Genomic DNA, 112,470 nt, shown 5'->3' with positions numbered 1-112,470 from the left:
GAACGCAGTAGATGTGACGCATTTTTAACGGTTAGTGCATAATTTGTATTATGAACATATCAGTAAACACACAAACACCACCAGTAAGGTTCACATTGACGTATAAGGATCTAATTGAAAAATATGGATATTTAGAATCCCCAGTGGATCTCTCCTTCTTAAGCCAGGAGGACTACCACGTGTCAGTAGGAGGAGTGTCTAAGATGATGATGAATTTACTTGAAAGAGGTAACTTCGGCAAGAAAAGATGGATCTCCCTTGGGCCTGGGTATCCTCCTGAAGTGTTAATGAATGGGATAGAAGTAAGCTTCGTTGATATGGACCCTAAGACTCTTTCCCTTTATACAAATTTTAAGGAAGGAATATACAACGAAAGCCACAACGTTTCAAGGTATACGTTAGACGGAGCTCAGTACATAGCTTACGTTGAGTATAACTGGAACTCAGCCAAGAAACTATTACAATACTACAACGACACTGACGTGTTCTTCATCAACGATTTTCAACAGCTATTAGTAGGAGGAATAATAGGACCGTCGGCTCCAGCAATCCTCTGGTATCATATACCATTCGTCCCAGAGAACATATCTCCAAAGCTGAGAGAATTCCTATTGAGATCCTTTGAAGGTTTCGACACTGTGATCATGAGCACTAAGAGGGACCTTGAGGGTTTAATTAGAAGCGGGGCTAAAGTTAGGGCTAAGCAGATCTATCCTTTCATTGATCCTAACTCATATCTAAGGCCAAGCAGAGAATGTAAAAGTAGGGTCATGGACAAGTTTGGAATTTCTGAGAACGATAAGATTATCCTAGTTGTTGCCAGAATGGACCCAATGAAAAGCCAAGACTTGGCAATACAAGCCATAGCTAAGGTGCCTAATGCAAAGTTGGTATTAGCAGGAAATGGCAGCTTCACAAGCAGGACCTTAGGAAACAACAAGGCTGGAATCTGGGCTAGAAAACTAAAAGGGCTAGCTAAAGACCTTCATGTGGATGATAGAGTAATCTTCACGGGCTACGTAAACGATGATGAGCTTAACGCACTTTATGAAATTGCAGATGTAGTTCTATTACCCTCTAGGCTTGAGGGTTTTGGTCTAGTTGTAATAGAGGGTTGGGTCTTCGAGAAACCAGTAGTCGTAAGTAAAGGTGCAGGTGCTAGTGAGCTTGTAATAGAGGGAGGAAACGGATATACGTTCAATCCAAATAACGTTGACGAGTTGGCAGAGAAAATTAAGGAGGCACTTAAAAATGATAAAATAGGTGTTCTAGGGAAAGAAACGGCTAAAAAGTGTTTCGTCGAGAACGTGATACCAGACGTTAAGTCAGTTTTTCAAGAAGCTTTAGATGAATACAGAAAGGAGATACAATAAATAAAAATATAATAAGAATATATATACGCAATATATGCATATAAAAAGAGATGTATATCTTTTCTTTTTATTTCTATTTAATTAAAATACGTTTTCCTTTAGTCCCCCACTTAGCAGATTTATATATTGAACAAGTGTTAGCGTCGTTTTCTAACATGTTTCGATCAATGTTCCGCTTTTTGGCAAGCATTCCACGAGATGATACCTTGTCTAAGAATGATTTAAAAACCCAAGAAAAATCCGAATACCTAGATGTCGGAGAAAGATATTACAGGGAAAAGAAAGAAATACTATGCATTCATAGCTAATGGCTTTACCACAGCCCTTGAAAGCGAGGGAAATATCGTTTGGTTTCCCACTCCTAGAATTGACTCGCCATCAATTTTCTCTCACATAATAGACGACGAAAAGGGAGGATATTTCTCCATAAAGCCCAAGGGATCCTACGTTCATGCTCAGAAATACCTAGACAGAAGCCTCATATTAGTTAACGTTTTCTCAACCGATAAAGGGAACATTAAGATCGTTGATTTCTTGCCTCTGTCCCTGACTGGGATTATAAGGATTTTCGAGTCTGACGTTGAATTCGACGTGGAGATAAAGCCTGTATTCAACTATGGTTTAATTAATCCTGGTATTGACGTAGTGGAGAACGGTATAGTTTTCAAGAACCCTCAATCAAATGAAGGAGTAGAACTTCTAGTACAAGGTAATTACGAGATTGAAGATGGATACAAGATACACATAAGACCTGGGAAAGGTTACTTGTACCTTCTCCACTCTAAGGATTTAAGGTATGGTTTGTTCAGCCGTAAGGGGTTTGTGTATTCTCAGCCATATGACGCTCTAAATAAAACCCTGAACTATTGGAGGAGTCAGATCCTAAGAACTAGAAAGGTCAGCTTCTTGGAGGAGCTTTACAATGTTTCCCTTCTCATTATATTGGGATTAACGTACCTACCCTCAGGAGGCCTTGTGGCAGCACCTACAACTTCATTGCCAGAAATAGTAGGTGGAGATAGAAATTGGGATTACAGATACGTTTGGGTGAGGGATGCCTCTTATGGAGCTGAAGCCTTAATCAAAGCTGGGTTGTTTACCAAAGCCAGAGGAGTATTGCGTTTTCTGTCTTCTGTTGTAGATCCCTCATCGAAGAGCTTCGATCATCCATTATATACAGTCGATGGTACGATGCCTCCAGCTGAAGAGGAACTAACATGGCTGAAGGGACATAAACTCTCCAAGCCGGTAAGAATAGGTAACGCAGCATATCTTCAAGTTCAGACAGATGTTGAAGGGGCTTTCATGGACTCCCTTTACCAATACATGAAGGCAACGGGACAAAAGGAATATGTTGAGGACATCTGGTGGATAATTGAATCAATTGCTGAATGGGTAATGAAGAGCTGGGAGACTAAGAGCACCGATATCTGGGAACAAAGAGGAGTTCTTGAACATTTCGTACATAGTAAGGTAATGAACTGGGTGGCGTTAGATAGAGCATCTAAAATGGCTGAAGAATTGGGGCACAACTTCAAGGAATGGAGGGACGAAGCTCAGAAGATAAAGGAAGATGTGATGAATAACGGAGTGACGTCAGGCCACTTCTCTAGGTATTACGGCAGCGAGGATGTAGATGCTGCATTGTTGACGCTTCCAATATATGGCTTCATAGATGCTAAACACAACATTTTCAAGAACACCTTTAAAAAGATACTAGACGATTTAGTGGTGGAGAAGGATCTGCTTCTCAGGTATAGAAGCGACTTCATGGGAGAAGTTGCACATCCGTTCACTTTAACCTCAACTTGGCTTGCCAGAGTTTACATAAGAATGGGAATGATGGAAGACGCTAAGAGAGTTCTGCTTAATCTAGCTTCATGTTCAACCGATCTTTACCTCATCGCAGAACACGTAGATGCATCACTTTGTGACCCACGTGGCAATTATCCACAGCTATTCCCTCATGCTGGAGTAGTTAGCGCCATAACTGAACTTGAAGAGATAAACGGATACTCGAGTTAGCTACGTCTTAACTAAGTAATAAAAAAGTGTTCACACAGATTCAGCTGTGAACAGAGTAAGGCAGTTGACTCGGGAGGCTATCGAAGAAATAGAAAAATACAACTCGTGCCAATCAGCTTATTACATTCTCAAGACGTTGGAGGAGGGTTCAGAGAGCCTTTGTAAAGAAAAGGAGCTGAAATACGATTATACGATAGATAACCTGATTACGGTTTCTCTTTACATCTATGATGAAGTAACTAAAGCTAGACTTTTCGTAACTTCCTTTCTAATATACGACGTCTTAGCCAAGAACTACGTGTTACAAAATCCCCTCTTTTACTTTAGATGGAACAAGAGATACTTCGTGTATAGCCCTAGGATAGATTCGCATCTTTCTTATCTATCTAGAGAGGGATTCGTGAAGGCAAGAAAGAAGTTTTCCCTCACTGAGTATGGGAAAAAGGAAGGTGAATCACTCATATCTACTCTAAACAAAGAAACGCTCAGTAAGATCGAAGAGTACGTATCTACCCTAAAGTCCATGGATACCATGAAGGAAACCAAGATCTTCCTTAAGAAACACTTGATGGGCTATAGAGACAGATAACACACACGTAGAGAGACAAAATAGAAAAGGGAGAAGAAGGAAAGATGAGGGAAAATTGAATCATTGATTCTATGTAAGTCCTCCCTATTCCTCTTTTTTACTCAATATTTAAAACCAGTCTCTACGAGTTAATCTAATGGAAAACTACTTCGATGTAGTATCATACCTAAATGAGGGTAGAATAGAAGAGGCAGGTAAAAAGATCATAGAAATCGCTAAGGACGTTGAGGACGAAGACGTTAGAACCGTGATATCTGAAATAGAGAAAGAGATAATGGATTCTAGGCATAACAGTGATACGTTCATTTCGTATTCTCCTTATACAGATCAAATTACGCAGGCTACGAGAGCCATGCAGAAGTGTAGAGAAGAGAGAATGAAGTACCTAATACTACACGGACTTTACCTCTTAACTAAGGGAAATAGGATCATCCTTGATATGATTAAGTTAACCGCCCAAGTAAAGCCAAGGACGTATTTATAGGAAAAAGGATATTTTCCGATTCTTAGCTATTTCTTTCCTATGGACGACATAGAGATAAGGACACACACTGCTCTTCACGTTGTTAAGGGAGCAGTTAGGAAAGTCTTGGGGGCTAAATGGACAGCCTCAACTTGGGTTTCAAAGGGACATGGAAGGATTACCATTCAGCTCTTCAACAAGCCCGGTGAGAGCGATATGAAGGAAATATTCAGGCTGGCCAATGAAAAAATAGTAGAAGGAGTACCGGTCAAGATGGAAGTATTACCTAGAGAGGAAGCAGAGAAGAAATATGGGGATGAAATTTACGATCTATTCCCTATTCCAGCTGAAGTTAAGGAGTTAAAGATAGTTATAATTGAAGGTTGGAATATTAATGCTTGCAATAAACCACATACTTCTACCACTGCGGAAATTGGGGAAATTGAAATGTGCGACTGGAGGTTCAGGAGAGTTAAAAACCTACTTGAAGTTTCGTTTAACCTAAAGAAAATTTGATCAGCCCTTGTAAGCTAAATCACCGCTCTTCGACGGCTCCGTCATCACTATTAGCCATATAAATGACTGACGTGTTATGCCTTCTTTCCGTTATTATTAATTGCTATTTATTTTTATTGTGCGTAATATCGATCTTCATTATAGTATAATCAAGGTAATGAGCAAGTTTAGTTAACGTTTACCTTTAGAGGTTAGCGTTAAGGTGAGAGCTGAATCTTTCTATATTTAAAGAAGTTTTGACTAGAAGAGTTTTATGGCTAGAAAACAAGAAGAGTTTATAAAACATTTAGATTAAAAAGAAGATGGAATAGACAAAACATTCCTAGCTGTGAAGAAAAAATATGATCCATTACCTTTAATGATAATTGTGAAAAAGAAATCAAATAAAAAAGGGTTTACGTCAGCTTTAAAAATACATAATGGTATTTCGAGCTCCTCCCTGCTGTATCCCCCATGGTTTCCTTTATATTCCAGTGATTCGTCCACCCAATAGTTTAACGTAATTCTTCCTCGGGGAACCACTGCGTAATCTGGAACTTGTCCTCCTCCAGCATAAATCGACAATAAATCTCTCGTCAAAACTGTTGCGTTGTATTTCCTAAAGACCTCGCTTACATCGTATCTGGATACTATCATTAAGTTTCTGTTATCACCAAAGGGAGGGACCTCAACTTTCTCCAGCAGCTCAAGGTCTTTAGAAATGTCTAAGTTCTTTTCCACGTCTATTTGTCCGTGGTCCTAGGTTATCACCACCGTGAATCCTTGGGACTTACCTATATCTACTGCTTTCTTGACTATTTTCGATACTTCCCTTACAGCTTCGGCGGTCTCGAGGGAACTAGGACCGTAATGATGGGATACCGTATCTACGTATGGGATGTAAAAAAGGGAAAACCTCTTTCCTTTCAGCGATGACATCAATGTGGACAAGGAATCGTATGGAGTGTAGTAATTTCTGACCTCAGCCCCTGTGAGCTTGGAGAGTAGGAGCTTGGAAGATCCTGCAAATGGAGTTACGAATATGCTTTCATTCCTCCTCAAGAAAGAGGAAGGCATGTCGAAGTCAATGTTTTCATCCCTTCTAAGAGACGATAGAAGATCAACTATCCTTCCTTTCCTTTTATCATAGATCTTCCATCCTAATATTCCGTGCTCTCCAGGGGATTCGGCTGTAATTAGGGTTGTTATAGCCGTGATTGTTATGGTGGGGAAAACGCTCCTTATCTTCTGACAGCCTTCTATTCCGGTCTCCTTGAAAAGGTTCCATCCCAAGCCATCGGTTAGAATGAGTAGGACCTTGTCCCCATTTACTAGTTTTCCTTCAGCTCCGTACAGAGAATTCCTCACGTCCTTAGCTACATCAGTGAGGGAAGTTAGCCTTAGCAAATCCTCTGGGAAAAAATCCTCCTGTTTTTCTTCATCTAAATTTTCTTTGCCATCATATTTTTTAACTTGAGACTCCATTTTTCTCTTCACCTCTGCTTTCCTCAGAGATCACCTCCAAACTCCTCTTGGCCGGCTCCCTAAGATTTAGAGTAATCAATGCAGCTATGAAACTCAGAATTGCAGTGAAAATCATAGTTACGGATAAGCCTACCGAGAATAGGTAAGCATAAAGGAAAGCTGAAAGTATGGCACCTGACCTTCCTGCAATTACAGTGATCATTTGTGTTAATCCCCTAATCTTGGTTGGAAAAAGCTCGACACCCCAGAATCCTACAGCCGTTCCAGGACCAATCTGGCTGAAGAAGTTCTCCATCCCAAGTAGTGATAAGGCTATGATAACCATTGTGAGGTCCAATGACTTGAAGCCTTCGTTAAACAAGGTGCCTAGGACTAGAGCCGAAGCTCCCATGATAGCGAAACCTAAGGTTTGATTAATCCTTCTACCAGTCCTATCAACCAGATACATCGCTACTAAGGCTCCGGGTATGGTGAAAGATGCATACATGATAGCTGAGAATTCTGGAGGTGTAAAGCCTAAGGTCTCACCTATTTCCGTAGGAGAGAAAAAGCCTAATCCGTAAGCTATTACATCGAAGAGGAACCATGTCAAAGAAGTTAAAACTAACATCTTCATCATTCTTTTCATATAAGTCGAGATGGGAGTGCCGTCAGCAATTGAGACCTCTAAACCATAATCCCTCTTCATGGCTTCCTTATCTCCCTTCAGAAGAGCCAGGAACCTTGGCGTCTCGGGTAACCTTCTTCTAGCTAACAACACCGAAAGGGCTGGAATTGCACCCATCCCCATTGCTACCCTCCATAAAAGTTGAGGAGGAAGAAAGATGGAGAGCGTTATTGAAACTATGGCTAACGATAGTGCTCCAAGGTCCCAACTCAGACCTCCACTGAATGTTAAAAGTTTCCCCCGGTCGTTCCTGTTCGAATACTCTGCAACAATGAGGGGAGATATTACGTAGTCTGCACCTACTCCAATGCCCAGAATAAACCTTGATAAAATCAAGAAGTAAATGCTAGGAGATAGTGCCTCCATTATGGCACCGATAGCCATCAGCCCGACGTCTATCCCGTAGAATCTTTTCCTCCCTCTGTTTACCAAGGGACCGAAAATTAAGGCACCTACAAAGTTACCTATGATCACACTAGAGAGGATTAATGACGACGCCGAAGATAACACTGCTATATGAAACGTCTCCGCTATGGCGAAGAGAAGTATAGACGCACTTGACAGATCCCATCCATCCGTGAATTGTCCCATCCCGCCCACAACAGCGGTTCTCCAATGGAATGAATTAAGCTTCTTTGAATCAAGAGGATCTAAAGGTGATCTCATCTCAGAATTAGTACTTATTATAATATTATAAAAATTTAATATAGAAAATATATATTCAAAAAGATGCTAGATAAATATATAGAGGGTAAATAGAGAAGAGGGCTCATTTTTATTTTCTGAATAGTCGAAAGTAAACCATGAAAGAGCTATCACTAGAGGAATATAGGGCTCTGTGGAAGAAAAGCATAGACGACCCTGAAGGGTTCTGGTTGCCAATTTCAAGGGAGCTGAAATGGATAAGGGGGCCCTCAAGGGCTTTATCATACATTTCCCCTTCTTCTTACACTTGGTTTCCTGGAGGAAGAATAAACATAGCAGAGAATTCTCTAAGATGTGGAGATAAAATAGCAATAACATGGTACGGTGAAGAGGAAGGACCTAGAAAGATCTCTTACAACCAGTTGAGGGATATGACCTTAAGGATAGCAAATGGATTAAGAGATTTAAAGTCTGGGGATAGGGTCATGATCTACATGCCTATGATACCAGAGGCAGGTGCAGCTATGTTAGCATCGTCTTGGCTAGGACTTATTCACTCCGTTGTATTTTCAGGCTTTGGCGTAGGCGCTTTGAGAACTAGAATAGAGGATGCTAAACCGTCTGTTATCATTACCTCTGAATATACAGTTAGGAGGGGTAAAAGGATTCCTCTGAAAGAGATTGCAGAGGAAGCAGTAAAGGGAACAAACGTTAAGTTGATAACGCTAGGTAGAGGGAGCATTCCCTTCGAGAGGGAAAACTTAGATCCGTATCCTTCTCGCTCCGAGGATCCCCTCTTCATCCTCTACACGTCTGGAACTACCGGCAAACCTAAGGGCGTCGTTCATAACGTCGGGTCTTACTCGGTCTGGGCGTACGCTCACGTTAGATGGCTATTCAACTTACAGGAAGGAGCATTCTTATCCACTTCAGATATAGGCTGGATAAATGGACATTCTTACAGCCTTTACGGGTCTCTCCTTAATGGTGGAAACGTAGTATGGTACGAGGGTGCCCCTGATTTCCCAAGCTATGAAAGACTCTGGGAAATCATGGAAAAAGAGAGGGTTAAGTTCCTATGGACTGCACCGACTCTCGTTAGACTTCTAATGAAGAACGGCGAAATTAAGGGAAGCTATGACTTGAAATTAAAGATAGTAGTGACTGCAGGCGAGCTCTTAGGTAGCGACGCTTATGATTGGTTAGTGAGAAACACAAACGCTGAGAAAGTCTTTGAAGTTTGGGGACAAACTGAAAACAGCGGCTACATTGCCTCCTCTGGAGGAGAAATCCTTGGATTACTTCCCATAAAGAAGGGATCAGTAGGTCTCCCTCTACCTTCTATAGATGTCTCAGTTGTGGACGAAGAAGGAAATCCTCTGCCCCCAGGAAAGCCAGGTTACGTCATAGTTAAGAGTCCTTCTCCTGCATTTATGACCACCTTGTGGAATGATAGGGAGAGGTATTTAGCTTACTATAAGAAGTTCGGTTACTATAACACGGGAGATTTCGGTTACATAGACGAGGATGGTTACCTTTACATTTTAGGTAGATCTGATGACGTAATAAAGGTTGCAGGTCACAGAATAGGCGTGGCAGAGGTAGAGGAAAGTTGTCACATTCCGGAAGTAGCGGAGGTTGCTGCTGTTGATGTTCCAGATCAATTGAAAGGAAGCAGAATCATAATCTACGTAGTCCCTAAGGAAGGAGTAAAGGATGTGACCCTTTTGAGAGAAAAAGTAAAGGAAAACCTGAGGCAGAGAATGGGTCCAATCGCTGATGTAAAAGACGTTATGGTGGTAAGCAAATTACCTCATACTAGAACAGGGAAAGTATTGAGGAGGTTACTCAGGGAAGCTTACATGGGAAATATTTCAGGTGACGTGAGCACGATTGAGGATGAATCTGCTTTAGAGGAAATTAAGAAGGCTATAAAGGGTGATTATTCATGATAGTGTCTCTTGAAGAAGCAGTTTCGACAATAAGAGACGGTGACCTAATCACAATAAGCGGCATATCATTCCACAGAAATCCCATGGCTTTTATCTATAGTTTAATTAAAAGGAGCGACATTAGGTTGTCCTTCGTAGATAGGGAACCCGGCTTCGGTCTCGAAATCTTGCTTAAGCATCATATGTTGAGGCAAGTGAGGGCTCCAATGGTTACGCTTGAATGGTTAGGAATTCCACCATACTTTAGAAAGGCAGTAGAAAACGGAGAAATAGACTACCTTGAGGACACTTGTGGGGCTTTCATAGCAGGAATAAGGGCTGGGTCCCACGGGATACCTTTCATGCCAGTTAAGGGAGTTCTCGGCTCGGATCTAGTTAAGCTTCACGAGGAAAGAGGGTCATGGAGGAGAGTAAACGATCCTTTCACCAACAAGGAAATATTGTTAGTTAGAGCTATAGAGCCTGACGTTGCAATTATACATGTTCATAAGGCTGATGAAGAAGGAAATTCAGAGATACTTGGACCTCTTTACGAGGACATATACAAGGCAAAAGCTGCTAAGAAGGTAATAATAACTGCAGAGGAGATAGTACCTAGATCGTATTTCCGTGGAAAGAGACCTTCAATAAACGGAGAGTTCGTGACCTACGTGGTTCACACTCCTAGAGGTGCTGAACCAACTAGTATGTTCGGAATTTACGACGTAGACTGGGAAAGAGTGTTGGATGAAATAGATCTTCCTTGAGAAGACTCCCTCATCTCTTAAGGAATTTCATTGAATCCTAAGCGAATATGGATCTAACTTATTTATGAAGTTCTCTTCATCTTCGTTCAGACTTATCACTTCAGGTGATCCATTTTTTACTTCGAACGAGGTATTATCTGCAATTTCCAGAGGAGAGGAGTAATCATAATGAGCTAGCACTTCCCAAGATTTCTTGGCTCTGCAGAAATGAAGAATTCCAAGATCAGTAACAACATACACCTCGTTATCTGAGTTCCACGCGGTTCCTGTTACGAAGTCCACCTTTTCCACTAAGGATTTCTTGCTGTGTTTTAAATTCCACAGAATTACCTTTTTCACGAGCGGCATTACATATGCCGTCGCTGCCCCTCCAGTCAGCCTAACCTTAGGTTTCTCATAGTTACCTATCACGGACAAGTTCACGTTTGTGTATTTGTCTATTTGAACTGGACCAAGAAATATTACGTCAATTAATCCCTTCTGTATTAAGTCAAAAGAATCTGGGGTTATCATGACCGGAGAAGCAAGCGACATAAAGGGATCTCCTGTAGATGGAGTAACATAGTCTATGGATGGATTATCTGCCTCAGCTACGCCTAACAACCTTATTCCTTTCTTGTAATAATCCCTTGCCATCAGGCTACCTAAAAGTCCTGGTATAGAATTCAGACCTACGTAAACTCTGTCTCCTATTTGGAGAAGGGAAGAGATTCCTTTTATAACATAATCAATTCTAGGTTTATTTTCCATCAAAGTACTCTTACCAGATCACTATTTTATTTTTCTTTAGTCTCGAGAAGTCTTAAGGATAAGGAAAGACAAGGAGTTATTTTTAAACAACTGTCTAGAAAACGAGGGCGACGTATATTAACTCTTTATATAAATAGAAGTTTTCATAATATAAAAATAAATTCACGCTATATTACATACAATCAATACATCTGACTTCCTCCCCGCCAGCGAGGGTTCCCCTCATCGATTCGGGACTACATCTCTCATTTGAGGGACAGTCGAGAGGCTCAGAGAACCCCTCCCATTTAAATTCATGATTGCAATTACATCACGGTCGTTCTCATAACCACATGAGCACTTAAACCAACGATATTCTTTCTCCTCCATCCTTCTACCACACTTAGGGCATGAGACTGATGAATAACTGGGATTAACAAACTCAACAATCATTCCGTGTTTCTTAGCCTGCCAAGAAATCCAATACTGTAAACGGCGATACTGCATCAGATACAGTTTATCACGAAACTCCTTAGGTAGTTTGTTAACATTCTTGAGGAGGTTCTTGAGGTTCTCCAACTTAATGACGTTGGAACCCATCATTCTTGTTGCTTCAACAACCCACTTCCCAACTTTTCTAGCGAAATCCTCCATAATACGCTTAGCCTTTAGGTGGAAGGAATGAATCCTGTTTAGGATCCTCTTATTTTCCCTCCACCTCCTTGGATACTTCTTTTGTAGTCTTTCAGCTAATGACTTCCAGTGATGAACCTCTTCGAGACGAGTTGGAATCCTAACGTAGTTTCTGTCGTCCTTCCCTACGACTACTTCAGCCATGTTAATGTCTACGGCAACACTTTCCTTTGGCTCAACCTTCTCAAACGGTTTCTCAAAAACGACCTTGAGGAAAGCCTTCCCATCCTTAACCACTAACCTAGCCTCCTTCATCCTCCAGTTAGTATACTCCTTCAAGTTTCTAGGGTAACCCAAGATTGGTAGTTCACCTACACCAGCAATCCTAACAGTCGTCCTCTCGAAGTTCACGCTATAACTCGCTTTAGGAGTTAGCCAAACAGTTGGCTTATACACTCTTGGAAAACGCCCCCTCCTCGGATTATTATACCAACCCTTGTATATCGAGAGTGAATCCCTATAACAGTCCTCAGCAACCTTTGACGGTAGATTATACTCCTCCCTTAACTTCTCATACAACTCCTCGTGGACTTTCCCTAACACTCCCTTCTCTTCCGGGTTTTTCACATTTTCCTTTAACCAAAACAACGAAAAACGGAGTGCTTTAACGTAGTTATTCACAAGGGCTAGGAGGGAGTCTGAGACTGCGATCTTCATCGAAACAGTTGCTCTGATCGCTTTACTACCCCTCCTAGCCATTAATGGAATTTAAGAAGAAGAATTATTTAAACACGGGGCTATCCATCCCCGCCTGCGAGGCTTTCCGCCCCCTTAACCCCCTTCTCTGTAACTTATGGTATTGCTATTTGCGTAATAGAAAAATATAGAAACGAGAAAAAAAGAAGGGTAACATCGGTAATCGGTAAAATAAATTACTCGAAGAGTTCTACCTTAATCTAGGGCATTTAGACAGCCTATTATGGACCGGCCGGGATTTGAACCCGGGACCTCTCGGGTGCGAACCGAGCACTCTTCCAGACTGAGCTACCGGCCCTCACTTATCAATTTGATGGGGAAGTTTAAAAGTTCTCAGTGTGACTTTAGCCACTCCGCTTTCCTGGAAAGCCTATCTATCATGTTTAATGGCTTTCCTCTTCTGGCGTGTTCATGGCTATCTCCAGGATATCTTATTAACTTGACTTCGATCCCCTTGCTCTTGAGAGCTATGAAATACTGTTCAGCTTGCTCTATGGGACATCTAAAATCCTCCTCTCCGTGAATTAACATAAGTGGTGTTTTCACCTTTTCTACGTGATATATGGGGGACATTTCCAGAAGTTTCTCAATTGATTCCTTATTCCATGGATCCGAGATTCCTGCCTCTACTGCGTTGAACCAGAAGCCAATGTCACTAGTTCCACACATACTAACCAAGTTTGAAATGCTCCTCTCTGCTATTCCACTGGCAAAGAAGTCCGTCTTCGTTATCGCCATGTTTGTGAAATATCCACCGTACGAACCCCCAGTTAAGTGAAACTTACCCTTAAGTTTCAGACTCTTCAAGAAATTCGTTATTTCCTTGAAATCTATATCACACCAACTACCTACTATTGCCTTGGCGAATTCCTCTCCGTAGCCTTGACTTCCAGAGGGATTGGTATATATTACATTAAATCCCTCCGAATAGAGGAAATTGAACTCTATGTAGTACATATAACCATAAGCTGTATGAGGTCCGCCATGGACAAAAACCACGTTAGGAGAGGAGAGATCTCTTTCTATTACCCAACCTTCTATTCCGTTAACCTCGTATCTTGGCACAACGCCGTGAACGTTTTCGTTGGGATCATAATTACCCATGAGGGACGGCTTTTCGGGATTTGAGAACACATACTCTAGCTTGTTATCCTTAAAGTCGAAGTCTAGCACGACCCCCTCAACTTCAGTTATTTTCTCGGCTTTCGAATCTCCTATTGAATAAACATTCACGAACCCACCCTCATGACCTAGAGATATTACCTTGTCTCCGTCAGCTTCAATTTTCTCACCGTACTTTACGAATAGATCATTAACCACGGAATTTCCACATGTCTTACCGCAGGTTACTGATCTACCATCCTCAAAGATTATGTCTTTTCTAGCCCACGGTGATAATCCCTTCCTGTGACCAAGATAAGCGAAGCCTTCCTTGGTGAGGGCTAAAGAATATACTGCTCCTTCACCCTTGGTCAGCCTTTGGAATGACGACGAATTTATATCTACCTCAAATACGTCTTGGAGACTAACGTCGTCTCCAGTGAGCGTTGCAGAAGCAACTACTCTTTTCCCGTCAGTGTCAAAATCGGTAACGTCAAAGTTACCACCCATTACTCTTCTGATTTCCTGTCCGTTAAAATAATATAGCGAAGTCCTGCTCCTCAACAAGCCTCTACTGTCAAATCTATATTTCCTTGACGTGGCCTCGAAAGGTTTATCCTTATCTTGGTTTTCCTCGCCTAGGAAGATAAAGCCATCATGATAGGGAAGAAACTTCTTTATCTTGTGAAATGAGAAGATCTTCTCAGGTTCTCCTAAAGATGACCTCATTAGAGAATCTTCCTGCCCTCCCTTTACGTAAAGAAGGCGATTATCGTAAAAATATGGTTGTGACTCCTTGCCTTCCCACGTGAGTCTGATGACTTCCTTCTCGGTCTTAAGGTAAATGGATGATCTATAATCGTTAGAGGAAAAATCTATCCAATTTAAAACAAAGAAAGTACCTTTAGGAGAGATTACAGGATTAGAAATCAGCTTCAGAGAGTAACTTTCCTTGGGATCCATATCTATATAGACATGCTTAACATGATTATTAAATTAGCAATGATGACCGATGGGCGAATGGATCTGTGATATAAACCACTGCAGCCCTGAGCTTTACAATCCTATGTTATTCCTTATTTATAACTAAGAAAATAGATACCAGAGTTAAAATGAAGAAGGAAGCATTGGATTCTAAAATAAAAATATAAAACGTCTATAATAATATAAGGCTATTTCAGATATAGTTTTTAATTCTGTATTTTAGTCGGATTCCTTTTTGTCACGGGGCTCTTGGACATCATTGGTTTCACTAACTTGGGATTTTTCCTTCTTGGAGGATGGTATAGTGGCTAGTAACTCAGAGTATGCTACTTCTCCATGAATCTCATAGTCTCCCACAGCCATGGTATCCGTGCTGACTCTCAGAGGTACGAATAACCCTATCAGCTTTAGTAGACCATAAGTTATTGCAAAGTCATATACGAATACTACACCTGCAGCGAATGCTTGAATTCCCAACTGGTAGAAGTCACCATATAGTGCACCTTTTAGTCCAGGCGCAATGTACTTGGTTACGTTAGGATCAGCAAATATACCTGTCAACAGACCTCCTAATATTCCTGCTATACCGTGAGTAGAGAATACGCCTAATGTATCGTCAGCCTTCAGTTTAGGTTCAAGTTTATATAACGATATCCATGGTACAGTTCCAGAGGCGATACCTATCAATATGGCTTCCCATCCGTTTATGTAACCTGCGGCTGGAGTTATAGCTACTAAACCAGTTACTGCACCACTAACTGCGCCTACTAACGTAGGTTTCTTGAAGAAAGCCATATCCATTCCTATCCAAGCGATCGCACTAGCAGCGGTGGCTATGTTAGTGTTTAACACAGCTATTGCAGCGTCTATAGTAGCACCACCAGGGTCACCTCCGTTGAAACCGTCCCAGCCTAACCAGACTAGTCCAGCTCCAGCTAAAACCAGAGGTAAGCTGTGAGCCTCAAGCTTCCTTTCAGATGCTAGTCTAGGTCCTACGGCGAATGCTGCAGCTAGAGCTCCAACTCCAGCATCTACGTGTATGACGTAACCTCCACTGAAATCTACTGCACCTAAAGCGTTAAGCCATCCGCCTGCGAACAACCAATAAGCTACTGGACTGTATACTAATAAGGACCATATAGGTACGAATATCATCCATGCTTTGAAGTTCATCCTTTCCAATACTCCTCCTGCCAAAAGAACAGGGGTTATTGCGGCGAATACAAATTGGAAGAATATGTAAGTCGCGGTTGGTATATCTAAAGGTGTTCCAGATGGACCATAAATAGTTTGGGATGCCTCATATAAACCGGCTGTAGCTGGAGTTGGCGTACCAAATATTCCATAGGAACCTATCTTAACTGCCGCTGGTCCGAAACCGAAGTTGTATCCAGCAATCATCCATATTATAAGAACCGCAGCGAAAGCGTAGAAAACCATCATAGCAGAGTTTACTGCATATTTCTTCTTGGACAACCCTGCATAAAGCAATGCTACACCAGGTACGCTTTGAAGACCTACTAACGTAGCTGCTGTGAGCATCCAAGAGTTAGAGCCTACGCTAAGCCAAGATGGCACTGCAGCGGATGGATAGTCTGCTGTAGAGTTCTTTATTGCGGCTATGCTAGCGTTAAGAGATTGTAATTCTGCTGTAACATTTGAAGTGGATGCATGAGGAACTACCGTAAGTCCTACGAATATAAAGACTGCCAAAGAGAATACAAATGCTCTAATTAATGGCGCCCGTAAGACGCCTCCTTCTACACTTGCTTTCCTGACCATCTTTTTCCTCAAAGGAGAAGAATGACAAATACTTCTTAAGCATTACTACGAATTTTCACTAATTGTTTTTAATTATTAAGCTATCTTTTAGAACAGTTTTCACTTATCCAACGAAAATTTGACGGAGAAACTTTAAAATTTTTTAACTTACATGCATAGAAACATAACGATTATTTAAACTTTTCATTTTATGTATATAATCTAATTACTTTCTTAAAAAATAGTTAGAAATAAGGAAACACCAAGAAAATCTTAAAAACAAGATCATCAAAAGAAGTTGTGGGCCCGTAGCTTAGCATGGTGGAGCGCCCGGCTGATATCCCTGGTCAGTAACCGGGAGGTCGGGGGTCCAAATCCCCCCGGGCCCATTTTTGGATTAAGCTTATTAAAAACGTGAAGTTATTGAGGTTGTATGCAGTCGACTAAGAGAGTAACTAGGTTCGAGTGGATCACGAGGCTCATCGACGTACCAGTAATTTTGGGAATTACGTTAGTTTCCATACTTATAAGGGCTATAAGCGCAAATTGGCCTTTGGCAATTAACGGATTCGACTCATGGTATCTATTTTATAATGCAAATCTCATTGCCCATGCTGGGGGAAACTGGTACGCGGTACCACCAGACGTTCATGCTTGGTTCCCTTGGGGATACTTCATTGAGCTAGGGGATACAATTGGATTGCCTTTCTTTGTTGCTCTCATATCTCTTCCATTTATAGGTACTTTTGGAGCTAACGCAGTATATACTGTAACTATATTTAGCGATATCGCACTTGCTGGTTTCGGTGTTATTGCTGCATTCCTGGCTGTAGAGTCGATAACTGAGAACAGAATCGCAGGTTATGCTGCAGCAATAGTAGTTGCAGTATCTCCTGCATTGACATATAAGAACGTTCTCGGCGGATTGCCCAAAGACTCTTGGGGAGCCGTACTGATACTTTTCACAATATATCTCTTCAACGAAGCATTAAAGAAGGAAAAGCCATTATTTTATGGTATTCCAGCAGGCGTATTATTGTTCCTTGCAGAGATTATTTGGGGAGGAAACACATACATTGACCTTAGCCTTATAATAGCTGCGTTTCTAATTATATTGTTAAACAGGAATAACGAGATAGTATCTAAGACCTATGCTGTAATGGCTATAACTACAGGATTCTTAACGTCTTTTGCACCCAACGAAATAGGCTTCCTCTCAGGTTTCGCTCACGGTTTATCAATGATATTCGTAGGAATTCTGCTTTATGCTGACCTTTACCTTAAGAATAATCTACCAAAGGAATTTGTAGATTCAAAGAACATACTTGTTTCAGCTACTATTGTGCTAATTTTCGTACTAGGCATCGCTGGAGCAGTTTTAGCCAAACCGTCACTAGCTACATCAATAATTCCCTCTAGGTACTATGCTATCATAAATCCATTCTTCCAGATAACTGTGCCAATAGACAAAACTGTAGCAGAATATATACCTCAATCAATAACTAGTATGATAGAGGACTTCGGAATATCTCTTTTCCTGGCTATAGGTGGAATATATTATTCGTTAAAGAAAAGTAGTCTTGGAGGTATATGGCTTCTGGTTCTAGGAGTTGCAGCAATATTTGGAACCTCTGAACAGCCTTACCTCTTCAATTACACAGCTTACTTGGTAGCCGCACTTGCAGGAATAGGAATTTATTATATAGTTTCATCTCTACGCCAATCAAATAGATTAGCTCCAATTTTGGTTCTGTCTCTCTTCGCAATATCCCTTGTGGCTGATGCAGGACTTGCAGCGACGGGTAGTGATGCACCGCAAGCAATTGACAACTCAGCTACTGGATTCCTTACTACTAACTACGCTTGGATAAATGCAATAGACTGGCTCAATAAGTGTACTCCTGCACATTCGTTCATACTGAGCTGGTGGGATTACGGCTACTGGCTTGAAACGCTTACAAATAAGACTGTAATAGATGAAAATAACACGTTAAATGGAACCCAAATTAGACTTATGGCTCAGATGTTCCTTAACAACGAAAGCTACGCAGCTTACGTGCTAGAGCATTACTATCACGTATATCCTTACGGGAATCCCAATTACACTATACCAGCATACATAGTTACCTATGACGCAGTAACCAGTGAAGTTGTTAACGGACAGCTTACATGGTACTTGGGATATCCACCTAATTTTGGCCCCTTCTTTGGCTACACCACCAGTGTAGGAGATATAGCGAAAGCAATGGGTGCAATGACAATTATAGCTGGTTATAACGAGTCCTCTTTCGTAAACAGTACCGAGTTGATTAGTCAAATAAACGCTACAGAGTCAACATACGGCTCAACAGATCCTACCTTGGCAAGTGGATTAATAAGCCAGATAGAGAACGCTCAGCCTTTCGCATGGACACCTAGAGCATACAATTCGCTGATAGTTCAAATGTTCATAGAAGGTACAGAAAGTCTTGGAGGACAAGTCATAGCTCCATTCACAACAAGTGTGGCGCCAACAAATAGCGGATTCCAAGTAACTGGAACTCCACTTCCTCCAGTTGAGTTATCTTACTTCCAGCCTGCTTACATTGCGTTATATCCAGTAGGTTCTGGAGGAGTACCTAACGATGGTGGAACTTACACGGTATATATAATGGTATTAGTTTATCAGTTTGTACAACCAGGACATGTAATACCAGAACATGTCGTTGAGAACATATAAGGAATTAAATTTATTTTTATAAAGTTTTTCTTATTCGTTTATATTTAAGATTAGCCCTTTTTATATTAATGTTTTGTTATTATATATCTAAGATTAGACAAACAACAGAAAAGGAAGGTTGATAAGATGAAAAAGAAAAAACAGCTTGCCTAGCAGTCTATCTTCCTGTTCAACTTACTCTCAATTCTATATTTTACGAACTTATCTACAGGGGAATATCTAGGCGGATGAGGAATCTTCGTAGTTCCTCCGCAAACGGGGCATTTATCCTTAAATGTATAAACTCCGTCGACCTCACATTTCCTTAACTTCCATTTCATTTCTTCACAACCTGAATTTCAACATCTCCTTTATTGTTTAGTAAACTCTCGACTATCTCTTGTAGAACCTTTGACGTTTCCTTAGGTTCAGTGCCTATAACGTCGAGCCTATATCTAGGTGCTCCAATGGTATAGAGCTTAACTGTGAAACCATGCCTATTTTGAAGAACAGAACTTATGGCCTTGTCCAGAACATTCTTCATAACTTCTACTCCACTACCAGACATTGTCTTTATGGAAAGTATCTCGCTTTCTTTCACTTTCCTCTCTTCCACGTGTTTAGATGCTTCCTCAAGTAGAGGCTTTACCCACTCTTCAGATATACCTGCCTTAAGTAATATCTCAGGACCTTCCTTGGTTGCCTTCTCTATCATACCCATAGGATCATCGTATTTACTTTCCAATTTCCACTCTACTTCCTCCCATGCTAGCTTTTCGTCTTTACCCAACCTAGATGCCACTATTTCCAGTATTTTGTCGAGTTTTTGTAGTTTCTTCCATTCTATGTTCTTTTTCCTCCTCTCATCGTCGGTTACCTTCTTAAGGGATACATCTACAGAACCCTTCTTTCTATCTAGTCTTATGACCTTGACTACTACCTTCCTACCTTCCTTGACTATGTCCCTTACGTTTCTTACCCACTTGGTGCTTATTTCGCTCCACGGAAGAAACGCATTTACTCCAGGATATTCATCAAGGGAGATATAACTCCCATAATCAAAAACGTTCTTTACGGTACCTATTAATATCTCTCCTTCAGAGGGAAAAGTTGCCTTTCGATGTATCATTCTACCCTAGTACCTTTAGAATGTCTCCATTTATTTTTGCTTTTCCACCCTTAGCGAAAACTAGTTGAGATCCGCAAGAAAGGCATCTCACAGGAAACGTAGAATTTGAAAATACAGTCTGTTCGTATCCGCACTGACTGCACTTTACCCTTAAGTACTTGCTGTTTGGTTCTGGTATTAATATCCTGAACTTGTTCATTATTTAGCCACCTCTGCAAACTCAACCTTCTTAAGGCGTAAACCGGACTTGAGAATCACGTAACCGCATTTTGTGCATTTTAACACTAAGGATTGCTTCTTTGTAGTCTTTGCGAACCTCTTCTGTTCCGGCTTTCTGGTACTTCCATAACCTTCGTTCTTTCTATCATACCTTCTTTGTCCCTCAGCTAGACTCCTCCTCTTTCCGTTTTTATAAAGAGAAACGGAGTGAGGAGTGTGAGCCTTGCATTTAGGACAATAAACATTAAGGCTCTTTGGAACCTTCATCGTTATCGCTCTTAAATAGAGAGCAGGGAGTTATATAATTTGTGATATAAAAGAGGACCGCATCGGTGAAGTCTAAAAGCACTATATCACCTTCCGATAGCTTCTTGCCTTTAAAAATAAGCTCATTTTTCACGGTACACAAGACCTTTCCATTCTTGATCACAAGCTCGGAGGAAAGGAAAGAGACGTAAAACCTCTTCATTCGCATTACCGCTTCCATGATTCCCTTATCGAAACCAGTCGGAGGTTTTCCCTCCAATACTTTAGAAAGCCTGAGTTCAAAGATGGAGTTTGCCATTTCTTTCATTACCCTCAGCTGTTCCTTGTTTATGGGATCAGTTATCGGGTTAAGGACTTTCTTTATTTTCAAGTCTTCCTTTGTTACCTCATCCATAGATACTTGTATCAGATCATCATAATCCAGTTCCTTCCTAAGGATTTCATCCAACATAAGCTAATATTTCGCCTAAATCTTTTAAATGAAGAAGAACACCGAGGGAAACAGGTATAATGTTCATCTTACCGAACTCCAAAGATATCTCCTGTCCATAGAGAGAAGTATTTATTGATACATAAGGCTTGAAGGACACTACCCCTTTAAAAGGGGAAAGCTCGTCTAACCTTGGAACGAAGGATTTAACGTCCTCGACCCTTTTAACCAAGAGACCAGACTTACCATGAAGGGAATTTGGAATCCTAATCAGCCTCTTCACATCTATTGTTACTTGTCTGTCGACTATCACCCCCTTCTCTCCCCTAGCTTTCCTTCCGACCCAACCTGGATCGCTTGGAGAACCATTATAATCTGGTACGTCATCTCCGCTTACATAATCCACGATTTCCTTCCTTTCGTCTGAGGTGAGCAATGCACATTCGCCCATGCATTCCACTTGCACATGAAATCCTCTATTCCCAGAGAAGTATACCTTTGGTTCCATCCCAAAGTCGTGCTTAAGAATATCCTCAAGCAGATACGCTTGTCTTGCCCCCTCCTTCAAACATTCTTCACCCATCTCCACATAGGAAGATAGTTCAGTACCGTCCTTCTCACATTTCTCACCTGAGGAAATCGAACCGCAAGATGGACAGAACTTAATTTCTCTGGTTTCACAAAGGTGGTCCGCATCTATGTCAAAAAGTAAGTCTGCTCCCATCCATCCCTTCCTTTCAACATCCTTTGCGTCTGGCAATTGGTACTTTGCCGAAGAGTAAAATAAATGGAGTGGTACTTTTTCCCGAAGGAAGTTCAACAATTCACCTTCATTCCTGAACGATAAATGCCTTATATAACCGTCAAAGTCGATTGGCTGCAGCGCAAACTCCCTTAATTCCATATCAAAGGGTAGCTCTAACCTTCCAGGAGTCAAATAGTACTCCTTGAAGAGCTCCTTTACTATCCTATTCCGCCCTTGGTGCGACATAGAAGTCGCCATATGCACCGTTGGGCATTTCGTAATGGAGTTTAACCGGTATCTCAGTGCCGAAGCTTATTTCGATTATGTCAGCTGACTTCCTAAGCGTTGTAGTTCCTAGAACATATTCCATGCTGTAACTTGACCTAGCGTCCACACCGTCGGCTTCTATTAGTGAACCCCCGCTAACCGAAAACTCAACCTTAGCATTTGACATGTCGCCCTCGACTTGCAAAATCAAGTTAGTGTCCTTGGACTGAAGTATTAGAACTCCTCCTATTTCAGAAAGGACACCGAGAGCTTCAGCGAAGTTATTCGTGGTCATCTTAGCGCGATATGAGAATTGGAAGTTCAACGTAGGTTCCCTACCTTCTTCTAGAGAAAGGAGAGGTAGGACGAATTTCCTCTCTAAGTTACCGTTAAATTTGATCATTAACTTGTTTTCCTTGTTGTTTATCTCCAATTCATCTTCCTTATCAGCCCTCTTAAGGACGTCAGATAAGTCCCCTACCTTCACTCCTATAAGTTCCTTTTCTCCTTCTATTGAATACTCCTGAAAGTAACTTGCAGGTAAAAATATTGAAATGAATGCTACCTTCGCCGTATCGACGCCGTATATTTTAATCCCATCAGGTATAGCAACTATATTCACTTCAGGCATGAAGTTCTCAACGGCAGATATTACGTCCGAGAAAGACAAAGCATTTGCTAGTTTAGCTTTCATGAGGATAAATGGAAGTGTGGAATTAAAAAAATCTTCATAACGTGGGGTTACCTTCTTCTGTTAGAAAATCTTCCCCTCCAGCAAATATTCTCTGTAATTCAGCATAAAACATGTCCATTCCTACGTTGGAAGTGGAAGACACAGGAATGGGGGATGAGGAAAGACTTTCAACGAGTAATTTGATGAGCTCATAGGAATACTCGTCTATTGTTCCTAGACTATCAACTAGTTCTTCCCCGTTGCTCCAGGAGTTTATCAAGTCCAATTCCTTATCCGTCAACAAGTCAACCTTGCTCAACAAGTTTATGGTGGGCATATCCATCCTAAATTTAACTGAGCTTGATAGTAAAAGCATGGAAACGAAGCTTCTGGCTTCCTTAGCTATGAAGGAGTCAATAAGAAAAGCCATTGCCCTCTTGTTCTCTCCAGCTATGAGCGAAGCCAACATTCTGCCTGTCTCCCTGTAGGCGAAAAGCTCTATTTGCCCAGGGGTATCAACCAGGACATAATTGGACTCTAACTGCTCCACTTCTTCCTTAATTTCCGACGCTTTAGTTAGGACTAAATCGGAGGCAGCTATTAAGGAGGAGTTGGGACCTAAACCGAACTTCTCCATGACTTCATAAGCGTCAACGTAGTCCCTAACGTCTACCGCAGGAGTGTAAGGTAAGGACTCCACAGCAGGATCAAGGTTAATTATCGTGGAGTCCATCTGTTGATCTCTTAAGTAATCGTTAAACGTTTTCACAAGTGTGGTCTTACCGGAACCGGCAGTTCCGACGAAAAAGACGAAGTACATTTAGCTAGCTATGAGTTCTTTTAATCTTAAAAGCTTCCCTTGAGAAGAGTCCATATGATTATAGTAGGAGGACCTGCTTCCAACGGCATGGATGACGGCATTTCGAGATTCCTTTCATCAACCTTACTTAAGACTGAATCCAAGGTTTTTCCTGACGGGGAGTCTTACATTCGAATACCTGGGTCGGTTAAGGACAAAGAAGTTGTAGTTGTGCAATCTACATTCCCAGAGCAAGACAAGAGACTGATGGAATTGTTTTTCTTAAGCGAGACTTTGAGAGACATGGGTGCAACTAAGATTCATGCCGTAGTGCCCTACTTGGCTTACTCTAGGCAGGATAGAAGGTTTCTTGAGGGTGAGGCAATAAGTGTTAAGACAGTATTGAGAATGATGGGTCAAGCCGGGATATCATCCCTTACTGTAGTAGAACCGCACCACGAAGAGGAAATGAAGTACTTCCCTGGACAAGTGAGGATTATAAGTCCTTACGAAGACATAGCAGTGGAATTGAGAAAGCACGTTACTGATCCTTTCGTTTTAGCTCCTGATAGGAGTGCTCTTAGCAGAGCTGAAAGAATAGCCAAAATAGTTGGCGGAGATTTTTCTCATATAGAGAAAGTCAGGGATAAAGAGACGGGCAAAACGTCAATAAAGGGTGCTCCAAACGTGAATTTGAAGGAAAAAGACGTAATCCTCATAGACGACGTAATAAGCACGGGAGGCACAATGATTCAAGCTGCAGAATTTGCATACTCAAAGGGAGCCAAGAACGTAATTGCGTCCGCATGCCACGTACTCTTAGTTGGAGGGGCAAAGGATAAACTAAAAGAAGTAGGAGTGAAGAAAATTGTTGGAACCAACACGATTAAGAACGACCCAGAAGTTATAACTGTAGATATATCAAAGACGATTGCGTTAAGCCTATGAAGTATGCGGTATTAAACTGGAGAGATCCTTTTATTTCTCTTGCTGAATTAAAAGCTCTCACTGGGTTATCTTATAACGACATTCACCTTATGTCGGGAGTTGCACTTGGATATTGGAATTCCGATAGGCTTTCCTCTAGATCGGCTTTAATAAAGAGAAATGGAGATGTAATTGCAATTTCAAACGACGCAGTTGAGATCAACAGAGAATTAAAGGACGGCTGTTTCTCCATAGACTTAGATGTAATCCTGGGAGAAATGAGGAGAGAGTCAATATCCATGTATAATCAAGCCATTAAGAACGTGAAGTTGTCCCGTTCTTGCGAGAAGTTAGACATGATATTCACAGACGGAAACATAATCCTAGGTAGAAGAAAGGATGTTATAGACAACGTTACACTGGAGAAACACAACAAGAAACCTTACACACAATCAGGTACTATGACGGCTAGAACGTCCAGACTTTTGGTAAACTTGGCCACGCCTCAAGGTTCATTTCTGGATCCCTTCTGTGGGCTAGGTTCCCTTTTAATTGAGGCCTCTTGGCTAGGTTACAAGTGTTACGGGGTTGATTTCGACTTATACATGACTTGGAAAAGCAGGGAGAATCTGAGGTCATTTCTCCTAGAATGCGGAATAATTCAGGGATCAGCCGAATCTATACCTTTGACCAAGGTAGGGGGAATAGCAACTGACCCTCCATACGGAAGGTCAACGAAGTTCACGGGTCAATTGAGAAAGCTATACCAAGATTTCTTTTACTCTGTTTCAGATATTTTAAAGGGGAAGTTAGTGTTCGCAACTGACTCAAAGCTGGACTTCGAAGACGACTTAAAGGAAGCAGGGTTAACTTTGGAGGAAACTCATTTCATGTACATGCATAAGTCTCTATCTAGGAAAATATATGTAGTGAGAAAAACATGATAAAGGTATACTTCCTTGGAACTGGCGGCGGAATGCCAAGCAAAAATAGGAGGTTACCCGCTTTCTTAATGAAAAGAGAGGGCTTCTCAGCCCTTTTCGACTGTGGTGAGGGAACACAGTACACTTTCACGGAGTACGGTCTGAGTTCCGTTTCCTTGGACTTGATAGGGATTACACATATGCATGGGGATCACGTTCTAGGGCTGATAGGTTTGATCGAAAGCATGGGAATGCTGGACAGGAAGAAACCTCTTAATATTATGGGGCCTAAAAGGCTGAAGGAGTTCTTGTATGCTTCCTTTGAGATGAGCCACTTTAGACCTAAATTCGAGTTGAGGTTTATCGATGAATATAAAGGAAACGGAATCAGGGTAAAGAAGTTCGAAACTTGTCACACTGTCACTTCTCAAGGTTACATACTTGAGGAAGAGGAGAAAGTTAACTTGGATATTGATAGGCTAAAGGCTATTGGTGTCAATGACTGGAACGTTCTGAGGAAAATAAAGGGGGGAGAAGACGTCACTTACGAAGGTAGAATTCTTCATCATGAAGATTACATCATTAAAAGGAGTGGAAGTAAGGTAGTATACACTGGAGACACAAGACCTTGTGAAAATACTGTGAACGCGTCAAAGGATGCTGCCTTACTAATACACGACTCAACGTTCTTAGACGAGCCATCCGCCTTAACTTACGGACACTCCAACGTATCGGAAGCAGCTACAATAGCACAACAATCTAATGTTAATCTCCTTGCTCTGACTCATATAAGTGCACGTTACCCTGAGCCAGAACCTTTGATCCAAGCTGCCAAGAAAATATTCCCTAGGGTTACGCTTCCAAACGATTTGTCTTTCATAAACGTAGAGTGATCAGGGCATGGGATTTTCCCACAAGGGTTTGCCGTGGCTCGTCTTTGGAGCTAACCAATCTATTATATCCCTTGCCTTTTCACTCTTTATAAAGAACTTTATTGGACCGAGAGGAGACTCATCCTCAGTATCCACGAAGGTAAGCACTCTAACTGCTGCAGCTTGTTTATGTATCATAAAGGTTATCTTATCTCCTTCTAGACCTCTTAACAGATACTTCCTTGACGCATCTAGAATTTTCTCCTCCCTTAGGGCCTTATGAACCTTCATGAGGCTCTTCAACGTATCAGACTCGAACCTAAGGACTAATGACAAATCAAGTGAGTCCTCCCTGATCTTTTCGTAGGTGAAGAAGTTAGACACCGCGTTTATTACCTTTTCTTTATCTTCAGAAGGTCTTACCTCTGCTACAACCATGACTTTATCCAAACTTCAACACCTTCTTAATAAATTCCTCGCATTGACTCTTAAACTCCGCTATTGACGACGTATTCGTTAAGATATAATCAGACATGGCAATTACGCCTCCAAGACCGAATTCAAGCTCTTCTTTATCCCTCAACTTTATGAGTGATAAGTCCTTCGAATCGTCGGGTCTCATTCTGTTTAATATTCTTTCATATCTAATTGAAGGAGGAGAGTGAATTGAAACTAAGTAGATCTCATTCCCCTGAAGCAGGTTCCTGAATTCCTCGACTTCTTCGAGGCTTCTCACGCCGTCAAACACTACCATAGGAGATGGAGAACCCATCTCCTCCACGCTTAACCTTGCCACAACTCCATTTCCATATATTGTCCTGAGTCTCTTGGCGTAATCCATGAGTCTCTCGCCAGGTTTTCCGTCTTGACTGAACCTTTTACGAACAACGTCACTCATGACTATAACCTTCGCTCCTTTCTCCTTCATTAGATTGGAGAACAGACTCTTTCCAGATCCCGGCATTCCAGCTATTAATAGGACTTTAATCTTAGACCACGCATAACTAAGATGGAGTGGGTTATAAACTATGAGATTATTTATCGCAGTAGATGTTCCACTAAGTCAGAAAATTAAAGACCTTTTAAAGGAAATAGACAAAAGCGGAGCAGACGTGAAGACGGTGGAACCAGAAAATTTACATTTAACCCTACTTTTCATAGGCGAAAAGAGAGAGGATGATCTGAAAACGATAGAGGAAATAATGAATAGCCTGAAGGGACAAAACAGCTTCTCCGCTTCGGCTAGAGGAGTAGGTTTCTTTCCAAACTTAGATAGACCTAGAGTGATCTGGATAGGAATAGAGGATCATGGTAATTTATCAGAGATCAGGAAGCAATTAGTTAATAGTTTCAAAGAAAGGAAGATTACCTTCGATGACAGGAACGAGTTCTCCCCACATTTAACGCTGGGTAGAATAAGATCTCCAAGGGGAATAGAAAACATAAAGAGAATTTGGGAAGAGAGAAAGTACGAAGACTTCGGTAACTTCAAGGTAGACAAGGTGATGCTTTTCAAGAGCATATTAACTCCAAGGGGACCCATTTATGAAGAGTTACATTCTGTCGGACTTAAAGAGACAAGTCTTAGCTAGGATAAAACCTACTCCTCAGGACAGGGAAAAGATAGAGAGTCATCTGAAACCCATCCTGGAGAGAATAAACGGAATGGAATACATGATACAAGGGTCCTTCGCCAAGGACACTTGGCTTAAAGGGTCAAGCGACGTTGACGTATTTATCCTTTTCGACAAGGAAAGCAAGAACAGAATGGAGGAGATAGTTAACGAGCTAGAAACAAAGATGTCGGGCTATCAGACGGAGAAGGCTTACGCTGAGCACCCTTACCTCATAGTGAAGGATGGCTTTATAGAGGTTGATCTAGTTCCCGCCGTTAAGGTTGAGAGCGGCGATCAGATAGTGACAGCCGTGGACAGAACGCCATTCCATACACGTTTCGTCAATTCTCGTCTAAGCGATCAACAGAAGGATGAAGTAAGGGTACTTAAACAATTTATGAAGGGTATAGGGGTTTACGGAGCTGAGATAAAAGTGATGGGATTCTCAGGATACATATGCGAGCTCTTGGTAGCCAATTACGGTTCCTTCGAAAACGTTATGGAGGAAGCCTCTAAGTGGAAGCCTCAAGTAAGGATAGACCTAATGGGAGAAAGCAAGAAGAATTTCGATGAACCCTTAGTGATTGTTGATCCTGTTGATCCCAAGAGGAATGCTGCAGCTGCAGTATCAATGAAAAGTTTAGCTACTTTTTCCTTTGCCTCTAAGCTTTTCATAGAAAAGCCGTCGCTGAACTTTTTCTTTCCCCCTGAAGTTGAGGGAGAACCGCTTGGAGACATTATGATAGTGGAAATCAAGATTGAGGAAAATGTAGCTAAGGACGTAATATGGGGTCAGGTTGTTAAGACAGTTGAAAGAATAAGAAAAGAGCTTTCAAATGCAGGATTTAGGATAATTGACGTAGGTGCATGGGAGGAGGGAAATATAATAAACATTGGAATAGAGCTGGAGGAAAGAAAAATAGGTAAATACTATAAATCGCAAGGTCCTCCTTTCTTCATTGAGGGTTCATTAGACTTCGCTAAAAAGAATCAATACGTTTGGATCGGAGAAGATGGAAGGCTTTATTCGGTGAAGGAACGTAGATTTACTGATCCAGAAGAAATCGTTAAATTATCTATTTCAATAAAGGTAAAACACGAGATTAACATAAAATGGATGAAGGAAAAGGGAAGAGGGGAAGTGGGGTCTTTCATGAGGAAAACTCCTCCTTGGTTGAGGTAAAACACTTCATCTATCCTAAGTACTGTAAATCCATCGAAGACGAACTTTTGAACGCAGGAATAAAGGAACTTCTATCTGAAGGCAAAGTAAAGATTAATGACGTTATGGTCATCGGCAAAGGGAAGAGCGGAATAGTAGCAATGATGGACAACGAAAGGGTTGTGAAAATAAGGAGAACCGATTCACCCAAGCCTTCCATGGAACAGGAATGTTCCTATCAGAGAAATGCATTTCCGGTTTCACCGAAGGTGTTTTCCTGTGGCAAAAACTTCATCGTAATGCAGCGTATAAATGGATACATGTTTCCAAGGAAGCCGTCCGTGGAGGAGGTGAAACTTGCATTAATAGCTGCAAGAAATCTAGAGCTATTACATGTACAACACAAGGAAATAGCAAGACCTTGGAAGAACGTTATGATAGACAAAGATAGAGCATTCATATTGGATTATGACTCGGCTACCTTTAAACCTTCACCAAATAATGTAAGCAAAATACTTTCTTCATTCAAAGAAACTAGAGAACTATCTATAAAATATTCTAAAAGAGAGATAGATTTTAACAAACTTTTAGAATTAATAAACCTTTACTTTTAATTGCTTTTTCGGTCTGAAAGTTATGTCCTCCATTGAAGGTACTTGGAACTCATGGCCGCAGTGGTGGCACTTCCCTCCAAATATTGCCTTAATCTCAGAAGGCGTTCTCACTCCGTAAAAGTCCTGTCCAACTCTCTCAAACTTGTATAATTCTGTTCCACAATTTTTACAGATGTACCTCACAGGAATACTTTTTCACCGAGTATTAACTTAGATCACATATTTAATATCCAATACACCTATCTTACGCATAGTTTCGACCTAAAGAGAGAGGGTAGACTGAAACTATTCTTCAAGTTTCCTAGGCAGAATTAACCGGCGTATTATACCACAAAGCTTAATAACTGTTCTTTTTATTTTTGTTTCTAAAAAATTTTTATAACTAAAAATTTATAATCTTAAGGATAATAATGATACCAAATTCGAGGAAATTAAAGACTAGAATTCAATGGGGCCGCCGGGATTTGAACCCGGGACCACCAGCGTACTAGAAGATTCATTAGAACGGCGTAAAACTACGTTGGTTGCCAATTTACGACAGTATGTAACACCCGGCAACATTAAGGCTTTCTATGAATATTTAGTAAATGAACGGAAAGTAACTCAATATACTGCTAAAAAGTATATATTAGAAGTAAATAAGCCTTATCACGATACTGCAGTTTCTCAAAAGGTCTATCGATTATTAGCTAAATTCTTAGCTTCACGTGGAATAATTTCAGAGGACTTTGAAGAGAAAATACTAAAGTTAATTAAGGTAAAGAGGACTAATGCCGATATTTATATTCCGTCAGTTGAGGAAATTAAGAAGACATTACAGATAGCGAAAGAGTATAGCGAAAACGTATACTTCATCTATCGTATTGCCTTAGAGAGCGGTGCCAGAATGTCTGAAGTCCTCAAAGTTTTGAGAGAACCAGAGAAAGATATATGCGACGTAGGGGATACCCCTACAACCCCAATCCTATGTTATTATCCCTTAAACTGGACTCGTGGTTACAAAGGGTCCTTCTATATTTTCCACATAACGCCGTTACGTAAGATAGAAATGACCGAATGGGCGGTAAATAGTTTCGAAAAGAAATACAAAGACGCCGTAAACATAAAGTACTTCCGTAAGTTCGTCGCGACGAAAATGGCGGAACTAGGAATTCCTCTCGACGTTATCGACTTTATCCAGGGCAGAAAGCCGACACGCATTCTTACGCAACATTACGTTTCGCTTTTCGGCATAGCGAAAGAGCATTACAAAAAATACGCGGAATGGCTAAGACAGAATATTTAACAGACACTGACCTAACCCCCGTTATCTACTCTGGAACTGCCTTATTTTCCTCTCTCATTCTGCTTAGTGAAACTCTGATTTGCGATAACAGATCTAATTCTTTCGCTTTTCTCTTCATCAAGTAATTGTTGTAAAAGTCGTTTGGCAACTCAACTTTGAAATAATCTATCGCTTTGTGAGTGGATTTTGTTGTAAATTCGCCACGAGTATCGCGTGCAAATTCTTTTTCGTATAGTTGTGCCATGGCGATTTTCCTCTTCTTATTATTCCATACTATCTTTATCTGATACCATCCTTTTTCCCTCAGGAAATACGCTAGGTCGTCAGGCGCGGGTGTCGTAAATATCACGGCGGAAACTCTGGACCTGATAAGTGCGTAATAAGAATAAAACATCTTCATGTAATCCTTATACCAATAATATTTACTGAGCCAAATCGACGCGTCATCAAATATTATGTAGGGTATACGCTCATTCCTTTCAGTTATTTCCTCCAGGTATTCTAAAGCGTCAGGTAATTCGAAAAAGAACTTCACATATTTCCACGCTTCATCTTTTGTTTGCAAACCACGAATCGCGAATTCTACATCACGTGCTACTTTGAACGCGTAAGTTGTCTTACCAGTGCCTTGTGGACCGAATATGACCGCACTTACGAATCCCATGTTCTTGTAAGCTTCGACTATTTTTTGGGCCAACCATAGTAACTCAGCCATCCCCATCCTCCTCCATATCACTATCTTTCCCGCCATGGAGTAATTGCTTGAACAGACTCTTGTTGACATTCTCTCGAACTTGACCTGACGACGCACGTAATACTCTGAGTATGTCCCTCCTTCCTCTTCCTCCCTTACTGACGAGATAGTCCCTAATATGGTCTGCGAACCAAGACAGGTCTTCCACCTCCGGCTCACCGAAGAGCGTAGGTATTCGCGCAGCTAATTTCGCGCTAAGAAGGATGTTAGCCTGTTCCCCCGTCAAATAATACATAGTGTCTTGAGGTGTTACTAGCTCATCTACTACCCTATTAGTTACAGTGTATGGATTTTCCACTTCTTGAATATCCTTATTCCTGAGTCGCTTGTTCTCTTCTTCCAGCTCCTCTATCCTCCTCAGGAGTTCCATATCTACGTCCTTCTTCTCTTTCTTCATCTTCTCTTCCCCCTTCTTGCGTTCCTGAGGAGCCTTTCTATCTCTTTCCACTTTGGCCATATTATTTCCTCCTCTTTCTCTTCCTCATGTTTCACGTCTTACCACCGGTTGCGTTGTGCGGTATGGTGAAAGTTGTCGTGTTTGTTACGTTGTGATGGACCACGGTAGCGTTCACTGCGTGGGCTGCAGCTGTAGGAGCGAAAAGTCCGTGTGCTATCATGATCCCGATCGCCATGCCGAAGCCTAACCCGATCATGGCCCCTATTATTAGGTCTATGATGTCCCTGGCTGACGTGGACCTCATGACCTGCTCGATTAGCTTGCCCTCCATGATGGAATAGAGGGTATGAGGTCCATTTGGCGCCTTTACGTTGATTGCCTTGGCCTTCTCGTCGAGTTCAACCGCAAGTGTATAAGGGAAAGATGTAGTAACGAAGTGGACGGCTACCATCCTCTTCCTGATCTGACCCCTAGTCATGAGGAAAGGTTCCGACGAGACTATCCACGACTCCTTAGCCTTTTTATCCTCTACTATGAGGTAGCCTTCCCTTTCTACTAGCTTCACTCTCTTCATGAAGACCATTACCACTTCGTTTTCTTTTATTATGAACTTCAAAATGTAGTGTTCAGCTGAAACCAGGAGGGACCGTCTTATGGACTTCCTTACATGGACTTGGACGTCCACTTTTTGCTTGTTTATTCCTTTCTTCCTCTGCGCTAGTTCTTGTTTCAGTTCCTTGAAATGTTTGTACTTTAATTCGAATTGTCTCTTTTGGTATGCCTTGTATATCCTCCTTAACTCTTTCTTATCGGTGATGCTCTTAGATGCTGCCTCATAGACCTGATTCAGGTAATCTAGGGACTGAGCGCTCCTTATCTCGTCTTCGTACGATTTTGCTTCAGTCATTCTTATCACCTTTATCCTTGTAAATGACGCCATGAACTGGGCATTTCGCTATTAGAGACCCGTCATTAGCTATCATGATCTCTACCCTCTTCTTACACTCCTTACATCTGAATGCTACCATTTTCTTTCACACCCTGAACCCTGTATACACGAGTATACCGTCTAGTAACATGCCTTCAGCATATTCCCAGTATGCGAAGAAGTTAGCGAAGTGGGCCATGACCAGTACTAGGAACCCTCCTAGTATCATGGTCCATTTGATCTTCCTCATGTCTGGGTCCTTCCTTTTCGATTGTTTAATTGGGCGAAAGATGAACCCCACTACTAACTCCCCTAACGCCAACGCTGCTAAGATTACAGCGTCTTGAGAAGGAATAGCTAAAGTCATTTTCACCACCTGTCTTCGCTAGCCCACTGGACCATCATTCCCACGTTTATCAACGTCAACATGAGAGGCAGTATCGCGAAAATGAAAGAAGCGGACCCTATCGCTACGTCAGTGAACCCACCGAAGAATACTAGCATACCCACGGTACCGAATACTATGCCTACTGCATGTGCCAAGACGTTCCTAAAAAACGCAGTTATTAGGGGTACCAGAATCCCGATTATATATACACTATCCCCTACTACTGTCATAATAAAAAAAACTTGACTTGACGTTTATATCCAAGAACTATCCCAAGTCTAGTCTCTGCCTTGGTATAGTTTGAACATTATCACAGCTGGTACTATCACCAATACTAGGATATAGAATAAAGGCACCAGGTTCAAGACGGTAGCGTTTGTTCCAGTTACTTGCGCTGCGGTCCCAGAGGTAAGCCCGGAAACTTCACTGGTGATTACTGGCAAAAGGACGATACCAATAAGGATAAAGACGAAGAGCCCTATCAGGAGCCCTATGTTGAGGGCTGCAGCCCTTCTTATCTTTAATTTTCTGGTCCTCTGTTTGGGTGGACTTGCCCATATTGCTTTTTCCTCTTGTTCCTCTTGTTCCTCTTCCTCGTGTTTTTTCTTTAACTTTGCTACGAGACTCATTATTTGAACAAAAACTAAGGAAAGTTATCTACATGTATGTTTTTTTCACGAATTTCATTTAGGTTTTTTAACTCTTCATTAACTTTGTGTTCTCTTTCAACTTCACATAAACTTTCTCACCTTCCTTCCACATCTCTATGAGCTGTTGATCGCGTAGTATCCTTAGATGGTACAAAACCGCACCATATGAAAGTAGGAGCGTATGAGAAAGAAGTGAGGCTGACAGCACATAATTCTCAGCTAGGAGGCGCAGAATCTTCCTTCTCTTCACTTCGCCCCTTATGATGTTTGCGTTCATGGTCCATAACCCCTTATCAGCTTGATGATTTCCCATACCAGCACTAGGTTGATCAGGAGCGTGAAAACTGCTAGGAAAGGTCCCAATACAGGCACACCCGACAATAGCGAAACCGAACCCGTGAATATGCTCAGTATATATCCTATCACTGATGCTATGCTGCTGAACACCCACGCTATCCACTGGAAAACTAGTATGATGGGCCAAAGCCAACCGAAGGATATGACGAAGAACGTGATGGAGGGGAGGGTTAGACCCGGGAACGTGGACCCTGCTATTGAGAATGAAGGTATCAGGGTGATGGCGGGAATTCCAGCAGACCATATTATTGATCCGGCAATAGCTTGCGCTTGGCCTACTGATGGCTCTGGCGGTATGGACGGAGCTCCTAGCCCTCCGTATGCGCCTACCATGAGGGAAAGGACTACATCGAATATCAGCACGTAGATGACTAACTTAGTCCCCATTTCTTTCACCCCTAAAATAGATGAGACCAGCTATCAAGCCGAAGAAGATGGTGAGTCCCCAGAATATGGGAAGGAAGTCCAGGAATGTAAGGGCGAAGTCCAGCGCTATCATCACTACCACAGAAGCGAAAGTACCTGCCATTTTGTAGGCTATCCCTGCTATCGCTACCATGATAATTATCCCTAGCACTGGTCCCAGACCCGTGGAAAGGGCCAGAGAAAGAGCGTCTGTCATTCGTCCCCACCCATGAACTTGTCTACTATGGTTTTAGCGATCAACATAGCGATCCCGAATATAAAGACGTAGAACACGTACCAGGGGAATAGGCCTAGGTAGGAAGCTGCTATCAGTCCCATGACAGCGCCGGCGGAAGCTCCTGCGTAGCCTGCGAACTTCCAGGAAAGGAGCGAAATCAGGACCACGATTGCTATGCCTATTAGTGTTGCCCATGGCTGATATGCTGAGAAGTTGTACAGCGACGAATTCGGCGAAATGGTGTTGTGGAAAGGCTGAGAGTAGTTGTAGCTTGTGTTAGTTGTGGATACTGTCGTTGTTGTGATTGGTGTTGATACGTTATTCACTGTTATGTTGAATATTGAATATGTTACCCCGTACCAGTCTACATCTATTAACTGATATGGTACATCCGTGAGGGAAACAGTAGCGGAACCCCAACCTGAAGCGTTCGTATATCCTGATTCTACTTGGGTGAGCGTGGTAGGGTTCACGCCAGTTAGAACGACGAAGGCTTGATTACCCATTGCGTTTTGCAGTATTGCCCCGTCTACGAAGAACCACGACATTGTCCCGGAAGGTAGATATAGACCTACTCCTATGACTGGTGACCAATTTCCTAAATATATTGTTACTTGTCCTTCTGTCAGCGCTGCAAGCCCTGAAGATAGAACGCTGAACTGGACCTCATTCACTCCACTTTCGTTCAAAAGGATACCGGCTGAACCGTTGAACGGGATGAGGATGTTAGGCCCCTCCTTCTGGATGAAAGCTAACCCACCGTTTGGCGCAGCATTGCTTACAGAGAACTCAAGGAGGACCTTATTCCCTTCTATTTTCCAGAAAGAGAATTGAAGGTCCCCGGTAGACTGCGGTAACTTGGTCAGGTTAGCTATTGGCGCTGCGTCGGTGAACTGGAACTGGATATGGAGCGTTTGACCTACTACACCGGACCCCGGTATACCTTCCACGAACATCACTGGTTGCTGCGTCACTGGATATACGGTAAACTGAGATGTAAAAGATGATATGACGAAGCCATCTTCAGTCACTATAATTGTATAAGGGTAAGTCGTGGGTTGTTGTACTTCCTGCGATATAGAGTACGGTAAAGGAACATAGCCTGAAGTCAGACCTTGCACTTCTATATCTATTCTAGCGGGCGAAAGTACAACATAACCCCACCCGCTAGGATAGTTGATGAGTGTACTGTTCGTTACGCTGATGGTTTGTCCTGATAGGTATTGGCTGTTAGGAGGAAGGAAACACACCTGTTCCGCGTATGTGTCCACGAATACCGGGATTGTTATGTTCTTCTCTACGGTCTGCGTTGATGTTACGAACTGGAACGTGAACGTTACGTTTACGTACCACGAATCCAAGTTCTGGGAAGGCATAGCATTCGCATAAACGAAGATCCCGGAGTTCCCTCTACCTACGTAGGAAAAGGACCCAGACGTTGGGTATAGGTTTCCTGTTACAGAGTAGTTCTTCACTGTCAACCCCTGGATTGTCCAAGTAGCACTCGTAGATACGTTCACTGGGTTCCCTGCGCCTGTGAAAGACACGAGAGCTTTCACCCCGTTGGAAAGGGAAAGCGCCATCCATGAGATATCTGCAGTTACTCCGGGTATGGTTTGCGTTGTATAATAGGAATATGAGGCTATAATCCACTGGGCATAGCCGTAGCCTGGCCCGGCATCTTGGGCATCTATGAAGTAGTTGCTATTCAGTGTATCTAGGGGTTTGTCCTTGACAGAAGTCCCTACTATCTCTACTGGTGTGATACTGTATCTATGCCAGGTCCCGTTGTAATAGTAAACGAACAATGTGGGGTAGACGTAGTAGAAGCCTAGGCCTACGTTGGAAGGCAGTGAACCGACTGTGGCGTTTAAACACAGAGACCCGTCGAAATATACGAAAAGATGGTATGAGGTCATGCCTCCTTGCTCCAAGTAGACCACTATCCCGTATTGGTCTGGGACGGAAGGGCCCCAGGCTCCAATTGGGTTAGCAGGGATATATCCACCATATCCTATACCTATCCCTCCATACTTTGAATCAGCTCCTCCGTTGCCTCCATTGGTGAAAGTTACGTTAATAGAAGTAGCAGACGAAGAGATAGAAAAGGAAGCGTTATTCTGAGTGTATTCCGTCGCGGACAGTATTTGCAGCTCTGTGCCTGTTACTGAGACATATCCGGGGCAAAGCCAAGACAGAGAGTCCAAGTCTTCGCCCGGGTACGACGTGGAAGTAGTCTCGGTTGTTGTTTGGGTGAGGTTAATTTGTTCCGTGTATTTGAAGTAACCCGGGTTTCCGCCACCTCCAAGGCCAGGGGTCTTTATTGGCACAGTTGACGCAGTAGCGTTAGTTATCCCCATGACCCCAACTAAGACGAACACTAGTAAGAATAAGGAAAAGAAGATGGTCCTCTTCATGAGATGAAGAAAAACATATCACATTTATATATGAGAACTATTGAAAAGAATTTTACTTTTTCTTAACCTTAAATTAGTCTTCATCGGATTTGTGTACTTTGAAATGGCTTTCCTCTTCTGACCCAAATTCGTAATTATACCACTTCCTGTAAAGCGCTTTAAGACCGTGGTAGAGATCCTTATAGCTATGGATCTTGTAATTAGAGATCTTCTTGTAAAAGAAGACAAGAGTTCCAAACAGAACCGCAAAACCCGCTATCAGAACTTCAGGCCACAAGCTAGCGTACCAAGGCGGTGGGAGTGGGATAGATTTATACAGTGGGAAACATCCTATTTAATACACTGCCTGAGCTGGCGGTGGTGACGTTTGTGGAATTGCGACGCACTGCGCTATAGGGTGGTCTATTGAATGGAGGTATGCCCCTAAACTTAGAATTATTGCCGACAAAGCTATTAAAAATATTAAAAATAGCTTCTTCATGAACAATCAATAAAAAATGTTGACTTATAAAGATTTTCGTTAGGGATTTATGTCAGTAGAACACGCTAAAACTGTTACTAGGTATTGCCATGTCTTGTTGGGGATTAGTTATTAAGCTTACAAAAGAACCGCGTTGGGTGGTTCACTGGCAGGTTATTGAAATTAGCATAAGCATTAATTCCATTTTGAGTTCCTAGCATCCAATAGCTAACATTGAAATAATCGGTAATATATTCTTCACGTCCAGATGTAGTTGTATACATCTTCCCTACATATTCGCTTGCACCCCAAGCTACACTAGAAGGCGGTGGGCTTACACCAACCATAGCCCCGTTACTGTCAGAATCACTTGAAGAACTTGCAGATATTAAGTTCTGTCCGTCCCAAGGTGCTTGGTATAGTATATAAGGCGAGTTTAGTTTCTCTATCTGCATTTGGAATAGTGTAACGAAGTACGGATTTGCATTAGTGAAACTGTCTTGTGATGGAGCATGTACTTCAACAGAAACACTAGGATAGGCTATATAGGTTGACCCACCGAGGTAAACACCCTCCGATGTGCTTGGTACTGAATTGAATTTTAAGATGAATTCACTGCTATAGTAAAGTTCAGTTGTAGAGCTTATTGGAGGCAATGGGAAACAGGTACCGTATCCGTTACCAGCAAAATAGGCAATCCAAGAACCATCACAATACATTACGATAATTCCAAAGCTTTCTTTGGGATTGTATGTAATGGATTGAGAACAAGGAGGCGTTAGTATCTCTTCAGGTTTTGAACAATGAAAATAAGGACTAGAATACACTATTTTTGTATAATTAACAGCTATATCAGTATCTAAGACAAAATTACCAGAGATATCTACTAAAGCATACTGAAGCAACACTCCATCAAAGTTATAGGTATTTCCGTTAAGATACAACATCCCAGTCGCCTGTATTGGTATGTTTACCATTTCGGCTATGGAGTAAAACCCGCTGTTGTTTAGGTTGAAGTAAGAGAAGTTCGCGAACGAAACAGAATAATAATTGTAACCGGCTAAGTTTGAGTTATATGCCGATACTGCCCAATCGTAATTACTTGTACTTGCTGAAGATATTAGGCTTGCTGTAGGGACCAGCATTATTAACAGGAACAGAAGGCTTATGACATTTTTTGACTTCCTGTTCAGGTCCATTTTCTGACCTGGAAAAGCCTGGACAAGACACGTTTATATACAAGAACAAGTCCTACTTTTGACGACTTTTCTCTAAAACGAGATAAGTGTTCCACGCTACTACTAATCCTTCTAGCAAAATGTCCCCAAACTCTATGTACCAACCGAATGGCAGCATAGAGCACAAGTAAAGGATGAGCGTAGCTAGCACTATCTTGTAAACGAACAGCCGAACCCCTGTCTTGCTCCTTAGCAATGCAGGTAACGGGTTAGCCTCTTTGGCCTTCCGCTTTGTTGAGGCCGACATGAGTGGACCAAGCGTCGTCTAGGTGATAACCGAAGAGTGCTACCGCGTATGTCAACATCATAACGTTACCCTATGGCTCTGGATTAGATGTTTCTTCATGTCGGCCCACCTTCGTTTGGTCCTAGTTTTCCAACCGCAGAAAGGACATTCGTCTATCTTCTCGTTTTTGAGGTGCTTGTACATGGCGTGCTTCTTTTCAAAGTGTGCCAAGCAGAAGGGGCACACATACCTATATACTATTTGGATCGCCTTGAACTCCTCCTCCTTAGAGGAGGAGGGAAAGTCTATGAAATTCACCATCCTTTTCAATTCTTCTAAAGTCATTGGTCCTTACCTCTACTCCAGTAAACCACTTCTATGTTGTCATCACGTGCTCTGTGTTTCGTCCTTACGTGCCTCTTTGCTTCGTGCCGGGTTTTGTACATCCGGCCGCAGATCTTACATTCGAAGACTTTCCACGTGATTGAATGGAACATTTTGCACCACCTATAACCTGATTTTCTCAACCTTCCCCTGAGGTACTGTATCCTTACTTAACTCTTCGTTGACAACCTTTTCTATGGCCTTTCTGATCGCTTCGCTTCGGTTCAGACCATATCTCATGGCATAACGATCTAGTTGTTCCAGTAGATCCACTTCTACTTTGAAGGTTACTACTCGTAACATGGTCCTCAATCCTCAGTCCTGCCTTGGCCAGCAGTCTAAGTCCGCATTGCATTCGTGGGTTTCCTCCCACTCCCTCTGCCTCTTTTCCTGTTCCAGCTTTTCTTCCATCTCTTGAATAGAAAGAGATATACTTACATGGCCTACATATATAGTTAGGTCCCTATCAAGTGAGCTATAATACATCTTCACAGGCAGTATCTTTCTTCCCACTCTAGCATAACCTCTCGATATGTAGCTACTGTGGACCATGACATCCCTTTCGAAATTCTCGAGAATGAGAATTTCCATATCTTTCAAAACTAACAACTTGGACGAAATCAGGTCGTTTAAAAAAATCCATCCCTTTAGAAGGGACCTGATCGTCTGAAGATCTTTTTCTACGGTTTGGGTTTCCATGCTTACTCATTATGTAATAAGTAAAAAGTATTATATAAGCTTTACTCATTATGTATTTAGTAAAAAGAAGGAATGAGAGATAACCGAAATAATTTAAGGGGGTTTACTACTATAGTAAAGAGAAAAGTATGAGCCTAGATATAAATGAAAGAACAAAGTCATTACTTTCAACCCCCTTACTTGTTCTTTTATTGATTGATAAAGCTGGGGAAGCTAGTATATCAGATCTAATAAGAACATCAAAAGGTATGTCAGCGAGTACTATAACAAGATATGTTAAAGAATTGAATGATCTAGGCTTAATAGAAATAGAGACTACACGATCTTCAGTAGGTACAGAGAAGAAGATAATCAGAATAACACAGAAGGGCAAGGAAATAATCAATAATATTAAGAAGCTAAATGAAATACTATCATAACGGCTTATTACTAAGAACGTAATAAGTAAGATTTATAATCTTTACTTATTACGTAATAAGTATGAAACGCCTAATCTCTCTTTCGGGGGAAATCTTATGTATATTAAAAGAAGGTAATCTAAACGTTTCAGAACTAATAGATAAATTGAACTCAGGCCCAAACAAACATAGTGCTACAACCATATCTAACCATTTGAATTATCTAAAGGAAGAAAACCTAGTTAAAATAATTCCACAAGATGGAATGAAGAGAATACAATTAACAGAAAAAGGTAAGCTAATAGCTGAGCTTCTAGAAAAAATCAATCAGATAACTGAAATAGAGGTGCAGAATCAATGAGTTTTCACCAACTACTCAAGGTGAAAGTCGGTAATCAACTATTATCTAACTTTACCGCCAATACAAAACACTATACCCCCTATACCCCCACTAATAAAAAAAGTGTAGACACTTTGTCTACACTTTTACACTATATACCCCCTATACCCCTATACACTTTCGTATTGAGGGTAAAGAAGTTACGTTACTATTTACCGATTCAAAATGTTTCAGGTAGGTGAAAAAAATGGATGATGGGCTTTTAGAAAAATTATTATCAAAGAAGAGCAAAAAAACTAGAGTCTTTAGTGTGAGGATTCCGGCGAAAATCTATTTAATTTACGAATTACTTGATCCAGAACCGGAAGATATTGGTGAACTCAGACAGCTAATTTCAGCATTCATAGTCACGAAAGCGATTGAGAAGGGATTAGAGATACCAGAGGAAATAAAATCTGAATTTAGAAACACAATTAGCAAAAGCACACAAAATAATAATGTAGTATTCAATATAAACATAAGTAAAAGTGAGTCAAAATCTGAGCCAAAGCAGAGGCAAACGTAAAGATAGATCTAAATGAATTGTTGTCGAAGATAAACTCGCTAGAATCTCTAATATTTCAAATCCAGAAGAACAATTTCGACCCAAGGCTCAACGCCTACAGAATACCGAAGATAAGGTTTCAGGACGTAATCAACTCATTTAATGAGTTGAAAAAAGTGGTGAACTGAGATGACCGAAACTAATTCTTTTGCTAATACATTAAAAGATAAATACGCTAAGCTTTGGACTCTTACTAGCATAAGAGAAGACATAGCCCGTAAGTGGTTAATGCTGTCTCTTAATCTTAATGAAAATGATATAGTAACGAACGGCATAGGCGTAATGAGTACAGAGAAAATAGACCAGACGTGGGAAGGCGACCCTAAGAAGAAATACGATTTCTACATTCCTAAATTTAACATGTATATTGATATAACTGGCACTCAGTTCACAAAGAGACAAAGCAGCTCTAGGTTACATGGAATGGACTTGAAGGGAAGTTATGTAGCAGTCTTAGGAGTAAAATATGCAGTAGGCTTAGTTTTACAACAATACTATAAAGGAAAAGCAGTTATAGCAAATATAGCGGATAATGAGGGCGAAATAAGATTCATAACAGTAGACTACATAAATTTGTTGAAGAAGAAGGGCATAGCCATAAGCACTAAAGAGTTTGCTAAAGGTGAAAATGAGTATATTTTAGTTCCCTGGAAGGAGTTTTGGAAGCCTTCTAGGTTTAAGACTTGGCTCAGAACTCTAGTTAAGTAATACCTTTTGTTAGTATTACTGATGAGGAATCTTTGCCGTCTACTTTCAAATCGTCGAATTTTGACGGCAAAAATTGACGAGTTGCCAATGCTTATAAAGTCGAATTGGCAACCATAATACGGGACGTGAAAATGACGGAAAAGCAGAGACGTTATAAATTCGGCGATTATATTTTACGCGAAAGAAAAGGTCGGTATTACGTTTACAAGCTAGAGTATGAAAACGGTGAGACAAAGGAGCGTTACGTTGGTCCTTTAGCTGACGTTGTCGAAACTTATGAGAAATTGAAAGATGGAAATGGAATTGGGGTATTAGGGGTATCCTCTAATATGGGGCCGCCGGGATTTGAACCCGGGACCACCAGCGTTCTGGTGGTTAGGGAAATATCCCCAGGCTGGCATCCTACCAAGCTAGACTACGGCCCCGACTTCTTACAGATGGGTTAAGGCACATAAAAAAGTTTCTGTGTTTTTCAATTTGTGCCTTTTTCTTTTGTTTCAGCTTCTTTCTTCAATATAACCTGAATTATCCAGAGAACTGATATAGTGAGCACGATAATCGAAACGCTATCCACTATTGGAAGAGATGGATCCGTTGCCTTAAATGTGGGGATAATGTTGTGAGAAACCGTGACGTGTTGAGTTACGTTAGACGACGTGAAAGGATAGAATACTGACATGGTAAATGGGGCAGATGAACCTAGTGGGTTAACGGCTATGACGCTCAGATTATAGGTTTCGTTGGGTTTAATCATAGTGGTAAAAGTTGTTCCATTTCCATTGTACTCCAATTTACCATCTAAATAGATCTTATATAGAGATACGTCACTGCTGGAAGGCATGTCCACAGTAAGATTTCCATGGTTTACTTCCACGAAGACTAAAGGAACAGATGGAGGTAGATAGTAGTTAACCAATATTGAGGAATTTGCATATCCTGCAGGGTTCTTTACCATCACCACAAACTTGTAAGTACCAAATGGAAGCTTAATTAACTCCTCTGAGACGTTAGTGAAATTCTCAACATCTATTAACTTATGCCCTGAATATACATAAATTGTATAATTTGAGTAAAAATTGAAACCCAACCTCAGATCCACTCCGTTTGGAGTGTTAAAAGAGAACAAGGAAAGTCTTGGTTTATCAATGCCCACGAAGGTAACTGTAGTAGGAGAACTATTTCCCAAGGAATTGTAATCGAGAATTGACAGAGTATAAGAAGAACCGTTGACCAGATGAACGAATGTAAAGTTATTAGAAGTCACGGGTAATTTAACCACCATGCTGAACGTGGAATTACTTAAAACCAAATAGTAGCCCATGATCTGAGATCCACCGTTGAAGGAGGGCCCGTGAAAGTCAACTGTGACGTTGTGATCGCCCAACTTTAGATTATCTATAACCGGGGGATTTGGGACGGCTAAAGGCGTGAAGTAATCTGGAATCGACCATGAACTGTTTCCTGCTTTGTTATAAGCCATCACACTCACGGAGTATCTCTCTCCATCGTTAAGCCCTGTTAACTTGTATTCGGTTACATTACCAACATTCAGCGTAGTTGAACCACCATTGCCGTTCAGCCTTAGATAGTAACCCGTGCTATAATTAACTGGGTTCCATTGAACAATGGCTGTCTCATTACCAAATATGACTACAGGCTGACGTGGAGTGGTTGGAGGTGCGTTCAATGTGATAACGTCAACTACCGATGACATCAGACTCGTATCTTGATTTAAGCCTCCGATAACGTATAGCTGATCCCCAACTTGAAGATAAGACGATTGAGCTAATGAGGGATTCTCGTAATTGTAAGAGCGATACCAAGCTCCATGGTCTAGGTAATATATTCTTCCGAATACTAGTCCTAACGTTGTGAACATTAAGCCTCCAACAACGAAGACTACACCGTTTAAGTAACCTACTGCCGTGTAACCTACCTGCAGAGGAAACTGCGGAAGTTGGTACCAAGAATTTGAAGACGGATCATAAACTGTTACGTTTCTGGTGTATGATGCAGAATATCCTCCTAGATAGCCTCCCACAACTATCATGTCAGTACCATTAAATACGTATCCTCCACCTCCCATAGGATATGGTGCTTGACCTATTATCTGCCAAGTACCTGAAGACGGATTAAATACTCTCACATCAGTTGACGGCGGCGTAGCGTAATAGACAGCCGAATCAGTTATGAAACCTCCAATTATGTAAATTTGTCCGTTGTACACAAAGGAATAAGAGCCATAAGCAGGGTCCGGCTCCTGCTGAGAAATTGTTGACCAGCTTTGACCGTTAAATACATAAACGTTGCCGTTTATCTCCCCCGTTGAAGACACTATACCTCCAAATACGTAAATATCACCGTCGTAGTTCACTGCTGACGGGAAGGTTAGATCAACTGGCATTGGAGGTAAAGGCTTCCAATTTCCTCCTTGATATTCGATCACGTTACTTCCGAGGTTAGTGGTTTTACCAATTAGAACTATAGATCCGTTATAATAAACTGAGGCGTAACCGCACATTGGTTCAGGTAACGATATGGTAGATGATTGAAACCCGCTTGGAGAAGCATAAGAAATCGAGCTTATGACAATCAAAGAGAAGACAACCGCAAATACGGCATACCGCCATTTCATAGAGGGTAATGTTAAATAAAACATAAAAGTATACCTCTAATATAGCGAAACTTTCAATTTTTTAGACTAAAAATATCTTCTAATCAATCTATAAGTTATTTCTTGCATTATAGATGACAATTTAAGAAAGTATGGGTCAACCTTCAGTCTGGAAGGAACATAAATTTCTCTTTTACCAGTTCTTATACCCTTCAGCACTGCCCTAGCCACGTCCTCAGCTTCTACTGCGTATTTATCGAAAATGTTAGTCTTCATGCCGGCAAATGATGGATGAGAAGTGAAGTTAGTCTTAACCGGACCGGGGTATATTCCAGAGACCTTTATACCCATTTTTGAAACCGTTGCCCACAAGGAATTGGTAAAGCTAGCTAACCCGGCTTTACTTGCAGAATACACTGCTAGAGTGGTGGTTGAAACATAGGCTGCTTCAGAAACTACATTGACTATTGAGCCTGAACCCTTCTTTAACATATGGGGAAGTACTAGCTTAGTGAAAACTATAGGCGCAACTAAGTTAGTCTTAATCATATATTCTTCTTCGTCAAGAGATGTGTCGGTGAACTTACCGTAAACTCCGAAGCCGGCGTTATTAACCAGCACGTCGACTCCGCCAAATTTGTTCACCAATTCTTCCACAACTTTTACCACTGAGCCCTTGTCTGTAACGTCAAGGGAGATCCTCATATCACCCACTTCAGGCATTGTTCTCGAAATAGATACTACGGTATATCCATGTTCTTTAAGTAGGGAAGAAGTTGCCTTGCCTATTCCCTTGGAAGCCCCTGTAACTATGGCAACAGCCATGATTAAAAGCTGGAAGTCTAAGTTTAAATCTAGATCATGTTCCTTTTCTCCAATACATAGTTTATTATCCTGATTGAAACTATCAGAATCAACGAAAACACAATAAGGGTAGCCGCGGCTGAGACTGATGCATTAAAATACGTTTGAAATTCGTTGTAAATGTAAATTGACGACGTACAATCACCGTTGAATATCCAGCCAGTGACGTATGGTGCTATTATTACAATCGAACCGAATTCACTAATTGCTCTTGCAACTGAAGTGAGCCCTGCGGAGACTATTCCCCCAATTCCCTTCCTTAACGCAATCTTTCTGAAGACGTAAAACTCTGAGTAGCCAAAACTTATAGCGTATATCTCAGGCTCAAGTGGTAACGACTTGAAGAAGTTCTGCATGGCTCTAATATAGATAGGAGAACTGACAATTATCAAAGCCAGAAATACACCCAAATAAGAATAATAAAAGATAATTCCATGATCATATAGAAACTTACCCAGCGGAGTTATTGGGCTATCAATGAAAACAAGAGCTATTCCCACCAAAGGATGCGGTATCGAGGCTGGTATGTCCACTATCGACTCCATTATTGGATTTGAGTGTCTGGCTAGGAAATATGCTAAGGGAGTGGAGGCTAAAACCACAGTTATGACGCTTACTGCGGCCGAGAAGAAGGTGAACTCTATTGACGATATCAGAAGCTTTCCAAAAGCGTCTTTTACGACTAGGAAGGGTCCATAACCATAATAAAGAAGGTAAATTATGGGAACTAGGAGAAGAACGCCAGAGAAAATTGAAATTAGCTTTAAGACATTTAGTTTAGGCCGCACTGAAGTTCCCTCCATAGGTCAGCTCTCCATCGTTAAGCATAGTTAATATCTTGGAGGGAACGTCTGACTTAGATTGATAGTAAAGTACTGGGTGAGTTATAGGCTCCACATTAAACGTTGACAACTCTCCTACGTTCTTGACCAAGAACTGGATGAACTGAATAGACTCATTCATGTTTAAGGCACCCTTAGGAATGGTTATATAGAGGTATACTGGACCTCCTGGTACGGTGTACTTCATTCCGTTCTCGGTTATTACATAGGAGAATGAATGGAACCAAGATAGCTCATTTACATTGTACCCAAAATTAAGCCAAGCTGGTAACTTAAGATACATGAAATGTTGCGACACAGCGTAAGATACATATGAGAACACGAAATCTATGGTTCCAGCCTTCAGGTCAGCCACGAAGTCTGCCGTGGATAGTGCGGTTCTAACTTCCTTGCTAACGTTGTATGCTAAATTACAATAGTAGTCTGGATTATGAGTTGGGGAGTACAACTTGCCAGCCATCTGCAAAATCAAATCGCCGTACAGCCCTTCTGGATCGCTACTAGGGTCTGATATACCTAGGATGAAGTGTTCTGATAATAACGTGAAGAAGTTATTCCAATAGGTCGTCTCATTGGTCTTCATTGCCATGGTGTAGTTGGAGTAAAGTTGTCCCCAGTATGGATTGCTTTCAGTATAATTTGTATAAACTAAAGACATATGATCAGAAATGAAGGCTATTGCCCAGCCTGGGTTCCTTGATTGTTCCAGCTCAACTGCCTGAATGAATGCCACTGGCACGAATAGGTTAGCAGGTATAGGAGTTTCTTTAGCTATCTGTCCGGCTAGACCAAAGGATCCGCCAGGCACTACCTTAACCACAATTCCAGTGCTGTTATAAAATTGGGATGCGAGCTCATTGAAAATTGCTTTGTATGCTCCTGCCACATAAATCGTAAGGACTCCTGAACTCTTAGTGGGTGAAGTTGATGAGGTTAGAGTTGTTGAAGTAGTCTTAGACGGATGCATTGTTGCTAGATATGCTCCAACTCCAGCTATAATTATCACTACGACAACTATAGCTATTATAGCCTGAACCTTTGATAACGCTTTACTATTTATTCTCCTCTTACTATTTATTCTCCTCTTTTTGGTATACATACTATGTTTTCACAGAAATATTTCCCTATAAACTTTTCCCTATTAACTTTTTTTAGTTAAAATTTTTTAATATTATTTATAAACTTAATAAATGAGAATAAAATTAGTTTATACAATATCAATGTGATTAATTAACTAATAAAAGAAAATAACAGTATTATAATTTCCTAAGATTTTTCTTCTAATATTCTATAAATTTCCATCCAAGAGTAACCCTTTGGTAAGATGTTAAAGTTACCATCCTTCGTGGAGATTAAACCCCTTTTAATCATATCATCAAGAACCCTCTTTCCTCTGTCCAAAGGCAAATTCGACGCAATACATATCTCAGTCAATCTTCTCTTTCCTTTACTGATAGAAACTAGAATGTCCATGATTATGTCGTGTCTGCATCTGTTCACATCACAACTTGTGAGTTTTCCTTTTTAAGGATAAGTGGAAATTGTTTAGTATGGAAAGTGAGAAAAATATCATAAACGAAAGGAAGATTTCAGTAAGTGGATCCTTCTCGATGGAAGGAGATCTAGTAGGTTTTTCCTCTATGGAAGTGAGCGGAAGTGCTAACATTAAGGGAAATGTGAATGCAGAGAACATAGAGATTGCCGGGAGCTTGAAATGTCGGGACATGGAATTCAAGGACGCTGAGGTTTCAGGTAGTGCCAAGGCTAACAAGGTTAAGGGAGAAAAATTGGAAATAATGGGGAGTATGAAGGCTGATAAGCTAGATGTAAAGGAATTGGAAGTATACGGTGACCTAGACGCTTCAGAGGTAAATGCGGACAAGGTAATCCTAGGTAAAAAGTCCAGCGTCAACGGAACAATTATTTGTAATTCACTAGAAATGAAGAAAGGATCTGAAGCAGACGTTGTAATAGCCAAAGACGTAGATATAGGTCCTGACGCTTACGTGAACAGCCTCGAATGCTACACTTGCAAAGTAGGTCCTGACGCTGAGGTAGAATACTTGAAATACACTATATCAGCGGAAATAGATCCGAAAGCTGAGGTAAGGCACTCAGCTAAGGTAGATAGAATCTCTAAGGATTTCGATAAGCAAAGTTAACGCGTAGTCTTCACTCTTTCTCCAGCGGCATTCCATGTTTCACATTATCAGACATTGAATATAGAAAAATTTGCTTTCAATAAAAGAAAGCAAAGTTTATAAGTAGTTAATGTAAGTTAGCTGTGGGGATGGCGTCCCCCAGGGTAGAGCCCGAACCGCCCTCGAGGCTGATGACGCCTACTTCTTCAAGGTGATTAAATGCTTCAAGAACTTGAAGAGACGGCGGTTCAGGTAACTGGAGTTCTAGTTTTATCTCCACTTGTAGCTGGCATTTACGAGAAGGCTAAAGCTAGAGTAGAGGGAAGAAAAGGCCCTAGCATACTACAGCCATTCTACGACTTGAGAAAGTTAATTAGGAAGGAGACCTTAATTCCCGAGACATCCTCCTCAATCTTCGTTTATGCACCTTACCTTGCCATGGGGATCTATATCGTAATATCCTTCGTGATACCAGTAGTTTACCCTGAACCGATTTACTTGACTCCGACTGTTGATTTTTTGGGCGGCGCTATACTTTTTTCCCTAGCCGCATTCGTTAAAACGTTAGGAGCTCTGGACAGCGGAAGCAACTTCGCCGCATTAGGCGTCTCCAGAGCATTGTCCTTTTCCTATTTGTCTGAAGCTACCTTAATCACGGTTTTCTTCGGTGTAGCACTAATTACCGGAACAGACAATCCATACATTACTCTTTCATACTTAGTGAAGAGTCCTTCCAATTACTTGGAAATAGATCACGTATTGATAACTATTGCGTTCTTCATGCTCTGGCTCTTTGAGACTGGAAAGCTCCCAGTTGAGAGCTCTGGCCTTTCTGAGATGGGGATGATAGATGGGGGATTAACCTATGAATATTCTGGGAGGGATCTTGCATTGATGGAGTATACGTCAATGGTGAAACAATACTTACTGGGCTCAGTCTTCCTTAACGTGTTTGCATTCCCGTGGTTCATGCAGATAGGGACCGTAGGAGCTCTTGAGGACGTGCCTATCATGTTAGGTAAATGGATGCTCTTGATTGCTGTCACAGTGATAATAAACACCTCCCTTGCTAAACTCAGGCTTTACAAGGTTCAAGACTTTCTAGCTGTGGCTTTCATCCTGTCCCTAGTATCCCTAGTGATAACTGTTGTAGGTGATGGATGATGAAACTAGTGGAGGAGGCCTTATACCTTATAGGGGTCATTGTTGTTCTGACCACCGTTTATTTGGTGGGTCAAGCTTACTATAAACCAATAATTAGGGTACAAGGGCTACAGTCCTTTCTTATAGGAGGTCTATCAGTATCACTGTACTTCATTACGGGAAGAATAGATAACTTAATCCTTGCTTTGGAGGTCATTTCCCTCAGAGGAATAGGAGTTACTTTTACTTTGGAACGTGCGGTAAAAGGAAGGTATGGCTACAGGGAGACTGTAAGGGGTGTAGCTTCCCTCTTGGTTGCTGATCTGATCTTGGTTTCCGCCGTGATTGTAGTATCGACTTTCTTCCAGAGAGTCGTTGCTTCTAGTGTAATGTTCCCCGAGGACGTGATTCTAGCTATTATTGTGATATTTCAAGGCTTAGCTCTTGCAATGTTCAGAAAAGGTACAATACCTCAGATAATAGGTTACGTTGAGCAGGAGAACGGTATCGTGATGCTTGGGCTTTTCTTGATATCACTACCTCTCCTCATAGAAACTAGTGCGCTCCTAGACGTTCTTGCCCTTGTCATTCTATCTTACATTATTGTTAGGGAGAAACCAGAACATGACAGGAAAATTGACGAGTTAGTGGGGTGATTCCATGGATAATCTAGATCTACAACTAATATCTTTAATTTACCTTTTGTTCACCTTTCCCATCATAGGAGGGTTCCTTTCCTTAAAGTGGAAAATGGCTTCGGTCATCTCTTCCCTGGCAGACGTGGTTATATCCATTTACCTTCTTTTTTACCCTAACGTGGAAGGTTTCTTCTTCATCGACGAGATATCTAAGGTCTTCCTCATCATGAACTCATCAATAACGTTCATCACAATGCTTTATTCTCAGAAGTATATAAGGGACGGAATAGTCAAGGAAAGATGGTACTACTTCTTGTTCATGCTGTACTCTGATGCGCTATATGGTGTAATAACGTTAAACAATCTAGGGCTAATATGGGCTTCCCTTGAAGCTTCTACGGCGTTAACCGTCATCCTAGTCGCTTACGAAAAGGGAGAAGTGACAATGGAAGCAACTTGGAGGTATGCAGTCATAGTTTCAATGGGAGTTTCCATAGCTTTCGTTTCAATAATCTTATTCTATTATGGGTTGCATACATTGACACTCACCTCCATGATAGGAAGAGGAACCAATAGTCCGTTGATAGTTGCTGCATCTCTTCTAGGAATTCTTGGTTTCGGAACTAAGGCTGGAATATTCCCTGGATATACTTGGTTGCCTGACGCTCATACAGAAGCACCAGCCACTGTAAGCTCTTCCTTCTCAGCGGTTCTTGTTCCTGCAGCTGCAGTGGTAGTTTTCAGGATTTATCAAATAGCTCCATTCATGGAATGGTATTTCCTTTCACTTTCAGCATTTTCCCTCCTTACTGCATCACTCATGATGGCTAGACAGAGGTACTTCAAGAGGCTCTTTGCCTATTCCACTCTAGAGAACGTCAACTTGGGCTTAATAGGACTAATTGTAAGTCAGCCATTGGGCGCGTTGCTGCTTTTCCTCACTCATGCCTTTGGAAAGACGGGAGCTTTCCTGTCCTCCGGCGTATACATGGAAGAACTGAGGACTAAGAAGATTGAGGATGTAGAGAAAAGGGCTGGGCTTTCGAGACCTACCAATGCCTCGCTTTTCCTATCCTCCCTTGCAGTAACTGGAACCCCTCCTTTTGGAACCTTCGTAGGAGAACTTCTAATATTCATAAAAGTGTCACAGATTTCGCTACCGCTATTAGCCGTAATGTTGGCCTCAGCTGCAATAGCTTTCGTTTCTGTGAACTATAACGTGACGAGAATGCTGAAGCCAAAGGAGGAGAGGAAATATGATGGGATCCTCGGTTACATATCTTTAGCCTCAGCGTTGATTTCCCTGATCATTGGAGTAGTAGCATTGGAGGTGATACAATGAGATTCATTGGAAAGCTAGAAAACTTATGCATTTACGATATGGGAGAAAGGGAAGACCAATGCCAGGACTTCTCGTTCCGTGCAGGTAAGTCTGAAGGATACGGTGAGTTCACCTTCGTTTACGGTCCCAGTGCAGGAGGACTAACTGAGAGCGTTCAGTTCATGATTAAAACCTCGGGGGAACAAATTCTAGAAATAGAAGCTAACCCTTACTTCAAGAAGAGGAAGCTAAAGTTTTCTGGAAGGATAGAGGACGTCATTCTGACAGTGGAGAGGATTAATGCCATGTTCTCCGCTTCCCACTCACTATCCTTCATCATTGCAGTAGAAAGGTCAGTTGACGTCAACGTGGACTATGAAGTTATGATGGCTAGAATAGTCGAACTGGAGCTTGAGAGAATAAGGAATCACCTGCATGTACTCCATAAGCTGGCAGAGACTGGAGCTCTGGGCGTAGCTTCATATCAATTGCAGGAAATGGAGGAGAGAACGAATAGGTTGATTGGTGAGGTTTGTGGGCATAGGTACTTCTTTAGCTCAAATTGGATTAATTCTGTCAAATGTAACTTGGAAAAGGTAAGGCTGGACTACCTTAATGGCTTCAATTCATTCTTTAACGATATGCTCGAGAACAGAATACTCATAGATAGATTTCAGAACAACGGGAAAATAGACCAAGACTGGTTGATAGGACCTGCCGCGAGAGCATCTGGTAGGAGTTACGATTCCAGATATGATTCAGACTCCCTTCCATACAAGGACCTTGGATTCTCTCCCATAGTTGAGAGGTCTCCTGATACCTTCGGTAGATTCTTAATAAGAGGACTGGAGATACTCCAGTCTATTGAGATCATTAGAGGGGCATTAGGGAAAGCAAAGAACGTAAGAGGAGGTGAGGTAAAGGTAAAGGGCGTAGGTAGTGGAATGAGCAGAGTGGAATCCCCATCCGGTGACCTAGTCTACAAAGTGAAGATAGATGACGGTTTCATTTCAACCTCCTTTTTACCTCCTTCTAAGGCAAACCTTTCCTTTTTCTTGAAGTCAGTTATAGGTACTATATTCACGGATTTCCCCTTCAATTGGGAGGGATTTGGAATTTGGATATCTGAAATAGGGGTGGAGAAGGAATGAACTGGTTTCTGAGAGGATTGAGGCGGGGAGTTAAGACCGAATCTAAGCCTACAAGTACACCACCTTGGGCTTCATTACTCAAGGTTGAAGGAAATTTCCAAGGTTGTCCAACTAACGCTATAGAAGATGGCTGGGACTCTGGAAAGTGCATATTCTGCAGGAGATGTTACCCTAGCCTGAAACCTACTGGGGATCACAGGATGGCATCTGCGAGGGCAAACCCTATGTTCCGCAGGTCATTCTATTTATATCCTTTGGACGTGGGAACGTGTGGAGGATGTAACTCAGAACTTAAGCTAATTTCATCGCCACAGTATGATATGACGAGATTTGGGATATTCTTCACAAATTCACCTAGACATGCTGACGGAGTAGTAATCATGGGAGTTTTAACTGAGGGAATGAGGGAAGTCCTCAAGGAAACCTTGGATGCTGTTCCCTCACCTAAGGTGATAATTCTGCTGGGGGCTTGCGCAATAAGTGGAGGTGTAGTAGGAGAAGGAGTTAAGATTGAGGCAGACGTAATCGTTCCAGGTTGTCCTCCGTCCCCTAACACAATACTGGACGCTCTAATCAAGGCTAAGGGTGGTAAAGGATGGTAATTGAAATCTCGTTATTAGCGAACCTTATACCCTTCATAATTTCTTTCTTCATTTCTTTATGGAATAGAAGAGCAGGCTATCTGGCAGTATCAGTTTCCTCAATCCTCGTTATGATGTACACGTTAACGGGAACGTTAACACCTTTAGCTCTGTTGAAGGTGCTTGCTTTAGCCTCTTGGTTTTTACTATCACTAACTTCCAGGGATGACATGTCTACATTGTTATCGGTTTCCGTCATAGGTATGTTGACTTTCATGGATTCTGGAGAAAACTTGTTCCTCTTGATAGCAGGCTGGGAAGTCATGGCTCTTCCTCTTTTCTACGCGTTTAAGGGGATTAGACCTTCAGTCACTTTCTTCGCCTTCGGTGAACTCAGTACAGTGCTCCTTATAGGGGGGGCGGCTATCTCGGGAGGAAACATAGATAACCTAAGCGAAACTTCTGTCATCCTTCTCCTATCCGGATTTCTGGTTAAGACTGGAATAACTCCATTCTATGGAGTTGATTGGCTACCACTTCAAGAGGGCAAGTTACCCCACTCCTTATCGTCACTAGTGAGTGCAACAATGACGCTCATGGGAATTTACGGCGCATTACAAGTTCTTCAGCAGTTTAGCGTTCCTCTTCCTATGTCTTATGCGTTAATATTGCTAGGATCCTTCACGGCTTTCATGACATCACTTTACGGTTACGTTAGCGACGATGGTAGAGCATCCTTGGCCTTTAGCTCTATAGAGAATAGCGGTGCTATGATAACCTCTTTGGGAGTCCACACGCTTGGAGGAGTTACAAGGGAAGTAGCCTTAGCTTCGCTTCTCATGATAGCCATATCGAACAGCATAGGAAAAACTGGGGCTTTCCTGACGTCAATATCTTCTCTCACCTACAACAAACCTTTCCAGAAACGGTGGGAGAGCTACTTGGGGTCTACAATGATTGCAGCGTCACTGTCAGGCCTACTTCCTACAGCTGGCGGTGTGGGTTCATGGGGATTACTAGAGACCCTCTTCATCAGCGCTTACGTCAGCGGCATTCTAGGAGTTGTACCTCTAATCGGAGGCGTGTTGATTGCATCTGCTGAGGGTTTCGCCACTGCATTGGCAATAAAGTACTTCTCTTCAAGACATATATTTAGGAAGGGAGAACTGAAGGACAGTGATTGGCCTTCTAGATTCATTTCCGGTATAGTGGTGCTGTTATCTGGCGTATCGCTTTCTTACCTAGTTTATCCGTTTAAGGGAGGTCTTCTTGGCGTAGCTTCTGGAACTTTAATAGAAACCTTCTCCAACAAACCTTTTGGCGGAATTTCACCACTTTACGTGTTAATCATGGCAAGTGTAGGTTCTCTCTTGACCTTGGCTTTGCTTGGAAGGCCAAAGGGGAGAAAAGTTAAAACTTGGAACAATGGCGTGGACAAGAAGGATGACTATACACCATTTGCAATGGCTAATAACGAAAGGGTAATGCTGAAGTTTATCCTTGGAGATGGCAAGTTCTCAAAGGAAGTCTTCACAACGTTCTTCTTAATTTTATCCAGAAAATACAAGAACTTCAGCGATCTACTAGCTAGAGCTATATTTAACGGGAACTTAACAGCCTACGTCGCGTATTTGGCTATAGCATTCATTATAATACTGATCATCACACTTCTTTAAATCTCATGAAATGGGTAGTATGTTTTTCTCAATCTTTTTAACTGTGTTAAAAAGATATACGAACATGGAATGGAGAATTAACAACAAGGTCCCACCAAAAGTAAATAAAAGGAATTGCGACATAGACGAAATAGCTTCTATGGAGGAAATAAGGGACAAGTTAAGGGAAAGGTCAAAACAATTTGCCGTAGACGTTTCAATCAAAGTATTAAAGGAGAAGAAGATGACCTTAGATGAACTATCTCGAAAATACAACGATATAGAACTAAAGGAGTTGGAGAGACTAGTTGAGATAGTTAAACAGAAATTGGAAGGTTAGATAGAGAGTTTTTTACTCTTACAGTTTCCTTCAATCTAGGCCTTTCATATAGTAAGAAAATCGATGAAAATAACCTAAGTCAGATGTTAAGAACTGACAATATGTATGTATATTTTTTCTTCTTTAGCTGTTTAGATACCAAATACGGAATTATGCTACCTAAAGTAGGAGAATCATAGTGGTTGACGTCAAAGTAAACATTACCTTTTGAATATAACGCTGTCGAAGTTTCCGTTTCAGCAGAATAAAGAAGTGTAGTTAAAACCACTAGTAAAAGTGTAAACACGGACAGAATTGACGTAACAATCGCTCCTGTAGTTAGCTAATCTAATTGAAACTATAGCTACAATCAAATAGTTCCATAACAAGTATCAAAGTCCGTCCACGGCGAATCACACTGAGAAACCAAGGTAAACTTCCTTGAAATAAAAGAGAATTAATAAGAAGAAGTGTTATTATCAGGGGGTTCCTCATAACTCTCCTTGACCTATGCTGGAAAAGATGGAAGAAGCCTATCGAACTAAATGCAGAATAAAAGCCTATAGAGAAAGCTCATACATTAGTCATGACACAAGCACATATCAAATCAAGGCTGAAACGAAGATAAAGATTGCAGCCTCAGGATACTTAGGAATATCAACCCTCCAAATGAAGTAGCCTGCAGAATGAAAGCTGAGACGAATATAGGATACGACAATCTAGATGCAGGTCCTAGGAAAGAGAAGTTAAGTGCAATGCATCTATGCATTCGAATTCTTCAACTAACACAGTGGATTATCTTATGAACTTCATTGTAAAACCATTTAAAAATATACTACAATTAAAGTTAATATCCAAAAATATGTACATATATAAAAAAATAAATATTCTTTAGTATAAAAATTAATTATATATTATCTTCATCTTATCACATAATTTTCAATAAAAAACTTAATATAATATAAAAATTTTCTAGCTTATTGTACATCGCATGCTGCGCCCAATCCTGCACAAAACTCTGTACAGTTAATCCCATCTGTTACTATAAAACCATTATCACCAGCACAATCAAATTCTATACATTCTTCGACACAAGCTATAGTACCAAATGGATCTGGTGGATCATTATCTAGATTTTCTTTTTTAGAACTAATTGACATTATTACTCCACCCTATTAATAGTACTACTATCCGGCTTATATTCTTCAGTTATCTTCTTTATAACATCTTTTGATACACTATATCTTCCTGAAACTACTTTACTTAATCTATTATCACTTAATACATAAACTGAAATCGTAGCAGTATTCTTATTTTCATCACGTATAATATCTTGCAATACCTCTAATTCAACAAAACTGCCATTATTTTCTTCACCTGAGATAAAATGATATTCTTTGTTACCTTCTTTTACTATTATTTCATATCCTGTTCTTACTATATCTCCACGTTTTACTTTAACTACTGCAAAACTATAACCATCCATTTCACCATAATCTTTTTTAATTATCTCTACTTTTTGATTACTTTTTTGTAAATTCTGTTTATATTTTTCTCTATTCTTATAAGCTTCTAACATTATATCAAGCTGTTTAGTATGATCTATTATTTGCATAATGAACCACTAGTGAAATACTGACTTTTTCCACTTTTAAACTTTTCTAAAAAGGAGACTATCCATCTCCACCCTCACGGATGTGGTCTTCCGCCCCGTTTGAACCCCTTGTTAAGATTAAAAAGTCTCATTTAACTAGAATTAATACTCCGTAATGAATCAGATACCCTAATATAAGATAGAGCTTAAGAGCGTACGCCCCGAATTTGTCGTCCTTAAATTCACTTGTATCTTCAACTACCCGCTCTAGAATAGTAGAGATTACTTCCTCTACAGTTACACCTGGATAAATCCTTCTAACATATCCTATAATTTCTTCCACATCTATATTCTTTCCTATTCTAATCAATTGTCCTGGGTATTGATCTGAACTACCTCATCATCATTTGGATCAACGGTGTAGTTACCAAATAACCTCCAGTTTTTCCTATTGGCTATGAAAGAACTCTCTGAAGAACAAAAAACGTCAAAATTTACATAAAATACTGAAAAATATCTAACTATTACTTTACTTTCAAGAGATTATAACATCAAAGAACTCTTTAGGATGAAACGCTTTTTGCAGAACTTTGAAAAGCACTTTATAGTGTAAAGAAGTTGGCCAGTTTTTTTTATTATTATTATTTATAACTATTTATTTTATATATTATTGAGTTAGTACATATATATGTGCATTTACGTTTTAAATATATTATATGTTATTATTTTCTTTTACGTAATGTAAAGTATAGACCTATCAATGATATCACAATCAAGATTGGTGCAACGTAGAGCAGGATAATCGGTGATATACCATTATTATCATCGTCCTCGGTCTCTTTATACAGGGAGGATATCATCGTAGTTATATTAGTTTTACTCACATTATTCTTACTAATCAAAGAGGAATTGGTCTCTGTAGAGTTGGAAACGTTGTTATAAACATTTGTCAGATTTTGTTCCGATGAATCTGTAGCTGATGAAAATTTCATCACATATGAAAGCACAGAGGAGTTTATATAACCTTTTTGATAAAGTATTTGATAACTTGTGTAATTATTGTGAATTGTAGCAACGTAGCCGTAATGCACTGGGTATTGGAGAGGAATTGGATAACTCCAATTTGAAGGATATAGTAAGATTGGTTGCCTAAGTTTAGAGAAATCGAAAGCCTTCAATAACCCTTGCACGTCTGAATGAGCTACTATTTGATCCAAGTATGGAAGATGCCAATTGTAATCGATGAAGCCAAGCAAGGTATATCCAGATAAAGTGTAGTTGTCTATCCATCCCTCCCTAGAGTAAGGTGAGATTATTAACAGAGGAGTCCTCTCTCCAAGGACGGAATAATTGCTTATGCCTAAGCCCTGCAGGAACTTGTCGTTGCCCTCTCCGTAAGTATAAATTATGGGTGGAGGAACTTGGTCATAGAAACCTCCTCCCTCATCGAACGTTATAAATATAGCTGTGGAATTCCAGTAAGGACTTTGCATTATTGCATCAATGTACTTCACTAAGTTTTCTTGTCCCACGGTTAGATTAAAAGGTGGATGGAAATCCAACGCCGAATGAGTATCATATCCGTCTCCACCCGTAAACATCAACCAAGAAACTGAGGGAAGTTTACCGTCATGTAGATCCTGAAGAAACACACTAGTGTTAAAATAATAGGATGAGTAATCAACGTTACCATTAAACGCAGAAAGTGGAAATGGAGATAAAACGCCTCCAGTGTAACCGTAGTCAAAATATGCCCAACTAACGTCATATTCTGATAGTTGGTACATAATTGTATCACAGAATGGAATAACACCACTAACGAAGCCATCTCCAGTGACGTTAGTTGAGAAACCCGTTAAATAAGCTAGCCTATTAGGTTGAGTTGTCTCCAAAACAGGTGAGAAATAGTCGTCGGCTAAAACGTATTCTTCGGCGTAGTCCCACAAAAGCGGAATTTGCTTATAAGTTACGTATGCCATGGATTGCTGACCCGAGCCCTCCACAAAACCGTTCATTAAACCGTAGTTCCAATCCTCATGGTAGGGGGTAAATCCCTCGGTTGGATCCTGGAGGATAACTGAGCCTTGGAAGGGTGTCACGAATCCCCCGTTTCCGTTAGGTAATTTGACGCTAAGGTTAAGTCCTATCGGTCTCATCAAGGAGCAAGTAACGTTGTTCTTTAGTGGAGGGTTTCCAAACGGGTAAGTGCCAAACAAACTGTCGAATGAGTGGTTCTCCAATATGATGATAACCACATGTCTAATTGGCGTAAGCGTCTGAGTTGACTCCGACTGTGTTGGAATTAGAGGAAACATCATTAGCGCAATTAAAAAGAGTGTTGATAATAGGATTAGTTTTCTCACAAACTATTAACGTTTTTTACACTATAAAGACCTTTTGGATTAAAATAGTGGATATTACAGATTAACATTAGAACTCTTTACTTTGCGTGGAACAGAGAGCTAAAAAAGGTAAAGTTTCCTCAATAATTTAAGGAAAATATTTATGAGATATCCAGTTTATCTGACTTCCTCCCCGCCCTGGAAGGGCGAGGGTTCCCCTCCAGAGGGTTCATAGTTCCCACCATCGATTCGGGATTACATCTCTCATTTGGTAGGCAGTCGAGTGGCTCAGAGAACCACTCCCATTTGGACAGAGTGGGTAGGGGACTTTCATTGCTGAGCTCTAGTCCCTTGAAGGAAAAGGAAGATGATGGTTGCTCCTCCCACAGTCCCATTAAGCCCTCAATCGAGCTGGGGAGGAGCATCGTTAGCGTCACTAAAAGATTTTTGAAAAAAGAAATATTTAAATATAAGGGGGCTATCCATCCCCGCCTTAAAAGGCGAGGCTTTCCGCCCCCTTAACCCCCTTCTCTGTAAACATGTTCTTGTAATCTTTTTCATGCTATTAAATTAATCCCTAGATTGTTTTCCTAAGTCTTCCTCCCTTACCTCTTCCTGCTTTTTGGGGAATATAGTGTTAGATGGATATGCCATAAAGTTCTCAATAGCATTCTCCACTGCTAGGGTAGCCTGAAGAAGATCTCTAAAATACTTCTCTCCATCATCGATTGAATAGATAGCCCTCTCCATATAAGCCAATGAGGCAATCACATTATCATCGACGAAACTTCTTATATCTTCTCTCACTAGAAGGAACTCTGTTTTAAGGTAATCCTTAACGTCGTTAGTAGCTAATATGGCCTTGAGAGAGTCCTCTTCTCCTTTCAAAGATAGGAAGAGACCCATCCTAGATACATTCTCTATTCTTTCCAAATATCTTCCGGCCCAATAAATCTTATAACCAGTGGACTTACTCAGCAATAACACTCACCTGAACCGTTAAAAGTCTGCCCTTTCCAGAACTGATAAAGGAACCCTTCACTGGCGGAGTATCATTGGAATCTCTACCTATGGCAAACTTAACATAGTCTATAGAATATAACCTATAGCTTGTGGGATCAATCGGTATCCATCCTCCAGGGGTCTTAACTTCAACCCATGCGTGGGTTACCTTAGGATTATCGTTCATCAGTCCCATAACATATCTAGCGGGGATCTTCATTGATCTAAGGATACCTATAGTAACGTGAGCAAAGTCCTGACACACTCCCTTACCTAAGAGGAAACTCCTCGAGGCTTCCGTATCAATGAACGTAGAGCCTTCTTGATATGTCATTTTTCCCCTCACAAATGATATGGTATTCCGTATTAGTTCATCTAACGTCTTAGACGAGCTTAGAAGTTCCTTGCCTATGTCTAAAAAGAAATCCACATCTATAAGGTCGCTAGAGGAAGTAAACTTTGGATCTATAAGGTCGCAGGGAAGCTTACAGTCTATCATCTGATTCCTCTTGACTTCTACAACGCTCTCACTGCTTAACCTTAAAAGCTTGTGAGGCTCGGTAACTTTTATCCGGTAATTGACGTTACCGAATGAATCGATAAATCTTACTTTATAACCATTAGGTTCGCTCCTCACATCTTCACTAATTAACCTTTGGTTATCCGACGGATAAGGAACTATCTTCAATATGTTATCGTTTAGAACTACGACGTCATCGTACTCATAAATAGCTTCGTAGCTCACACGGTATAGGAAGGATTCAACATTCTCAGAGGTTACTTGACCCATACAGGCTTCACCAAACCTCCAGAACTGTTGTTGGTGATTTTACTTCCCACAGGAGCCACCCTAGATAAGACCAAGTCTGATGTACCCTCGGTAAATTGGAAGAAACGCAGATCCGCGTAAGTTTCGTAAAGTTTGTCATCTATGACCGAGAGAACAGTATCGAAATCTATAAACTCTTGTGCTATGAACTCTGAGGGGTTCTTCCTCACTTCCTTTAAGATTACTGCCCGTTTGTCCCGATCCAGTTCAGACATTATGAAAGTTCCGGTTCCACCATAACCTTCTCTTCTCTTTAGCACGAGCTTCTCCAGAGTTTCCTCCTTTACCTCCTCAGCGGGCAATGAAAAAGGTTGCCTCAAGCTACCTCTGATTCCGTAATCTTCCATTATTTGAGGCATGAAGCAAAATGTCATCTTGTCATCCGCTATTCCTGTGCCTGGTGCGTTAACTAAGCTCACATCGCCCCTAAGATAAGCCTTCATTAAACCCGGAGTTAGAACGTCAAGATCTTCTATCCTTCTGTATATTACATCTATCTTTACGTCACCTTCCACAGTCTTTGCCAATACTTCTCCTTGACTATACCGTAGATCCGAAGGTTCAATCAATAGCAAGTTCATTCTGTCTGAGTAGAACTTGTGCTCAAAATAAGCCGAATTATAAGTTCCCTCTGTAAGTATTCCTATTACTGGATCCCTTGTCTCCGACGCATTAACAAGGGTCTTTGTCATGGTATTAAGACCGTCATTGGATCTCATACCAAGCTTTAAAATGGACTCAACTATTTCCTGGGACTTCTTGGCATAACTCATTCCAGATGGAACTCTCACGTTGTCTTCCAATATAATGGGATTTCCGTTCACTTTCACTATGTCCTCGCCCATGATATAGACATAAATACCATGAGGAGGATCGAAACCAAACATCTCAGGTCTAAAATAGGGAGACTTAACTACTAATTCCTCACTTAGTCTGGAAGGCTTATCATGGTAAACGTCGTATAACAGTCGATTTATAGCAATCATTCTTTTTCTGAGTTCAAGCCCCATCTCCTGGAATTCGGCCCTAGTTAGTATCCTGGGTATCGGATCAATCTTGACTGGTCTGTAGAAAGAGCCCGTGTAGAAAGTGAAGCCAGAAAGGGCCGCTAATCTGTTTACTAGACTGGATACCTCAGTTGGATCTATCTCGTTAAACTTTTCAATTATTTGTTTATACCTTTCATCATTATATTCAAAGAAACCGTCAATTCCTGATAACTTTATGTCAAGCATCGATATTATTCTAACAATTAAAGAATAGTTAAGCTTTTCCCTATGAATGATGAAAAGTTTTCATGTTAATGAAATCAGGAGACACTTCTATTTCTATCTCATGAAAAGTTTTCATGTTTTTCCCTCCATACTTTCAAAAATCAAATGTAAAATCGTTGTTCTTCACCAAGTGAATTTCGCATATGAAGCTCAAAACTTAATTGTTAAATAAATTGGGGAAAAATTTTTTTAAAAAAGGCTTTAATGTTATCAAATGGAACTCCTCAGAGTGAGATCAAATTTCAACAATACATTAGAATTATTATCAAAATTAATACAAGAGAATAACCTTAAAATAGTATCTAGGATAAATGCCCAGGAGAACTTGGCTAAGGCAAACCTAAAAATTGAGGGAAATTATATCTTCGAGGTCTTCAGACCGGACCTTGCAAACAAGTTGTTTAATAAGGATATAAGGGCAGGAATAGTTCCTCCCCTTAGGATTTACGTGTTTGAGAGGGAAGGTATGACCTTCGTTGAGTATCAGAAGCCCAGCGAAATTCTGTCCAAGTGGGGGGCTGAGGATCTAGGAAGGGAATTGGACCAAATGTTCGAGAGGATCATGAAAGGATTGGACGTTGAGGAAAGGGAAACTTTCGAAGTCTAAATCCATGGATAATAAGTAATAGTTTTCCTTCACTCGCTTAGAGACTTACTTTGATTCCTAAAGAACTTAACTGCCTTTAGACGGAGATGTAAGTGTCAAACTGAACGAAAAAATCAAAACTTTCCTTTTCGTATATTTATGCACAATGTACGAGAAGTTGGCTGAATATTTACTTTCCTCAACTTACGTTATTGTATTTACGGGGGCAGGTATTAGCACCGCTTCAGGAATTTCAGACTTTAGAGGACCAAATGGTTTGTGGAAGAAGTACTCACCAGAAATCGCTTCCGTGGAATTCCTTCAAAGAGATCCAAAGTCGTTCTGGGAATTCTATTCCACCAGAATGAGGGGACTCTTCGAGGCGGAGCCAAATACCGCTCATAAGGCTTTAGGAGAGCTGGAGAGGATGGGATTAGTTCAGTGGATAATAACGCAGAACATAGACGGTTTGCATCAGAAGGGAGGATCAAAGAATGTAATAGAATTACACGGAACCATGAGAAAGTCCTATTGTTCCGTATGTTTCGAAAGTTACGACTCCATGGACATACTTAAGAGAATAGATAGCGGTGAAAATCCTCCCATTTGTAGCTGTGGAGGATTAATAAGACCTGACGTAGTCCTGTTCGGAGAGTCCGTGAAGAAAATTGAGGAGGCACTTAATATAGCTTCAGAAGCTGACATGGTACTTTCTATAGGATCGTCTCTCACGGTTTACCCTGCTAACTTAGTCCCTAAGACGGTAAAGGACAGTGGTGGTAAATTGATAATAGTTAACATGCAGGAAACTCCTTTCGACTACATGGCAGACGAAGTGATCAGAGATCCCGTTGAGATTGTTTTACCAGAACTCGTAAAAGAAATAAAGGAAAGAACTAAGGCTAAGTCGTGAAAGTTTAGATTATCCCTCTAGTGGGTATGAACGTTTTTGGTTAATCCTACCTTTCTACGTGGGAATCATAACTCTGAGAAATGATTCATTATATGAGGTAGTAGTGGTGTTATTGATTATGATAAATTATATAATATGTATAAAAAATATGTAATGAAGGTTTCATGCATATACCAACTTCAATTACTAGCTGAGCCATAATCATTGCGATATATGTACGATCTAAAGGCGCAAAAAAGATGGAATCCTATTATTTCCAAGGTGATATAGCGTTTAAACACGTTATATTTCTCTGTTTACAGTTTCAATGTACGGAAAGATTTAGAAGTACCTCGGTATTTTTTATATTATGCACATGAGGGTGATATGCACAAGATGCGGAAAAGAAAGGGAGGGAATGGAGGTAACATGTAATAGGTGTGGAGGACCTTTTAAATTAGATATAGACTTGCCCTTCTCAAAGGAAATAAGGCTAAACTTTCCTTATATCAAGGACTGGGTAAGCTTAGGTGAGTGGAACTCTCCAATGATAAAGGGAGACTTATTTTACAAACTTGACTTCATGAACCCAACTGGATCTTACAAGGATAGAGGATCTACGACCATGATATCATACCTAAAACAATCTGGAATAAAGGAGATTGCAGAAGATTCATCTGGTAATGCTGGTGCCTCAGTAGCAGCCTATGGAGCCGCTGCAGGCATGAAGGTGTCGATATTCGTACCTTCTACAGCTAGGGGAAACAAGGTAAGACAAATACAAGCCTATGGTGCTTCTATAGTCAAGGTAGAGGGAAATAGAGATGACGTGTCAAGGGCTGCTCGAGAATCTGGGTTATATCACGCCTCACATATCTTGCAACCCCATTTTAGGGACGGAATCAGATCCCTCGCCTATGAGATAGTTAGGGATTTAGGATGGAGAAAGCCTGAGGAGGTTTACGTTCCGGTGTCTGCAGGAACGCTTCTCCTGGGAATGTATGAGGGATTTAGGCACATGGCCAATGAAGGCGTAATTAAAGAGATTCCAAAGATAGTTGCTGTTCAGACAGAACAAGTTAGTCCATTGTGTGCAAAGATAAATCACGTCAATTATAATCCTCCTGAAAAGCTAACTTCCATCGCAGATGCATTAGTATCCACAAACCCCACCTTGTTACCTGAGATGCTTAACGCCATCAAAGACGGAGAATGTGTTACGGTAAGTGACCAAGAGATCTTGGAAGCGTGGAAGATATTGGCGAGGAAAGGACTCTTAGTAGAATACAGCTCTGCTACAACCCTTGCAGGGCATATGAAAAACAAAGGTTCGAATAACGCTGTTCTGGTGCTAACAGGGTCCGGCCTTAAGACGTTATCTTAAACGCAAAACCTTCAATTGATATTAAATTCTATTACTTACCATAGCTCTAAAATAATCTTCTTTTTTATTTTAAATAAAAAATAAGGATAAAATACAATCTTGTATTGTAACTTCCGGCCTATAATTTACATCCTCTTTACTACAGTTCTAGTGTTCAGAGTCAAGAGGAGGCCTATAAGGCCTATCATCTTGATGGCGTCACCCACTATCGCTACTGGTCCCAAACTGAATAGGTAAAGAGGAAGTCCAGCGGTAAATATTACCGCTCCCCAGAAGAACAGTGAAGAGTACGTGAGTTTAATTTTCTTTGCTGTTAGAAATATGGGTATACCTGCAATTGGCTCAAAGAAATATCCTAGAAGAATCAGTTCAACGCCAAGGAACTTACCTAAAGTGAGGAAGACCAAGCCTATTCCTGCAATTATCACAGCTAAGGTTCCAAAGAAGTCAAGCATCTTCTGTCTCTCCAACTTAACCATGTGATAACTTAGAACTGACGGGATGGCCATAGCCCAAATTATCCAAAGGATTATAACTGAAGGCAAGCTAAAAATGAAGTTGATCCCGTTTACCTCAAGTAGGATTAGCTCTAACAGTATTATTAAGGATGCTATTAAGCTAATCATGTTACCTTGAAATAGATATTTTACATTCATATTGTAAACTTGTTCTATTGAGTGAAAACATTATATTAATTAAATTTTTACATACTGATCTTTCGATTGACAAGACTGGGTAGTCTTAGTCAAGTCCTTATGTTTCTTTATCTTATTCTTGAACCCATCCCTTTTTACCTTCGGTTGTGTCTATATCCATTTAACCTTGTACACTTTACCGTCTCTTGAAAGATATAGGTTCGAAAGTACCATCATTTTTCCCTAAAATTATCGAAGTTCCATCTTGATCTTCTATAATAATTAGTCTCATGTTGGAAGAAACTAAATACTCCTTACCCGTAGAATCTTCTTCTTCATACTCCTTACATTTCCATAATGACTGACAACCTTCATCTAGTACTCTCCTAATTTCTTGTACAGGATAGTTGTGTTTCTTGTAATGCGAAATTATCCATTTCATAACCTTAACTGAGGTGTCTGCGTCGCTTTCCTTTCCGCATATGTTACACTTCATCAGTCATGTTAAGTTCCTCAATTCTAATAGGATTATTCCTTCTTACGTTAACTCTCACTTATGCACTTAACGCTTAGTAAAATCCCTCCACAACGATGATATTCCTATGTGCTATAGGCACACATAGTTTACTATAAATAGAGTAAACTTTAAATACTATGGATAGGCTATCCAACTGAGAGTAGGAATGATAAGGGGAATATTTCATACCGTATCACTTGTTAATATTAATTATCTATTTTTAACGAAGTATAAAAATAAATCAAAGTGTGATAAGTGTGGGAGAACTTAAGGGGAAGGTTCTTCATATCTTAGATTTGGTTACGCTTTCTACTTCAAGCGTAGCCCCTGCCTTCAGTATATCTGCAGCATACGGAAGCATGGTTCTCTTGATGGGTATTCACGCCACAATGTCGGTTATAGTTTCTTTCCCTTTCTTCCTCTTCGCGTCCATAATCTTAAGGAAACTAAACAAGGTTTCACCAAATGCTGGGGCATCTTACCATTGGGGGGCTAAGCTTGTAGGTCCAAAGTACGGCTCATTCCAATTCTGGATAGTCTCTCTAGCGTATTTTCTATCCCTTCCTCCAATAGTGATCCCTGCGGGGGAATATACTTTAGACTTACTTTACAGAATAGGACTTATATCACACCAGGAAGTAACCAGCATTTTCCTCGACTCAATGGTGGGGATAGGGTGGGTACTCGTTGCTACAGTTCCCCTTCTCCTTGGAGCAAAACCCACGGCAAAGATAACGGAAGCATTCCTGGCTGTGGAAATTGTAGTTCTATCGTTTTTCATCCTTGTGGGATTAGCTGACTTGGGCAACCACAACGTTAAACCAATATCTACGTCAATTTTCTTAGATCCAAGTTTCTTTAACGGGAAATTCCTAAGGTTAGCTGCAACCATGGTCATAGTTGCAACAATACTTGACGGGTGGGAAATTGACAGTTACGCCTCTGAGGAGGCTAAGAAACCTAGACAGTGGCCTGGTCTATCTGGAATCATAGGACTAGTGAGCGTATTCATGATTTACTTGATAACTATGCCAATAATGGCAGTGGAAACACCAGAGGCTGCCCTGAGCTCTTCAGTGGATCCTCTAGCTACGTGGGCAAGTTTCGTCATTCCGGGTTATGTTTGGACTATCGACATTGCCGTAATAGCGTCCACAGCGAGTTCCCTTTGGCTAACAGCTTACATCCTAAGTAGAGTTTGGTTCTCTGCAGGAAGAGAGGGATTGTTACCTCATTGGTTCTCTAGCACAAGAGTTAATGGTAGCCCTTGGATTGCAATACTAGCCATAACTGCCCTGGAGATATTGGTGCAGTTGATTCAGTTGTCATCTTCTAGCCTTCAATCATTCTTCGGCTTAGTGCTGACCTCTGCTGGAGCTTTCCTTCTCTTGGAGTTTGGCATGGACTCTCTGACTGTCATTTACATGACCATAAAAGGAAAATTCTCCTATTTAATCGGAGTCGTTGCAGGAGCTACTGCAACGTTCATGTTTTCAGCGGTGATCCTTGGAATAGCAGAAGCTGGCACTGCCTTTAATATTCCTCCACTTTACTACGTTCTAGCTTTGATGTTTATGCTTTCACTGGGAGGAATATTTATCCTGAGGTCCAGAAAGCTGAGGCTCATTGAGCCAGATCTGGAAGAATAACTAAAAATACATGATTGCGTGAATCTCTATAAAAAGAGAAATAACGTTAATAATATGATAAAACAAAAATACTAGTAGTAACATTGATATATAAATGGATATATAAATGCCCTAAAATAGAAAATTATTCCTTCTTTTCTTCTTCATCCTTTTGCATCCAGTCGTTAGCTATTTCTTTCACTTCAAGGAATAGAAAGCCAGCTATAATCCATATCAAGAAGAAATCAGTCCACGAAGATGGAAAGGATGGGAAGGAATATATGAGAACGAACAAGCTCACAGCAGTAGCTATAACTCCTAAGGTTAACTCCTTTACATGTTTCTTGAATTTCCGTGCGGTTATGTTGATAAGAGAGAGGTCAGCTGAAGTGTGTATAAACAAGTTGAATATTCCAGCTAGACCTCCAAGTACGGTAAAGGCTCCGAATAAACCTATGAAGGCTGTTAAAGTCACAACTACAGATACGAAAATTGTTGATATTGCCAATTCAGCATAGAAGGGACTTCCATTTCTATCCTTGGCGAACAGCTTGGGGAATACTGAATCCTCTGACATTGCCTTCAAGGTCCTAGAGTTTGCCAGAATATAAGCCATTCCTCCCAACGTTCCATCGTTCAACGCAATTAAACCTATGGCTATACCTCCAAGCAGCCCGAAGTGGGTAAGCAGGTATGTTACAAGGTTGCCGGTAAAGCCTAAAGCACCAAGGGCATAGAAGAAGAAAGCTGCTAGTAAACCACCGTAGAACACCACCGTAATTGCAACCTTAGCGATGCTCTTGGAGGAGGCATCATAACCTAAAGGAGCTATAGATCCGTAACCAGTTGGTATACCTAAGCCGAAGACTACCGCCTCCAGTAGAGCTGGAGAAATTCCTGTGATAGGGTTATAGAAATGCCAACCGCTATTCTTCAGAAAAGTAATTGCTAATGCTACAATTGTTATCATTTCTATAGTTGACATTACCATTGCATACTTTGCGGAGACCCTTACTCCCATGAGTACCAGAGCCGATTATATATACATAATATATATATATATACATTTGAAAAAGTTTTAGGGAAAATATTAAAGGCTCTAACTGTCTCTATTCTTACTATTTTCATTTCTAAAATATTCCATTTTATTTATTTATTAATAAATATATATTAAATAATATTATAGTTATAATCAAAAGAGAAAAAGCATTATGTATGCACTCTCTTCTCTCAGTATCCATCCTTAGTATTAAATCGTTTAGCCGTTAAGGTATAACATGTGCTAAAGTAGCATGTAAGGAACGACATGTATATAGAAAATCAGCAATTTAAAGTAGTTACCTATAATTATAACTCAGTGATAATGAATTTCCCGTCAATGAAAAAGACTATCTAGATATTCAGAGCCCTGAATTTAATTCTTTTTAAAGAAATTGAAATGAGATGAACGTCCAGTATATCCTAGAAGAGTATAAAAAGTGTAGAAGAATAAAAGAAAAAAATTCTTTAGAAATAAGTTGTTAGATTGGGTTTGGTGGGTACATGTTTGGAGTGCTGAAGTACAGTACTACGTTAGTGTTGGAAGTGTTCATTAAGTCAGCTGGACTGTTTAAGCCTGGAACTATTACCTGAAGTCCTCCAACGTGGAATGCGTCGTTAAGAGTCTGCCATATTGGGTTATTTGCGTTTGCAGCTATTACAGCGCTGTCATAAGTTGTCATTGCGTGCTCCAATGAAGTAATGTTTGTCAAACAGTTGGCTGTAGGGTCTGTTAAGTTGCTTGGAACTACGTCCTGGCATTGACCAGTTATTGGGTTGGGCATTATGTTTGGATCCATAACTAGTACAACAACCAAGTACCAGCCTATTGAGCTGTTTCCTGTGCTTGTCGCTATGAGGTGTGTGTGTGCAGGGGTGAATAGTACTCCTTCGTCAGCGTGAACTGTCTGTCCGTTGCTCAAGGTTACGTTCAGTCCGTTCTTTATTCCCAAGTGCTGCTCAACTGCTGTGAAGTATGGAGAGTAAAGTAGGAAAGGATGGTCTACGCACATTAATGCTGGGTTTGAAGCTCCCATTCCTGGGCAGTTGGTTAATACCACGTGAGTTGTGCCGTTGTAGGTGAAGGTTGGGAATCCCTCAGGGGTTGCGCCTAAAGGTTGATATCCGAATATGGATAGCCCAGCGTATGCAGGGGTCAAGACGAATAGAGGCAAAGTGCCAGAAGGTACTACGCCAACTCCAACCTCGCAGTCAGTGCTCTGCTGTTCCTGACCTGGAAGTCCGCTGAATAATGACTGAACTGAGGAAGTGTTCTCACATGCGTAGTTTGCTGTGTAATGTTGAGTTATTACCATGTTGTTGTACAAGGTTCCTGAGTCGTTGAGCAGGATTTCGTCGCTTGGAGGCAATGAAGTTACGGTAGCAGTTGTAGTAGTAGTAGAAGTGCTGGTCACAGTAGTAGTTACCGAAGACTTCGTTGCATATAATCCGAATCCTATAGCTGCTAAAATTATTAAAATTACAATAGCCCCTATATAAACCATGTTAGAGGCTGCAGCTCTCTTTTTGTTCTTTTTATGAATTTGCGGTTTCATTAAGGATAAGACAAGATAATTTTATAAAAGACCATTAAGTGAACAACTTTATAAAGTTAAAAAAAAGAAGGATGCTATTCTTTTTAAAAGAGTAAGAGCATAGATGCTATAACTTTCCCTATCTACTTACCTTCACTATCTAGCTTACTCTCTCAAGATAATGACGTATAAAGTGTATATATCATGCACAAAATATTTCTAACACGAAAGTCGTTTTCCTCATAACGACGTTAATCCTTTTCTCATCAAGTATTCAATGAAACTGGTAAATTTTACAATAACGATATTCTAACATAATGAACTGGGAAATAGTTCTTAAAGGTAGAGGCGGGATGGGGATTGTCAGCGCGGGGGAACTCCTGGTGAAAGCCTTCGTAAAAGAAGGCAAATATGGTCAATCTATACCTTACTTCGGGGGCGAAAGGAGGGGAGCTCCCGTTACGTCTTACGTAAGGCTATCAGACGAGCCGATTTACATGCACAGAGAGGTCTATAATCCTGACTTGGTGGCAGTTTTCGACATGTCTCTCTTTAACGTTACAAACCCTTTAGAAGGTCTCAAGGAGAAAGGCTCCCTGCTCCTTAACACAAAGAACCCTAGGAGCATGTGGAACAAGACGTACTTCCTTGACGCGAACGGGATAGCGGACAAGCTTAACTTGTCCATGGCAGGATGGAAGTTGATCAACACAGCAATGTTAGGAGCAATAGCTAAGGTTGTGAATATGGTATCAGTTGGCACTGTAGAGGAAATTGTAGAGCAAGAATTCGAAGGAGAGTTAGGTAAAATTAACGCTGAGGCTGTGAGGATAGGATATGAGGAGGTGAGAAAAATATGATAGATTACCCTATTCCCATAGGAAGACCGAGGGTTGGCTCTGCGGGGCTTACAGGAGAATGGAGACTAACTAGACCGGTGATAAACTACGACAAGTGTACCAAGTGTAGGCTTTGTGTCATCTACTGTCCAGAAAACAGCATCGATTTACTAGAGGGATTCGACGTGAGAATTGACTATGACTATTGCAAGGGATGCGGAGTCTGTGCTCAAATATGCCCACAGAAGGCTATAGATATGGTCACGGAGGTGAAATGACATGATAAGTGTCACGAGAAACACGGTAGCGATGGAGGGTAACCATGCCGTAGCTTACGCAGTGAAGCAGACAAAACCTCAGGTTCTCTCTGTTTTCCCTATAACGCCACAGACAACAATGTTGGAAAAGCTTGCGGAGTACATAGAAAGGGGAGAATTAAAGGCTGAATTGATCAAAGTTGAGGGGGAGCACTCCGCATTGGCTGCAGTGTACGGCGCGGCTATCTCCGGTTCCAGGGTATTCACTGCTACATCCTCGCAGGGTCTTCTATACATGGGAGAAATGATATACTGGGTAGGAGGAGAAAGAGTTCCGATAGTTTCTGCCGTAGCTACCAGAGCAATTGCAGAGCCTTGGAGCATATGGGACGATCACCAGGACTTCTTCACAAAGAGGGACTCGTCGTGGATAATGATGATGGCTGAAAACGTTCAGGACGCATACGACATGACAATACAAGCCTTCAAAATCAGCGAGGATAAGAAAGTCCTTCTTCCGGTGATGGTTGGATTCGATGGTTTTATACTTACCCATACCATGGAGAGGCTAGAGATTCTAGATGACGAAGACGTTGAGAGATTCGTTCCGCCTAGGGAGTTTAACCTAGTGGACTTCAGCGATCCAATTAATGTGGGTCCATTGGCTCAGCCTGACGACTACATGAAGTTCAAACGCGACGCAATGATTGCCATGAGGCAAAGCGAGGAGGTGATAGAGAGAACTGCTCATGAGTATGCTAATCTATCAGGAAGAGATCAGGACGGCATGATAGAGTGCTTCAATTGCAACGACGCTGAATACGTCTTCTTAACTGCGGGAGCATGGAGCGGGGACGCCAAGGAGGCAGTAAGGAGAATGAGAAAGGAAGGGAAGAAGGTGGGTCTTATAAAGCTCAGAGTTATAAGACCTTTCCCTGAAAAGGTTCGCGAAGTTGTAAGGGGTGTAAGCAAGATTGTCGTATTCGATAGGGAGTATTCCTTCGGATTCGGTGGTATACTAGCTGGAGAATTAAAAAGCAAACTATACGGATCAGGGATAGAGATCATGAGCGTTATCGCTGGATTAGGCGGAAAGGACGTTAGACCTACACACTTCCAGAAGGTAATGAATGACGTCATCTCTGGCGAGAAATTCCAAGAGAGGTGGTTAAATGACTGAGATACCAGAAAACATAAGGTCCAAGAGAATAGTAAGAGAACAATATTTCTTTAGAGGAAACGCTGCTTGCCCAGGCTGTCCCATACCTAAGGAGCTTGACCTAATGTTGGAGATTATGGGAAAGAAGACTGTACTTGTTGTGCCTGCGTCCTGTAGCACTGTTATCATGGGTGATATTCACGGTTCACCTTCCACGGTCCCCGTGATCCATAGCGCATTCGCAGCTGCTCCTGCAATAGCTTCTGGAGTGTCTAGACAGATTAAGTTGAAGGGCGAAGACGCAAAAGTAGTAGTTTGGGCTGGAGACGGAGCTACAGGAGATATAGGCTTCGCTGGGTTGAGCGGTGCAGCGGAAAGAAACGAGGATATGATATACATCTGTTACGATAACGAAGCCTTTATGAACACTGGTATTCAGAGGTCATCATTGACGCCGTACGGTGCATGGACCACTACTACCCCTGCAGGTAAGAGGGAATTCAAGAAACCTTTACCTTTCATCATGATGCAGCATAAAATACCTTATGTAGCAACTGCATCGATAGCCTATCCATTCGACTATCAGGGGAAGGTGAGGAAAGCTAAGGAAATTCAAGGATTCCGTTATTTGCATCTTCTGTCGCCATGCCCACCAGGATGGAGATTCGACAGTAGCTTGACAATAGAGATAGCTAGGCTGGCCGTGGAGACCGGGATCTGGCCTTTATTCGAAGTTTTGAATGGAAAGTTCAGCCTGACTGGAATAAGCAAGACCCTCTTGGAGAAGAGGAAGCCGATTGAGGAATATCTGAAGCTTCAGGGCAGGTTCTCCAAACTAGACAAAAAGGAAATAGAAATTATGCAGGAAGCTGTTGACTCCATGTGGGAGGACATCAGGAAGATGACAAACTAGGGATCTTAATCATTTCTCCCCTTTTTTATTTTATTTCTTTTTCTCAATTTTTTCTTAATTCTTTTTTCTTCTATTCCAAACTTCCACTATTAATATCTTTTAATTTACCTTAACAATGAGAGTCTTTTTAAACAAACTATAGAAAATTCTTCAACAAAGTGTAGATGGACTCATGTCGAATCTCTTTTTGAATATTTCTCTATTAACTCTAAATACTTCTGAAGAGCTGTTTTTCCCTTGGGCGTTATCTGTATCATCGTTCTAGGTCTAGATATCGTAAACACGTCCTTAACAATTATCATTCCGTTATCCTGCAATACCTTAAGGTGAGAATACAGGGAAGACTTAGATAGATCTATAGACTTAAGTAAATCGGTGAAGGTTAGTCTGTCAACTCCTAACAAGATTAATAATATGCCTACCCTGACGGAGTTTGAGAAGACGGGAGACCGCATCATTTGCATTAGCTCTTTAAATTCTTCCGCCACTTCCCATCACCAAAACTTCCTTACGATGCTCAAACCAGCTATCATCCAGGAAAAAGAGAACACAAAGAAAAAGTAGGGATTGAAAATTCCTCCTATAAATCCTACTATCGCACCAGCTATGGCTATGAAGTCCTCAACCCTAGGTTTATCTACATTTAGCTGAGAGAAAATCTTATGGAAATAGAGCAAAATAAGAATTAATATAGATAAATTTACAATATTCCCTATAATATTAGAAAGTTCTTTGTTTAACGGCAAAACGTCAAGTAAGGCTAAGACTACTACAAGATAAATCACGGTTGGCAAGTAAGTCAAGGGTGAGAAGCTTGAAGCTAAAAGTCGGCTAAATTTTCGTAATCTCTTCGGTGGCTCTCTCTTCTTTATCTCTTGAATTTTCTCCAATACTAGCGGTATTTTCTTTAGCCTATATATTAAAATGGAAACAATTAACATATAAGTTATATATATAAAAGGAGAGTGAGTTAGTTCCCATGCTATTTGAGATAAAAACGGAGACCTCTCAGAGAAATCCAAGTAAATTATTGACAAGACATAGATTAAAGGAACATATGTGGAGACAACAAGGTAAGTGATTCCAATGTTCTTTCTGGCAAGCCTAAAATACGCCTTTCGGGCTATGCTCTCGCTCTCATGAAAACCACTAAGAGGATCTTGATCATTCATTTTAAATTACCCTCTCTTCGCCTTCTGGTGTTAAATGTATTGCTTCAATTATTAACGGATTTACAATTAAAAGCACGAAAATCCAGAATATTCCAGAGAGAATACTAAGCTCAATGCTAAAGCGATAAGGCGTTAATGTATCTGCGAAGAAAGTCCTTGAATCTGTAAAGGAATATGTTATTAAATATGTAGTTGAAAGAAATGGTGAGGCGTAGTAAAAACTCCCGTGAGTTCCAGTCTCTACAATAGACCAATCTAGGGCAAGGTAGAGGAAAATTGGTAAGAACTGTATGAAGTTAATGTTCTTCCTTCCCTGCAATCTGAGAAAAATTCCGTTGCTAAGTACTGTCAATTCAAATAAAATTAAACCTGCTAAGAGTGACGTAAATAAAGCTCCTAACATGTTATCTGGTAAAACAAAAAGTCCAAATTTAACATAAAACAACAAGGAGGTTATAATAATGAAGGATAACCCGATTAATAAGAACGGGAACACTATTGCCAGTGTGAACTGGATAACATATGCCCATGGATTTAATCTGCTGAACTTAAAGAGATAGCCAAAGGATCTCGACTGATCAACAAAGGATCTCCCTATTGCAACTGAAGCTACGCTCATGGCGAACATCACGATCATGCTAAACATTGCACTAGAAGCGTTCAACACTACCGTCCTATTGATTAAGCCTCCCACATGAGCTAAGTAAAAGGTGAAAAGGGACTCAAATAAAAAGGAGAGAAAGAGAGCCAGACTAGCGTCCTCTTGTTCTTCAACATTGAAGTGAATGCATACTTGAAGTATTTCATGACTTTAATGAGTTCCTCAAAATTTAATTACCGAATGGAAGGTACATTTTATGAACTTAATCCATAGCTTTTATTAAAAGAAGAGAATTCACAAGACATGATAGAAGCAGAAGGTCTAAGCTTATTCCTTGGGGAAAATCGGATCTTGAAAGACGTTAACTTCAGGTTGGAAGAAAAGGCATTGATCTTAGGTCCGAACGGGTCAGGAAAGTCCAGCCTATTAAAGGTATTAAGCGGATTTTACAGATATAAGGGTAGTGTGAAAATCGACGGAAAGGAATTAATGAGAGATGTGCGTGGCTATACAGAGCTGTCCACCAATCTCCCTGAGGCATATTACTTAGCACGTGACGTCGACGACTTGATTTCAATCTATTCGGAAATTAAAGGAAGCGACCATGAAACCTTCCTGAAGATGATGGAGGAGACTGGAGTCAACTTTAAGAAAAGGAGCTTGTTCTCCCTTTCTTTAGGCGAGAGAACACTGACACTTACAGCTCTAGCTTTTTCCTCAAAGCCTAAAGTGATAGCCGTAGACGAACCCTTTGAGAATCTTGATAAAAATAGAAAGAAAATCGTTATCCAATGGATAAGGAAATATGGAAAGGAAGGTTTTATTGTAACACATGAGATTGGATTGTTAAAGGAGTTCGACACTTGGAAGGCTTACTTGATGATTGAAGGTAGACTCTACGGACCAGTAACGATTATAGACCTCATGTCGTCAAAGCTGGTGAAAGGTAGAAGGGACGATTCCTTGTTAGAGCTAAAGATACGTCAGGAAGATTATTCCCTAATCAAAGAAGAGGGAGAAGAAAATGAAATCCTAGACTTGAATCATGTATATGACTACATTTGAGGGCTTTTTACTAAAAGGCATTTCTTTATATATAAGTGGAGGATAGGAAGAGTAGACAGAAAAAAGAACATGATGGAAAAAAGACGTAACTTGAAAGTTAATTCAGTTACTTTTATAACGTTAACTTCTCTTCCCTGCTTGACTCCTCAAGTGGCTTACCCTTGGTCTCAGGAACCATGAACGTTATCATTGCTGCCACGAACATGAGTATAGCGAAGAAAGCCAGAGCTATTTCCTTGCTTACGGATATGAAGAGGATGGGGAAAAGGAAAGAAGCTATCGCCGCACCGCTCCTTCCTGAAGCCACAGTTATAGCTTGAACTATGCTTCTAACCTTGGTTGGTGCCAGCTCCACGCCTAGCATACCTGCCGTGCTAATTATTCCTGGTCCGAGGCTGCCCAAGAACTCGTGCATCCCATAAAGTGCCATTAGACCAAGAGACGGGACTCTACCCAGGAGCACTGCGAACAGGAGGAGGAATAAGCCTTCTCCTGCAGATCCAATAATTTGTAAGGGCTTTCTACCTATCTTGTCAATAGTAGATATTCCCAAGAACTTGCCAGGAAAGCCAAAACCTAGTGAAATCACTAAGGAGAATATAGCAGGGTTAACTATTCCTACTGATCTAGCTATGAGGGTAGGTCCGAATAACCCGTTTGCGTAGCCTGTCAAATCGAAGAGAAACCAGAGAACCGAAGCCATAACGAAAACCTTTCCGAACTTTGAGAAGTAGCTAGAAAATGTATTGGAATCCATCAAGTTATCGTTAACTTTCACCTCCTGTCCCGTTATCTCCTTCACTACAGTTTGAAACTTTCCAACATCTCCTTTGATTCTAAGTAGAAAACGCGTTGTCTCCGGAACCTTCCTCCTCAGATAAATTACTGAAGCCGCGGGAATCGCACCTGCACCTAGGATGATCCTCCACATCAGATCATGAGGGATAGACAATGCATCCATTCCCAGGAACTCCAGGGAGGCTGTGATAGCACCCAGACTCCACATTAGCCCGAAACCCACAGCTATAAGCTTCCCTCTGTCCTTAGCGTTAGAATGTTCCGCCATTATCAGAGGAGATAGAACATAGTCAGCCCCAGTGCCTATCCCAACGATGAATCTGATGATTGCTAGCTCAGCCGGAGAAGTTGCGAATGCTTGAAGGATAGCACCTATAGTCATTAGCATTACGTCCACTCCATAGAAGGTCTTCCTACCTCTGTTTGCCAGGAAACCAAAGAGGACTGCGCCTAAGGCTGCACCTATGAATACTGTGCCTGAAAGAACTCCCAGCCAAAACTCATAAGATGAGCTACTCTTGGAAATTCCGAAGCTACTCAGGATGAAGAGTATCACGAGACTTATAGAGGACAATAAGTAACCGTCGCTGAAAACCCCCATTCCAGTAGTAAATAGACTCTTTATATGAAATACGCCAAATTTCTTGCTGTCTAAGGGACGAAACACATCGCCTAGTTTCATGTGATAAGTGTTAATTGCAGTATTAAAAAGAATATTCTATTTAGAAAATATATAAATAAAAAAGGATATTTAGTTTATATAGACTAAAGTACAAGTTGTGAAAGGGAAGATGAAAAGAGAAGTCATGTCTAGACTTAACGTTAATATGATGAGGAATCCATAAAGAGAAGATTTAAGTGTAGAAGATGCTAGAAATGAAAGAGTTTATAAAAAGAAGAGAGAAGGAAATTGATTTCTACTCGGAAAATCAATTTATACATTCTTTTCGTTTACATTTACTCAAGTTTTACTACATGTATATAAACTAAAACTCCTTTTTCTCTAAACTTTAAACTATATTCTCACATAGAACAATTCTTCTACTAAACTTCTTCCTCTTTTTTCATTCAATCTCTATTTTTCCCATGCTATCAAAATCTAGTTCCTAACCTTCTATCTCAATAGCAAGATAAAAATAAGACATTAATGCCAACACCGAGAATAGCATCATTAAGTTAGAATAGGTATTATTGAGGAAATTGCTAATCATGAACAAGAGACCTGTTACTCCGGAAATTCCTAAGAAAACTAAGGAAATGAGTGCAGTCCTCACATTGGTCTTTCTCTTCAATGATATAATGAGAAGAGCTATACCTATTGCACCGACTACTAAACCCAGAACTATGTGAAAGGCAAGTCCACCGTATAGAAAGATATTCGTTGAAAATATTGATGGAAAGTCGTTGGAGAAGTCAACGTACCATCCTACCAAGAACTGCACCGTGAGAAAAACAAGGTTTATCCACGCTAGATTTTTAAAATTAGACACGAGCTATATTAATTTAAGCAGAATAAAAGATAGAGGAAAAGAGCGTTTAACTTAAATACCTTATAGGACCTCTAGCAATGAAGAATGATCAGAAATTAGCTGTAGTTAGTAAAGAAATTACGTATCGTTTATCATTAAGTCCTCTAGTATTATTCTCCGTCATGAACAGCAAGCTCGTATACCCTTAACGTCTATATGTGCTCCATTCCTTGTTCTCTTCCTCTTGAGAATATCTCTGCTATATCTTCCTTTCTCCTTTTTCGCGATTCAGATAGATACCTCGTCTCGTCCCTAGTCTTCATCGTGAACTTCATAGCTATGTCTCTAAGTTCCCTCTCATCGATCTCCCTGACTATAAGAGACTTCTTTTTTCTTCCTCCTCACCACTTCTTTCGCCAGTAACCCAGATTGTTTCTTAAGTTTCTAGACCAAGTTGGTTTTGGCTTGAACATTCTCTGTAATACTCATAGGCATAACTTGAAGAAGTTGGACTCATTCCTCCACCATGGTCTTGATATAAGGGGAGTGAAAGTGGATGTGGATAAGTTTCTTCTTATCGAGCGTTCCCATATGGCTCTTCTTTCTAGCTTCGTGGTCAGTCCAAGGTCTTTATTCTGATTTCAACTTCGTCTTCCCCCTTTTTTACGTCGTCCTCTAGGCACTTTAGAAACTTACATAAAAATCTATAACCTTTGACCTTTAAGTGTATTTAAATAGTCACTTAAGATATAGATATAATTATGAATGAAACATTAGAGATCCTAGTTGAGGTGAACCATGTCTGGAAGAGTTACGGTAAGATAATAGCTAACGAGGACGTTACCTTAAACATACGGAAGGGAGAGATAGTGGGTCTCCTTGGACCCAACGGCGCAGGGAAGACAACCTTGGTAAAGCAAATATACGGAGAGCTCCATCCGAGTCAGGGGGAAATCAAGGTGCTTGGGGGTAAGCCCACTGATGGAAAGATAAAGAGAATGATGGGCGTCGTCCCTCAAGAGGTAACTCCTTACGGAGAGCTCTCAGTTTACGACAACTTATATTTCATGGCTAAAATTAAGGGTGTAGACAAACCTACAGCTATTAAGAATGTTGAGGACGTCATTGAGAAGTTGAATCTCAAGGACAGGAGGAAGACCTTTGCCAGGGATCTATCAGGCGGTCTGAGGAGGAGGCTACTTATAGGGATGGCACTGGTGAACTCTCCCAAACTGCTCATCCTTGATGAGCCCACCACAGGTTTGGACCCTGAAGCTAGAAGGGAAGTTTGGTTCCTCCTCAAGTCGTTAAGAGACTCCGGAATAGGCGTATTACTTACTACCCATTACTTGGATGAAGCTGAGAGGCTCTCGGATAGAATATACTTTGTCAATAGGAAGGTCATAGCACAGGGAACTCCCATGGAGATAAAGAGAAAGTTCTCCCTTTACTATGAGGTTACAGACATAACCTCAGGAAAAGTTTACTATGTTAAGGAGGACGAGGTAAAGGACTTCGTGTCGAAGCTGGAAGGAAAGTTCGAGGTAAGGCTTCCGTCATTGGAGGAGATTTACCTGAAGGTGATGGGAAACGATTCGTGAATTCCTCTATCTAGTCTTAATGCAGATGAAGACGTTTAAAGCTTCCATAGTATCTGGAATTTTCTTCTCCTTAGTTCTCCCCATAGGGTTACTCACAATATTGAAACCAATTACATCGTCAGACTTCTCCTTCTACGCCATATCTGGAACCTTAACGTTCTATCTCTTCCTAGGAACCATGCTTGCAGTTTCACAGATCATAGGATTAGAGAGACGAGACGGCAAGTTTTCCCTCATGATCGCCTCTGGAATACCCAAGGAGTTGTACATGATGAGCATTCTCTTCTCTAACGGATTCGGGACATTGATATTCATCCCTATCCTCATATTGGTGGCTGACTTTTTATACGGTGTATCTCCATCCAACGTGATTTCGTTAGTTATTTCATTGGTACTCTCAATATACGTCGGCTCGATCATGGGGACTGATTTAGCTTTCTCCACCAGGAACTATTATACCATAAATTCCTTATCTCAGGTGATATCTTTCGGACTAATATTTTTCGCCCCGGTATACTACCCTGTGACTGCTGTGCCCATTCCTTTAAGGTACTTCACTTACCTTGAACCGACCACCTATATTTCACAGTCCATTTATCACAGTTACGTGGGCGGTAACAGTATCTTTTACTTGATGGGACTCCTGATTTATGGCGTGGTTCTAACTATGTTTGGTAGGTTGCTAGAAAGGAGAACTTGAAGAGGAGAGGGAAAAAGACGTATATGCAAGTTATTATCATGTGCATGTGGATATATATACGTCAACTACAACTGAGAGGAAAATCATTATGCATGTGAGTAAGGAGAGCTGGAAAATGCTACTCGTCAAAGAAAATTCCTTTGAAAGAAGATTAGAGTTTAATATCGATGAAAGATAAACAGCCAACATGAGTTCTAATTCTATTCTAACCAAGTTCAAAGAGATCTGGGCAATCAGCCATGCTATAAGACTAATGGGTTGGGACATTGAAACATACATGCCGCCAGAGGGTATATCCTACAGAGCTGAGGAAATGGCAACCCTCAATTCCCTGAGGAGGAGAAAGCTACTGGAAATCAAGGGAGAGTTAGATGATCTCGACCCAAAGAACGACATGGAGGCAGGCATTAAGAGGGTACTGGGGAGAGAGATAAAGTACATCGAATCCATCCCAGAGGAAATAGACATGGAGATAAACAAGCTTACCGCTGAATCAGCAGTGGTTTGGAGAAATGCTAGATTAAAGAACGACTTCTCCTCCTTCAAGCCATACTTGGAGAGGATAGTAGAACTCAAGGCAAAGGTTGCGCAGCTTCTAGGCTACAACGATCATCCGTATAGCTCCCTTCTTGATCTTTACGAAGAGGGATTAACTGTGAAAGAGGCTGACGACATATTCGGTTCGCTTCTGCCTAGCCTTAAGAGGACACTTCAAAAGGTTGAGGCTGAGGGAAGATTTACCGCTTCCAGTGAGCTAGAGAATGAGCCATATTCAAGAGAAATCATGGAGAAAATAGTGAACGAAATAGCTTACGACATACTGAAGATGCCCACAAGTAAGTTCAGGATAGATTTATCTGCACATCCCTTCACCACTGGCATAAACAGACACGACGTTAGGATAACCATGAGGTACGAAGGTTTCGACTTCAAAAGGGCCCTCTACTCACTAGTCCATGAATCTGGACATGCAATTTACGAGCTTCAGATAGATGAGGCTCTGGAGTTCACTCCAATAGCTGAGGCTCCTTCCTTCGGTATCCATGAATCCCAGTCTAGGTTCTGGGAGAACAACATCGGGAGGAGCAAAGATTTCGTAGAACTCATCTATCCCAGAATAAAACCCCTAGTGAAGGGAAAAAGCGTGGAAGAGATTTATAGGTATTTCAACGCCGTGAAACTGCAGCCCATAAGGGTAGACGCCGACGAGTTAACTTACAACTTCCACATAGCTGTTAGATACTTCGCTGAGAAGAAGCTAATAGATGGGTCATTGAGTGTCAACGAATTGCCGGAGTTCTTCGATGAAACTTTAGAGAATTACTTGGGAATAAGGCCTAAAAGTTACTCTGAGGGGGTCCTACAGGACATCCATTGGAGTCATGGGTCCTTCGGATACTTCCCTTCTTATACTATAGGAAACATGGTGGCGGCTGTAGTTTATCATCACATGAATTTGGGAGATGGTGTAATTAAGGGTGGTAAGATTGATATAGTTAAGGGTTGGTTAAGGGAGAAAATCCACAAGTTCGGTGCAACTTACCCACCCAAGGAGCTTCTCAGAAGGTCCTTCGGCGAGGACTACAATCCAGCTAGGTTAGTGGAATACTTAGAGAACAAATATATTGGAACCAAGTAGGAAGTTAACGTTTGCCCGCACTGTGAAGTATTATATAACTAAAAATGATAAAGCAGGAGAGACGAAATGTCTTACAGCAATAAAAAACGGGGAAGAATTATTATAATTGTTGTTATTAATGATAGAATAGTTCCGTTATAGCTATATTACATTCTTGTTCTTTAGAAGGAGACTCGCCTTTTTCATTCCCATGTAATTTAATACCTTTCCATAGCTCTATCCTTACCTCCAAAGAGACAATAGATCCAGAGTTTTAGAGTAACTTCTAAGGAGTTTCAAGGATAAGACAAAAGTTGCCTAGAAATCGTCAAGCCTATTAACGCCGGCATACAGCCTAAACCTTCCTCTTTGCTTCAAAGTTTTCACAGATGTTCGCTCCGTCTATCTTGACTTTTCCCGAGCAGGGATAATCCTTCCCTTCTAACCGCCAAACAGCTGAGAAGGATCTCCTTTTCATTTCATTATATCTTAAGCTCTTATCACTCTTCCATCTTCTATTAAAAAGGCATGATACTAAAATCATATCAAAATACTCTTTCCATTTTATATACCCTGTTCATACGTCATATTATTGAACCTGATTTGACTAGGCAATAATCAAATAGGATAAAAACCAAAAAATGAAAAACAGCAGAAAAGAAAATAATAGAAAATTTATGAAATAAATGAGGGCCGTTTGAGACTAGTTGCAGAATTTACCGGATAGCCTAAGGTTGCTGACTAGGGATAGCCCGATTAGTAGACGCGGGCTCATCCCTCGGTTTCCCTCGGGACTTACACCCCGTCCCTATCAACCCCCTCTTCTAGGGGAAGGCCCACCAGTACCCTTGCGGGTACCGGCAAAGCGGCTCTTTTCGGGGAGGGCTTCACACTTAGATGCTTTCAGTGTTTATCCCTCAGGGCGTGGCTGCCCGGCAGTGCCCTGTCGGACAACCGGTAGACTAGAGCCCCGGAACTCTGTTCCTCTCGTACTAGGAGTTCCTTTCCCTCAGCCGCTTCGCACCCCCAACCCTTAGAGTCCGACCTGTCTCGCGACGGTCTAAACCCAGCTCACGTTCCCCTTTAACGGGCGGGCAGCCCTACCCTTGGAGGCAGCTGCACCTCCAGGGTGGGAAGAGCCGACATCGATGTAGCAAACCGCGGGGTCGATGGGAGCTCTCGCCCGCGACGACCCTGTTATCCCCGAGGTAATTTTTCTGACATGCCCAGCCCCCACGTGTGGGGGCATGAGCGTTCGCTAGGCCGCGCTTTCGCGCCGAGACCCCGTGCGTTGAAGGGTCTCGTCAGGCCAGCTTTTGCCCTTGCACTCTACGGTGGCGTTCTGTACCACCTGAGCTGACCTTTGGGCTCCCGTGTTATCTTTTCGCGGGAGTGCCGCCCCAGCCGAACTGTCCACCTGACACTGTCCCCTCCCTTATGGGAAGGTTAGTCCTCCGAACGCTCGAGGGTAGTGTTTCACTTTCGGCTCCACCACCCCCGAAAGGGTGGCTTCGACGCCTCCTACCTACGCTACGCGGGAGCGCCCGGAAGACAGTGCCAGGCTACAGTGAAACTCTACGGGGTCTTCTCTCGGTGTTGGGGGTTGCAGGACTGTGAACCTACTCTGGGCGTTCATGGGGCCAGAGGCTGGGACAGCGGGGATCTCGTTGATCCATTCATGCGCGCCGGAACTTGCCCGGCAAGGCATTTGGCTACCTTGAGAGGGTCAGAGTTACCCCCGGCCTTCAGCGGGGCTTCGCCCGGTTGGACCCAGGTTTAACCTGCCGCCAGTGGCCAGGATTTAGCTTCCGTTCACACCCTTTCGGGCTTGCGGAAACCTATGTTTTTATTAAACAGTCAGATCCCCCTTGTTACTGCGACCTACCTTAGCACGGTCAGTACTAAGGTAGGCACCCCTTATCCCGAAGTTACGGGGCTAATTTGCCGAGTTCCCTAGCCTCCGTTACCCCCCAGACGCCTTAGGCTTCTCACCTAGGGGCACCAGTGTCGGTTCTAGGTACGGACACACCGGATCGATCCCTCTCCCTTTTCATTGGAGCTGGGGATCAGAGGAATCCGACATACGTCAGACCCATCATGCTTTCACCCCCTTCTCACCATTACGGCTCTCCAGGGGCTTATGCATTTGGTGCTGGGTTACCAGCATCCCCCTACCCTAACCCGTCGGGAGATAGGCTTGCGTTACCGCACCTACCGGTGTGGCACAGGAATATTAACCTGTTTCCCTTTCGACAACTACCAGTTAGGCGTTGCCTTAGGACCGGCTCACCCACGGCTGAAGAACATTGCCGTGAAACCCTTGCCCTTCCGGCGGAGGGGATTCTCACCCCTCTTCGCTATTACTGCCGCCGGGATCTGCACCTCCGGCAGGTCCAGTGGATCTCACGACCCACCTTCCGCCCTACCGGAGCGCCTCCCTACCAAGTGAGTCCTAAGGACCCACCGGCCGGGTCTCGGCGGCCGGCTTAGCCCCGACACGTCTGCAGGACCCTCAGCCTCGGCGGGTGAGCTGTTACGCACTCCTTAGAGGATGGCTGCTGCTGGGCCCACCTTCCCGCTGTCTGTGGCTGAGGATGCCTTTGGTGCACTTAGCCGGCACTTGGGGGCCTTAACCCGGCTCTGGGCTGTTTCCCTCTTGCCACCCAACCTTACGCCGTGTGGCCCACTCCCTCCTTCTGAGGCGATCGTAGGTTCGGAGTTTGACTGAGAACCCAGACCTTTCGGTCTAAGTTCCCAATCAGTAACTCTACCCCGCGATCTGCCTCCGGAGAGGCTGCGCTAAGACGCATTTCGGGAGGAACTAGATATCACCGGGCTAGATTGGCCTTTTGCCCCTAGACCAAGCTCAAGGGAACGAATTGCACGTCAGAACCCCTATTCGGTCCTCCACCGAGGTTTCCCCCGGCTTCGACCTGGCCTGGTCTAGATCGCCCGGTTTCTAGTTTCCTGCCAGTGACTTCAGGCTCTGGCGAACCCAGCCCCTCGCTTTCGCTTCGGGCTCTCGGTTTCCCTACGCCTTCGAGGTTTAACCTCTTAGGCTCGCCACTAGCAGGACCTCCCCGGCCCGTGTTTCAAGACGAAAGATAGGACACCGGTCGCCCTCCTCGTACAAGGGACTCGCATCCCCTTCCTTTGGAGGGTATCACTCCTTGAATGCCCTACCCTGTGTAACCAGTCGGTTTCAGGCGCTTTTCACCTCCCTTCCGGGATGCTTTTCAGCTTTCCTTCACAGTACTTAGTTCGCTATCGGTCTCAGGACGTATTTAGCCTTGGAGGCACGTGTCCCCCATCTTCCCACCCTCAAACCAGAGGATGGTACTCTACCCTCAAGTCATCCCACATTATATCTGCCTACGGGACTATCACCCTCTATGGTGCCTCTTTCCAGAGGACTTCGGCCGATAAATGCTAGGGATATAACCTGGGGCTAACACCACATCTCCAACGGCTTGTCGCCGGGATTTGGTTTGGGCTATCTCCCTTTCGGTCGCCCCTACTCAGGAGATCTCGATTTGATTTCTCCTCCTTCCCCTACTAAGATGCTTCCGTTCGGGGAGTTCCCGTATCCGACCTTCACAGATCGGATACGCTAAGGGGATTCCCATTCGGGAACCCTGGGATCGAAGGCTGCTTGCGCCTCCCCCAGGCATTTCGCTGCTTGCCGCGCCCTTCGTCGGCGCCTGAGCCGAGCCATCCACCGACTGGCGTTGGCCCCTAGTGCCAGCAACCCTAGGCTATCTTTCGGCCTCTGCAACTAGCCTCATCGGACATACCCCAAAGCATCACTACTCAGCTTGGAATAGGCCCTAAGCTCTTCACTCCTCTCCGGCCCTCGTGAGAGGAGTTGCACATATAAAGGGGAAGTTGGACTTAAGTGGATCTCCCGTCCCCTCAATAATTGTAAGGGGAGCTTATATGAGGTGATCCAGCCGCAGGTTCCCCTACGGCTACCTTGTTACGACTTCTCCCCCCTCACGTAAGAGGAGTTCGAATCCCCACTTTCGCAGGGATCCTCACGCCTCTTACGCTCGGGTGGAGCGACGGGCGGTGTGTGCAAGGAGCAGGGACGTATTCACCGCACGTTGTTGACGTGCGGTTACTAGGGATTCCTCGTTCACGAGGGCTAGTTTCAGCCCTCGATCCCAACTGAGGCAGGGTTTAAGGGATTGCCTCCTCCTTTCGGACTTGGATCCCGCTGTCCCTACCATTGTAACCCGCGTGCGGCCCGGGAGTTTCGGGGCATGCTGACCTGCCGTGGCCTCTACCTTCCTCCAGTTTAACACTGGCAGTCCTCCTAGTGTGGTCCAAGCCCGGAGGCCCAGATACCAACTAGGAGTAGAGGTCTCGCTCGTTGCCTGACTTAACAGGACATTTCACAACACGAGCTGGCGACGGCCATGCACCTCCTCTCCGCGAGTCTGGCAAGGTCATCAGCCTGGCCGTCATTCTGCGGTCTCCCCCGGTAAGATTCCAGGCGTTGACTCCAATTGAGCCGCAGGTTCCACCCCTTGTGGTGCTCCCCCGCCAATTCCTTTAAGTTTCAGCCTTGCGGCCGTATTCCCCAGGCGGCGGGCTTAAAGGCTTCCCTGCGGCACCACGTGGGCTCTAAGCTCACGTGACACCTAGCCCGCATCGTTTACAGCTGGGACTACAGGGGTATCTAATCCCTTTTGCTACCCCAGCTTTCGCCCCTCACCGTCGGGCGCGTTCTAGCCGGGCGCCTCCGCCACTGGTGGTCCTCCTAGGATCTACGGATTTCGCCCCTACTCTAGGAGTACCCCCGACCTCTCCCGCCCCCTAGCTCTGTAGTATCACTACCCTTCCCCGAGTTGAGCTCGGGTCTTTAAGCAGTGACTTACAGAGCCGGCTACGGGCGCTTTAGGCCAAATAAGAGTCCCGATCACTCGCGGAGCTGGTATTACCGCGGCGGCTGACACCAGTCTTGCCCTCCGCTTATTCCCACGCCTTTTTAGAGCGTAGAAAAGCCCCAAAGGGGCACTCGGGGTAGCGCTTTCACACTTTCGTGCATTGAAGACGTTGCGCGCCTGGTGCGCCCCGTAGGACCTGGGCCATTGTCTCAGTGCCCATCTGGGGGCTCCCCCTCCCAGGGGCCCCTACCCGTTATCGGCTTGGAGGGCCTTTAACCCCCCAACTACCTGATGGGCCGCAGTCCCATCCTAGGGCGCCCTTGCGGGCTTTCGCCGAGGAACCGTTCCAGGACTCCTCAGCTATAGGGAATTATCCCCAGTTTCCCGGGGTTATTCCCTTCCCTAGGTTAGGTTGACCACGTGTTACTCAGCAGTCCGCCACACCCCTTGCGGGATGTACGACTCCCATGGCTTAGCCCTACCCCGATAGCGATCGGGTCCGGCAGGATCAACCGGAATCAGGGGACGGGAGATCTTTCACCGTCCAACTTCCCCTGTCGGAAGCAAGATTTCCCGACCTTAAAGCTCGGGGTTCTTGCTTCCCCATCACTCTACAACTCCCCCGGAGGTTTTTCCCCCGGAGGGGTTTTCGACATTATACATATAGGTTGTGAACTACATATAAAACTTACGACTAGGTGTGCCTATATAACCACGTAAAGTGCAGACGTAAATAAGGTAGATCAGTTTTATTAAAGATATGTTAACACCATAGAAAAAGAACTTTTTGTAAAAAGTATTCAGAAGAATCCCATGAGAAATAAAAATAAACTTTCTTATCAGGGGATGAAAAAACCAGAGATAAAAAGATGGTTCGATTTTTTAAAAAATATTTAACAAACTTTATATCGTTCTAAGTAGAGAAAAAGAGAGACTGACAGGAGAAAAATAAGAATAAGAAAACAAAGAATAGAGAAGGGAGAAGAACAGAGTAAATAACATAGGAAAATCGCGTCAAAAGGTTTCTCTCGTTCTTCGACAACTAGGTATAGTCTACCAAAGGGTAGTGTATATACACATACGTTGAGCCAATACATTTAAACGACAAAAAGCAAAAAACAAGAAGCTAAACCTAATCTAGCATCTCTTCCCACCAATAGGCATTAATAACGATTAAGATATTGCGCCTCCTTTCTTAGTGATTTTTTTACTCTTTGAAGTCATTTAATTGATGCTTTTATCCAATCTTAGATCCTAACCTTTTCCCCTTTTTAACATGTTTTTGTAAGACTCAGAATTGCGGATGAATTTTTGCTGTTATTTCTATAATATTTCAAAAAACTCTTATATTTCTCTTTCAGTAAATAATATACAACAAAAATTTAATCGAACTTGACGCAGAGCACGGAACTTTTACATGAGTTAACATGAAAACGATTCGATTCTATTTCTTCTGCGTCTTTTCCTTTCAATTTCATCTTTCCCTTCCTCACTAAGCCAAGCTGCATAATTTTTTATATCTCTGTATAAATGACTCTCCTCTTCTCTGAACAAATAAAAGATTAAAGAGACAGAACTCTAATCTATCTAAAGCTCAAGAACGTTTATATGAACGTGCTTTTCTTCATGATTTGTATTCTCAAAATGTTTTTAGTATGCAATTCATGGGCTTCTTTTTTGGGCTTTATAAATGATCTCCAATTGCTATTCTTTTTTTCTTCCCCTTTTACTTTCTTCACCAACTTACTCACTGTCTTTTCCTCCTTCTATAGTATCAAACTATCTGACGTGAGAATTCTTTTATAGAAATTTATCCAAATTTAGTTTATGAAAGAGACTAACTCAATACCCAACGTACTCGACATGGTGAAAAGTAATGAAATACCGACGGAAATACGTTCACCTGACGCAACGCTCCTCATGGAGCCATATTCACCCCTAGAGAATAACCCACTCATAATTAACAGGAAGGTATGGAGACTGTTACCTAACTATATGCCCGTGAGTAGTGACATACAAAATAACCTTCATGTGGCTAAGGTTAACTCCACTAGGGAAACGATTGAGATAAAGGATTCCGAGGCTGTTAGTATGATGGCTTACGTCAGGCTAGTTCATCCTGGAGCTACAGTTGAAGAGGTCATAAGATCGGAGTTGGAGAGGACGGAAAGCGAGACTGGGAAATTTAAAGACGATGATGAGTTAGGGGCATATACAATGTATCTTTACATAACTCTGGCTTTAGTAATTTCAAAAGGTTTGCTGTCTTTAGAGCGTTAAAAAGAGGAAAAGAAGGAATGAAAAGAGAAATTGGCGAGGATAACAAGAAGAAGAGAAAAGTGTATGTAAGCGAAGAAGGAAAGGGAGAAAAGAAAAATGGGGCTGGGGGGATTTGAACCCCCGACCTCAAGGGCCCAAGCCTTGCGTCCTGGTCCAAGCTAGACTACAGCCCCGCGATGATATCTTGTTTAAACTCGACCTTAAATAATCTTTCCCCGCGATGAAAGTCCATAGAACCAAAGATCTAAAAAAGACTCTTGCAAAGTTATGATAAGCTTCACAAGACACGAAACAATAGTTGTTATAAGGAATAAAAAGGAAGAGAAGTAAAAGGAAGGAGGAAGGAAAAAAGAATCCATAACTCTCTCTGTACTTCCTTTCGTGCACCATTGTTGTTATTATTTTGTCTCTATTTAGGATGACATTTTGTTGATAGCATAATAAAGCGTGCTTTCACCTCACTTGGTAATCTTCATCATCTCTCCCCACTATGGAAATATCTTTTGTAAGTCTCGTAAATTATCTGCTAAAAAGTAGAGAAAAAGAGACATAGATAAACAAGATAAAAAAGATGAATAAAAAAGAGAGAAAGTGAATACAAGCTCATTTTCTTTATAAAAAAGCAACCTCATCTTTTACGCTAAAAATTGGTTTGTGTATATATAAGACAAGTAACCGAGTACAGATTCTTATATACTCAATCTCAGAACTCGGACTTTTGTAACTTCAAACCTAACGACTCTGCAATCTTAACGTCGGCGCTCAGATCCTCCTTTGACGGTGCTTGTAGAATGTAGCCTCCAACCATATCCTTTTCGTACTTGGACTGGCTCTTCAACAGGAAATAGACAGTCTTTCTCTCAGGCCACTTTATCTTGCTGACGTCAACCAACTCCGTGGTTACCTTGGCATTTGGTAGGACTTCCTTTATTAGCTTCTCTCCTACTTGCGCATTTACCCTGTCCAAGTCTTTGACATCCTTTCCTTTGAACTGTGAGACCAACTTCTCCTCAACTTCTATATCCACGTTTTTCTCTCCTGTAATAACGCTCTTTACCAACTTCATGGCTGCGCAATCAGTATGTGGCATGAAGATAACTTCTTCTGGTTTTAACATCTTTAATGCTTCCTTCACAGCGTTTACATTCGCTCCGGCGTTTCTGATTACCAGAACTCCTTCTCCCATCTTTTTCATGATTTCTTCCGTTAACCTGTAGTCCATACAGGATAGAACTACTTTCATAGGATACAAAAGTATATACTAGTTTAAATTCTTTAAGTACAAAAAAGAAGAAGGTTCCACCAAATAGAAGGGATATTAAAACTTAGTGTAGAAATCTTATTCAGTTTTACTTTTTAACTTTCTGACATCAGTTAAACCGTGGACTTCGATAACTTCTCCGAAAAGTTCAGATCGTTCTTCCTCTCGTCGGGAGGGTTCTTCCTTGATGGTTATGATTTGTCTGTGATATCATACGCCCTGTTTTTCATAAAGGGAGAAATGTCGCTAAATGCTGTTCAGGAAGGTTTGGTTTCAGCCTCATCCCTAATGGGAATGGCAATAGGTGCTATAATATTCGGTGCACTTTCGGACAAGCTAGGAAGGAAGAAGCTTATGGGAATTGACTTGTTTTTCTTCTCAATCTTCGCCCTACTATCAGCTACATCAAATAACTTCCTTGAACTTTTCGTCAGCAGGTTCTTGTTAGGAATAGGGGTTGGAGGGGATTACCCAATAAGTAGCACCGTGGTATCGGAGTTCTCCCCAACAAGAAGCAGAGGGAGGTACTTGATGGGCTCGGTTTCCATGTATTGGATAGGGACGCTCTTCTCGGCTTTCATGAACTTGGTCTTCCTACCCACAGGGGAACAGTTCTGGAGGTATTCCTTTGCGGTGGGTGGTCTACTAGCTATTCCTATAGTTGTGGGCAGAATAAAGCTGTCAGAGTCGCCCAGGTGGCTAGCCTCCAAGGGACTCATGAAGGGAGAAGGGATACCCACTCCAGAGGAGGAAAATAAGGGAGTAACTTGGAGGGATCTGCTGAAAGGGAAGGTTGGAGTAACTCTAATGTCTTTGTCAGCCATCTGGTTCCTCTTCGACGTTGCTTCCTACGGGATAGGGTTGTATTACCCTTCCTTGTTGCACCAGTTCGCTTTCCCTTCGGAATATGAAACCCTATATGGGACTATGTTGATATCCGTTGGAGCTATCGTAGGTTACGCGATTGCTGAGGTTGCAGTTGACTCAGCTGGCAGGAGATTCACTTTGATGGCTGGACTTGGGGCGATGGCGTTCCTCCTCCTATTGGGTGGTTTAATATCAATTAGGGGAGCAGGATTAGTGCCTTACTTCATGGTTTTCGTGGCAATGGAACAGTGGGCAGGAGCTGTGACGCTGTTCTATCCAGCAGAGATTTTTCCAACCTCCGTTAGGTCAACAGCCCAGGGTGTTACAACAGCATTCAGCAGAGTAGGTGCTGTACTTGGAGTTTTCTTCTTCCCCTCAATGGTGAAGTATTTAGGTTTGTCCGAGTCTCTGATGCTTTTCGGTTTAACCTCAGCCATCGCCCTCGCAGTAAGTGCAGTTGCAGTTAAGGAAACTAAGATGAGAAGATTAGAGGACATCTCAGTGAGCAAAACCTGACGACGGACGACGAGGAGAAGAAATATGCGGTTGAAGAAGAAAGGGAGAGAATGGAAAAATCAAGCTCTTTTTTATATGACTGGATGATTTACTAATTAGATTCCCTATAGCCAAGTAACATGAAATAGGTATGAGAAGGAACAAAAAGAAAAAAGCCATAACATAAATATTAATAGTATAATAGGACATAATCATTTATACATGAATTGAAATCACATTAAGTCTAGTCCAACCTTATCCAATGACCAAAGCCACTCCAGAAACTTCTTAGCATTGTCACCAATGAATACGGAACCGTGCTGGGGTGCGACCACATCTATTTCCAAGTTCTCAATTGTCTTCTTCCACAAGTCTATGGCTTTCCTTGATGCAATATATCTCCTATGGAAGGGTTCCATGAAGTTTCTATGAGTCTCGAAGTCATCCACTATCAAATACCACGTTCCTTTAGGATATATTGCGGCTCCTATATCTCCTGAGAAATATATCTTCAGCCTTGGGTCGTAGTAATGAAAATTCCCAGGAGAATGCATGAAGTGAGCTGGAACTGCCCGTAAGATTGACTCACCTACCTTTATATCCATTCCTTCATCGGGTATGTCCACAATTCTATCGTTCACTGAAACCCCCAAATGTGGAATGAACCTTTCCCAAAGATAAGATACGTAAAACTTTGCGTTTGGAAACATGTCAAGCAAAAGATTGAGTGAGCCTATTACATCTGGGTCTTGATGACTGTACATGATCTTTGTTATTTTCTCAGGATCTACCATACTCTGAACGTTGTTGAAGACCCTCTCGAAAACAAAGTATCCTCCAGGGTCAATCAATGCGGATTCTCCCTTATCCATGATCAGATACTGGTTTGTTAGTATTCCCTTCTCATGCTCGCTCTCGTCTAGGCCTAACCAAACGAACTTATGATCTCCGTCCTCCCCTAATACGTAGGGCTTGTGAACTTGAAGCATTAAATAGAAAATTTGATGACAAAGATTTAAAATGAGATTACCTTAACTCAAGGCATTAGAATTAACAACGTTAAAACCAAGATTAACTGTATAAAATACATTCACTTACGCCTGAATTGGATATTTTTGACAAAACACATTTTGTATGTACATGGTGTATGTATGGTAAAACACACATTTAATAAACCGTAATCAAATGACTAACATTCCCATTACGAATATCATGAATACTAAGGAAAGGGAAGATATTGCGTGACCTAAAGATATTAGAATACCCCTATAACCCTTAATATAAAGGATGGAAAGAATTATCAAAGTGACGGATAGGAGAAAAGTATTAACATCTATTGAATCTATTATAAATGTCAACTGTGCTGGAAGGCTTGTATGTAAAAGGTTAAGGAAAGTTGGCCTTCCCTGTTGATTATACATGATAGCCCCAGAGCCGAAAGTGATAAACATGAAGGCTAGAGTCAAAGGCATAACGGTATCTCTCATCTCTTTATAGTCAACCTTGAAAAGGTAAGGAAAAACTACTAAACCTACCAAAATTACTCCACTCATTACGTGCACGTAATTAAGGAATTCTATATTCATGTCCAAAATAGCAAAGTAAAGTCCCGCTATAGATAGAAAAGGGATTAAATTGATAATCTTCATAAAAAATAATTTCAACATATGCTTATAACTTCATTAGAAAATCAACTTTTTATAGACAAATCTTCGAGAAATTCGTGAAATTACCTGAAATATAGCATTTATATATATACATATAAGTACATTTCTTCTCTTTATATTAAAGTAAGTAGATAATATTTGAGTAAAAAGTTTATATAATGTAGTATGGTTCTGTTATGTTATTAGATACCACTAGAACAGCCCACATACCCATTTCTGCATGACCAGGAAATCCACAAGCTAACCAGTAAACTCCAGTTGAGGAATTCCATAAAGTGTACGCAGTACTCCCCGGCTGAATGAACGAGGAACTATACGTGGAAGGTGTTCCTCCCACGGTTGCTATGATCTTCCCATCGTTGTCTATGTAAATTGAGTTAGGAACTGGAGTATCATTCTTCACTACGTTGAGATTATGGGGAAGGTTACTCAAGTCAGTCAGAGAAATGTTAATTTCCCATCCTGCAGGCACATATACCTTAAGTTGACCTTTAATAGTTCCGTTAAAGTTCACTCCGTTGTTAGCAGACTGCTCTACCACTAGATGAAGGAACACTTCTTTACCTTTGTAAGGTAATGGATTTGAGCCTTGTGGCAAGGAGCCTAAGGTGTGGTTTTCGATTGAAGATGTAGTTAAAGTAGAACTACTAGTGGAAGTTTGAGTATAGTTCTTCATTGTTTGTGAAGACTCGTCGAAGTATATTACTGAAGCTATCAGCACTAAAACTAATGCCAAAATGGGCATTAAGTAATTTTTATTCGTAATTTATCACGATTCTAATTATCTTATATAGCTTTAAAAAGCATTTTTTCGGTAACTTTTTATAGAATAATTAGATGTAGATTGATCAAAAAGTGGTTGTATATTATAAAATTAATCAATGAAGAAATAAAAATCCTTTCTAGAACAAATTATAATTTATTAATAATATTAAATTATTTCAAGTTAATTATCACAGTCCATTAACCTTTGCAGCACTTAAAGGCTATCATTAGTAAAACAAAACCGCAAATAATGTAGTGTTATTTTATGCCAAAGGACATCTTGCGGGGTTGTAGAGAGTCAAGGTATTGGACCCAAGAAAATGTGTAGGTAGCTTCTCTAATTGTAGAGCTTTCTATACCTTTGAGGATTCCATTATTTATTATACTTAATTAGGACTTTCTGGCTAAACGCCCCATAATTGAATAGCGATCTCATCTTAAGCAGGCAAAAGATCATGCAGAACGTCAGAGCTGTAAAGGACTTCATATTCATTTTCATTACTGTTACATCTGCCAATATTACTGCAGCTATTATAACATGAAAATTACCAAAGAGATATGAGAAGGATGACATCAAAACGTTGTTCTTCGTGAAAACGATAAATACGTGTTAATCAGAAAGTCAAATCAAAAACGTAGGCTAAATGAGGAGAGTGTAAAACTCATCTAACTATATATATCCTTCAGAATTTTTTTGCTAAAGGCAAAAATCCTGTGTTTTATAACAAACTTAAATTCTTAGTACTATATATATTAAAGGTAACATGTTTTCTGCAGACCCGTCTTTCTTAACAAGAAAGGATAAGTTCACCAAGGAAGAATTAAAAAGAGCTGTAAGGGGAGCTCTTGCAGCAGAGATAGACGCGATAAACTATTATTTTCAACAAGGGGATCTAATAAATGATCCTAGGCTCAAATCTGCCCATGAGGATATAGCAAAAGAAGAGATGACTCACTTTGGAGAATTCTTGCGCATGTTATACGAGGTTTCTCCAGATGAATTCTTAATGATAAACAAGGGATGGGATGAGGCGTCTAGGATAATAGGAAAAGTAGACTTCCCAATAAAAATCAAGACAGGAGAAGAAGAGAAAGTTAAAGAGATTGAAGGGAAAAGTGGCTCAAATGAGCCTACCTTATGGGCTATGGAAGGAATTAAGAGCACCTTCAGGCAGAAGGTTAAGAACGTTGAGTATGGAAGCGATACAATAAGTATTGCAGAGATAGACGAGGATGAGGGGGCTATATCTCAAGGTGGATCATCGTTCCTTTATCACGTACCTTATCTTTCTCTGGAATTCAGGTTAAGAGATTCATCACCTTCCAATTGGAAAGAAATAGCGTTTAATGCTGGAAAAAAGTTCTCGATTCTTGAAGATACGACCTTATTGAAAGCTCATGAGTTATCACCCTTAAAAATTGGAGGGAAGGTCTCAGCATCTGACTGGGATCAACCTGGATCAATACTGAACGATGTAGTAAAGGCATACGAATATGTATCCAAGGGAGGTTTCGACAAGGTTATTGTTATGATCTCTCCTACACTTTTCTCTAAGCTTTTTAGAGTAGTGGATAGGACTGGAACCTATGAACATGAAGTGGTAAGGAGAATTGGAGAGATAGTGGTATCTCCGGCATTGGATAGAGAGATTATTGTCTTAAGTCCAGATGGTTTCGAGGTAGCAGTGAGAAAACAACTAAAAGTCGAATTCCTGGACAAAGATAAAGAGTATGAAATTTACCTCATATCGGAACAAATATCACCAAGACCTTTATCAAGGCTAGCTTCATGTTCAGTAGTGAAAGAGACTTAATATTTTACAGGTCAAAAGAGCATCTGTTATAAAAAATTTTTATATTAATCATAACTTAGGGATTTCTTTATGTATTTTGCAAAACTTATATAGTTCCGAAAAAAGGTTACATATCTTTATAATCTCTTTATATCTTCAATTTTCCCAGAATAATCTAAAGGTAAATTTAAATTACTGCAGTGAGATAAAAATGAAAGTACTGATCTTTAGATGCATACACTTGAGTCTTTTATAAAAACATTATAGTTAGGAGTGCTTTATTTCTATATTCAATATTTTTATAGCTAAAACCAATGAATCATCAAATCCTAAACATGTTTTTTATTATACATTTACGGCTCTGACAAGAAATAACTAGATATAGTGTGCCTATTGCGACTTGAAAGTACTATGTTTTTCATACTTTAGAGAATGAGAAAAGAGAGAAAACAGTTTAGAAATTATGTAAAGCCATTACTAATTAGCAACTCCATTAGAAAATTACATTGAAAATGGGGTGTAACATATCTACATGCGGCCGCCGGGATTTGAACCCGGGACCTCCGGCGTGGCAGGCCGGCGTCCTAATCCATGCTAGACTACGACCGCACATGTAAAAAAGAACCTTGAGGTAAAAAAGTTTTTTACATTGATCTTCTGAATGACCTCAGAAGTAAAACGTTGAGTAGGAAAAAAGCAACCGCAATGATGGTAAGGACTATCCCCAACACTACGAAATCCCCCGCGTAGCTTGAAGGACCTTCGCCAAAGAATATCGGTATGGGACCTATTAACACGACTCCTCCAACTCCTGCAGAAGGTGCTGAGGTTAGACTTCCGGCTATCACTAGGATGAAACCTAGGAAGATAACCAAAAAGCCAACCAAGATTAACCTCATAAGTGTAGATTCTCTTTTACCACTAATAAGTCTGAACGTGATATGAGATGTACTTCGGCAACATAACTTCCGTGGTGTCTTCAGACCCGCAGAGGGCAGGAAAGATAGCTGAGAAGCTGGGTAAGTTACACGAAAACGCTAAGGTAAACATTTACTACAGGAGAAACGGAGACTACATTAGATCTATCCTTGTTGCAACCCAATACCCCGAGAAGTTGCTTTGCCTTGCGGAGGCTGTTTCCTTATCTTCTAGGGTTATCCTCAACGTTCCAGACTCCCCAAAATGGACCGATGGTGAACTGGGTCTTTTAGCTGATTCCTCCGGAGTTAAGGTAGTGATAACGTCAGATTTGTCTGAGGACAAGGTCAGGAAAATGTTCAAGGGAATTGGGCTAGAAGGTGCTGAGATAACACAGGACGTGAACGATGTCCCTGAAGGGGAGGAAAAGGATAACGGCTTCATTTACGTTGACAAGGCATTCAATGTTAAGGGAGTTGGCACTGTGGTGACCGGGTTTTCCTTCACCCCAGTGGAACTACACGAGAAACTCAACGCAGTGCCTGTAAACAAGGATGTGGAAGTTAAGACCATACAAGTCTTGGACGAGGACCAAAAGGGAGTTAAGCCCGGAGTGAGAATAGGCTTTTCCTTAAGGAACGCAAAGGAGGAGGAAATGAGGGATACTTACATCTTAGTTAAGCCTTCAGTTCCCTTGATTAAGGAATTCGAGGCTGAGTTAGTCTCCTATCCTTGGTCGAAACCCGCAGATGGGAACTACCACGTAGTGGGGGGAGGCGTAGCTGTAACCGCTATGCTCAAGGTAAACGAGGGTAACGCCCAAGTTTCGTTGACCTCCCCGCTTCCTAAGTTGGAAAGATATATTCTTTTAAACGTTAATGTGAAGCAGGGAAAGCCCAGGGTAATTGGATACTTAAAGCCAAGTAAATAAGATCAGGGTAACGGTTATTAAAGAAAATCGAGGAGTTTCTTTTTCCTCTTTCTTGCAATCTTCTCTCTCTATTTTCTTCTTGCTTTATAGCAAACAGTTAAGAATTGTTTTATGTATACCTTGTTTAACACTTAACATGCATAAACGTGTTTACTAAGTTTACTAAAATGAAAGCTAGTCTTTCTTTTCTAGCCCTTTATCTAGCCTTCGCTTCTACCTCCTTACATTTCTTCAAGTCTTTAGTTATATGCGGGGCGAGAAAGCATTACACTAACGCTACTACTGTTCTATTTTTATTTCCTTCCCGACGGGTTCTATCTTCCCTATCTCTTTTTCATCCACAACCAAGATCATCATGTTGGCCTCCTGCGTTTCCTTGTAAACCTCATCGTAAATCTCGTTCATGAGCTTGTTCCTATCCCTACAAGCCAAACTGACTCCAATCACCAAGTAATATGTACCGTCTTCGTCTACATAGAGCTTAACTTTGCCTTTCTTCTCCCTTGCCTTCCTCACTCCCGCGTTAACATAATTAGGTATCTCCATGCTCATACATTAGAGTAACTACATTAAAACTTCTTTATAGATTTAAGCATTTTTTAATCTTTGTTAAGTATTTTTAAAAAAATAAAAATTTTAGAGAATAAAAACTTAAAAACTAGAAAAGTTTTAAACCTATTTTAACTTTTTATCTTTTAGATAAAAATGTTGAATTCTAAAGTCTTGGTCTTGTTTCTTGGCATTTTGATTGCACTTTCTGTAATATCTGCGTTAGAGATAATCGAGGCAATGCCTACCACGTCAGTGCAGGGGCAGATGTCGCAGGGGACAATCATCACTTGCTACAACCAATTCAACGGAACTTACTTCCCTTACAAGGTCATGGTTACCTACTACCCTGGGAACTATAGCGCAGGAATGGGATTCCCCTCTGAATGGAGTGTAACCAACTACAACCAAGATCACAACGCGGTGGTACAGACTGCATCTCAAGCCTTGAAGCAGGGCGTAAGTTGGGAGTTACCACTTAATAACTATGTAGGCGGAGTTGCAATACCCCTTACAACTTCTATATCACAGTTGCCGTGGGCTTCACAGTTGGGAGCTAAAGGTGCGTTGGTTATGCAGACACAAATGGCTGGAGAACCTCTGGGAGTTACTCTCGCCGATAACCTCCTCTTCGCCACTGAGGATAGTATGATGGGAAGCATCTCCGCAATAAACCCGGTCACCGGACAAATAGTCTGGACTGCAACGGGTTTAGCTGGGCAAGCTATGAACAACCCGATCATATACAATGGATTGGTGATAGTTTCTGTAGGAGGAGTTTGCTTCACCTTTTCCCAGTTCGTTCACTATGAGACTCATCACTATAACGAAATAATGAGGGCAAGGAACGGTGCCGTATATGCGTTCAACGCCACAGATGGAAGGTTAGTTTGGATGAGGTTCACCAAGGGTGAGGCAATGCCTGCGCCTGCAATATATCACGGCATACTGGCTTACACAACTGGAGGAGGATGCTTCGTCGGTTTGAATGCCACAACTGGTCAAATGCTCTGGAAGGACGTCTTCCCTGGATACATGGGCAATATGGCTAGCGTGAACTATTATGTAACTCATAATGGAACTCCTCTCTTCATAGCTGGATTCACATATACTGTAGCTCCATATGGTTTCCTCATTGCAGTGAACGGCTATAACGGGCACTTAGCATGGAACGCAACTATGCCCTCGCCTTACGTAGGTGCTAACACAGGGTTAGGAGACGTACCGCCAGCGGTAGATCAGCAGGCTGGATTGGTCATCGACAACGACATAGCTAACTTCAATTCTACTGCTAACACCGTAGACACTGTAACATTCGCCTTGAATGCTACCACCGGTAAACCAGTGTGGGCTACAAACCTTGGAAAGGGAATTATACCTCCAGCATTCAAGGGCGGAATGCCCTTAATACACAGGAACTTCGTATATGTTGGTGCTCCGTCCTTAGGAATAGTGGCAAAGCTGTACGTCAATAACGGAAGTATAGTCTGGGAGACAAGACTACCAGACCTAAAGATACCTCCAACGCTGCCTGGTGGACCTAGAGGAAGCCCAACTTATTACCACGGACTACTATGGGTAGCGGGTGGAAGTAGAGTGTACGTGTTGAACCCCAATACTGGAGCCGTATTGTCCATGTATTATATAGGAGGAAGAATGGGAATAGTGAACCCCGTAATAGCTGGAGGAACAATGTACTTGTCAAACAGCTACGGATGGGTAGTTGCAGTGCCACTGAGCCAAATTTTCCCAGGCTGGTATAGCTACTGACAACAAAACAATAACTAATATCATTTTTAAAAAAGTAAAATGAAATAAGAATATAATAAAGAAAATAAAACAATAATGGAATATATGATAATTTTTTTCTTCCATTCCTAACCTTCTCTTTCTGCTCATTGCTGCAATTATCAACCTCATTTCTCTTCCCAGGAGGCTAACTAAGAGAAGAGAAAATCTTCTTTCTCTAGCCTAAGTAATCGTCAGCCTAGATACCTTAAGATTCAATCTAGAAACTCCTAGAAAATACCAAGCTAAAGATACTCGCTGGATTATGAAAGGAAAGAGTAAGGAAGAAAAAGACAGGAGAGAAGTAAATCATTTTTAGATTATCATCTAGCCTTAATGATACATTTAAACTTTTCAGTATATAATATAACATGTTCGTACTTAATAAACAGTTTATATCTACGCAACTACTGTTTAAACTACATAAACTTATATGAAACTGATGCGGATATTTTCCCATGTCTGGAGATAAGGGTCTAAAGAAAGAGATAGGTCTAAAGTCGCTGATCATAATAGGAATATCCTCAGCTGTGGCTACTGCCATATTCTTCAGCCCGCTGGAGATGTCAGCAGTAGCTGGTCCAGGGAGCATGTTCTCCTGGTTGTTGGGAATATTCTTTTACATAATGATTTCAATCACTTATATTGAATTATCTCAGAACTATCCAGAGGCAGGAGGTCCATCTAGATTTTCCATATATAGTCACGGTGCAGTAACGAACCTGATAAACGCCATGGCAGACCTTGTTTGGTACATTTTCATTCCTCCAATTGAGGCATTCGCAACCATTGAAGGCCTATCATTCATATTTCCTTCTCTTCTATCTAACGGAGTACCTACCATCGAAGGAGCATTAGTAGGAGTCCTCTTAATGCTTGGATATATTCCTTTCAATTATTACGGAGTTAAAACGTTCGCAAAGGTGACATCAGCATTCGGAACCATCAAATATGTAATTTATATCCTTCCAGCTTTCCTGCTACTGTTAGTTTATTATAATCCGGTTAACCTAACTGCATATCACGGGGTATTACCCTTTGGCGTTTCTGGAGTTTTCGCAGCTATGCCTTATGCGATGTTCGCCTTCGGAGGGGCCAGAGTTATCCCAGACCTAGCTGAAGAGGTAAAGAATAAGGTGTATTTGATATACGCTTTGATAATTACTGTGGTAACTGAAGGTGTAATATACTTGTTCTTCAACTTCGCCTTCCTGACCAACTTGGACTGGTCAAAGATAGGAGTGGCAACTGGAAATTGGAGTGGATTAAGCCGTGTACAAGGAAACCCCTTCATTGATCTGGCATCTGATCATGATGCACAGATAGCTCTGATACTTCTCTTAATAGGAGGAATTATAGGGGCCTTTCTTAACCGGTTACGTCTACATGGGAACCGGTGCTAGAGTGCTTTTTGCAAGTGCCAGGTCGGGATTCGTGGGAAACAAGATGCTAGAACTTCATGAGAAGTACGCTATACCGTATTGGGCTCTGATAGTATTCGCGGTTGTAGGATCTGTGATAGCTTTTCTCTTCGCCCCAGTACCTTCAATTTATGGATTAATAAGTGACGCTACTGTAGCAGGCTATATAGGCTTCGCAACTAACCCTGTGGCTTTAATGGTCTTAAGGAAACAAGGGGCTACCAACTACAAGGTAACTGCAGGGTCTATCATAGCTCCTATAGCTTTCATAGCTTCAGGACTCATTGTGTTCTGGAGCGGATGGCCAGCAGTACCATATTCCGTGGTGATACTTGCTGCCGTAAGTGGTGTTCTAGGTGTCATAGGCAAGGTTAAGGAGGGATTCGCCGAGTCGTTTTGGTATATGGGATATATAGCCTTCCTTACATTCATGACGTATATAGGATCGGACGGAGCGTTGAACTTGATAACTTATAACATGAGTACGATTATAGTAGCTTTAGTCTCCCTGCTGTTTTTCTATCCTTTAGGCATAGTACAAGGTCTGAGACAGAGGAACTTCGAGGTACATAAAGAAGCTATAGGTAACCAAGAAACTGAGGAAGAAAAGTAAAAGAGATCTCAAAAGACTTTTCTTCTCTGCATGAGAGATGTTCCTATTACCTTCACTATAGAAAGGGAGGAAGAGAAGGATTACGTTCGCCCATGGCTTCCTAACGTAAAGTATGATACGCATTCTTTTACTTTCATTTTTCTTTATTCGATATATTTCATTTTAAGTATAAATTTATCTTATTTATATAAAGAAAGAAGAAAAGTAATTTGCAAATATATGGGAAAAACAACAACGTGTACATATTAGTTTGCGTGTGTGAACGATGTGTTCTTCAGCTCACCGCAGAGTCGTACGCAAATAAATATCTTGTTAAAATGGAAAAATGATTACTAGAGGAAATATGTATGGTGAAAAATCTATTTCAGAAAGCTAATTTCTAAATGTTTCTCTCCTTTCTCCATCATATGTTATTTCTATCATGCAACTTACACTTTATATGGTCAAACTCAGTAATAGAAAGTAGTTCCCTTATAAAATCCTTTGCCTTAAGCCTTAACTCATCCACATCAAAGTCGATCTCCTTCCCTTCGCAGAGCTGAGCCATTAACTGTTGATCCCTTAACCTACCCAGTTCTTTAGCCAAAGCTTTCAACCTTTCATCAACGATTCCTAGGCTTTCCAAGAGGAAGAGTGCCTCCCTAATCGTCTTCCTCAAAGGGTGCAACTTCATCTCCTTGTTAAGTTCATGATAAAGTAGAAATACCCTTTCTGCAACTAAGAGACGTGAACCGAAAACCTTCCTCATCATACAATCCTTCATGTCTAAATCGCCAAGCTCGTAATGGGGCAAGGGAATGCATGAGGCCACCTCCAAATCCCTCAACTTACCAAGGGACTTTACCTCCTTCTTAGCCCTTTTCACACATCCCTTCTCTCCGGTTAACCTAACCAGAACCCTTGAAATTACGAGATACTTCCTAACCTCCACCCTCCTTCTATGAACTCCATTACTTTCCATAGCCTTCTTAAGATGAACGTTAGCGTACCTTTCAGGTCTCAACGTTTGAGGTACCCCTCCACGTAGTAAGTTATCTCCTTTGTGGATTGATCTAAACTCTTGTTTGTGTTGAAGACTGAACCGCCATCCATTTCGGTCAAAGCTGTGAGGTTTGACTGAAACTTATTGACATACCTTGAGAATGACCTATATAGATCTTCGTTGATGCAGAGATCCACGGCTGAAGTGAGCGGATCCAGGAAGCCTCTCTTCCTAATTATTCTCCTGATGATCACGGAAGGAGGGGAAATTAGAGATATTGAAACGTCAGGTTTTGGAGTTATAGATAGAACGTTGTTGACCCACTCCTGGCTTAGCTTTCTGGTTAGAGCCCATGACTTCAGGGTATTGACATACCCGTCGGCTATCACTATGAAACCCGACTTTATTGACGGCTTAATAACGTTCTCGACTTGATCTGCAAGATCCGTTGCGTAGGCTAGGAAAAGGGTGAAGCGTTGAAACACTATATTCCTCTTCACTTCGCTTAGCGGTTCGCTCATGAGCTTTGACATCTGAATACCCACCGTTGTGACACCATAACCCATCTCCTCCAACCATTTCTTAAGCGATTCTACATGGAGGGTTCTCCCGGATCCTTCCACGCCATCAACAGATATCAGAAATCCTCTTTCCAAAGAAGTTCACCTACCTTTTCCCTGATCTTAGTTTGTACCTCCCTGGGAGACTTAGTTCCGTCCAAGACTACGAAGTCCTCTTCCTTGGCTAGCTTTTCATAGACATCGATGACCATGGACTGATACTTCAGGAAACCTTCCTCTGGGGTTACGTTCTGAAACATTCCGTCTCCAGCCTCAGAGGGTTTTATGAACCTTCTACTTTCCTTTATCCTGGAGAGTGCCACCTCAACCGGAACCCTGATATAAAAAGTGAGGTTGGGCTTCACAGCAAACGAATAAACTCCCTTAACCCAGCTGAGGTCATTCCCCCTTACACTGTCCCTTGCATAAGCTGTGTAAATATACCTATCGGAGACCACTACGAAGCCCGCCTTCAGCATGGGTAGGATGAACTTTTCGTAACGATCAGCAAAGTCCGTAGCATGAATCAAACTGAAAGTTGAAGGTGTCAAGGCGTTCTTCTTCTTAGCCTCCTTTATTATCTCATGAACCCATTCAGAGGAGTTCCACTCCGTGAAGAAAGTGTCCATCCTGTGGCTTAGCCAATCCCTCAAGAGCATGGCTTGGCTGGTCTTCCCTGAACCGTCTATGCCCTCAAGGGCAATTATCATGCCTTTACGCTTCTTTCTTCTTTCCATAAATTGAAATCCCTCACTTCGCTTCTTACCTTCATGGCTTTAACATAAAGGTCTTTCTTCTTCATTTGATCCTTCACAAGCTTATAGAACTTCTTCTTTACCTTACCTTTACCTGCGACTCCACATAAAGCTATCATAGCCCTTATTTCTTCCCTGGAAAAACCAGGAAGGGTTGAGGACCTAAGCATGGTGATACAAGTGCTGAACTTGCTCAGGAAGCCTGCAGTTTGTACATTGAGCAATAGGTAAGTAACGTAGCTCTCCAAGTTTCCGTTAAGAACTCCTTGGAAGTAGGAAGGATCTAAACCTAGAGAGTACGAAAAAAAAAGACAGCCACTTCCTTTTCATCTCGTCCAGTTGGTCTATTTTCTCGCCCATGATCAAGCCTTCCCTAAGACCGAAGGCTGAAACTGTGACTCCAGTTGATTTCACTGAGGAAATTATCTCATCTATGATAATGGCTCCAGTGTTAACTGTCAAAGCTCTTCCCTCGTCTATGCCGGGTAGTCCGGCCCTTTCCTTAACTCCCATGGAGTTGAGAAGTTTGGCGTACCTGTTCATTACTTTGGAGGTAATGTGATAACCGTGAACTGTCTTTATCATCCTACCCTTAGCCTTGATGTCCATCTTCGCTATAGCTCTAAGGTTTCCCCCTGAACCATATACCTTTACGTTATCCCTTAAGTTCATGGAAGACACAGCTGACCTTATTTCCTTCCTGATTAAGTCCTCCGGTTTTCCGCCCATCTTAAGGGCGCCTAGAGGAAACTGTTTTACCTCTTGAATACGTCTATCCTTAACCGAGACTAACTCAAGTGAACCTCCTCCAAGATCGAAAATTAGACCGTCATTAATGGGCAAAGTGTTGAGAACTCCGACAGAGGAGAATTTTCCCTCATCTTCGCCGCTAATGATTCTGAGATCGTAGCCGAAGGACTTCGATAGCCTGCCTGCTATATCTTGACCGTTTGACGCGAACCTGAAGGCGCTTGTGCCGACAGCGATGACGTTGTCTACCTTGTTCTTCCTTATTACCTTTAAGAATTCAGCTAGGGTTCGCTCAGCTTCCTCCACCTTAGTCTCGGACACTGGTTCCCCTTCCTTCAGTCCTTCTCCGAGTCTCACGAAGCTCTTAATGGAACCAACGTTCCTGAACGTGCCGTTAGGAAAGACTTGAAATATAGAAAGCCTGAAGGAGTTAAATCCAGCGTCCAAAACGGCTGTTAGCATGAAAACCATTCTCTAGACCAACTTTAAGGTCTTCTGATCTAAAAGTATCTCCAGAATGCCCTTCTTTGTCTCTTTATCCAAGTCAATTATTGCAATGCCTCCCTTCTTTAGGGAAACTTCAGCTCCAGTCGTTAGCTTTATAAGGTTAACTAAGTGAGGGATGTGACCTACAAGCAATACTACCGAACTTTCTAACCCTGACAGAAACTGAAGAGTAATAAAAGGATCAGCCTCCGGTAGAAGTTGATCCGAGGTTTGAACTGTGGAATCTAACTCCATTTCGTCCAATATCACGTCAGCTGACTGATAAGCTCTAAGGTAAGGGCTTGAAATTACTTTGTCTGGGAAAAACTTGGACTGGGAAAGGAACTCTCCGACCCTTCTCATTTGCTTGATCCCTTTCTTAACCAACTTCCTTTCCTTGTCTGATAAATCTGGAGATTGATCCTCTGCATCTCCGTGTCTAACTAACGCAACTTTCATGTCAAAACTGATTTATTTTATAATACTGATTAATTAAAAGTATTGCCTATATATTTACTTGAGAGAAAAGGGATCTATATATACATGTCTATCATGCTCTTCGTTAAGGGAGAACTTCGTTTCGATTATAAACATTTCAATTATAAAAAGCCAAATTGAAGAAGTTGCTTGGCTAACATGTTCAAACTAGACATTAACTAATAATATTATTTTGTAAAAGAAAGAAGAGAAATATCTAAAAATATAGAAATAAATTAAAAATACTATAATTGAAAAAGTGTAAGAGAAAGAAGTAACCTAAGCTCTATTTGAAAAGGAAACGTAGAAGAGGATTTAGACCGTGATAGTGGCCAAGGTGCGGCATTGCCGCAGGACTTCAGTAGCCGGGCCCGGATTCGAACCGGGGTCCCAGGGGCCAGAGCCCTATTTAGGGGATAACACCCCTAAAACCCCCATATGAATCAAACAATAATTTGAACAGAGTTAGAATAATGAACGACAGTTCTACGCATTCTAAAGCGGATGGAAATCTTCCTTCAGAGGTAGAACTAATTGGGTTTTATAATGATTATATAAAGAAAGTAAGTAAAGAGACATGTAAAGAATATACAAATTACTTAAGAAAACCCTTAAACGTAAATAATAAATCCTCTATTCTTGCATGGAAGAAATACTATAAATGGAAAGGGGACTTAGAGAAGTGGAAAGCGATAAAGACTAAGAAGAGCGGAGTGGATCTTAAGGTACCGTCAGTAGACCAGGTAAAGGAATGGCTTACAAAAGTGAAGGGGACTAAAGTAGAACTGCTATTTAAACTGTCAGTGGAAAGCGGGGTCAGGTTTACTGAGGCTATAAAGCTCTTAAACGAATATTCAGCTGAAAACGATATTTGTGAAAATAACATATGTACATCTACATTAAATTGGAGTAGAGGTTCTAAGCGTGTATTCTATGTTTTTCATACAACTAAATTAGAAAGACAAAGCATTACTTACAATTACGCAAAGAAGATATTACATGAAATAAATATAAACCCTAAATATATAAGAAAATTTGTAGCTACTCAAATGCTTAGTTTAGATATACCAAGCCAAGTCGTAGATTTTATAGAAGGAAGAACGCCAGATAGTATCCTGTCTAGACATTATTTAGACCTCCTAACGTTAGCGAAAAAATACTATCCAATCTATGTTAATTGGATTAAGACAGCTTTGTAATTTATCATTTTTATCTTTCAATTCTCTCTTAAAAATAACGGCTTTCCCTGAGGCGGACGTGGTCATGAAATAAAAGTACATGAAGTGAAATCATTTATGCCGTCGGGAATCGAGACGGCGATATTGAAAGACACTGACCTAACCCCCGTTTTCTACCCTAGTTTACGCCGTTGTTTGCGTTCAAGGTTGATAGAATTTGTTTCAGCTCATCCAAAAGTTTCTTCTCTGTCTCTCTTCTTCTCTGCATGTATTCATTATATATATTATTAGGAATTTGCACTTTAAAGAGGTCTAACGCCTTCTTCTTTAACTGAGTAACGATTTCACCTTTTGTGTTTCTTCCGAAATCTTTGGAGTATATTGTCGCCCGTGCAATCATCTTCTTCCTATTTACCATGAGTGAATTCCGTCGCGGACAGTATTTGCAGCTCTGTGCCTGAGACGTATCCGGGGCAAAGCCAAGACAGAGAGTCCAAGTCTTCGCCCGGGTACGACGTGGAAGTAGTCTCGGTTGTTGTTTGGGTGAGGTTAATTTGTTCCGTGTATTTGAAGTAACCCGGGTTTCCGCCACCTCCAAGGCCAGGGGTCTTTATTGGCACAGTTGGCACAGCAGCGTTAGTTATCCCCATGACCCCAACTAAGACGAACACTAGTAAGAATAAGGAAAAGAAGATGGTCCTCTTCATAAGATGAAGAAAAACATATCACATTTATATATGAGAACTATTGAAAAGAATCTTACTTTTTCCTGAAGTAGACAGAGAATCCTAATAGAGCTATTCCAGTTACCAAAAACATAGGCCATAGTGAAGCGTATTGAGATAGAGGATACCCGCTAGGTTCACGCATTTGGACTGTATACGTATTGGTAATGGTAGTAGTATAATAACCATATTTAGACAAATTTTCATCAGGACTTGTTATAGGTGGTACAGCAGGGTTAGGATATGATATGTTGGGGTGACTTGTTTCAATTGTTGTATTTACAACTTGCTCAGGTACTTCCTGATATGTTGGGGTGAAATAGGTAGGCTCCAATACTGATCAAAACTATAGAGACTAGTAGCATACTTCTATGCTCCTTCTCATTGTATGTAAATGAGGACATTCTTCTTTAAAACCTTTTGAATGTAAAAAAATGAATTATCTTTTTATAAACCCTCCGTCTCTTGCCCATTCTGAAGGTTATTGAACTGGTATAAATAGTGCCACATACCCTGATAGAATTCGTCTGGCTGCACGCTTACAGAGACTGGGGCTAATTCTACAGTGTTATAGCCGGTAGTTCCACTTAAATAAAATATATCTGCCTCGAATTCTGCACTGGAAGATGGAGGGTTACCGGGTCCACAGTACTCAGATATATAACTAAAACGTTTGTAAATCGTTATATAATAACGTTATCCTAAACTGAGTTCAGATGACTAGGTTAGAAAATGTTTAACGCGGTTTTACGTTATCATTAACTCTTATGTAAACCCCCAGTTTAACGTTAGGAGTTAGAAAAATAATTCTCTATATTAAAGAAAGTTAATCCAAGAATTTATAGTCAAATAGCTACATTATTGGCAAGCTCAAAAATTACGAAAGAATTTTTAAACAATAAAAATAATGGAAAAATATTGCATGTACGGATAAATCTTGGCAGTATGGGATAAGAAGTTCTAATCCAGCAGATCAAGGCCAAAAAATATATGGTGGATTCATTACTGTTAGAACGCCTCCATCTTTACCAGAAGATTTAGAATGTCTAATCGTAATCTGGGCATCCGTGTCTACAAAAAATATTTCTATCAAACTTCATTAGGTTATCATCCTAATTGGAAATGGCATATATCAGCAGGTACAACAAATCCTCAATTAAGTTGTGATTTGGCTTGTCCCCCGTTCAAGATAAATGGTGTTGAATTTAAGCCAAAACCTAATACGGTTTATGAGCTCGGAATAAGGCTTATACCTCAAAATAATGGTACTAATAAGGTTTATCTTTATTTTGTTGATTGGAGTACAGCAACTCTCTATAATATATATATACGTTCTAGAAAATGATACAGATGTAGCTACACCAATGGGTGGTATATTAGAAGCTTATACTATCAACGAACAAGAACTTTTAGCATTAGGAGATGGGAATGCATTCAAAATAGAGGACGCTAACTGGTTAATAGAGCCGTGGACCTCAACTAGATGGCCAAATGCTTATGCATATGAAGGTATAAATGGTAATAGTTACTATAATGTACTAAAGAACATATGGGAGAATATGCAAATAAAACTAATTAGTCCTGGAAAATTATATATGGGCTATAAGATAGGAGGAAACCATTATTCCAATGGGGAAAAGATTTGGTGAGATCAATGAATCTTAAGAACCTCTTCCTAATTCTTATTATTATATTAATCATTTCTGCTAGCCTATATTTCATATTTAATCATAAACAATCTCAGCATAATCTAGGGAGTATTACTAGTAACTCAACTATTGGCCAAAACTCTACCGAACTAGATTATGCTAAGAAAATCTTAATTGATGCAAAAGAAACTTATCTAAATGCTATAAAGGAAAATAAGACGGGGATTTACTTAATTTATGAACCATATTCTAACTTTTCTAAGGAGTTTATATTAAATGCTACGTTTATAAACGGGAGTACAGTAGTTATAGGTCATACACTATATAAATTCTTGATATTACATGTATACTATGAAAATTTTGACTACATTCCTCAGAAAATTCAAGTTAACGGTATAAAAGTTGAGCTTCTTCCGAATCCGAGCACAGTGACGTATACTGGTGGAGAGGCCTATCATTATCTGATAACTTATGATAACAAGACTTATAATGTAACACTGTATTCTATAGGTTTCGTTGAAGCTTCGTACTATCTTACTGCATCGACCCAAAAAATAGGTAACTTATACATTGTTCAGATTACGACAACGAAAGAGTTAGATAATACAGCATATGCTGACGAATTATGGCTAATACTCATAAGACCTTAATTATGGGTAGTTCAAGTTTCCTTTGCGAATTCACTTTATTTCTACAGAATAGGATTAGAATAATTAATTGTGCACAAAGGAGTAATACTAATATTAGGTATAAGGGGGAAAGGGGTACATAATAATGAGAAAAGTTCTTACTAACCCTTTACCTTACTAATGGAAGAATAATAATATATAATATACCTTTTACGTTAGTTTGTTAATAAACTATTGAACTTTTACGTTTCATTTTCTGTTTAGTATAATTAGTGCAGTTACTCCCTATGGTAGATCTCTTACAGAGAAGGGGGGTTAAGGGGGCGGAAAGCCTCGCCTCTCTGAGGCGGGGATGGATAAGCCCCGTGTTTAAATACTTCTTTGTCAAAATTTTCTTTTGATGGCTAGGAGGGGTAGTAAAGCGATCAGATCAACTGTTTCGATGAAGATCGCAGTCTCTGATTCCCTCCTAGCCCTCGTGAATAACTACGTTAAAGCACTCCGTTTCACCCTATTCTGGCTGAAGGAAAATGTGAAAAACCCGGAAGAGAAGGGAGTGTTAGGGAAAGTCCACGAGGAGTTGTATGAGAAGTTAAGAGAGGAATACAATCTACCGTCTAAAGTTGCTGAGGATTGTTATAGGGATGCCCTTTCAATATACAAAGCTTGGTACAATAATCCTAAAAAGGGACGTTTCCCAAGAG

125 protein-coding genes, 6 tRNA genes, 2 rRNA genes, 2 pseudogenes and 1 riboswitch (1 of these 136 cut by a window edge) are annotated in these 112,470 nt (G+C 41.3%); of the genes and pseudogenes, 53 read left to right on the top strand and 82 right to left on the bottom strand.

Annotation, left to right across the window (positions count from 1 at the left end; genetic code table 11):
• The first annotated feature begins 50 nt into the window (after positions 1-50).
• From RQ359_RS05010 to RQ359_RS04990, 5 genes are all read left to right on the top strand, one after another.
• A complete protein-coding gene (locus RQ359_RS05010; protein WP_156017674.1) occupies positions 51-1,373 on the top strand; it encodes a glycosyltransferase family 4 protein in 1,323 nt (440 codons plus the stop codon).
• 252 nt (positions 1,374-1,625) lie between these two features.
• Positions 1,626-3,398: an alpha,alpha-trehalase TreH2 gene (treH2, locus tag RQ359_RS05005; RefSeq protein ID WP_156017676.1), complete on the top strand. Its 1,773-nt coding sequence runs from the start codon at positions 1,626-1,628 to the stop codon at positions 3,396-3,398.
• 46 nt (positions 3,399-3,444) lie between these two features.
• Positions 3,445-3,987: a hypothetical protein gene (locus tag RQ359_RS05000; protein WP_054838433.1), complete on the top strand. Its 543-nt coding sequence runs from the start codon at positions 3,445-3,447 to the stop codon at positions 3,985-3,987.
• 136 nt (positions 3,988-4,123) lie between these two features.
• The gene (locus RQ359_RS04995) at positions 4,124-4,471 is read left to right on the top strand and encodes a hypothetical protein (protein ID WP_156017679.1); all 348 of its coding nucleotides are present in this window, start codon (positions 4,124-4,126) and stop codon (positions 4,469-4,471) included.
• A gap of 39 nt (positions 4,472-4,510) precedes the next feature.
• Positions 4,511-4,966, top strand: coding sequence for an alanyl-tRNA editing protein (locus RQ359_RS04990; protein WP_054838431.1), 456 nt, complete (start codon positions 4,511-4,513; stop codon positions 4,964-4,966).
• Positions 4,967-5,257: 291 nt separating this feature from the next.
• Here the strand turns inward: RQ359_RS04990 and RQ359_RS04985 are convergent, their stop codons facing one another.
• Genes RQ359_RS04985 through RQ359_RS04975 form a run of 3 tightly spaced genes read right to left on the bottom strand, consistent with a single transcriptional unit; the run spans position 5,258 to position 7,763 of the window.
• Positions 5,258-5,686 (bottom strand): hypothetical protein, encoded by a 429-nt coding sequence (locus RQ359_RS04985; RefSeq protein ID WP_054838430.1) that lies wholly within the window; start codon positions 5,684-5,686, stop codon positions 5,258-5,260.
• 18 nt (positions 5,687-5,704) lie between these two features.
• Complete coding sequence (locus tag RQ359_RS04980) at positions 5,705-6,430, bottom strand: alkaline phosphatase family protein (protein ID WP_054838429.1); 726 nt, start codon at positions 6,428-6,430, stop codon at positions 5,705-5,707.
• A complete protein-coding gene (locus RQ359_RS04975) occupies positions 6,414-7,763 on the bottom strand; it encodes an MFS transporter (protein ID WP_156017681.1) in 1,350 nt (449 codons plus the stop codon). The genes RQ359_RS04980 and RQ359_RS04975 overlap by 17 nt, the downstream gene beginning before the upstream one ends.
• 137 nt (positions 7,764-7,900) lie before the next feature.
• Between RQ359_RS04975 and RQ359_RS04970 the strand changes: the two genes are divergently transcribed.
• On the top strand, positions 7,901-9,694 hold the full coding sequence (locus tag RQ359_RS04970) for an AMP-binding protein (RefSeq protein ID WP_156017684.1): 1,794 nt from the start codon (positions 7,901-7,903) through the stop codon (positions 9,692-9,694).
• A complete protein-coding gene (locus RQ359_RS04965) occupies positions 9,691-10,440 on the top strand; it encodes a CoA transferase subunit A (protein ID WP_054838424.1) in 750 nt (249 codons plus the stop codon). Before RQ359_RS04970 ends, RQ359_RS04965 begins: the two co-directional genes overlap by 4 nt.
• Before the next feature lie 27 nt (positions 10,441-10,467).
• Here RQ359_RS04965 and RQ359_RS04960 read toward each other — a convergent pair whose 3' ends face one another.
• The 5 genes from RQ359_RS04960 to RQ359_RS04940 all read right to left on the bottom strand — a co-directional run bounded on the left by RQ359_RS04960 (position 10,468) and on the right by RQ359_RS04940 (position 16,425).
• Entirely contained in the window at positions 10,468-11,190 is a 723-nt protein-coding gene (locus RQ359_RS04960) for a CoA-transferase (protein WP_054838423.1), read from the bottom strand.
• A 222-nt stretch (positions 11,191-11,412) separates the two neighbouring features.
• On the bottom strand, positions 11,413-12,561 hold the full coding sequence (locus RQ359_RS04955; protein WP_054838422.1) for an RNA-guided endonuclease TnpB family protein: 1,149 nt from the start codon (positions 12,559-12,561) through the stop codon (positions 11,413-11,415).
• 221 nt (positions 12,562-12,782) lie between these two features.
• Positions 12,783-12,856 (bottom strand) — tRNA-Ala (locus RQ359_RS04950).
• Positions 12,857-12,891: 35 nt separating this feature from the next.
• Positions 12,892-14,622 (bottom strand): alpha/beta hydrolase family protein, encoded by a 1,731-nt coding sequence (locus RQ359_RS04945; protein ID WP_156017687.1) that lies wholly within the window; start codon positions 14,620-14,622, stop codon positions 12,892-12,894.
• 240 nt (positions 14,623-14,862) lie between these two features.
• Entirely contained in the window at positions 14,863-16,425 is a 1,563-nt protein-coding gene (locus tag RQ359_RS04940; protein WP_457921252.1) for an ammonium transporter, read from the bottom strand.
• A gap of 281 nt (positions 16,426-16,706) precedes the next feature.
• Here RQ359_RS04940 and RQ359_RS04935 point away from each other — a divergent pair.
• Positions 16,707-16,793: transfer RNA gene (locus tag RQ359_RS04935), tRNA-Ile, on the top strand.
• A gap of 44 nt (positions 16,794-16,837) precedes the next feature.
• On the top strand, positions 16,838-19,123 hold the full coding sequence (locus RQ359_RS04930; protein WP_054838879.1) for an STT3 domain-containing protein: 2,286 nt from the start codon (positions 16,838-16,840) through the stop codon (positions 19,121-19,123).
• Between the two features lie 149 nt (positions 19,124-19,272).
• Here the strand turns inward: RQ359_RS04930 and RQ359_RS04925 are convergent, their stop codons facing one another.
• The 8 genes from RQ359_RS04925 to RQ359_RS04890 are packed head-to-tail and all read right to left on the bottom strand — an operon-like array spanning position 19,273 to position 23,652.
• Positions 19,273-19,443, bottom strand: a complete 171-nt coding sequence (locus tag RQ359_RS04925; RefSeq protein WP_054838880.1) for an RNA-protein complex protein Nop10 — start codon at positions 19,441-19,443, stop codon at positions 19,273-19,275.
• On the bottom strand, positions 19,440-20,231 hold the full coding sequence (locus RQ359_RS04920) for a translation initiation factor IF-2 subunit alpha (RefSeq protein WP_054838881.1): 792 nt from the start codon (positions 20,229-20,231) through the stop codon (positions 19,440-19,442). The genes RQ359_RS04925 and RQ359_RS04920 overlap by 4 nt, the downstream gene beginning before the upstream one ends.
• A 1-nt stretch (position 20,232) precedes the next feature.
• Complete coding sequence (locus RQ359_RS04915) at positions 20,233-20,430, bottom strand: 30S ribosomal protein S27e (protein ID WP_054838882.1); 198 nt, start codon at positions 20,428-20,430, stop codon at positions 20,233-20,235.
• Positions 20,430-20,717, bottom strand: coding sequence for a 50S ribosomal protein L44e (locus RQ359_RS04910; RefSeq protein ID WP_156017696.1), 288 nt, complete (start codon positions 20,715-20,717; stop codon positions 20,430-20,432). Before RQ359_RS04910 ends, RQ359_RS04915 begins: the two co-directional genes overlap by 1 nt.
• On the bottom strand, positions 20,695-21,168 hold the full coding sequence (locus RQ359_RS04905; protein ID WP_054838883.1) for a hypothetical protein: 474 nt from the start codon (positions 21,166-21,168) through the stop codon (positions 20,695-20,697). Before RQ359_RS04905 ends, RQ359_RS04910 begins: the two co-directional genes overlap by 23 nt.
• Positions 21,158-22,150, bottom strand: a complete 993-nt coding sequence (gene priS, locus RQ359_RS04900; protein ID WP_054838884.1) for a DNA primase small subunit PriS — start codon at positions 22,148-22,150, stop codon at positions 21,158-21,160. Before priS ends, RQ359_RS04905 begins: the two co-directional genes overlap by 11 nt.
• The gene (locus RQ359_RS04895; RefSeq protein ID WP_054838885.1) at positions 22,116-22,853 is read right to left on the bottom strand and encodes a beta clamp domain-containing protein; all 738 of its coding nucleotides are present in this window, start codon (positions 22,851-22,853) and stop codon (positions 22,116-22,118) included. Before RQ359_RS04895 ends, priS begins: the two co-directional genes overlap by 35 nt.
• A 34-nt stretch (positions 22,854-22,887) precedes the next feature.
• Positions 22,888-23,652 carry an ATP/GTP-binding protein gene (locus RQ359_RS04890; RefSeq protein WP_054838886.1) on the bottom strand — a complete coding sequence of 255 codons (765 nt, stop codon included), beginning with the start codon at positions 23,650-23,652 and terminating at the stop codon, positions 22,888-22,890.
• Between the two features lie 54 nt (positions 23,653-23,706).
• Between RQ359_RS04890 and prs the strand changes: the two genes are divergently transcribed.
• Genes prs through rnz form a run of 3 tightly spaced genes read left to right on the top strand, consistent with a single transcriptional unit; the run spans position 23,707 to position 26,374 of the window.
• Positions 23,707-24,579, top strand: a complete 873-nt coding sequence (gene prs, locus RQ359_RS04885; RefSeq protein WP_156017698.1) for a ribose-phosphate diphosphokinase — start codon at positions 23,707-23,709, stop codon at positions 24,577-24,579.
• Entirely contained in the window at positions 24,576-25,502 is a 927-nt protein-coding gene (locus RQ359_RS04880; protein WP_054838887.1) for a TRM11 family SAM-dependent methyltransferase, read from the top strand. The genes prs and RQ359_RS04880 overlap by 4 nt, the downstream gene beginning before the upstream one ends.
• Complete coding sequence (rnz, locus tag RQ359_RS04875; protein ID WP_054838888.1) at positions 25,499-26,374, top strand: ribonuclease Z; 876 nt, start codon at positions 25,499-25,501, stop codon at positions 26,372-26,374. The genes RQ359_RS04880 and rnz overlap by 4 nt, the downstream gene beginning before the upstream one ends.
• Here the strand turns inward: rnz and RQ359_RS04870 are convergent, their stop codons facing one another.
• Together RQ359_RS04870 and RQ359_RS04865 are read right to left on the bottom strand one after the other, a co-directional pair.
• The gene (locus RQ359_RS04870; protein WP_156017700.1) at positions 26,375-26,803 is read right to left on the bottom strand and encodes an RNA-binding domain-containing protein; all 429 of its coding nucleotides are present in this window, start codon (positions 26,801-26,803) and stop codon (positions 26,375-26,377) included. It abuts the gene before it with no gap.
• Positions 26,796-27,383, bottom strand: a complete 588-nt coding sequence (locus RQ359_RS04865) for an AAA family ATPase (RefSeq protein ID WP_420856785.1) — start codon at positions 27,381-27,383, stop codon at positions 26,796-26,798. Before RQ359_RS04865 ends, RQ359_RS04870 begins: the two co-directional genes overlap by 8 nt.
• On the opposite strand from RQ359_RS04865, the gene thpR reads away from it, so the two are divergent.
• The 3 genes from thpR to RQ359_RS04850 are packed head-to-tail and all read left to right on the top strand — an operon-like array spanning position 27,382 to position 29,745.
• Positions 27,382-27,945, top strand: a complete 564-nt coding sequence (thpR, locus tag RQ359_RS04860; protein ID WP_156017704.1) for an RNA 2',3'-cyclic phosphodiesterase — start codon at positions 27,382-27,384, stop codon at positions 27,943-27,945. The two genes, RQ359_RS04865 and thpR, sit on opposite strands and share 2 nt — an antisense overlap.
• On the top strand, positions 27,899-29,152 hold the full coding sequence (cca, locus tag RQ359_RS04855; RefSeq protein WP_054838889.1) for a CCA tRNA nucleotidyltransferase: 1,254 nt from the start codon (positions 27,899-27,901) through the stop codon (positions 29,150-29,152). Before thpR ends, cca begins: the two co-directional genes overlap by 47 nt.
• On the top strand, positions 29,083-29,745 hold the full coding sequence (locus RQ359_RS04850) for a hypothetical protein (RefSeq protein WP_054838890.1): 663 nt from the start codon (positions 29,083-29,085) through the stop codon (positions 29,743-29,745). The genes cca and RQ359_RS04850 overlap by 70 nt, the downstream gene beginning before the upstream one ends.
• On the opposite strand, the gene RQ359_RS04845 is transcribed toward RQ359_RS04850, so the two are convergent.
• Positions 29,725-29,934 (bottom strand): hypothetical protein, encoded by a 210-nt coding sequence (locus RQ359_RS04845; protein ID WP_054838891.1) that lies wholly within the window; start codon positions 29,932-29,934, stop codon positions 29,725-29,727. The two genes, RQ359_RS04850 and RQ359_RS04845, sit on opposite strands and share 21 nt — an antisense overlap.
• A gap of 331 nt (positions 29,935-30,265) precedes the next feature.
• Here RQ359_RS04845 and RQ359_RS04840 point away from each other — a divergent pair, with 331 nt between their 5' ends.
• Positions 30,266-31,030: an integrase gene (locus tag RQ359_RS04840; protein WP_054838896.1), complete on the top strand. Its 765-nt coding sequence runs from the start codon at positions 30,266-30,268 to the stop codon at positions 31,028-31,030.
• Positions 31,031-31,055: 25 nt separating this feature from the next.
• On the opposite strand, the gene RQ359_RS04835 is transcribed toward RQ359_RS04840, so the two are convergent.
• From RQ359_RS04835 to RQ359_RS04755, 17 genes are all read right to left on the bottom strand, one after another.
• Entirely contained in the window at positions 31,056-31,745 is a 690-nt protein-coding gene (locus RQ359_RS04835) for a zonular occludens toxin domain-containing protein (protein ID WP_206338995.1), read from the bottom strand.
• Positions 31,738-32,181 carry a hypothetical protein gene (locus RQ359_RS04830; protein ID WP_156017710.1) on the bottom strand — a complete coding sequence of 148 codons (444 nt, stop codon included), beginning with the start codon at positions 32,179-32,181 and terminating at the stop codon, positions 31,738-31,740. Before RQ359_RS04830 ends, RQ359_RS04835 begins: the two co-directional genes overlap by 8 nt.
• Before the next feature lie 91 nt (positions 32,182-32,272).
• Complete coding sequence (locus RQ359_RS04825; RefSeq protein ID WP_054838893.1) at positions 32,273-33,088, bottom strand: B277 family protein; 816 nt, start codon at positions 33,086-33,088, stop codon at positions 32,273-32,275.
• Entirely contained in the window at positions 33,081-33,209 is a 129-nt protein-coding gene (locus RQ359_RS04820) for a hypothetical protein (RefSeq protein WP_256202090.1), read from the bottom strand. The genes RQ359_RS04825 and RQ359_RS04820 overlap by 8 nt, the downstream gene beginning before the upstream one ends.
• A gap of 6 nt (positions 33,210-33,215) precedes the next feature.
• Entirely contained in the window at positions 33,216-33,476 is a 261-nt protein-coding gene (locus RQ359_RS04815) for a hypothetical protein (protein WP_054838894.1), read from the bottom strand.
• A gap of 2 nt (positions 33,477-33,478) precedes the next feature.
• Positions 33,479-33,727 (bottom strand): DUF5493 family protein, encoded by a 249-nt coding sequence (locus RQ359_RS04810; RefSeq protein WP_054838895.1) that lies wholly within the window; start codon positions 33,725-33,727, stop codon positions 33,479-33,481.
• A 48-nt stretch (positions 33,728-33,775) separates the two neighbouring features.
• Positions 33,776-34,126, bottom strand: coding sequence for a VP1/VP3 family protein (locus tag RQ359_RS04805; RefSeq protein WP_156017712.1), 351 nt, complete (start codon positions 34,124-34,126; stop codon positions 33,776-33,778).
• 67 nt (positions 34,127-34,193) lie between these two features.
• Entirely contained in the window at positions 34,194-34,424 is a 231-nt protein-coding gene (locus RQ359_RS04800) for an ArsR family transcriptional regulator (RefSeq protein WP_457921251.1), read from the bottom strand.
• On the bottom strand, positions 34,421-34,891 hold the full coding sequence (locus tag RQ359_RS04795; protein ID WP_156017716.1) for a C166 family protein: 471 nt from the start codon (positions 34,889-34,891) through the stop codon (positions 34,421-34,423). Before RQ359_RS04795 ends, RQ359_RS04800 begins: the two co-directional genes overlap by 4 nt.
• Complete coding sequence (locus RQ359_RS04790; protein ID WP_054839337.1) at positions 34,881-35,126, bottom strand: hypothetical protein; 246 nt, start codon at positions 35,124-35,126, stop codon at positions 34,881-34,883. Before RQ359_RS04790 ends, RQ359_RS04795 begins: the two co-directional genes overlap by 11 nt.
• Positions 35,123-37,564, bottom strand: coding sequence for a hypothetical protein (locus tag RQ359_RS04785; protein WP_457921250.1), 2,442 nt, complete (start codon positions 37,562-37,564; stop codon positions 35,123-35,125). Before RQ359_RS04785 ends, RQ359_RS04790 begins: the two co-directional genes overlap by 4 nt.
• 73 nt (positions 37,565-37,637) lie before the next feature.
• Positions 37,638-37,841 (bottom strand): hypothetical protein, encoded by a 204-nt coding sequence (locus RQ359_RS04780; protein ID WP_457921249.1) that lies wholly within the window; start codon positions 37,839-37,841, stop codon positions 37,638-37,640.
• A 308-nt stretch (positions 37,842-38,149) separates the two neighbouring features.
• Positions 38,150-39,223 (bottom strand): hypothetical protein, encoded by a 1,074-nt coding sequence (locus RQ359_RS04775; protein WP_457921248.1) that lies wholly within the window; start codon positions 39,221-39,223, stop codon positions 38,150-38,152.
• Positions 39,224-39,275: 52 nt separating this feature from the next.
• Positions 39,276-39,509 carry a hypothetical protein gene (locus RQ359_RS04770; protein ID WP_457921247.1) on the bottom strand — a complete coding sequence of 78 codons (234 nt, stop codon included), beginning with the start codon at positions 39,507-39,509 and terminating at the stop codon, positions 39,276-39,278.
• 57 nt (positions 39,510-39,566) lie between these two features.
• Positions 39,567-39,833, bottom strand: coding sequence for a hypothetical protein (locus tag RQ359_RS04765; protein ID WP_054839392.1), 267 nt, complete (start codon positions 39,831-39,833; stop codon positions 39,567-39,569).
• A 162-nt stretch (positions 39,834-39,995) separates the two neighbouring features.
• Complete coding sequence (locus RQ359_RS04760; RefSeq protein ID WP_054839393.1) at positions 39,996-40,175, bottom strand: ribbon-helix-helix protein, CopG family; 180 nt, start codon at positions 40,173-40,175, stop codon at positions 39,996-39,998.
• A 12-nt stretch (positions 40,176-40,187) separates the two neighbouring features.
• Entirely contained in the window at positions 40,188-40,571 is a 384-nt protein-coding gene (locus RQ359_RS04755) for a hypothetical protein (RefSeq protein ID WP_156017724.1), read from the bottom strand.
• A 128-nt stretch (positions 40,572-40,699) separates the two neighbouring features.
• Here RQ359_RS04755 and RQ359_RS04750 point away from each other — a divergent pair, with 128 nt between their 5' ends.
• From RQ359_RS04750 to RQ359_RS04725, 6 genes and pseudogenes are all read left to right on the top strand, one after another.
• Positions 40,700-40,990 carry a MarR family transcriptional regulator gene (locus RQ359_RS04750; protein ID WP_156017726.1) on the top strand — a complete coding sequence of 97 codons (291 nt, stop codon included), beginning with the start codon at positions 40,700-40,702 and terminating at the stop codon, positions 40,988-40,990.
• 61 nt (positions 40,991-41,051) lie between these two features.
• Positions 41,052-41,330, top strand: a complete 279-nt coding sequence (locus RQ359_RS04745) for an ArsR family transcriptional regulator (RefSeq protein ID WP_054838980.1) — start codon at positions 41,052-41,054, stop codon at positions 41,328-41,330.
• Positions 41,331-41,556: 226 nt separating this feature from the next.
• Positions 41,557-41,874, top strand: a complete 318-nt coding sequence (locus tag RQ359_RS04740) for a hypothetical protein (RefSeq protein WP_457921246.1) — start codon at positions 41,557-41,559, stop codon at positions 41,872-41,874.
• Between the two features lie 20 nt (positions 41,875-41,894).
• Positions 41,895-42,041: a hypothetical protein gene (locus RQ359_RS04735; RefSeq protein ID WP_457921245.1), complete on the top strand. Its 147-nt coding sequence runs from the start codon at positions 41,895-41,897 to the stop codon at positions 42,039-42,041.
• 1 nt (position 42,042) lies between these two features.
• A complete protein-coding gene (locus tag RQ359_RS04730) occupies positions 42,043-42,621 on the top strand; it encodes a nuclease (RefSeq protein WP_054838978.1) in 579 nt (192 codons plus the stop codon).
• A 131-nt stretch (positions 42,622-42,752) separates the two neighbouring features.
• Positions 42,753-42,923 (top strand): annotated as a pseudogene (locus RQ359_RS04725) (putative integrase); the annotation flags it as partial.
• Positions 42,924-42,951: 28 nt separating this feature from the next.
• Here the strand turns inward: RQ359_RS04725 and RQ359_RS04720 are convergent.
• The 6 genes from RQ359_RS04720 to RQ359_RS04695 form a co-directional block, all read right to left on the bottom strand.
• A tRNA-Pro gene (locus RQ359_RS04720) sits at positions 42,952-43,046 on the bottom strand.
• 47 nt (positions 43,047-43,093) lie between these two features.
• On the bottom strand, positions 43,094-45,256 hold the full coding sequence (locus RQ359_RS04715; protein WP_162309004.1) for a fibronectin type III domain-containing protein: 2,163 nt from the start codon (positions 45,254-45,256) through the stop codon (positions 43,094-43,096).
• Positions 45,257-45,322: 66 nt separating this feature from the next.
• Positions 45,323-46,063: an SDR family NAD(P)-dependent oxidoreductase gene (locus RQ359_RS04710; protein ID WP_157043031.1), complete on the bottom strand. Its 741-nt coding sequence runs from the start codon at positions 46,061-46,063 to the stop codon at positions 45,323-45,325.
• Positions 46,064-46,089: 26 nt separating this feature from the next.
• Positions 46,090-46,902: an ABC transporter permease gene (locus RQ359_RS04705; protein ID WP_054838973.1), complete on the bottom strand. Its 813-nt coding sequence runs from the start codon at positions 46,900-46,902 to the stop codon at positions 46,090-46,092.
• Complete coding sequence (locus tag RQ359_RS04700; RefSeq protein WP_054838972.1) at positions 46,877-48,040, bottom strand: substrate-binding domain-containing protein; 1,164 nt, start codon at positions 48,038-48,040, stop codon at positions 46,877-46,879. The genes RQ359_RS04705 and RQ359_RS04700 overlap by 26 nt, the downstream gene beginning before the upstream one ends.
• Before the next feature lie 167 nt (positions 48,041-48,207).
• Positions 48,208-48,441 carry a winged helix-turn-helix domain-containing protein gene (locus RQ359_RS04695; protein ID WP_156017733.1) on the bottom strand — a complete coding sequence of 78 codons (234 nt, stop codon included), beginning with the start codon at positions 48,439-48,441 and terminating at the stop codon, positions 48,208-48,210.
• Between the two features lie 50 nt (positions 48,442-48,491).
• Between RQ359_RS04695 and RQ359_RS04690 the strand changes: the two genes are divergently transcribed.
• The 8 genes from RQ359_RS04690 (at position 48,492) to RQ359_RS04655 (ending at position 55,911) form a co-directional block, all read left to right on the top strand.
• A complete protein-coding gene (locus RQ359_RS04690) occupies positions 48,492-49,103 on the top strand; it encodes a bactofilin family protein (RefSeq protein ID WP_054838970.1) in 612 nt (203 codons plus the stop codon).
• Positions 49,104-49,218: 115 nt separating this feature from the next.
• A riboswitch (Fluoride riboswitch) is annotated at positions 49,219-49,290 on the top strand.
• Between the two features lie 11 nt (positions 49,291-49,301).
• Positions 49,302-50,246, top strand: a complete 945-nt coding sequence (locus RQ359_RS04685; RefSeq protein ID WP_156017735.1) for a respiratory chain complex I subunit 1 family protein — start codon at positions 49,302-49,304, stop codon at positions 50,244-50,246.
• Positions 50,246-50,881 (top strand): hydrogenase, encoded by a 636-nt coding sequence (locus RQ359_RS04680; RefSeq protein WP_156017737.1) that lies wholly within the window; start codon positions 50,246-50,248, stop codon positions 50,879-50,881. The genes RQ359_RS04685 and RQ359_RS04680 overlap by 1 nt, the downstream gene beginning before the upstream one ends.
• Positions 50,882-50,885: 4 nt before the next feature.
• The gene (locus RQ359_RS04675; RefSeq protein ID WP_054838968.1) at positions 50,886-52,205 is read left to right on the top strand and encodes a proton-conducting transporter transmembrane domain-containing protein; all 1,320 of its coding nucleotides are present in this window, start codon (positions 50,886-50,888) and stop codon (positions 52,203-52,205) included.
• The gene (locus RQ359_RS04670) at positions 52,202-53,335 is read left to right on the top strand and encodes an NADH-quinone oxidoreductase subunit D-related protein (protein ID WP_054838967.1); all 1,134 of its coding nucleotides are present in this window, start codon (positions 52,202-52,204) and stop codon (positions 53,333-53,335) included. Before RQ359_RS04675 ends, RQ359_RS04670 begins: the two co-directional genes overlap by 4 nt.
• Entirely contained in the window at positions 53,332-53,937 is a 606-nt protein-coding gene (locus tag RQ359_RS04665) for an NADH-quinone oxidoreductase subunit B family protein (RefSeq protein ID WP_054838966.1), read from the top strand. Before RQ359_RS04670 ends, RQ359_RS04665 begins: the two co-directional genes overlap by 4 nt.
• Positions 53,931-55,592 carry a proton-conducting transporter transmembrane domain-containing protein gene (locus tag RQ359_RS04660; RefSeq protein WP_054838965.1) on the top strand — a complete coding sequence of 554 codons (1,662 nt, stop codon included), beginning with the start codon at positions 53,931-53,933 and terminating at the stop codon, positions 55,590-55,592. The genes RQ359_RS04665 and RQ359_RS04660 overlap by 7 nt, the downstream gene beginning before the upstream one ends.
• A gap of 64 nt (positions 55,593-55,656) precedes the next feature.
• Positions 55,657-55,911 carry a hypothetical protein gene (locus RQ359_RS04655; protein ID WP_156017739.1) on the top strand — a complete coding sequence of 85 codons (255 nt, stop codon included), beginning with the start codon at positions 55,657-55,659 and terminating at the stop codon, positions 55,909-55,911.
• A 586-nt stretch (positions 55,912-56,497) separates the two neighbouring features.
• Here RQ359_RS04655 and RQ359_RS04650 read toward each other — a convergent pair.
• From RQ359_RS04650 to RQ359_RS04610, 9 genes are all read right to left on the bottom strand, one after another.
• Positions 56,498-56,659: a hypothetical protein gene (locus RQ359_RS04650; RefSeq protein ID WP_156017741.1), complete on the bottom strand. Its 162-nt coding sequence runs from the start codon at positions 56,657-56,659 to the stop codon at positions 56,498-56,500.
• Between the two features lie 208 nt (positions 56,660-56,867).
• Positions 56,868-57,050, bottom strand: a complete 183-nt coding sequence (locus tag RQ359_RS04645; RefSeq protein ID WP_054838963.1) for a hypothetical protein — start codon at positions 57,048-57,050, stop codon at positions 56,868-56,870.
• A 2-nt stretch (positions 57,051-57,052) separates the two neighbouring features.
• Positions 57,053-57,505: a hypothetical protein gene (locus tag RQ359_RS04640; RefSeq protein WP_156017742.1), complete on the bottom strand. Its 453-nt coding sequence runs from the start codon at positions 57,503-57,505 to the stop codon at positions 57,053-57,055.
• A gap of 127 nt (positions 57,506-57,632) precedes the next feature.
• Positions 57,633-57,854, bottom strand: a complete 222-nt coding sequence (locus RQ359_RS04635) for a hypothetical protein (protein WP_054838961.1) — start codon at positions 57,852-57,854, stop codon at positions 57,633-57,635.
• A gap of 352 nt (positions 57,855-58,206) precedes the next feature.
• Positions 58,207-59,802 (bottom strand): phospholipase C, encoded by a 1,596-nt coding sequence (locus RQ359_RS04630; RefSeq protein WP_156018002.1) that lies wholly within the window; start codon positions 59,800-59,802, stop codon positions 58,207-58,209.
• Between the two features lie 185 nt (positions 59,803-59,987).
• Complete coding sequence (locus RQ359_RS04625) at positions 59,988-60,251, bottom strand: hypothetical protein (RefSeq protein WP_156018003.1); 264 nt, start codon at positions 60,249-60,251, stop codon at positions 59,988-59,990.
• Between the two features lie 145 nt (positions 60,252-60,396).
• Positions 60,397-60,807, bottom strand: a complete 411-nt coding sequence (locus tag RQ359_RS04620; protein WP_054839158.1) for an alpha-E domain-containing protein — start codon at positions 60,805-60,807, stop codon at positions 60,397-60,399.
• On the bottom strand, positions 60,797-61,618 hold the full coding sequence (locus RQ359_RS04615) for a transglutaminase family protein (RefSeq protein WP_054839157.1): 822 nt from the start codon (positions 61,616-61,618) through the stop codon (positions 60,797-60,799). The genes RQ359_RS04620 and RQ359_RS04615 overlap by 11 nt, the downstream gene beginning before the upstream one ends.
• Complete coding sequence (locus tag RQ359_RS04610) at positions 61,606-62,892, bottom strand: circularly permuted type 2 ATP-grasp protein (protein ID WP_054839156.1); 1,287 nt, start codon at positions 62,890-62,892, stop codon at positions 61,606-61,608. The genes RQ359_RS04615 and RQ359_RS04610 overlap by 13 nt, the downstream gene beginning before the upstream one ends.
• 253 nt (positions 62,893-63,145) lie before the next feature.
• Between RQ359_RS04610 and RQ359_RS04605 the strand changes: the two genes are divergently transcribed.
• The 3 genes from RQ359_RS04605 (at position 63,146) to RQ359_RS04595 (ending at position 65,793) form a co-directional block, all read left to right on the top strand.
• Positions 63,146-63,538 (top strand): DUF302 domain-containing protein, encoded by a 393-nt coding sequence (locus RQ359_RS04605; protein ID WP_054839155.1) that lies wholly within the window; start codon positions 63,146-63,148, stop codon positions 63,536-63,538.
• Between the two features lie 145 nt (positions 63,539-63,683).
• Entirely contained in the window at positions 63,684-64,430 is a 747-nt protein-coding gene (gene cobB / locus RQ359_RS04600) for an NAD-dependent protein deacetylase (protein ID WP_054839154.1), read from the top strand.
• A gap of 355 nt (positions 64,431-64,785) precedes the next feature.
• A complete protein-coding gene (locus RQ359_RS04595) occupies positions 64,786-65,793 on the top strand; it encodes a pyridoxal-phosphate dependent enzyme (RefSeq protein ID WP_054839153.1) in 1,008 nt (335 codons plus the stop codon).
• A 125-nt stretch (positions 65,794-65,918) separates the two neighbouring features.
• On the opposite strand, the gene RQ359_RS04590 is transcribed toward RQ359_RS04595, so the two are convergent.
• Positions 65,919-66,449, bottom strand: coding sequence for a hypothetical protein (locus tag RQ359_RS04590; RefSeq protein ID WP_054839152.1), 531 nt, complete (start codon positions 66,447-66,449; stop codon positions 65,919-65,921).
• A gap of 175 nt (positions 66,450-66,624) precedes the next feature.
• Positions 66,625-66,924: a hypothetical protein gene (locus RQ359_RS04585; RefSeq protein WP_054839151.1), complete on the bottom strand. Its 300-nt coding sequence runs from the start codon at positions 66,922-66,924 to the stop codon at positions 66,625-66,627.
• A gap of 278 nt (positions 66,925-67,202) precedes the next feature.
• On the opposite strand from RQ359_RS04585, the gene RQ359_RS04580 reads away from it, so the two are divergent.
• Positions 67,203-68,594, top strand: coding sequence for an APC family permease (locus RQ359_RS04580; protein ID WP_162309005.1), 1,392 nt, complete (start codon positions 67,203-67,205; stop codon positions 68,592-68,594).
• A gap of 124 nt (positions 68,595-68,718) precedes the next feature.
• On the opposite strand, the gene RQ359_RS04575 is transcribed toward RQ359_RS04580, so the two are convergent.
• Together RQ359_RS04575 and RQ359_RS04570 are read right to left on the bottom strand one after the other, a co-directional pair.
• The gene (locus RQ359_RS04575; RefSeq protein ID WP_054839148.1) at positions 68,719-69,594 is read right to left on the bottom strand and encodes an APC family permease; all 876 of its coding nucleotides are present in this window, start codon (positions 69,592-69,594) and stop codon (positions 68,719-68,721) included.
• Positions 69,595-70,093: 499 nt separating this feature from the next.
• The gene (locus RQ359_RS04570) at positions 70,094-71,167 is read right to left on the bottom strand and encodes a hypothetical protein (RefSeq protein WP_156017746.1); all 1,074 of its coding nucleotides are present in this window, start codon (positions 71,165-71,167) and stop codon (positions 70,094-70,096) included.
• 296 nt (positions 71,168-71,463) lie between these two features.
• Between RQ359_RS04570 and RQ359_RS04565 the strand changes: the two genes are divergently transcribed.
• The 4 genes from RQ359_RS04565 to RQ359_RS04550 are packed head-to-tail and all read left to right on the top strand — an operon-like array spanning position 71,464 to position 74,314.
• Positions 71,464-72,006 carry a 2-oxoacid:acceptor oxidoreductase family protein gene (locus RQ359_RS04565; RefSeq protein WP_054838825.1) on the top strand — a complete coding sequence of 181 codons (543 nt, stop codon included), beginning with the start codon at positions 71,464-71,466 and terminating at the stop codon, positions 72,004-72,006.
• The gene (locus RQ359_RS04560; protein WP_054838826.1) at positions 72,003-72,263 is read left to right on the top strand and encodes a 4Fe-4S binding protein; all 261 of its coding nucleotides are present in this window, start codon (positions 72,003-72,005) and stop codon (positions 72,261-72,263) included. Before RQ359_RS04565 ends, RQ359_RS04560 begins: the two co-directional genes overlap by 4 nt.
• 1 nt (position 72,264) lies before the next feature.
• Positions 72,265-73,422: a pyruvate ferredoxin oxidoreductase gene (locus RQ359_RS04555; protein WP_156017748.1), complete on the top strand. Its 1,158-nt coding sequence runs from the start codon at positions 72,265-72,267 to the stop codon at positions 73,420-73,422.
• Complete coding sequence (locus tag RQ359_RS04550; RefSeq protein ID WP_054838827.1) at positions 73,415-74,314, top strand: 3-methyl-2-oxobutanoate dehydrogenase subunit beta; 900 nt, start codon at positions 73,415-73,417, stop codon at positions 74,312-74,314. The genes RQ359_RS04555 and RQ359_RS04550 overlap by 8 nt, the downstream gene beginning before the upstream one ends.
• Positions 74,315-74,484: 170 nt before the next feature.
• Here RQ359_RS04550 and RQ359_RS04545 read toward each other — a convergent pair whose 3' ends face one another.
• Genes RQ359_RS04545 through RQ359_RS04535 form a run of 3 tightly spaced genes read right to left on the bottom strand, consistent with a single transcriptional unit; the run spans position 74,485 to position 76,180 of the window.
• Positions 74,485-74,802 (bottom strand): transcriptional regulator, encoded by a 318-nt coding sequence (locus RQ359_RS04545; protein WP_156017750.1) that lies wholly within the window; start codon positions 74,800-74,802, stop codon positions 74,485-74,487.
• A 6-nt stretch (positions 74,803-74,808) separates the two neighbouring features.
• Positions 74,809-75,486, bottom strand: coding sequence for a hypothetical protein (locus tag RQ359_RS04540; protein ID WP_156017752.1), 678 nt, complete (start codon positions 75,484-75,486; stop codon positions 74,809-74,811).
• Position 75,487: 1 nt separating this feature from the next.
• Positions 75,488-76,180, bottom strand: a complete 693-nt coding sequence (locus RQ359_RS04535; protein WP_157043024.1) for a hypothetical protein — start codon at positions 76,178-76,180, stop codon at positions 75,488-75,490.
• A 210-nt stretch (positions 76,181-76,390) separates the two neighbouring features.
• Here RQ359_RS04535 and RQ359_RS04530 point away from each other — a divergent pair, with 210 nt between their 5' ends.
• The gene (locus RQ359_RS04530) at positions 76,391-77,152 is read left to right on the top strand and encodes an ATP-binding cassette domain-containing protein (protein WP_054838832.1); all 762 of its coding nucleotides are present in this window, start codon (positions 76,391-76,393) and stop codon (positions 77,150-77,152) included.
• Between the two features lie 112 nt (positions 77,153-77,264).
• On the opposite strand, the gene RQ359_RS04525 is transcribed toward RQ359_RS04530, so the two are convergent.
• The 3 genes from RQ359_RS04525 to RQ359_RS04515 all read right to left on the bottom strand — a co-directional run bounded on the left by RQ359_RS04525 (position 77,265) and on the right by RQ359_RS04515 (position 79,754).
• Positions 77,265-78,632 carry an MFS transporter gene (locus tag RQ359_RS04525; protein ID WP_054838833.1) on the bottom strand — a complete coding sequence of 456 codons (1,368 nt, stop codon included), beginning with the start codon at positions 78,630-78,632 and terminating at the stop codon, positions 77,265-77,267.
• A gap of 424 nt (positions 78,633-79,056) precedes the next feature.
• The gene (locus tag RQ359_RS04520; protein WP_156017757.1) at positions 79,057-79,440 is read right to left on the bottom strand and encodes a hypothetical protein; all 384 of its coding nucleotides are present in this window, start codon (positions 79,438-79,440) and stop codon (positions 79,057-79,059) included.
• Between the two features lie 191 nt (positions 79,441-79,631).
• Positions 79,632-79,754: a hypothetical protein gene (locus RQ359_RS04515; RefSeq protein WP_256202080.1), complete on the bottom strand. Its 123-nt coding sequence runs from the start codon at positions 79,752-79,754 to the stop codon at positions 79,632-79,634.
• A 426-nt stretch (positions 79,755-80,180) separates the two neighbouring features.
• Here RQ359_RS04515 and RQ359_RS04510 point away from each other — a divergent pair, with 426 nt between their 5' ends.
• The 3 genes from RQ359_RS04510 to RQ359_RS04500 all read left to right on the top strand — a co-directional run bounded on the left by RQ359_RS04510 (position 80,181) and on the right by RQ359_RS04500 (position 83,359).
• Positions 80,181-81,020, top strand: coding sequence for an ABC transporter ATP-binding protein (locus tag RQ359_RS04510; protein ID WP_054838834.1), 840 nt, complete (start codon positions 80,181-80,183; stop codon positions 81,018-81,020).
• Positions 81,021-81,039: 19 nt separating this feature from the next.
• On the top strand, positions 81,040-81,720 hold the full coding sequence (locus RQ359_RS04505; RefSeq protein ID WP_054838835.1) for an ABC transporter permease: 681 nt from the start codon (positions 81,040-81,042) through the stop codon (positions 81,718-81,720).
• 187 nt (positions 81,721-81,907) lie between these two features.
• On the top strand, positions 81,908-83,359 hold the full coding sequence (locus RQ359_RS04500) for a carboxypeptidase M32 (RefSeq protein WP_054838836.1): 1,452 nt from the start codon (positions 81,908-81,910) through the stop codon (positions 83,357-83,359).
• Positions 83,360-84,074: 715 nt separating this feature from the next.
• Here the strand turns inward: RQ359_RS04500 and RQ359_RS04495 are convergent.
• Together RQ359_RS04495 and RQ359_RS04490 are read right to left on the bottom strand one after the other, a co-directional pair.
• Positions 84,075-87,082: ribosomal RNA gene (locus RQ359_RS04495) — 23S ribosomal RNA — on the bottom strand.
• Between the two features lie 192 nt (positions 87,083-87,274).
• Positions 87,275-88,746, bottom strand: a 16S ribosomal RNA gene (locus tag RQ359_RS04490).
• The 16S and 23S rRNA genes sit together here, the layout of an rRNA operon.
• Positions 88,747-90,054: 1,308 nt before the next feature.
• On the opposite strand from RQ359_RS04490, the gene RQ359_RS04485 reads away from it, so the two are divergent.
• Positions 90,055-90,507 carry a hypothetical protein gene (locus RQ359_RS04485; RefSeq protein ID WP_054838838.1) on the top strand — a complete coding sequence of 151 codons (453 nt, stop codon included), beginning with the start codon at positions 90,055-90,057 and terminating at the stop codon, positions 90,505-90,507.
• A gap of 97 nt (positions 90,508-90,604) precedes the next feature.
• Here RQ359_RS04485 and RQ359_RS04480 read toward each other — a convergent pair.
• Positions 90,605-90,680: transfer RNA gene (locus tag RQ359_RS04480), tRNA-Pro, on the bottom strand.
• Positions 90,681-91,210: 530 nt separating this feature from the next.
• On the bottom strand, positions 91,211-91,750 hold the full coding sequence (locus RQ359_RS04475; RefSeq protein ID WP_206338996.1) for a carbonic anhydrase: 540 nt from the start codon (positions 91,748-91,750) through the stop codon (positions 91,211-91,213).
• A 138-nt stretch (positions 91,751-91,888) separates the two neighbouring features.
• Between RQ359_RS04475 and RQ359_RS04470 the strand changes: the two genes are divergently transcribed.
• The gene (locus RQ359_RS04470) at positions 91,889-93,151 is read left to right on the top strand and encodes an MFS transporter (RefSeq protein ID WP_338117009.1); all 1,263 of its coding nucleotides are present in this window, start codon (positions 91,889-91,891) and stop codon (positions 93,149-93,151) included.
• A gap of 212 nt (positions 93,152-93,363) precedes the next feature.
• Here RQ359_RS04470 and RQ359_RS04465 read toward each other — a convergent pair whose 3' ends face one another.
• From RQ359_RS04465 to RQ359_RS04450, 4 genes are all read right to left on the bottom strand, one after another.
• Complete coding sequence (locus tag RQ359_RS04465; RefSeq protein ID WP_156017759.1) at positions 93,364-94,119, bottom strand: oxygen-binding di-iron domain-containing protein; 756 nt, start codon at positions 94,117-94,119, stop codon at positions 93,364-93,366.
• A gap of 192 nt (positions 94,120-94,311) precedes the next feature.
• A complete protein-coding gene (locus RQ359_RS04460; protein WP_054838840.1) occupies positions 94,312-94,779 on the bottom strand; it encodes a hypothetical protein in 468 nt (155 codons plus the stop codon).
• A 169-nt stretch (positions 94,780-94,948) separates the two neighbouring features.
• Positions 94,949-95,533 (bottom strand): sulfocyanin-like copper-binding protein, encoded by a 585-nt coding sequence (locus RQ359_RS04455; protein WP_162309007.1) that lies wholly within the window; start codon positions 95,531-95,533, stop codon positions 94,949-94,951.
• A gap of 402 nt (positions 95,534-95,935) precedes the next feature.
• Complete coding sequence (locus RQ359_RS04450) at positions 95,936-96,136, bottom strand: hypothetical protein (RefSeq protein WP_156017765.1); 201 nt, start codon at positions 96,134-96,136, stop codon at positions 95,936-95,938.
• A gap of 190 nt (positions 96,137-96,326) precedes the next feature.
• On the opposite strand from RQ359_RS04450, the gene RQ359_RS04445 reads away from it, so the two are divergent.
• Positions 96,327-97,376: an encapsulin gene (locus RQ359_RS04445; RefSeq protein WP_156017767.1), complete on the top strand. Its 1,050-nt coding sequence runs from the start codon at positions 96,327-96,329 to the stop codon at positions 97,374-97,376.
• 512 nt (positions 97,377-97,888) lie between these two features.
• Here RQ359_RS04445 and RQ359_RS04440 read toward each other — a convergent pair.
• Positions 97,889-97,964, bottom strand: a tRNA-Gly gene (locus tag RQ359_RS04440).
• A gap of 35 nt (positions 97,965-97,999) precedes the next feature.
• Positions 98,000-98,254, bottom strand: coding sequence for a TIGR00304 family membrane protein (locus RQ359_RS04435; protein ID WP_054838844.1), 255 nt, complete (start codon positions 98,252-98,254; stop codon positions 98,000-98,002).
• Positions 98,255-98,301: 47 nt separating this feature from the next.
• On the opposite strand from RQ359_RS04435, the gene RQ359_RS04430 reads away from it, so the two are divergent.
• Positions 98,302-99,204, top strand: a complete 903-nt coding sequence (locus tag RQ359_RS04430) for a hypothetical protein (protein WP_054838845.1) — start codon at positions 98,302-98,304, stop codon at positions 99,202-99,204.
• Between the two features lie 279 nt (positions 99,205-99,483).
• On the opposite strand, the gene RQ359_RS04425 is transcribed toward RQ359_RS04430, so the two are convergent.
• Positions 99,484-99,750 carry a hypothetical protein gene (locus RQ359_RS04425; protein ID WP_054838846.1) on the bottom strand — a complete coding sequence of 89 codons (267 nt, stop codon included), beginning with the start codon at positions 99,748-99,750 and terminating at the stop codon, positions 99,484-99,486.
• Positions 99,751-99,909: 159 nt separating this feature from the next.
• On the opposite strand from RQ359_RS04425, the gene RQ359_RS04420 reads away from it, so the two are divergent.
• The 3 genes from RQ359_RS04420 to RQ359_RS04410 all read left to right on the top strand — a co-directional run bounded on the left by RQ359_RS04420 (position 99,910) and on the right by RQ359_RS04410 (position 103,575).
• Positions 99,910-101,523 carry an outer membrane protein assembly factor BamB family protein gene (locus tag RQ359_RS04420; RefSeq protein ID WP_054838847.1) on the top strand — a complete coding sequence of 538 codons (1,614 nt, stop codon included), beginning with the start codon at positions 99,910-99,912 and terminating at the stop codon, positions 101,521-101,523.
• A 476-nt stretch (positions 101,524-101,999) separates the two neighbouring features.
• On the top strand, positions 102,000-102,944 hold the full coding sequence (locus RQ359_RS04415; protein ID WP_457921244.1) for an APC family permease: 945 nt from the start codon (positions 102,000-102,002) through the stop codon (positions 102,942-102,944).
• Positions 102,928-103,575 (top strand): hypothetical protein, encoded by a 648-nt coding sequence (locus RQ359_RS04410; RefSeq protein ID WP_457921243.1) that lies wholly within the window; start codon positions 102,928-102,930, stop codon positions 103,573-103,575. Before RQ359_RS04415 ends, RQ359_RS04410 begins: the two co-directional genes overlap by 17 nt.
• A gap of 403 nt (positions 103,576-103,978) precedes the next feature.
• Here the strand turns inward: RQ359_RS04410 and RQ359_RS04405 are convergent, their stop codons facing one another.
• From RQ359_RS04405 to RQ359_RS04375, 7 genes are all read right to left on the bottom strand, one after another.
• Complete coding sequence (locus RQ359_RS04405) at positions 103,979-104,578, bottom strand: hypothetical protein (protein WP_054838959.1); 600 nt, start codon at positions 104,576-104,578, stop codon at positions 103,979-103,981.
• Positions 104,575-105,213 (bottom strand): dTMP kinase, encoded by a 639-nt coding sequence (locus tag RQ359_RS04400; protein WP_054838958.1) that lies wholly within the window; start codon positions 105,211-105,213, stop codon positions 104,575-104,577. The genes RQ359_RS04405 and RQ359_RS04400 overlap by 4 nt, the downstream gene beginning before the upstream one ends.
• Positions 105,195-105,854 carry a dTMP kinase gene (gene tmk / locus RQ359_RS04395; protein ID WP_054838957.1) on the bottom strand — a complete coding sequence of 220 codons (660 nt, stop codon included), beginning with the start codon at positions 105,852-105,854 and terminating at the stop codon, positions 105,195-105,197. The genes RQ359_RS04400 and tmk overlap by 19 nt, the downstream gene beginning before the upstream one ends.
• Positions 105,824-106,120: a hypothetical protein gene (locus RQ359_RS04390; RefSeq protein WP_457921242.1), complete on the bottom strand. Its 297-nt coding sequence runs from the start codon at positions 106,118-106,120 to the stop codon at positions 105,824-105,826. The genes tmk and RQ359_RS04390 overlap by 31 nt, the downstream gene beginning before the upstream one ends.
• 7 nt (positions 106,121-106,127) lie before the next feature.
• Positions 106,128-107,084, bottom strand: a complete 957-nt coding sequence (locus tag RQ359_RS04385) for a Ppx/GppA phosphatase family protein (RefSeq protein WP_457921241.1) — start codon at positions 107,082-107,084, stop codon at positions 106,128-106,130.
• Positions 107,085-107,096: 12 nt separating this feature from the next.
• Positions 107,097-107,567 carry a phosphohistidine phosphatase SixA gene (gene sixA / locus RQ359_RS04380; RefSeq protein ID WP_054838954.1) on the bottom strand — a complete coding sequence of 157 codons (471 nt, stop codon included), beginning with the start codon at positions 107,565-107,567 and terminating at the stop codon, positions 107,097-107,099.
• 380 nt (positions 107,568-107,947) lie between these two features.
• Positions 107,948-108,012, bottom strand: a tRNA-Ser gene (locus tag RQ359_RS04375).
• Positions 108,013-108,040: 28 nt separating this feature from the next.
• On the opposite strand from RQ359_RS04375, the gene RQ359_RS04370 reads away from it, so the two are divergent.
• Positions 108,041-108,784: an integrase gene (locus RQ359_RS04370; RefSeq protein ID WP_240900211.1), complete on the top strand. Its 744-nt coding sequence runs from the start codon at positions 108,041-108,043 to the stop codon at positions 108,782-108,784.
• A 157-nt stretch (positions 108,785-108,941) separates the two neighbouring features.
• Here RQ359_RS04370 and RQ359_RS04365 read toward each other — a convergent pair whose 3' ends face one another.
• The 3 genes from RQ359_RS04365 to RQ359_RS04355 are packed head-to-tail and all read right to left on the bottom strand — an operon-like array spanning position 108,942 to position 109,822.
• Positions 108,942-109,181, bottom strand: a complete 240-nt coding sequence (locus tag RQ359_RS04365; RefSeq protein WP_054838953.1) for a hypothetical protein — start codon at positions 109,179-109,181, stop codon at positions 108,942-108,944.
• The gene (locus tag RQ359_RS04360; RefSeq protein ID WP_054838952.1) at positions 109,171-109,470 is read right to left on the bottom strand and encodes a hypothetical protein; all 300 of its coding nucleotides are present in this window, start codon (positions 109,468-109,470) and stop codon (positions 109,171-109,173) included. Before RQ359_RS04360 ends, RQ359_RS04365 begins: the two co-directional genes overlap by 11 nt.
• Positions 109,471-109,522: 52 nt before the next feature.
• On the bottom strand, positions 109,523-109,822 hold the full coding sequence (locus RQ359_RS04355) for a hypothetical protein (protein WP_054838951.1): 300 nt from the start codon (positions 109,820-109,822) through the stop codon (positions 109,523-109,525).
• A gap of 955 nt (positions 109,823-110,777) precedes the next feature.
• On the opposite strand from RQ359_RS04355, the gene RQ359_RS04350 reads away from it, so the two are divergent.
• From RQ359_RS04350 to RQ359_RS04340, 3 genes and pseudogenes are all read left to right on the top strand, one after another.
• The gene (locus tag RQ359_RS04350) at positions 110,778-111,137 is read left to right on the top strand and encodes a hypothetical protein (RefSeq protein WP_240900213.1); all 360 of its coding nucleotides are present in this window, start codon (positions 110,778-110,780) and stop codon (positions 111,135-111,137) included.
• A 5-nt stretch (positions 111,138-111,142) separates the two neighbouring features.
• The gene (locus RQ359_RS04345) at positions 111,143-111,787 is read left to right on the top strand and encodes a hypothetical protein (RefSeq protein ID WP_240900215.1); all 645 of its coding nucleotides are present in this window, start codon (positions 111,143-111,145) and stop codon (positions 111,785-111,787) included.
• 379 nt (positions 111,788-112,166) lie between these two features.
• Positions 112,167-112,470: pseudogene (locus RQ359_RS04340) on the top strand (RNA-guided endonuclease TnpB family protein); its annotated part runs 266 nt beyond the window's last position; the annotation flags it as partial.

Origin of the sequence: Sulfuracidifex metallicus DSM 6482 = JCM 9184 (assembly GCA_032834875.1) — an archaeon.
Taxonomy (GTDB): Archaea; Thermoproteota; Thermoprotei_A; order Sulfolobales; family Sulfolobaceae; genus Sulfuracidifex; species Sulfuracidifex metallicus.
This window is presented reverse-complemented; position numbering and strand designations above follow the sequence as displayed.

Bases quoted from the DNA above. Each gene is read 5' to 3' on its own strand.
- RQ359_RS04365 (WP_054838953.1), bottom strand. From the start codon at position 109,181: ATGGTAAATAGGAAGAAGATGATTGCACGGGCGACAATATACTCCAAA.
- RQ359_RS04500 (WP_054838836.1), top strand. From the start codon at position 81,908: ATGAGTTCTAATTCTATTCTAACCAAGTTCAAAGAGATCTGGGCAATC.
- RQ359_RS04665 (WP_054838966.1), top strand. From the start codon at position 53,332: ATGAACTGGTTTCTGAGAGGATTGAGGCGGGGAGTTAAGACCGAATCT.
- RQ359_RS04460 (WP_054838840.1), bottom strand. From the start codon at position 94,779: ATGAAGATTATCAATTTAATCCCTTTTCTATCTATAGCGGGACTTTAC.
- RQ359_RS04700 (WP_054838972.1), bottom strand. From the start codon at position 48,040: ATGTATACCAAAAAGAGGAGAATAAATAGTAAGAGGAGAATAAATAGT.
- thpR (WP_156017704.1), top strand. From the start codon at position 27,382: ATGAGATTATTTATCGCAGTAGATGTTCCACTAAGTCAGAAAATTAAA.
- RQ359_RS04760 (WP_054839393.1), bottom strand. From the start codon at position 40,175: ATGTTACGAGTAGTAACCTTCAAAGTAGAAGTGGATCTACTGGAACAA.
- RQ359_RS04820 (WP_256202090.1), bottom strand. From the start codon at position 33,209: ATGGTAGCATTCAGATGTAAGGAGTGTAAGAAGAGGGTAGAGATCATG.
- RQ359_RS04770 (WP_457921247.1), bottom strand. From the start codon at position 39,509: ATGTCGGCCTCAACAAAGCGGAAGGCCAAAGAGGCTAACCCGTTACCT.
- RQ359_RS04420 (WP_054838847.1), top strand. From the start codon at position 99,910: ATGTTGAATTCTAAAGTCTTGGTCTTGTTTCTTGGCATTTTGATTGCA.
- RQ359_RS04980 (WP_054838429.1), bottom strand. From the start codon at position 6,430: ATGGAGTCTCAAGTTAAAAAATATGATGGCAAAGAAAATTTAGATGAA.
- RQ359_RS04345 (WP_240900215.1), top strand. From the start codon at position 111,143: ATGAATCTTAAGAACCTCTTCCTAATTCTTATTATTATATTAATCATT.
- RQ359_RS04925 (WP_054838880.1), bottom strand. From the start codon at position 19,443: ATGAAATGGAAGTTAAGGAAATGTGAGGTCGACGGAGTTTATACATTT.
- RQ359_RS04745 (WP_054838980.1), top strand. From the start codon at position 41,052: ATGAAACGCCTAATCTCTCTTTCGGGGGAAATCTTATGTATATTAAAA.
- RQ359_RS04895 (WP_054838885.1), bottom strand. From the start codon at position 22,853: ATGAAAGCTAAACTAGCAAATGCTTTGTCTTTCTCGGACGTAATATCT.
- RQ359_RS04995 (WP_156017679.1), top strand. From the start codon at position 4,124: ATGGAAAACTACTTCGATGTAGTATCATACCTAAATGAGGGTAGAATA.
- RQ359_RS04575 (WP_054839148.1), bottom strand. From the start codon at position 69,594: ATGGGAGTAAGGGTCTCCGCAAAGTATGCAATGGTAATGTCAACTATA.
- RQ359_RS04705 (WP_054838973.1), bottom strand. From the start codon at position 46,902: ATGGAGGGAACTTCAGTGCGGCCTAAACTAAATGTCTTAAAGCTAATT.
- rnz (WP_054838888.1), top strand. From the start codon at position 25,499: ATGATAAAGGTATACTTCCTTGGAACTGGCGGCGGAATGCCAAGCAAA.
- RQ359_RS04595 (WP_054839153.1), top strand. From the start codon at position 64,786: ATGAGGGTGATATGCACAAGATGCGGAAAAGAAAGGGAGGGAATGGAG.
- RQ359_RS04540 (WP_156017752.1), bottom strand. From the start codon at position 75,486: ATGAATGATCAAGATCCTCTTAGTGGTTTTCATGAGAGCGAGAGCATA.
- RQ359_RS04810 (WP_054838895.1), bottom strand. From the start codon at position 33,727: ATGACAGTAGTAGGGGATAGTGTATATATAATCGGGATTCTGGTACCC.
- RQ359_RS04960 (WP_054838423.1), bottom strand. From the start codon at position 11,190: ATGGAAAATAAACCTAGAATTGATTATGTTATAAAAGGAATCTCTTCC.
- RQ359_RS04475 (WP_206338996.1), bottom strand. From the start codon at position 91,750: ATGAAAGTAGTTCTATCCTGTATGGACTACAGGTTAACGGAAGAAATC.
- RQ359_RS04670 (WP_054838967.1), top strand. From the start codon at position 52,202: ATGAGATTCATTGGAAAGCTAGAAAACTTATGCATTTACGATATGGGA.
- RQ359_RS04790 (WP_054839337.1), bottom strand. From the start codon at position 35,126: ATGACAGACGCTCTTTCTCTGGCCCTTTCCACGGGTCTGGGACCAGTG.
- RQ359_RS04715 (WP_162309004.1), bottom strand. From the start codon at position 45,256: ATGAAATGGCGGTATGCCGTATTTGCGGTTGTCTTCTCTTTGATTGTC.
- RQ359_RS04615 (WP_054839157.1), bottom strand. From the start codon at position 61,618: ATGGGTCAAGTAACCTCTGAGAATGTTGAATCCTTCCTATACCGTGTG.
- RQ359_RS04410 (WP_457921243.1), top strand. From the start codon at position 102,928: ATGGGAACCGGTGCTAGAGTGCTTTTTGCAAGTGCCAGGTCGGGATTC.
- priS (WP_054838884.1), bottom strand. From the start codon at position 22,150: ATGGCGACTTCTATGTCGCACCAAGGGCGGAATAGGATAGTAAAGGAG.
- RQ359_RS04555 (WP_156017748.1), top strand. From the start codon at position 72,265: ATGATAAGTGTCACGAGAAACACGGTAGCGATGGAGGGTAACCATGCC.
- RQ359_RS04955 (WP_054838422.1), bottom strand. From the start codon at position 12,561: ATGGCTAGGAGGGGTAGTAAAGCGATCAGAGCAACTGTTTCGATGAAG.
- RQ359_RS04970 (WP_156017684.1), top strand. From the start codon at position 7,901: ATGAAAGAGCTATCACTAGAGGAATATAGGGCTCTGTGGAAGAAAAGC.
- RQ359_RS04425 (WP_054838846.1), bottom strand. From the start codon at position 99,750: ATGGAGATACCTAATTATGTTAACGCGGGAGTGAGGAAGGCAAGGGAG.
- RQ359_RS04485 (WP_054838838.1), top strand. From the start codon at position 90,055: ATGAAAGAGACTAACTCAATACCCAACGTACTCGACATGGTGAAAAGT.
- RQ359_RS04750 (WP_156017726.1), top strand. From the start codon at position 40,700: ATGAGCCTAGATATAAATGAAAGAACAAAGTCATTACTTTCAACCCCC.
- RQ359_RS04565 (WP_054838825.1), top strand. From the start codon at position 71,464: ATGAACTGGGAAATAGTTCTTAAAGGTAGAGGCGGGATGGGGATTGTC.
- RQ359_RS04450 (WP_156017765.1), bottom strand. From the start codon at position 96,136: ATGTCATCCTTCTCATATCTCTTTGGTAATTTTCATGTTATAATAGCT.
- sixA (WP_054838954.1), bottom strand. From the start codon at position 107,567: ATGAAAGTTGCGTTAGTTAGACACGGAGATGCAGAGGATCAATCTCCA.
- tmk (WP_054838957.1), bottom strand. From the start codon at position 105,854: ATGGAAAGAAGAAAGAAGCGTAAAGGCATGATAATTGCCCTTGAGGGC.
- RQ359_RS04755 (WP_156017724.1), bottom strand. From the start codon at position 40,571: ATGGAAACCCAAACCGTAGAAAAAGATCTTCAGACGATCAGGTCCCTT.
- RQ359_RS04825 (WP_054838893.1), bottom strand. From the start codon at position 33,088: ATGACTGAAGCAAAATCGTACGAAGACGAGATAAGGAGCGCTCAGTCC.
- RQ359_RS04775 (WP_457921248.1), bottom strand. From the start codon at position 39,223: ATGGACCTGAACAGGAAGTCAAAAAATGTCATAAGCCTTCTGTTCCTG.
- RQ359_RS04945 (WP_156017687.1), bottom strand. From the start codon at position 14,622: ATGGATCCCAAGGAAAGTTACTCTCTGAAGCTGATTTCTAATCCTGTA.
- RQ359_RS04445 (WP_156017767.1), top strand. From the start codon at position 96,327: ATGTTTTCTGCAGACCCGTCTTTCTTAACAAGAAAGGATAAGTTCACC.
- RQ359_RS04805 (WP_156017712.1), bottom strand. From the start codon at position 34,126: ATGAGTCTCGTAGCAAAGTTAAAGAAAAAACACGAGGAAGAGGAACAA.
- RQ359_RS04385 (WP_457921241.1), bottom strand. From the start codon at position 107,084: ATGCTAACAGCCGTTTTGGACGCTGGATTTAACTCCTTCAGGCTTTCT.
- RQ359_RS04360 (WP_054838952.1), bottom strand. From the start codon at position 109,470: ATGAAGAGGACCATCTTCTTTTCCTTATTCTTACTAGTGTTCGTCTTA.
- RQ359_RS04850 (WP_054838890.1), top strand. From the start codon at position 29,083: ATGGATGAAGGAAAAGGGAAGAGGGGAAGTGGGGTCTTTCATGAGGAA.
- RQ359_RS04990 (WP_054838431.1), top strand. From the start codon at position 4,511: ATGGACGACATAGAGATAAGGACACACACTGCTCTTCACGTTGTTAAG.
- RQ359_RS04605 (WP_054839155.1), top strand. From the start codon at position 63,146: ATGGAACTCCTCAGAGTGAGATCAAATTTCAACAATACATTAGAATTA.
- RQ359_RS04650 (WP_156017741.1), bottom strand. From the start codon at position 56,659: ATGCATAGATGCATTGCACTTAACTTCTCTTTCCTAGGACCTGCATCT.
- RQ359_RS04680 (WP_156017737.1), top strand. From the start codon at position 50,246: ATGAAACTAGTGGAGGAGGCCTTATACCTTATAGGGGTCATTGTTGTT.
- RQ359_RS04880 (WP_054838887.1), top strand. From the start codon at position 24,576: ATGAAGTATGCGGTATTAAACTGGAGAGATCCTTTTATTTCTCTTGCT.
- RQ359_RS04830 (WP_156017710.1), bottom strand. From the start codon at position 32,181: ATGAAGAAAGAGAAGAAGGACGTAGATATGGAACTCCTGAGGAGGATA.
- RQ359_RS04905 (WP_054838883.1), bottom strand. From the start codon at position 21,168: ATGTTGGATGAAATCCTTAGGAAGGAACTGGATTATGATGATCTGATA.
- RQ359_RS04835 (WP_206338995.1), bottom strand. From the start codon at position 31,745: ATGGCTGAGTTACTATGGTTGGCCCAAAAAATAGTCGAAGCTTACAAG.
- RQ359_RS04910 (WP_156017696.1), bottom strand. From the start codon at position 20,717: ATGAAGGTTCCAAAGAGCCTTAATGTTTATTGTCCTAAATGCAAGGCT.
- RQ359_RS04570 (WP_156017746.1), bottom strand. From the start codon at position 71,167: ATGAAACCGCAAATTCATAAAAAGAACAAAAAGAGAGCTGCAGCCTCT.
- RQ359_RS05010 (WP_156017674.1), top strand. From the start codon at position 51: ATGAACATATCAGTAAACACACAAACACCACCAGTAAGGTTCACATTG.
- RQ359_RS04550 (WP_054838827.1), top strand. From the start codon at position 73,415: ATGACTGAGATACCAGAAAACATAAGGTCCAAGAGAATAGTAAGAGAA.
- RQ359_RS04465 (WP_156017759.1), bottom strand. From the start codon at position 94,119: ATGCTTCAAGTTCACAAGCCCTACGTATTAGGGGAGGACGGAGATCAT.
- RQ359_RS04515 (WP_256202080.1), bottom strand. From the start codon at position 79,754: ATGAAGTTCACGATGAAGACTAGGGACGAGACGAGGTATCTATCTGAA.
- RQ359_RS04785 (WP_457921250.1), bottom strand. From the start codon at position 37,564: ATGAAGAGGACCATCTTCTTTTCCTTATTCTTACTAGTGTTCGTCTTA.
- RQ359_RS04560 (WP_054838826.1), top strand. From the start codon at position 72,003: ATGATAGATTACCCTATTCCCATAGGAAGACCGAGGGTTGGCTCTGCG.
- RQ359_RS04510 (WP_054838834.1), top strand. From the start codon at position 80,181: ATGAATGAAACATTAGAGATCCTAGTTGAGGTGAACCATGTCTGGAAG.
- prs (WP_156017698.1), top strand. From the start codon at position 23,707: ATGATTATAGTAGGAGGACCTGCTTCCAACGGCATGGATGACGGCATT.
- RQ359_RS04640 (WP_156017742.1), bottom strand. From the start codon at position 57,505: ATGCAAATAATAGATCATACTAAACAGCTTGATATAATGTTAGAAGCT.
- RQ359_RS04530 (WP_054838832.1), top strand. From the start codon at position 76,391: ATGATAGAAGCAGAAGGTCTAAGCTTATTCCTTGGGGAAAATCGGATC.
- RQ359_RS04430 (WP_054838845.1), top strand. From the start codon at position 98,302: ATGTACTTCGGCAACATAACTTCCGTGGTGTCTTCAGACCCGCAGAGG.
- RQ359_RS04975 (WP_156017681.1), bottom strand. From the start codon at position 7,763: ATGAGATCACCTTTAGATCCTCTTGATTCAAAGAAGCTTAATTCATTC.
- RQ359_RS04685 (WP_156017735.1), top strand. From the start codon at position 49,302: ATGCTTCAAGAACTTGAAGAGACGGCGGTTCAGGTAACTGGAGTTCTA.
- RQ359_RS04890 (WP_054838886.1), bottom strand. From the start codon at position 23,652: ATGTACTTCGTCTTTTTCGTCGGAACTGCCGGTTCCGGTAAGACCACA.
- RQ359_RS04525 (WP_054838833.1), bottom strand. From the start codon at position 78,632: ATGAAACTAGGCGATGTGTTTCGTCCCTTAGACAGCAAGAAATTTGGC.
- RQ359_RS04660 (WP_054838965.1), top strand. From the start codon at position 53,931: ATGGTAATTGAAATCTCGTTATTAGCGAACCTTATACCCTTCATAATT.
- RQ359_RS04730 (WP_054838978.1), top strand. From the start codon at position 42,043: ATGACCGAAACTAATTCTTTTGCTAATACATTAAAAGATAAATACGCT.
- RQ359_RS04630 (WP_156018002.1), bottom strand. From the start codon at position 59,802: ATGATGTTTCCTCTAATTCCAACACAGTCGGAGTCAACTCAGACGCTT.
- RQ359_RS04815 (WP_054838894.1), bottom strand. From the start codon at position 33,476: ATGACTTTAGCTATTCCTTCTCAAGACGCTGTAATCTTAGCAGCGTTG.
- RQ359_RS04920 (WP_054838881.1), bottom strand. From the start codon at position 20,231: ATGATACATCGAAAGGCAACTTTTCCCTCTGAAGGAGAGATATTAATA.
- treH2 (WP_156017676.1), top strand. From the start codon at position 1,626: ATGTCGGAGAAAGATATTACAGGGAAAAGAAAGAAATACTATGCATTC.
- RQ359_RS04690 (WP_054838970.1), top strand. From the start codon at position 48,492: ATGGAAAGTGAGAAAAATATCATAAACGAAAGGAAGATTTCAGTAAGT.
- RQ359_RS04795 (WP_156017716.1), bottom strand. From the start codon at position 34,891: ATGGGGACTAAGTTAGTCATCTACGTGCTGATATTCGATGTAGTCCTT.
- RQ359_RS04590 (WP_054839152.1), bottom strand. From the start codon at position 66,449: ATGAATGTAAAATATCTATTTCAAGGTAACATGATTAGCTTAATAGCA.
- RQ359_RS04625 (WP_156018003.1), bottom strand. From the start codon at position 60,251: ATGCTCCTCCCCAGCTCGATTGAGGGCTTAATGGGACTGTGGGAGGAG.
- RQ359_RS04415 (WP_457921244.1), top strand. From the start codon at position 102,000: ATGTCTGGAGATAAGGGTCTAAAGAAAGAGATAGGTCTAAAGTCGCTG.
- RQ359_RS04940 (WP_457921252.1), bottom strand. From the start codon at position 16,425: ATGGTCAGGAAAGCAAGTGTAGAAGGAGGCGTCTTACGGGCGCCATTA.
- RQ359_RS04610 (WP_054839156.1), bottom strand. From the start codon at position 62,892: ATGCTTGACATAAAGTTATCAGGAATTGACGGTTTCTTTGAATATAAT.
- RQ359_RS04740 (WP_457921246.1), top strand. From the start codon at position 41,557: ATGGATGATGGGCTTTTAGAAAAATTATTATCAAAGAAGAGCAAAAAA.
- RQ359_RS04915 (WP_054838882.1), bottom strand. From the start codon at position 20,430: ATGAACAAGTTCAGGATATTAATACCAGAACCAAACAGCAAGTACTTA.
- RQ359_RS04800 (WP_457921251.1), bottom strand. From the start codon at position 34,424: ATGAACGCAAACATCATAAGGGGCGAAGTGAAGAGAAGGAAGATTCTG.
- RQ359_RS04505 (WP_054838835.1), top strand. From the start codon at position 81,040: ATGCAGATGAAGACGTTTAAAGCTTCCATAGTATCTGGAATTTTCTTC.
- cca (WP_054838889.1), top strand. From the start codon at position 27,899: ATGAAGAGTTACATTCTGTCGGACTTAAAGAGACAAGTCTTAGCTAGG.
- RQ359_RS04675 (WP_054838968.1), top strand. From the start codon at position 50,886: ATGGATAATCTAGATCTACAACTAATATCTTTAATTTACCTTTTGTTC.
- cobB (WP_054839154.1), top strand. From the start codon at position 63,684: ATGTACGAGAAGTTGGCTGAATATTTACTTTCCTCAACTTACGTTATT.
- RQ359_RS04655 (WP_156017739.1), top strand. From the start codon at position 55,657: ATGGAATGGAGAATTAACAACAAGGTCCCACCAAAAGTAAATAAAAGG.
- RQ359_RS04585 (WP_054839151.1), bottom strand. From the start codon at position 66,924: ATGAAGTGTAACATATGCGGAAAGGAAAGCGACGCAGACACCTCAGTT.
- RQ359_RS04765 (WP_054839392.1), bottom strand. From the start codon at position 39,833: ATGACTTTAGAAGAATTGAAAAGGATGGTGAATTTCATAGACTTTCCC.
- RQ359_RS04965 (WP_054838424.1), top strand. From the start codon at position 9,691: ATGATAGTGTCTCTTGAAGAAGCAGTTTCGACAATAAGAGACGGTGAC.
- RQ359_RS04645 (WP_054838963.1), bottom strand. From the start codon at position 57,050: ATGTCAATTAGTTCTAAAAAAGAAAATCTAGATAATGATCCACCAGAT.
- RQ359_RS04435 (WP_054838844.1), bottom strand. From the start codon at position 98,254: ATGAGGTTAATCTTGGTTGGCTTTTTGGTTATCTTCCTAGGTTTCATC.
- RQ359_RS04930 (WP_054838879.1), top strand. From the start codon at position 16,838: ATGCAGTCGACTAAGAGAGTAACTAGGTTCGAGTGGATCACGAGGCTC.